The following is a 115,343-nucleotide window of genomic DNA, read 5'->3' as shown; positions in this document are numbered from 1 at the left end:
TTCAGCAGATACAAAAACAAGACAAACAGGGTGGCATATACGAGGGTGAACAAAACCAGTGAAAACAGCACCTGCTCTGCCCTCACCGATTTCGATAATGCGTCGGATGTTCTCAGCAGTCCATATACCACCCATGGCTGGCGGCCCATCTCGGCGGCAAACCATCCGGCCTGGTTGGCAACCTGTGGTAATAATACCGCCCACACAAAAACCAGCATCAGCCATCTGCTGTCAAACAGTTTGCCGCGCATCCATAACCAGGAGGCATAAACGCTGAGAACGATCAGCATCATCCCGATGGCCACCATGATATGATAAAACTGGAATACCGCATTCACCTGTGATGGCCTGTCTTCGGGGGCAAAGGCATTGAGTCCCGTTACCGGCTTATTGAAATCCTGGTAGAGTAAAAAGGAGAGTCCCCCCGGTATTTTGATCCCCGTTGTTTTCTGTGTTTTCTGATCAACCCATCCCAGCAGGTACATATCGCCTCTGGCGCTGCTATCGTAATGCCCTTCCAGGGCCGCCAGTTTTGCGGGCTGGTGTTCTGCAACTACTTCTGAGCTCGCATGACCTGCCATCAGTTGCAGCAACGAGAATACCGTAGCTACTGCCAATGCGATCTTAAAAGATGGCTTTGCTATTTCCAGGAATTTACCTTTCAAGATATACCATGCATTCACGCTCAATACCAGGAATGCCCCTGCGAGGAAAGCGCCGATCCACACATGCCATAGCCTTTCCATGCTGGAGGGATTAAACACCATTTCCCAGAAATCAGTGATCTCGGCACGAGCATCCAGTCCCGCCCCTGCAATATGATAACCTGCCGGCGTTTGTTGCCAGCTGTTAGCCACAACAATCCATACGGCGCTGAACATCGATCCAACAAATACCATGATGGTTGAGAAGAAATGCACTCTTGAACTCACGCGGTTCCAGCCAAAGAGCAGAATGCCTAAGAAGCCGCTCTCCAGGGCGAAGGCGAAGATCCCTTCGGCTGCGAGGGCGCTGCCGAAAATATCACCCACATATCTCGAGTAGGTGGCCCAGTTAGTACCGAATTCAAATTCCATGATGATGCCGGTGGCCACACCCAGACCGAAAATGAGGGCAAAGATCTTGATCCAGAAGCGGGTCATGTCTTCGTATATCTTTTGGCCGGTGCGGAGGTACATGCCTTCCATGATCACGAGGATGAGCCCGAGGCCAATACTAAGCGGCGGGTAGATATAATGGAATGAAATGGTGAAGGCAAATTGTATCCTCGACAGAATTTCTACATCCATAGTATCCGGTTTGGGAGATGGTCTTGATTGCTGTATACCAATTTAGTAATAAATCAGCTGGGACAACGGCCTGCTACATCAAAAATGACCGATATGGGCAGGGGTTTCCAAATCAAACTGGACAAACAGACAAATGATATACACAAACGCCATATTTGATGCACGAACCCCCGATTCAGTAACCCATTTTTTTATTTTTTTATCCCCCAATCCAGCCCGATGAGCCAATAGGGGAGGTTGGTGCGGCCCCGGTGCCTTCTCGGTGGGGCCTCGGTTAAAATTATGCCGGAGGATCCCCGGAGGATCCCAGGTTGATCCCCGGTTGATGATTTTTCATAAAAAGGGAAGATGTGGCTGCACCCCGCCTATTTCCGGATATAATAAGGTTTGGCTATCTCAATTCGAGCTCAAAGATTCCATCACAAAAGTTGAAATTGAAAAGAATCCATTGACAAAATAACCCGGTTAATTGGCTCATCAATTCAAATAATTGGCTCATCAGCCGGTGGCAATCGGCTCATTTCCGAATAATTGGCTCGTACGGTTTTTTCTTTTGAAATTACTCAGGATAAAGGCTCCGGCCTCGGCGCACTGCCCGCCGGACGTGAATTATCATCTGGTAATGGAATGAACTCCTCATTATCAGTAGGGGGCAGGAGGATCCTTCCCTGCTTCCAATCCTCCTTGGCCTGCTCAATCCTTTCCTTACGCGAGGAAACAAAATTCCACCAGATAAACCGCTCTCCCAATGGCTCACCGCCCATCATCATCAGCGTGCTGCTGGTTAGGGCCCTTATCAGGGGATCGGCGCCTTTTGTGAACACCAGCATTTGTCCTTCCCGGTAGCTTACGCCATTTATTTCCAGCACACCTTTCGCTATATAAATGCCCCTTTCTTCATGCTCAGGAGGTAATCCAAAACGGGCACCCTGCTCCAGCTCAACATGTAAATAGAATAGGGGAGAATGGGTGTTCACTTTACTCGCTAGTCCATAGGCATTGCCGGCTATTAATCGCATCCACACTCCCGTATCAGTGAACACCGGAAGTTGTTCCGGCTTATAGTTTGCAAACGATGGCGCTGATTCCTCATCTTTCTCCGGTAACGCCACCCAGGTCTGGATCATCTCCAATGCCCCTCCCGCCAAAGCAGCCGGATTTTCAAATCGTTCCGAATGTGCTATGCCACTACCGGCAGTCATCCAGTTCACTTCCCCGGGTCGTATCACCTGCTCTACTCCAAGGCTATCGCGATGCGTTACCTGTCCATTGAACAGGTAGCTCACCGTTGATAACCCGATATGCGGATGAGGTTTCACATCAAGTGACGACCATGTTTTAGGAACCTCTGCCACCGGACCCGCATGGTCAAGGAAAATAAATGGTCCCACCATACGACGCAGCCTGAAAGGAAGTATCCGCTTTACTTTCATGGCCTCGCTGATATTTGCAATGCGCGCTTCTATAACTATATCGAGCATGAGTTCTCTAAATTCCTTCTAAGATAAATATTAACCCTTAGCTTTTTCCGCTCCAAATCCTCCTTATTAGCGCATTCTGTTTTTTTTCACCTCTTACCTCTAAAATCTTACCTCTTACCTTTTATATCTTACTTCTTACCTCTACTTTTGTTCCATGTCCCTGAATCCCTCCATTCGTAGAATCCTGCTCATTGATGATGATATCGATGATTATATTTTTTTCAGGGATGCCCTCGAAATGGTTGATCCAAGCGTTGAACTCCTGCATTTGCCTTCTGCCAGCAGGGTCCAAACTGATGACACATGGAAAACACCAGACATTTTATTTCTCGATATCAATATCCCCGACAGTAATGGTTTTGACGTGCTGAAGAGTATCCGGGGAAAAGGCTTTTCCCTTCCCATAGTGATGTATTCCACCGCAAGCAACCCCGTGTATGTGGAAAGGGCCTACCAGGAAGGTGCCAGTCTTTATTTTCCCAAGCCCGATAGCATGCGGGCCCTCGAAGAATCACTGAGACGCCTGCTTGGCTTCAACTGGAGCGATCCCGAAATGGTTAAGGAAAATTATAAACAGCATAATAGCTACCGGGTTTTCAGCGTGAAAGATTAATATATGGAGCCAATTTCTTCATTTGACAGTTCGGCTGAGCGCTACCAGATTGCCCTGGAGGCAGCAGGTATTGGTATATGGGACCATGACCTCCTTGCAGATGCCATCTTCTTTTCCGCCAACAGCCAGCAGCTTTTCGGATTCCCTGAAGATTATCATTTTACCCGGGATGAACTATTTGCCAGGATCTTTGCGGGCGATCGCGACAGATTGGTAAAACAAATGAATGAAAGCCTCGATCCCAATTTGAAGGCAGCCTATGATATTGAATTCAGGATTACCGATCAGGAAGGGGCCGTTATTACCAGGTGGGTGAGGGCTAAAGGCAAAGCCTATTTTAATGATGAAGCAATTCCATACCGCCTTACCGGCACATTGCAGGATATTAGCGCTGAAGTAAAAGCCAGAGAAACACAGCAGAAACTTCTGGCCCTGGTGGACAATAGTATTGAGCTGATGTCTATCCTCGAAAATGACCAGAAGAATTCTTATATCAACCGGGCTGGAATGGAAATGCTGGGCTTCGATAATCTCCAGCAGGTATATGAAACACCCATTTCTGCCTTGCATACGCCGGAGGACATTGCATTTGTGGAGGCCAATGTATTGCCATCCGTATTTCAGAAGGGGAGATGGTCGGGCATGATGAATGTGCGGCACCTGAAGACAGGCGAAATATTTCCCGTCTATAATAATACCGTTCGCATTGAAGATAATGTTACCGGCGAGCCAATTGCCATAGGGGCAGTGATGAGAGACATGCGCCCCGAAATGGCCACCCGCAGGGCCATTGAAGAAAGCGAAAGAAATTTCCGCAACCTGGTAATGCAGGCACCGGTTGGCATCTGTATCATTAAAGGGGATGACCTGCTGGTGGAATTGGTGAATGATAGTTTCCTCGACGCATCCAACAAAACAAGAGAGGAATTATTGAATAAGCCTTTGACCGACGCATTTCCCGAAGCGCGTAACCAGGGCTTCGATATCCTTTTGAAGAAGGTGCTGCAGACAGGCATTCCCTATTTCGGAAAAGAATATGAGATCATCCAGCAGAAGAATGGAGAGAGCTCCAAGGCCTATGCCGATTTTACTTTCCAGCCGCTTCATGAACCCGATGGCAGCATCTCCCGCATTATGACGCTTTCTTTTGATGTAACGGATAAGGTGCTTGCAAGAAAGAAATTACAGGAGAATGAAGAAGAGTTGCAAAGAAGGGTTAGTGAAAGGACGGCAGAACTGGAGGAGAAGAATAAAGCATTGGAAGAATTCACTTATGTGTCGAGCCACGACCTGCAGGAACCCATCAGGAAGATCCGGATGTTCATGGACCTGGTGAAGACTGCGGAGTATTCTTCATTCAAGGATGTTTCACGCCATCGGTTTAATAAGATAGAGGAGTCGGTGGACAGGATGAGCACTTCATTAAAAGACCTGCTGAACTTCGCCAGCCTCAATAAGGAAGTGAAAAAAGAAACTGTTGATCTCAATAATATTCTTCGGAATGTATTGGATGATCTCGAGCTGATGATCAATGAAAAGAATGCCGTCCTGGATATTAGCGAGCTTCCAACCATTGAAGCTGTGCCCGTGCAAATGAACCAGCTGTTTTATAACCTGCTGATCAATTCACTTAAGTTTTCAAGAGAAGGAGTCATCCCGCATATCACCATAAAATATGAGAGAATGGAGGGAAACAGTAATGCATTCATCATTACCATCGCCGACAATGGAATTGGCTTTGAGCAGGAAAAGGAGGAGAAGATATTTGGTATGTTCCAGCGGCTGCATACCCGCGATAAATATGACGGAACGGGCATCGGACTTGCACTCTGCCGTAAGGTTGTTGAAAACCATGATGGTAAGATCTGGGCAAGATCAACTCCAGGAGAAGGGGCAGCATTTCACATCATGCTACCCCTAAATCTTACCTCTTAAATCTTACCTCTTACCTCTTACATGTTATCATTTCTCCGCTGTCCTGATCACCGATCTGTCGAGGTACATTATCACCCGGTCGATCTTATCATTGGCATCAAAATGCATATCGGTGTGGATCCACTGGCTCATGCTGTTGCCTGATTTATATTTTGCATTCACTCTGTACCAGCTCATCAGCCATACACCCGGGGCTTCAATGCTCTGCGGTTGGTTAACCCTCACCGGTAGAAAGATGGCATCATGAAAGGTGATTGAATCGATCACTTCTGTCCTTCTTTTTTTCCAATAAGCAGTGATGGCCGGCTTTCCTACAATACTGTCTCCATTGTTCCAGGCATACACCGCATTGTCGGCATAATCTTTCATCCAACCGTCAATATCTCCGCCCGATAGCGCAGCGATGGCATTTTTGCCCATATCAATGTACTTTGACTCCGCTACAATTTCTGCCGGCATCTTAGTAGCATTGGTGGTAGTGGTAGTGGTGGTGGACTCATCTGCGTTTTCGGCAGCAGGCTTCTCATTGTTGCAGGAAATAAGGAACATGGCTGTCATGCCCCAAAGGAATAACTGTTTCATTATATGGTTATTTGGGTTAAAGAAACAATGTTGGGGGCAACGAAACTAAAGGAGGGTAGTAGAGGGGCAGGATCTTCTCTGAATTTAGTTACTTAAATTAGCTCTGGCAAAAATATCTGCGGTTGCATTTCCCAATCAAACTATCTGCATGTTATCCAGGTCAATAATTTTCTTGTTGCTCTCCTTATCTGCTTGTCCTCTGTTTGCGCAGCAGAAATACATCATGACGGTTAGGGGTAAGGTTAAAGCCGACGCTGTTGGAAGAACGCTCGCCCATGAACATATCGTCACCAATTTCATAGGGGCTGCTACAGTGGTGGATGTTCCGGGGGATGATAGTGTTGCGATCGCAAAAATCCTTCCCCACCTGCTTCGCCTCAAAGGCCAGGGTATCAGCACACTTATTGAATGCACGCCCAATTATATCGGAAGAAATCCAGCCCTCCTGAAAAAACTTTCTGAACGCTCAAATCTTAATATTGTTACCAATACCGGACTCTATTCTGCCGTTGATAAAAAGTACCTGCCACCCTACGCTTTCAAAGAAAATGCTGAGCGTATTGCAACGCGTTGGGAAGCAGAATGGACCAATGGTATCGGGGGTACAGGTATCAGGCCGGGCTTTATAAAACTCGGTGCCGGCAGTTCTGCTCTTGATTCAATTGAAGCAAAAATGCTGTCCGCGGCTATTATGCTAAGCAGGAAATCTTTACTGCCCATAGCCATTCACTCTGGGAGTGGACAGGCAGCCATCTCTGCATTTGAGCAACTAAAGAGATCAAACTGGAAACCGGAAAAACTTATCTGGGTGCATGCACAAAATGGTACCGATGAAGAAAGGGCGATGCTGGCCAAAGAAGGTGTATGGATCAGTCTGGATGGGGTAAGTGAAAAATCATGGGAGCAATATGCAAGTATGATCCTGTTCCTTAAAAAAAGAAACCTGCTGAATCGATTATTGATTTCTCATGATGATGGATGGGCGGTTCCGGAGAATGGTTCCTATAATAAACTGGAACTTTTCGGCAATGGTAATAGTATCCCTTATAACACCCTGTTTACAAAACTACTCCCGGCGCTGCAAAAAGCGGGAGTAACAGCATCAGAAATTGATATGATCCTGCGAAAGAACACTACAGACTGTTTTTCCTTTTAAAGCGCAGAGAGCTTTACAGTTTTTTCCCTTTCGCTACGACATACCTGATCCATAAAAAATCATCGTAGATCTTCTTTACTGATTTTAAGGTGAAGATGGTTGCCTTTCGTTTTCCATAACCTTTCTCTGCTTCAAATACGGTAAGCGCGCCGATGGTGCCATCTGCAACGGGCGCCAGCACGAGGCTGAATTCGTCTATCAGTCCGGCTTTCAGGAATGATCCATTCACATGGCCGCCTCCATCAATGCGAACGGTCTTTATACCAAAAAGTTTATTGAGTTTTTCTAAAACAAGTTTCAGATCCAGTTCCGCCTTGCCGCCAAAAATATAGGAAACATTTTTCTCCTGCAGGTGAGCCAGGTAAGCGGATGAAACCTTTTCGGTGAGCACTTCAATTACATGTTCTGTTGAAACCATATTAGTATCCCAATAGCATTTGCCGGAAGGATCAATCACCACAGCAAATTTCTTAGCCGGTTGTTTGGCAACAAAATCAACTTTAGGGATGCGGCTACTCACGCTCTTCTTCGCGGGAATTTTCTTGCTTGAAAATTCCTGCATCGTAACGCGTCCCACCAGCCAGGCATCGGCCTTTATTTTTGCCGCTGGCTCTTCAAAATATTTATGATGGTCTTTGAATCCCCAGATATCCTGTTTGATCTTTCCATCTACTGACCCAAGCATGTGACAAATAACGTATGGTTTCATAATCGGCTCTTGTTTTGAATAACTCTTTTTTTCACGATCTCCTTAACTACAGCTGCTGGCAAAGGATTTTCTGGTGTGAAGTGAATAGTAGTTCCTGAGGTTTTATAAGGTTGCAATTCTTTTTCGAAGTCTTTGAGTAGCTGTTTGTTCACAACAAAAAAGGAGCAGTGATCTTTAAAGGCTGCGAAGTGAACCAGCGCTCCATTGTATTTATAACTGGGGATCTGGTAACTGATTATTTCCTCTGCCTGAGGTGCAGCAGATCGTATTGTTTTACGCAGTTTTTCCAGGGCGCTTCTGATTTCTGGTTCCTGCAATTCCAGGTACTCATCCACCGTTTTTGGCACAACACCCTTGAATCCTTTTCTCATAATTAAATTTACTTCTTCCTTCCCATTTCCAGCAACCCCAAAACAAAACGCCTCTGAAGCTCTTCATTGCTCCAAAGGCGTTTTCTCCCCAAATCTTACCTCTTACCTCAAATCTTACTTCTTACCTCTTACCTATCATAGACTCTAATATAATCCACCTCCATGCTCGCACTGGTAAATGCAGGATCAACCGGGCCGGGAAAATTACCGCCCATCGCAATATTCATAATGAAGAAGAAATTATGATTGAAAGGAATGGAAGAACTGTTGTTTACCGTATGGATCGGCTGGTCGTCTACAAGCATCTGGATGATACTTGAGTTCCACACCAGTGTATACTTATGGAATTCAGTGGTGGCATTGGCAATTGTTCTTGTATTGCCATCGGCGTTACCACCGGATCTTCCCGGGTAATGAAGGGTAGCATAGATCTTATTCAGGTCACGCCCGAGATGTTCCATAATATCTATCTCACCGCAGTTGGGCCAGCTCACCGTTTCAATATTGGCGCCCAGCATCCAGAGCGCTGGCCATGTTCCAACACCTTCCGGCATCTTTGCACTGATCTCTACGCGGCCATACTTCATACTGTATTTGCCCTTTGTCAGCAACCTCGCTGAGGTATAGGCAGCACCGCTATAGTTTTCTTTTTTGGCTGTGATCTTTAGCTTGCCATCCTGCACCGAAACATTTTCCGCACGGTTGGTATAATACTGCAACTCTGCATTTCCCCAGCCATTGTCGCCCCTCCCTATATCATAACCCCATTTAGCGGGATCGGGTGCACCATTGGTATTAAATTCGTCTGACCATAGCAGTTGGGGTTCAGCAGCGCCCGCCACTGTTACCGATACCTGCACTGATTTAGAAGTGCTCTGCCCGCTGGCATTACTTGCCTTAACCGTTACAACATAAGTATTGGTTCCTGCTTTTTTGTATATATAGGAAGCGATGCCGTTTGTTGACACCAGGCTTTCTCCATCACCAAGATCGTACTGATAGCTTGTGGCATTATTGGCCGTGGATTTGAAATCTACTTTACCGCTGCCATCCATGGATACAGTGCTCTGTATTACCAGGTTGGTAGGGGCAACATTTGTTGGCGCAGGATCACCATCTGATTTCTTGCAGGCTAAGAGCGCAAGAGCACATATGATCGAAATTGTTATGCTCATAAGATTTCGCATTATTTATGATTTTACTTTTAATTTCTGATACCATGCATTTCCGTCCACACCAATAGCGCGCAGGTGCATGGTGGTTTCTGTAATGGAAAGGATCTCATAGCTATTGCTGCCCGTGGCAAAATTAACGATACCATCGCCCGGAACAATGAATTGTATTCCCGTTGAATTGCCGCTGTTTGATCCCGATGTTGCATCAGCAAAAATCAGCGCCCTGGAGCCGGCGGTGTTAAGGTCATAACAGGCCTCCGGACCGCTGAATCCATAGGCACCCACAGAAGCACCCTGCACAAAACTCTGCCCCTTATTATCCAGTTCCATATAAACCCTGTTATTGGCATCTTTCGTGAAACGGATCTCATCGTCATAAAGGCAGCCAACACTTGCTTTTTCATTGGGCGCCGCCTGGTACCAGATGGGTTCAAAATTATCTGCCGGTCCCACCCCAATATGACCCGTTGCCTCATTGTCTGTTACCCATATCTTACTATCATTATTGGTTAATGCAGTGAGTATGGCAACCGGTATCTCGAACACAACATTCACTTTGATCTTTTTACTGATGGTGGATACCACTCCAGCCCTGCCGATGGCATTTACCGTGATGGTATATTCATTGGTACCCGGAATGCCATACTTGTATTCTGTTGTTCCGGATGGCACCATTTTCACTACCCCATCACCGAAATCTATCTGGTAGGTGAGTGCATTACTCGCAGTTGATACAATGTTTACCAGTCCCGTTCCATTACCATCGGGATTATTGGCATCGGTTCCGGCAATTGTTATATCGAGCGTTAAGGCATCGGGATTTTTAATTTCACCAAATGCATATTCTGTTTTCTGGCAGCTTAGCAGCATCACCTGCATCGCCATCAGCAGAATGAAAAGAGAGAAGATTTTATTTCGCATGACTGATTAGTTGAGATTAATTAAGCGTGATGTCATCAAAGAGATAGGTGTAGTTGGCAGAACCATCTCCAACAGCGCCAAGGTCAAAGATCAATACGATCTTATGGTATGAATTGGCTGTGTTGATAGCGCTGTAATCGAATGTGAGCTCTTCCCATTCACCCGACTTGGTAGTGGCGACCTCCTTTTCAAAATTGATTCCACCATCATTCTGGTTCTCTACTTTGAGCAATAATTTTGCACCTGCTCTCGGCGAAAACACTTTCACCTTAAATGTTTTCTTCACGGAGAAATCTATTGCACTGCTTAGTGCGATCCAGCTTCCACCCCATGGCTGTCCCGGATTCTTGATCATCCTTCCCACCGTATTACTGGTATTGATCCCGGATTTTTCCGGATTGCTGATAACCGTTACAGCTCCTCCGTCGAAATCATTGAATGTATAGGTGAGTGCTGCTGATTCAAAATCGAGTGGCAATCCCAGACTACCGGATGATCCGCCACCCGTTACAAAGGCAACATCATCCCAGTAGAATACCTTCCCGTTACCCGTGGTTCCAAAGTCGAAAAAGATAGACGCTTTATCATAAGTGGTAGCGAGATTTAATGCCGCTGTTCCGGTTGCATGATTTTTAAAATCAAACACCAGCGTTTCCCAGGCATTGGCAACGGTTGTTCTCGTAATGGTTTCAACCGACAAAGTTGGATCACGATGGTCTTCTATCTTCAACAACACCGGTATATCTGCTGCGGGCGAATATACCCGAACACTCATCTTTGTGTTGGTAGCGGTAAGGGGTATAGGAGTAGCAAAGCCGGATGCTGTACCAATGGTTGTTCCGGCCCATGTTTCTGCACCCGAAGGCTTGGTGGTTATCTTTACTTTATTGGCAGCATTGGTGGGATCGACACCATTAACGGTGCTGTTGTTTCCGAAATCGGTTACAGTATAGTTCACCGCTTCATCATCAAAGCTTACCGGTAAATTTATCTGCGCAGTTCCCGAGGGGAGACTATTGGTAAGACGGATATCATCAAACAGGAAAGTAAAATTCGCTGATCCATCACCCACAGTTCCCAATTCAAAGATCAGCACGAGTTTTTGGTAACTATTGGCTGTATTGATTGCACTGAAATCAAATGCAAGGTCTTCCCATCCATTGGCGATGGTGGTAGTTACTTCTTTTTCAAAATTGATACTGCCATCGCTGATGTTCTCCGTTTTCAGCAACACTTTTGCACCCACGCGCGGGGAATAAACTTTCATGCGGAATATCTTGTTGGCAGAAAAATCAATTGGCCTGCCCAAACTTATAACACTTCCTCCCCATGGCTGTCCGGCATTCTTCACCATCCTTGCCACCTTCGCGGAATTGTTGATTCCACCGACCTGCGGATTATCAATCACCGTTGCATCTCCTCCATCGAAATTGATGAATGGATAGTTTGACGCTGGTCCTTCAAAATCAAGTGGGAGTAATAAAGGATTTTCTATGGTGATCACTTTTTCTACTTCTGTTGTGGCAACCCCACCGCTTAATGCCACCACCCGGATGGTATAACTGCCAACTGTTGAATAAACATGGCTGATGGTTTCATTTTCCATGAATGATGCGGGTTCTTCATCTGCTGTTTCGCCGAAGTAAACCCTGAAAACTGTTTCGTAGTTTGCCTTGGCAGTCACATTTACCTTGAATGGATTTGCCTGATCAACAGATGCCGTCACTTCAAGATCTGTGGGCGCTTTGAATGAAACTGTCAGCGTTTGCGTGCTTTCTGTTGTAAGGCCGTTAATGCCAATCCCCATAATCCTTACATCATAACTTCCTTCTGGATAGGTATGTCGTGTATTTTTTCCCGGCAATATTTTAACCGGGGCCGTAGTACCATCTCCCAGGTAAACCTGGTAGTAGGCAACGCCTTCTCCATTGGGGGTGATGGTTACCAAACCGGTATTGTCCTGCGTTATATCAAATAGTGCCGACAGGTTGGCCGGGGCGGCAGCCTGGTCTGCAAAACCAGTATCATCAAAGCTTTGCTTACTGCAACTAACCATCAGGGTTAGCAGGAACAGCACAGCGTATATTTTTTTTATCGTATTCATTGCTGATAGATTTAGGGATTAATAACCGGGATTTTGTTCCAGTCCGGAGATATCAATCTCCTGCTGTGGAAGGGGGAATAATTCATTCTTTCCTACAACAAAACCTGTAATAGCTGATGCTGCCTTACCGGTGCGTACCAGGTCAAAGAACCTGTCGCCTTCCATGGCAAGCTCCAGTCGCCTTTCTTCCCAGATAGCCTCTGTTAGCGCCGGCCCTGATAAAGTAATGTTATGCAACTGGTCTCCGAATGCCCGCTCGCGTACCATATTCAGGTACTGCTGTGCTTTGGCAGTAACGGGCGAGGGTAAACGATTATATGCTTCCGCAGCCATCAGCAATACTTCTGCATAACGGATGGTCCTGAAATTGTTCAGGTAGTTCAGCTCTACCTGCCCGGATGTTTCTCCCTTACGCGGCAGGTATTTTTTGTTGTAAAGTCCCGTGTTTTTATATGGTGCTACCAGATAGCTAATATTGAATTGCGGATTGGCTGCTTTGTAAGCTTCAATATCGAGGATGGTGGCGTCTTTACGCTGGTCGCCTTCTTCAAAAGCATCAGCCAGATCCTGGGTGGGGAGATTGATACTCCAGCCCTGTCCATAAGGACTTGATCCTGTAAGGTTTCTTATACCAGCCGATTGTACCGCCAGGTTGCCTTGTCCCCTTCCCGGGTTCGACCAATCATAAAACGGACTCTTATTGGAATACTGGATCTCGAATACACTCTCAATTCCATTCTCTCCCGATTGCAGGAAAATATCATCCATATTTTCTACCAGGTCAAATGGCCAGTTCTCAACATTTTCTAGTACTTCCGTTGCATCTTCAAATCTCTCCTGGTATATCAACACCTTGGCAAGAAGCGCTTTGGCGGCATAGAGCGTGATCCTTCCTTTTTCGGGATTGGTTTCCGGTAAACTGGCAATAGCACTTTCAAGATCTTTTTCTATCTGTGTATACACTGCTGCCTTTGGACTTTTTGTCAGTTGCCTTGAATCAGATGCCCCCAGCCGCCTGTCAACAAAAAGAGGTACATCCCCAAACATCCTGGTGAGCTCAAAATAGTAATAGGCCCTCAGGAAATATACCTCACCATACAAGGCATCCTTACCACTGAAATCAAGCTTTGATTTATTCTCTTCAAGATAGTTGGCGCGATTGATTCCTTCATAGGCGGCTTTCCATGCCTCTGTGAGATAACTGTTAACCGGGTTCACCTGGTAGTCATCAATCTGCTGCAGTCCCAATACATCCGTTGCATTTTCTCCACCTGTAACGGCATTATCTGAAGCGATATCGCCGATCACGGTATTTGCCCATAACCATTGCAGTGGTGAATAAACACCGATCGTCATCTTCTGATAATCATCGGCCGTTTTGAAATAATCTTCTGCAGTGATCTGGAAATCTTCCTTGGGATCGTAGTCAACAAATTTGGTACAAGCCGGTGCAAGCAGAACCAGCATCGCCAGGCTTGTTATATAGATGATCTTTTTCATTGTTAAGTTTTGTTGCATTAAAGTTTAACGTCAATTCCGAACGACCATGTTCTTGCCTGTGGGTAGATTCCACGATCAATTCCTGTGTCAAATATGCCGCCTGATATTTCAGGATCATATCCCGAATATTCCGTGAAAGTGAATGCATTCTTCACCTGGGCATATATGCGCAACCTGCTTATTTTACTGTTCTTCAGTAAGCCTGCCGGGAATGTATATCCCACCTGTATATCCTTGATCTTTACAAAAGAGCCGTCTTCGATATAGCGGTCGGAAGCCCTCGTATTATTGTTGGCATCTACAAAGCTGTATCGCGGATACCTCGCATCATTGGTGCTGCCTTCGCCGGTCCACCTGCCTAATACCCCACGGTATTTATTGGTCATGGCAAGATTTCTTTCATAGGCGCGATAGATCTCATTTCCCACTGATGCATACACGAAGGAGCTGAAGTCAACGCCTTTGTACTCCATCGATAATCCCCATCCCATCGTGAATTCAGGAAAAGGATCGCCTATCTGGGTGCGGTCATTTGCATCTATCCTGCCATCTTTATTAAGATCAGCATACCTGATATCGCCAGGCTGTGCGCCGGGCTGCGCTGCATTGCTGCTAACTTCTTCCTGGTTTTGGAATAATCCATTGGTCTTGTAACCATAGAAATAGCCGGGCGTAAATCCTTTTTCAAACCTTGTTATACTCTGGAATGGTATTCCATAACCACCACCTGAAATGAGCCCGTTATTGGTTTCAGTTACCATGTTTTTCGCAGTAGTAAAATTCACATAGGTATTCAGTTTCAGTTTCTTTGCAACTGTTTCTGTATAACTCAGCGTAATATCAACCCCGCTTGTTTCTGTTGTTCCGATATTGGCTGTTGGCAATGCCGCTGTTCCCAGGTAAAGTGAGAGTGTTGGCGTAAACAACAGGCCGCTGATATTTTTCTGGTAGTAGTCGGCGCTGATAGAAAACTTATTATTCAGGATGCCCATGTCAAATCCAATATTCATCTGCTCCTGCTTTTCCCATGCCAGCGCGTCATTGCGGAAGCTGCTGATGGTGGCACCTATAGAAGTTGGGTTTTCTCCGAATGTATATCCGGCATTCTGTCCCAGTCCATAGCTGTAAATAGCAGTTGATATTCTCTGGTACTGCGGACTCACATTCTCATTTCCCGTTGCACCATAGCTTCCTCTTAGTTTAAGATTGTTGATGACTGACGATTTGAAAAATGCTTCATTAGATACCAGCCATCCTAATGAACCTGCATAGAAATTGGCGAATTTATTCTCCGGACCAAAAGCATAGGAGCCATCGCGTCTTGCGGTAAAGGAGGCCAGGTAGCGATTATCATAATCATAGTTAACCCTTCCGAAATAAGAGAGGTTTCTTCTTTCATACTGGAATGAACCAACATCAAGTCCCGCCGCCGGTGCAGTACCGGTTGCAGAAGAGATATCGGCATAGTCCCATGAGTTGAAAGGCACATCCTGCCTTGAACCGTTCAGTGCATTGCCGGTTGTTTTGGCAATGGAGAATCCGGCTACGATATCAAATTCATGAATGTCATTCAGGTTGAAAGTATAGTTTCCGAAATTCTCGAAAGTGTAGTTGAAATAAGTGTTCTTATATTCCGCTACACTATTATGCGCCCCCGCCCTTGGTGATCCATCAGCATTGAGGGTGGAGTTGATATGAGAAGCGCCATAATAGGAGAGGGGGTTAAAGCTTTTACCTACAACATTCGTATAGGTATAACCGTAACGTGATGTGAGCTTAAGATTTTTCAGCAGGCTATACTGCATCTCCAGCTTACCGTACAACTTATTGGTGGCAGATTCATTGTAGCTGTCGGCCAGTTGGGTGAGCGGGTTGATGATCTCTGAAAGGATATAATTGCTGGTGGAATATTTTCCATAGCTGCCGGGTACAGTATTATATATAGGTAAGGTGGGATCAAAATTGAGTGCGTTGGAGATGACCCCGTTGATGGCATTTTCCGGTATGCCCGATCCCCTGATATTCACAAAACTGGTATTGGCGGTGAATGTTAGTTTGGGGGAAAGACTATAGGAAATATTGGATGTTCCGGTAAGGCGGTCGAAGTAGGATTTTTCGCCACCACCTACTATACCATCCTGCCCCAGGTAGGAGGCCGAAAGGAAATAGGTGAGCTTATCACTACCACCCCTTGCTGTAAGGGCATGCGATTGAAGCGGCGCCTTGTGGAATATTTCATTCTGCCAGTTGGTTCCCACTCCCAAAGAAGATATATCAGGGAAGATGAGTTCGCCGCCGGCTACTTTACTGCCTTCATTGGCGATGGCTGCATACTCGGTTGCATTGAGCACGCCGATAATATTCTGTACTTCCTGGATGCCGTAGTTACCATTATAGCCGAATTCTGTCTTCTGGTTCTTGCGGCCCGATTTGGTCGCAATTACAATAACTCCATTACCTCCCTTAACCCCATATATTGAGGTGGTGGCAGCATCTTTAAGGATATTGATCGATTCAATATCGGCGGCATTGATGGAGTTAAGATCGTCGAGGGTCTGGATGGCTCCATCTACCACTACAATAGGATCGGTTCCTGTATAGGAAGGGATACCGCGGATCAGCACCGTTGGCTTGGCGCCGGGTGAACCGGGTGAGATCACCGTCACGCCCGAGGCTCTTCCCTGCAGGGCATCTTCTGCCCGAACAGGCTTAAGTTTCTCGATCTCGGTGCCCTTGATGGTGGAAATGGCCCCCGAAACCTTGGTTACCTTCTGCACGCCGTAACCCACAACAACCACTTCATCCATCTGGCGACCGGTTAGTTTCAGGACTATATTAAGGGTGGTGCCGGTAATGGCCACTTCCTGCTCCTCATAACTTAAAGAGGTGATCACCAGGGTGGTGGCTGTGGAAGGTACCGTGAGACTAAACTCACCGGCAGCATTTGTGGCGGTTCCAATATTGGTTCCTTTAACCAGGATGGAAGCATTGGCAACCGGGTCGCCTTTTTCATCACTCACCTTTCCCGAAACGGGATTTTGTGCCCAGGTGATTGCTGTAATGAACAGCAGGCAGGCAAAAAGGAAACTCCTTTGCAAGACATTTTTCATAAGCGCAAGCTTTAGTTTTTAGAATTCCTCCGGACCCAGATCCGGAGACATTAAAACTATAACTAAGAAAAGCCGGCTTAAAGAAATCGCCTACAACATGGCTACTACTTGTTTGATTAATTAGCTGATAATCAATAATTATCGACTACATCATTACTACATCATTTCTTATTATTAAGTTTATCGGATGAAATTAGGGCTCTACCTGCTGGCAATGATGCTGCTCTCCCTCCTTGGGACGGCACAAAATACCATCGGCCTGCCCCAGATCATCAATTATAGCAAGACCGATTACCACGGCGGTACCCAAACCTGGGATATCAGGCAGGATAGTAGTGGTGTCCTGTTCTTCGCCAATAATGAGGGATTGATCACTTACGACGGTACCTACTGGAAGAACTTTCCCCTTCCCAATAAAACCATTATGCGCTCCCTGGCGCTCGACCACCAGGGGAGGGTGTATACCGGCGGACAGGGAGAGATCGGTTTTTTCCAACCCGATAAGGCGGGCTTTCTCCGCTATGAATCCCTCCTTGAATTTATTCCGCCCGCCCAGAAGAACTTTGCGGATATCTGGGATATCGAGATCGTCAACGGCTCAGTTTTCTTCCGGGCCATGGACAGGATCTTTGAATGGAAGAACAACAGTATCCAGGCTTATCCGGCCACCACAGAGTGGGTGTTGCTGAAGAAGGCTGGCTCCCGCCTTTTTGCCCAGGATAAGCAAAACGGGCTCTTCCAGTTCAGGAACCGCGAGTGGCAACCCCTCGCCAATAATGACCTGCTCCGGAATAAAAATATCCTCGGCATAGTAGATATCAGCGAAGACAGCCTGCTGCTGGTTACCCTTAATAGTGGCTTTTACCTGGTGCATGGTGATGCCATCAGTCCTTATAACCGCATCGGCTCCGCCACCATCAAGAGTGATATTTATGCTGTGGCGCAGCTGAATGAAAAGGAGTTCGTGATGGGAACAACTTCCGCGGGTTGTATTATAATGGACTTCCAGGGAAAGATCATCCAGCAGTTGTCTCAAAAAGAGGGACTGCAGAATAATAATGTGCTCAGTGTATTTCTGGACCGTGATAAGAATCTCTGGACGGGACTGAATAATGGGATCAGTTTCATCGCCTACAATGCAGCTATCAAATATATAAGGCCCAATAAAGAAAATGAGCTATCGGGTTTTGGGGCTCGTATCTATAAGAACAATTTGTATGTGGCTTCTTCTGATGGTGCTTATGCTGCACCGCTTTTCTTTGACCAGAAAGATCTCAGTTTTAACCGAAGTGATTTCAGTTTTATTCCTAACAGTGCCGGCCAGTCGTGGCGATTGGATGAGGTGAACCAGCAACTCCTGCTCGCCCATAATGCAGGTACCTTTCTTATTAAGGATGCCCGGGCCATTCCCATTGCACCCGAACCTTCCTGGCTTTTTGTTCCCACTTCACAGGTGGTGCCGGCTTCCAATATTATTGTTGGCACTTACACCGGACTTAAATTGCTGGGCTTTGACGGAAACAATTTTATTGATATGGGAAACCTGAAAGGTACCTATGAATCATTGCGATTCCTGGCCATTGATAACAAGGGAATCATCTGGGCTTCACATCCCTACCGGGGTATTTACCTGCTTGAATTATCTGCTGATAAAACAGCCTATAGCGCGCGGCTGTTAACCGAAAAAGATGGGCTGCCTTCCACCCTCGGAAACCATGTTTTCAAAATAAAGAACCGGGTGGTTTTTGCCACAGAGAAAGGCGCATATGAATATGATGCGAAAACCGGGAAATTTCAACCTTCCCCTTTATTGAAACCTGTTCTCGGCTCAATGGAATTAAGATACCTCAATGAAGACCAGCAGGGTCGTATCTGGTTTTGTAGTGGAAAGAAACTCGGGGTGGTTGAATTCAATGAGAGTGATCCTGCTTCCAAATTCACCATTACCTATTTCCCCGAACTCTCCGGACAGGTACTGTCGGGATTTGAAAATGTTTATCCTTATGATCCTAACAACATATTCATCGCTTCTGAAAAAGGGATCGTTCACCTCAACCTCGAGAAATACCTGCAGTCCAGAAAAGATCTTGGGATAATCCTGGGTAGTATCAGGGCCTTCGGCAAATCTGACAGCGCCATTTTCGGGGGATATCTTCCTGATTCAGCCCAGCACCTGCTTTACGAAGGGAAGAACAACCCAATGCATCTTCCCAGTGGTTATAACTCCCTTCATTTTGAATACAGCAGTCCGGCTTTTGGCTTGCAGAATAATATTGAATACAGCTATAAACTGGAAGGCTTTGATGATGAGTGGAGTGCCTGGTTACCCAAAACAGAAAAGGATTATACCAACCTTGCCAATGGAAAATATTTTTTCAGGGTAAAGGCAAGAAGCAATCTTGGTGTTGAATCGGAAGCTATCACATATACTTTTATCATCGATCCGCCCTGGTATAAATCTGTATGGGCTTACCTTTTTTATCTAAGCTTATTGATATTGCTGGTGTACCTGATCAATAAATGGCAGGAGAAAAAGCTACTATTGCAGAAACGCAAGTACGAAGAAAAGCAAAGACAGATCAACATACTTCACCAGCTCGAAATTGAAAAGAATGAGAAGGAGATCATCAAGCTGCAGAATGAAAAACTGGCCAGTGAAATGATCTATAAGAACCGTGAACTTGCTGATACAACACTGCACCTGGTTGAACGTACGGATGCATTAACGAAGGTGAAAGGGGAGTTGCAGAAACTCTATAAGGATAGCGGAGACACTTATCCCATCAAGAAGACGCTTCAGTTGCTTAATGATATCGAAAAGAACAATGAGAACTGGGATAAGTTTGCCACTCACTTTGATGAGATCAATAACGACTTCCTAAAGAAACTCAAAACGAAATATCCGAAGCTCACCAATACGGATCTGAAAGTTTGTGCATACCTGCAGTTGAATCTTTCTTCAAAGGAAATAGCACAGCTGATGAATATTTCTGTGAGGGGTGTTGAGATCAGCAGATACCGGCTTAGGAAAAAATTGCAGATCCCTACTGAACAAACATTAATTGATTTTCTAAATAGTATTGACTAATTAGGTCCCTGCTCCCATTCTTCCCCTAAATCTTACCTCTTACCTCTTACTTCTTACCTGAATTAGCTTTCCCACTCAAGTTTGTAATCGCCGATATGTTTTTCGCTTTCCTTTATCTTTCTTTTCTGCACATAATAATTCCTGATGCCAATAGTCATGATCGTTACTGATACGATCCAGCAGACCACTTCTACCAGTACCCCGTACTTAATGGTGAGAAGGTTGTTGAGGGTGAGTCCGGCCACAGCAAAATAAAGTGATGTCCTTATAAAAGCGAGCAGGGTTGTATTGTTGGTCATGATCGTCCGCTCCAATGCCAGCCGCTCCCTCAGTATAAGGTCTTTGTTAATATTGTTTACTGTTTTTGTATCCATGTTGGGATTTAAAAGTTGGTTCAAACTTGCTGCAGGTGAGTTATCATTTTTTTTCTTCCGGCTTCATCGGGAAGCTTACCATAACCCGCACCCATATTATCAGCAACATGCTTTGGATTGGATGTTCCGGGTATCACACAGTTAACGGCCGGATGCGAAATGATGTACTTAAGAAAATATTGTCCCCAGCTATTGATATCATATTCGGCTGCCCATGAGGGCAATGACTTGCCTTTTACTAATCCAAACAATTCTCCCTTTTCAAATGGTTCATTGATGATAACAGCAACACCAGTATCTTTTGCTGCGGCCAATAATCTTTTTTCCGCATTGCGCTCGCGGATCGAATAGTTGAATTGTACGAAGTCAGGTTTCTCTTTTACAAGTATCTTTTCCAGATCTTCATGCGCCGAGTCGGTATAATGTGTTATACCGATATACCTGATCTTCCCTTCTTCTTTCCATTTTCGCAGCGTAATAAAATGTGTTTGCCAATCCACCAGGTTATGGATCTGCATCAGGTCCATCGTTTTCCTGCGCATCTTTTTCAGCGAAGCATTCATCTGGTCAATGCCCTCCTGCCGTCCCCTCGTCCACACTTTAGTGGCATAGAAGAAATCATTGGCATGCGCGGTTTCTGTCGTAAGGTCACCGATCACTTCTTCCGACCTTGCATACATAGGCGATGAATCTATCAGTTTCCCGCCAAGCCGAACCATTTCCTGCAACACCTGTTTCAACGGTGCTCTTACTGTTGCATCAGTGCCTACATCAAATTGCTGCCAGGTACCTAGACCCACCACCGGAAGTTTCTCGCCAGAAGAAGGAATGATTCTTTGCATCATGGATGATTGTACTGGATGGAATGCATTTAACGGAAGCAGCGCCGCGCCTATACCGGTAACTCCCAGTAGTTTCAGGATTTCGCGTCTCGAATATTGCTGCTTCATAGTTTAAATGTAGCTATTATACTATCAGTTAAAAACAATGGTCTTGTTGCCGGAAACAAAAACCCTGTCTTCCAGTACCATTTTCAATGCTTCTGCCAGCACCGCCTTCTCTACTTCATGACCCGCCTCGATCATATCGCGCAGGTTATCATCATGTTTTACCGGGATGATCTGTTGTGTAATGATGGGACCTTCATCCAGATCATTGTTCACTATATGCGCGGTTGCGCCAATTAATTTAACGCCTCTTTCAAATGCTTTTTTATAGGGATTGGCACCAACAAATGCAGGCAGGAAGCTGTGGTGTATATTGATGATGCGTTCATTATAGCGTTCTACAAAATCGGGACTAAGAATACGCATGAACTTTGCCAGTACAATATAATCGGGTTGATAACCATCCAATAATTCCATCACCTCTGCTTCAAATTGCTCTGTGCTTTTCTCTGCATGATTTATTGTATGAAAGGGTATATTGAATTTATCGGTGAAGGGTTGGAGGCTGTTATAATTTCCGATCACCGCCAGTATATTGGCATGCAGTTCATTGAAGTAATGACGCACCAGCAGGTCGCTCAAACAATGATGCTCCCGCGTTACCATGATAACTATATTCTTTAGTTTCCTCGGTATGATACTGATCTGCGCTTCTGCAGGAAGCACTTCCTTTAAAGCAGCTTCCAATACCGGCTCATTCAATGTTCCCGATACTTCAAGTCTTAAGAAAAACATTCCTGTTTCCTGCTCCACAAACTCTTTCATCACCAGGATATTATGATCATTGCGATGCATCACGCCCGATATGCCCGCAATCAATCCCTTTCTGTCACTGCATTTGATCCGTACAACATGATTTTTATCCATCTCTTTTGTTTGCGCTACCAAATATAATGTGGTGCCTGCGCAATTCACCACGCCTTTTTTACAGTCCGTTCCCGTTGCCCTTTCCTTGCGCTCCACCATGAAGTAAATTGCTCTCCGATTCTTTTAATGTTTAAACCTTGTCTAATGAAAAAGATCATCTTCCTGCTTGCCGCTATGGCAGTTGTTGTAGCGGCAGCAATTGTAGCCTGCCAGGATCTTGCCGGCAATGTTCCTGCAGCAAAAAAAGAACTGCCTGATTCGGCATTGATCGCCCGGGGTGATTACCTGGTTACTTCCATGCTGTGCGACGACTGTCATTCGCCTAAATCAATGGGTCCCGAAGGGCCGGTCATCATCCCAGAGCTCCGGCTTTCAGGTCACACTGCCGGCACGGTATTACCTGCCTTCGACAGCAATGAAGTGAAGAAGGGATGGGTGCTTTTTAGTCCCGATTTTACTGCCATCGCCGGTCCATGGGGAGCATCCTTCGCAGGTAATATTACCAGCGATGCAACCGGCATCGGTAACTGGAGTTATGAGCAATTTAAGAGGGCTATCACGCAGGGAAAATATAAAGGACTTGAAACAGGAAGGCAATTGCTTCCGCCCATGCCATGGCCTCAATTCAGCAGTCTCCATGACGATGATATCAGGGCTATCTATGCTTTTCTGAAATCAACGCCTCCTGTTAAGAACATTGTTCCCGCCCCGAAAAAACTATCTCAACTGAATTAATTATTTATATCAATAACCATAATCATTAAACCTTTATCATGAATCAGAAACAAGTGATCCTCGTAACCGGTGCCACAGGTGCCCAGGGAGGTAGTGTAGCGAAAGCCTTGCTGGAGCAGGGGAAATTTGGGGTTCGCGTGCTTACAAGAAACGCTGGCAGTGAAAAAGCATTGGAGCTTGCAGCAGCCGGTGCAGAAATTGTAAGGGGCGATCTTGACGATAAGACCAGCCTGCTGCAGGCAATGCAGGGCGTATATGGTGTATTTGGACTCACCAATTTCTGGGAGCATTTTGGAAAAGAACTGGAACAGGGTAAAAATTTAATTGATGCAGTGAGTGAAACAGGTGTACAGCATTTTGTTTACAGCTCCCTTGCCAATTACAACAAACTTTCCGGTGGAGAATTATCAGTTCCGCATTGCGATATGAAAGCCGCGCTTTCAGATTATACCCGTTCAAAAAACCTGCCGGCAACTTTTGTGCACATCGCCTTTTACTATGAAAATTTCTTCAGCTTCTTCCCCCCTCAACCAGGTGAAGATGGCAAATTTCATTTTGGCTTTCCGCAGGGTGATACGCCCCTTGCCATGGTTAGTGTAGATGACCTGGGTGGAGTAGTTGCTTCCATCTTCAACCATCCACTTCAATATATTGGCAGAACCGTAGGTGTTGTTGGAGCCGATGATAGTTGCTATAAATATGCGGCTATAATGAGTAAGGTATTGGAGAGAGAGATCGTGTATAATCATATTCCGCGTGAAACCTATGCTGCCTTTGGCTTTCCGGGTGCGGAGGAGCTGGCAAATATGTTTGATGTACAGCGGAGATTCATCCCCAGCCGTCGCCTCGATCTTATTGAAAGCTATGCCCTTAATGCTTCCATGCAGCCCTTTGAACAATGGCTGCAGAAAAATAAAACGCGCATGCTTGCCATGCTTGATGCAAAAGTTTTAGCTGAGGTTGATTAACTGTTAAAACCCTTAGATTCTATGATGCGGGAAGCCCTGAAATCGTTACTTTCATGCTGTTGACAAGCAGTTATTATAACGATTAAAATATAGGTTATGGATAAAGATGAAAACCAGTTTCCGGGCTACCCGCATTATCCTGAAAAAGAAGATATCTATAATAAGGAAGAGAAAATTGAACTCGACGAAAATGGTGAGCCTATAACCTCACCGGTAAAAGCGGAAGATTCACTTGCTGATGATCTCGATATTCCGGGTTCCGAACTTGATGACCGCGATGAAGCCATTGGTGAAGAGGATGAGGAGAATAATTATTATAGTCTTGGTGGCGACCGGCATGAAGACCTGGAAGAGAATGACCAGTAGTAATGATGGATCCGGAACACCGCTATTTCGTTTTGCACAAGCCCCATGATATGGTTTCACAGTTCGTGAGTCCCGATGCTGTGAACCTGTTAACGCAAATAAATTTCAGCTTTCCCGATGGCACCCACGCCATCGGGCGGCTTGATAAAGATTCGGAAGGGCTTCTCCTGCTCACTACCGATAAACGCGTTACCAATCTTTTATTTAATAGCGCTAAGCTTCATAAGAGGACCTACCTGGTTCAGGTAAGGCATTTCCTTGCGGAGGAAAGGCTGGAGAAGATCCGCAATGGTGTGGGTATTTCTTCTACCGGCGGCAGCACCTATATCACAAGACCCTGCGAGGTGAGCTATGCCGAAAGGCCTGATTGGCTTTTACCTGGCGCATGGGAAGTGAGGTCCGATCTACCCCATGCATGGGCAACCATTACCCTTACAGAAGGCAAATTCAGGCAGGTCAGGAAAATGTTTGATGCCGTAGGAAACAGGGTGATGAGACTGGTGCGTGTATCAATTGAAGATCTCGATATTACGGCTCTGCCACCGGGTGAGGTAAAGGAATTATCAGCTTCCGAATTTTTCAGCGGACTGCATATCGACCCCGATGGGGACGGTTAGAATATAACTTCCATCATGGTGATGAGCTCCTTGCCTGTTTCCGCAACCTCTTCAACAGGTGCAGGTGATGATAACAGGCAAACAGATAGTCCCTTCGCCATGCAATCGCCGCTCACAAAAAACAATTGTGGCAACAGCAACAGCATAATCAGAATGAGGAGAATTGATTGCTTTTTCATTTTGCTTCTATTACCATACAAACTTCCAAAAGATAAATCGCATCGCATAGTAAATTCCGGCGAACAGGGGATTTCCTTGTATGAGTTGTTCCGATCAGCCGATTAAAATGACCATCCATGTAGTATATTTCAGTACCATTTCAAGAAACACATCACCATGACAGCCCGATTTGATACTATTCGCCGGTATATTGGCTGGATAGCCAGGATACCCCGTGAAGAGTCTGAAGAAGAAACAAGAGATGAGATACTGGCCGAAGTAAAATTCAGGGGTGCTAATCTATGGTTGCTGGTGTTCACCATGTTTATTGCCTGCATCGGGCTGAATATGGATTCTGCTTATGCGGTGATAGGCGCCATGCTGATGTCGCCACTTATGGCACCTGTCATCGGTCTCGGCTTCAGTATGGCCACCAACAACTGGAGCCTCCTCAAAGAATGCGGTTGGAACTGGCTTATTGGTTTTGTGATCAGCCTGCTTTCCTCCACTTTATTTTTCCTGTTAACTCCTTTCAGCGAGCCTACAAAAGCACTTGCAGCATTCAGCAATGCCACCATATTTGATGTGATGCTGGCTTTTTTCGGGGGATTAGCAGGCTTTATTGGCATCACCCGTTTGAGGGGAATTAAGGTGCTTGCAGGTGTTGCAGTGGCTACTGCCTGCATGCCGCCGTTATCTACTGCCGGGTATGGACTGGCAAACCTCCAATGGCATTATTTCTGGGGTGGTTCTTATTTCTATATAATCAACTGTATCTATATCGGGCTTGCCGTAATGCTGCTGGCGAAATACATGAAATATGCCAAAGTGGTCGCTTTTAGCCAGAAACCGATGAAAGCAAGAATAGTGTATGTATTAGCTATTGCGAGCCTGATTCCCGCTTCCTATTTTGCCTGGCAGCTGGCCCAAACCCGCAAGGAGACCAGTCGGGTAGAGAAATTCATCAAGGAGCAGATCACCCCATTGGATGTTTCCATCCTTAAGACTGAAATGCAACTTGAAACCGCACCAAAGAGAGTTGAAATATATCTTACCGGCCACCTGCCCTCTGCTGAAGCCGAGGCGGCAATCTTGCGTAAAACACCCGATTATGGTATACAGGATGTTGAATTCATCATCCATAAAACACCTGAACTGGAGAACCTCCAGGATGACCCGGCACTGATCCGCCAGCTCACCATCAACCAGGAAAAAAAGCTGCTTAGGCAGGATAGTACCATCAGTTTACTGACCCGCCGGCTCGACAGTTTGACTGCCGCCCTAAAAAAATAATACCTTTGACCCTTCCAAAGAATAAAATTCATTATGGTAAAGGTTGGTCAGTACAATACGCTAAAAGTATTAAGGGCAGTTGATTTCGGGGTTTTCCTGGATGATGGTAATGAAGGCATCCTGTTGCCAAAAAGATTTGTTCCCCCAGGCATCAAACCAGGTGATGAGCTTACCGTTTTTGTTTACCATGATTCGGAAGACCGCATCATCGCCACCACCCAGAAGCCATTAGGGGTAGTGGGAGATATCGTTCCGCTAAAAGTGGTTTCGGTAACCAACCAGGGTGCATTCCTCGACTGGGGACTCATGAAAGATATTTTCGTTCCCCGCACCAAACAACTCATGCAAATGCGCGTGGGCGGCATCTATATCGTGAAGATCTATATCGATGAACAAACCGGCCGCGTTGCCGCCACCGAAAAAATAGAATCATTCCTCAGTAACGATACCCTTACCGTTAAAGAAAAAGACCTGGTTGATCTGATCGTTTATCGCCGCACCGATATTGGCTATGTGGTTATCATCAACGGGCTTCACACAGGGGTGCTGCATTTCAGTGATATCTATCGCGATATACATGTTGGCCTCCAGATGAAGGGATATATCAAAACCATCCGTGAAGAAAATAAGATTGATGTTGCCCTCGGAGAGCCCGGCTATGCAAGGGTTGGCGGCGAAGCTGGCAAGGTGCTCAGCCTGCTGGAAGCCAATGGCGGCTTCCTGCCTTACCATGATAAATCGGACCCCGACGATATCTATTCCTTCTTTTCCATGAGCAAAAAAACATTCAAGATGGCGGTAGGTACGCTCTTCCGCCAGCGACTTATCAATATCAAAGAACACGGTATCGAACTGGTGAAGCCATCCTGACCAGGCTTTCCTTTCGTCTCATGATTTTGGGGGTTTGCCGCATTTTATCCCCCCAGGCTCTCCATTAAAGGCAAATGGACTAATTTTCTTGCATGTTAAGGAAACCCTTTGGCCGGAAATGGATATTGATATCACTGCAGGTACTGGCATGGGTAGTGCTTTTCTCCCTGCCTTTCCTTCTCCGTCCGGCCATGGGTGACAGGCCCGCAGAAAAGAATAGTACTCCCGGCGGCACTACTTTTTATATTGTCAACAACCTCTTCTGGGTGGGATTGTTCTACCTCAATGCGCTGGTACTGATCCCGAAATTGCTTTACCGTCAGAGATTCGGACAGTTTGCAATAGCCCTCGCCGCGCTTTTCCTCCTGTACCTCGGCATCGGCTGGATGAATAACCAGATTTTCCTAAAAGGCCATCATTTCAATTTCAGGATCCATATCCTCTTTACCTTCTTTATCTATGTTTTCATGATAGCTACCAGTACTGCTATCAGGATGGGGATTGACAGGATCAGGGCAGAGCGACTGGATGATGAGAAGATAAATGAGAACCTTAAAACAGAACTCACCCTCCTGCGATCACAGGTGAGTCCGCATTTCATGTTCAATGTGCTGAACAATATGGTGGCATTGGCGAGAAAGAAATCTGACCTTTTAGAACCCTCGCTCATAAAGCTCTCCTCCCTCATGCGCTATATGCTCTATGATATTGACGGCGAAAAAGTTTCTCTCGATAAAGAGATCGATTACCTCGGGAGTTATATAGATCTCCAGCGTCAGCGTGTTAGTAAAAATGTAATCATCAATGCCGACTTCAGTGATGTTGACCGCAGTTATGAAATTGAACCCATGCTGCTGATACCCTTTGTGGAGAACGCTTTCAAGCATGGAACGGGAATGGTGGAAAATGCTGCTATCAATATTGTGCTGAAGGCCCGCAACCATGAACTCAGCTTTACTGTGAGCAATAAGTTTCGCGAAGATGCCGCCGAAGTTAAAGACAAGACTTCCGGTATCGGCCTTACCAATGTGAAACGCCGACTTAACCTGCTTTACGGAAAAGATCATACATTGAATGTGGAGAAGCAGAACGACCAATTCATCATTCACCTCTCCCTTAAACTTCACTGATGCTGAGATGCATGGCTATAGACGATGAACCACTGGCACTGGAACTGCTGGAGGATAATATCAGCAAGGTTCCCTTCCTTGAGCTGGTAGCCTCCTGCGAGCATCCGCTGGAAGCAATGAAAGTGCTGGAGAAAGAATCGGTTGACCTGATATTTCTTGATATACAGATGCCGGGATTAACCGGATTACAGTTTATCCAGAGCCTTGCGGTAAAGCCATTATTCATCCTGATCACTGCCTATGAAAAATATGCACTGGAGGGATATAATCTCGATGTTGTGGATTACCTCGTGAAGCCGGTACCCCTCGACCGATTCATCAAAGCCTGCCATAAGGCGAGAGAACTCTTCGAACTCAGGAATAATAAAAATCTTACGCCGGCTTCAACTGTTAGTACTTCAACGCCCGCACCCGGCTATTTCTTCGTGAATGTTGATTACAGTCTGCTTAAAATCACTTTCTCCGACATACTCTGGATAGAATCACTAAAAGATTATGCGAAGATCAATCTCAAGAGTTCTTCCAAGCCGGTAGTTACCCGTATGAGCATGAAGCAACTGGAAGAAACACTTCCAGCCAATAAATTCATAAGGGTGCATAAGTCATTCATTATCGCTAAAGACCAGGTGACTGCCATCCGTAAAAACAGTCTCTTCATCGGCACTATGGAAGTACCGGTAGGAGAGAACTACCGCGAAACCATCGCCCAGATCACGGGTAAATCAGCTTAAGCTTTCCCTGAAAGAAGGGTAGGTCGCATCATTTTGGGCGATCGTCTCATTTCTCCCCGCCGCGCCTCTTCGCCGTATAGTTTTGTGTCATAATTATCAAGTAATGAGACAGCTATTATTCCTTATCTGCATTTCCATCCTTTCGGTTAGCGCTTTTGCGCAACCACCTGCCGGCCGCGCTCCCGGTGCTGGCATGCCCGGCGGCATGACCGGAACAGTGTATGGAAAGATCACCGACAGCGATGGCAAGCCACTCGCAGATGTGTCGGTTGTGTTGCTGCAAAGCAAGAAAGATTCTGCATCGGGAAAACTAAAAGATATCCTTGTTGCCGGCCTTGCTACTAAAGCAAACGGTGACTTCAATTTTGCTGACCTGCCAATGGCGGGTGCACTTAAGTTGAAGATATCTGCCCTAGGCTTTGCAGAACAGGAACAATCCATAAGCTTCGGAATGGGGGGAATAATGAAAGACCTAGGTAATATTAAACTGGATCGCCAGGCGCAGGAACTTTCCGGCGTTACCGTTACCGCTGCCAAACCACTGATAAGAATGGATGGCGAGAAGAAGATCTTCAGCGTGGAGAAAGACCTGGTAAGTGCCGGCGGAACTGCCCTTGATATCATGAAGAATGTTCCATCAGTACAGGTAGATATCGATGGTAATGTTACCATGCGTAATGCACAGCCAACCATTTTCCTTGATGGCCGGCCTACAACACTAACCCTCGACCAGATACCTGCCAACTCTATTGAATCGGTTGAAGTGATCTCTAATCCATCTGCAAAATATGATGCCTCCGGAGGTAATGCAGGAATATTGAATATCGTTCTCAAGAAGAATAAAAAGACCGGCTATAACGGTAACCTGCAAACGGGAATCAATAAGTATGGTGCCATCACCGCAGGTGGTGATCTTAGTTTGCGCCAGCAGAAGTTCAACTTCAGCGCCAATGCGATGTACAACCAGAACAAAGGCAGAAGTACCGGATCTACTGATCGCTTCAATTTTGCTGAAACACCCGTTACCAATATATTCCAGGATAACAGTGGTCGTAATGACGGTGCCTTTATGTTTGGCAGGCTGGGATTTGATTATTTCGCTACCAACAGAACCACTATTTCTCTCGGTGCTGTAAAGGTGCGAGGCGAATTCAATCCCACAGAGATGATCAGTACAAGCACTGATTCATTGTTTTCTTCCGGTACCACCAATAGCTACTCCGAAAGAAGTACAGCCAGTGGCAGAATTTTTAATGGCACCGGACTTCAACTGGGCATGAAACAACTCTTCCCCCGTGATGGTGAAGAGTGGACTGCCGATATCAATTATTTCGGTGGTAAGAACAATGGTAATTCTCTTTTCCATACTGATAACTTTACTGCAAAAGGCGGCGCCGTTGCTGATTTCCAGGAGCAGAAAATGCTCAGTGAAGGCAATATGAATTTTATCACCCTGCAAACTGATTATGTTAGGCCATTGAAGGGAAAGGCGAAGATAGAAACCGGATTGCGTGCGCAGCTTCGTAAAACAGAAAACAATATCGATAACTATTTCCTTGATGTTGCTGCCAATGAATTTGTACTTGCATCGGATGCTACCAGTCATTATAAGAATACCGATAACGTGTATGCTGCCTATATTTCTATATCCAATACCATCAAGAATTTCGGTTACCAGATCGGGCTTCGTGGGGAGAGTTCTTCCTATGAGGGTGAACTGGTAAAGAGTGGTGCAACTTTCAGCAATAAGTATCCCATCAGTTTGTTTCCATCCCTTTCACTGAGCCAGAAACTTAGTGACGACCAGCAGTTGCAGTTGAGTTATAGTCGCAGGATCAACCGCCCCAATTTTTTCCAGTTGATTCCTTTCACCGATTATTCTGATCCCCTGAATATCACCAGGGGTAATAGCGCCCTTGTTCCTGAATTTACCCAGAGCCTGGAGATGTCATGGACAAAAACATTTACAGGAAATCACAGCTTGCTGGCATCCACTTATTATAAGTACACCAACAACCTGATCACCCGCTACCAGGATCTGCAGTATGATGAAGTGCTTGCGAAAGATGTACTGATCAACAGTTATATCAATGCAAATAATAGTCGCAGTTATGGTATGGAATTGACGGCAGTTAATCCGCTTTCAAAGTGGTGGGATATGACAACAAATCTGAATCTGTACAATAGTAAGATCAATACCGACGAGGTTCAGGGTGCAGACCAGGAAGCAATGTGGAGCCTGTTTGGAAAATGGAATAACACCTTCAAACTTCCAAAGTCAACGAGCATACAGTTAAGTGCTACCTACCAATCGAAAACCAACCTGCCTATCAACCAGAACAGCGGTTTCGGTCCGCCCATGATGCAGAGCCAGAGTGCTTCACAAGGTTATATCAGTGCCAACTACGGAATTGATATCGCCATAAAGAAATCATTCCTGAAGAACAATGCAGCTTCTGCAACACTGAGCTTCAATGATATTTTCGGAACAAGGAAAATGGAGCAGTATTCATATAATGAATTTTTTAGTCAGCAGTATTCAAGGTTGAGAGATCCACAGATGATCCGCCTCACTTTTGGCTATCGTTTTGGCAAGATCGATGCAACACTTTTCAAAAAGAAGAATATGAAAGGTGATGCCATGCAGGGAGTAGAGATGTAATTACGCGGTTAATGCGCGATGCCAGTATCTTTGATGAATGAGCAGGTCAACACAGGCAAGACTGTTGCGGCAAACCCGCAGAATTCATCGGTGGACAGGCATCGCGCTTTTCCTGTTTTTTATAGTGATTGGGATTACAAGTGTGTTGTTGGGGTGGAAGAAGAATTCGGGTGGTTATCTGCTTGCCGCCACCAGCACCGGTAGCCAGATGAATGCTGCCAACTGGTTATCGCTCGATAGCCTGCAGCGGCTGGCGGTTACATATCGCATCAATAAAGGGCATACTGCATCCAACATTGATCGCATTGATATAAGGCCCGATAAGGGCATTGCAAAAGTTCTCTTCAAAGACAGTTATGATGCGCTGCAGCTCGATATGGCAACGGGACAGGTGCTGCTGGAAGAAAAGCGAAGGGCCGACTTTATTGAACATCTCCATGATGGCAGCATTGTAGATGAATTGCTGGGATTAAAATCGGGTGCCTTCAAACTGATCTATACTACAATCACGGGACTTGCATTATTAACGTTTTCACTCACCGGTTTCTGGCTCTGGTATGGTCCGCGGCGGATGCGGCATAGTTCCTAATTATGTAACAATCATCCCGTATACTGTAATGACCGCGGGCTCTTTTTGAGGGAACTTTGGGTCATGAAAAAGATTAACCTACCTGTAACCGGCATGAGCTGCGCATCCTGTGCCATCAGTGTGGAAAGCATGGTGGCAGCACAGGATGGAGTTGGTGCCGCTACAGTTAATTTCGCGGCCAAGCAGCTGCAGGTTGAATACGATCCCGCCCTCATCAATACCACCCAGATGCAGCAGGTGGTGCAATCCATCGGCTACGATCTCATCATTGATACCGACAATGTTAGCGAAAAGCAGGAGGCAGCCCTTGCCAATCATTACCAGGATCTTAAAAGGCGTACCCTAAGGGCTGCTATCCTCACAATACCTGTATTCATTATCGGGATGTTCTTTATGGACATGCCCTATGCAAATTATATCATGTGGGTGCTTAGTACCCCCGTGCTTTTTTATTATGGTGCTTCCTTTTTCAGGAATGCCTGGAAGCAGGCAAAGTTTGGCAAAGCCAATATGGATACCCTTGTTGCACTCAGTACCGGGGTGGCGTATAGCTTCAGCGTTTTCAATACGCTTATTCCGGAATTCTGGCACCAGCGCGGATTGCATCCCCATGTTTATTTTGAGGCGGCAGCCGTAGTGATCGTTTTCATTATGCTGGGTAAACTGCTTGAAGAAAGGGCTAAAGGGAATACATCTTCCGCCATTAAAAAACTCATGGCCCTGCAGCCTAAAACTGTTTGGGTGGTGCAGGATGGAGTGGAAAAGGAGATCCCGATTTCTTCCGTGCAGGTGAACGACCTGGTGCTTGTAAGGAGTGGAGAGAAGATTGCGGTGGATGGTATTGTGGAGAGTGGATCTTCATATGTTGATGAATCAATGATAACCGGTGAACCTGTTCCGGTGCATAAAGAAAAAGGAGTTGCTGTATTTGCAGGAACCATCAACCAGAAAGGAAGTTTCCGTTTCCGTGCCGAGAAAGTTGGTGCCGGAACAATGCTGGCCGGTATCATCCGGATGGTGCAGGAAGCACAGGGCTCTAAGGCTCCGGTGCAGAAACTCGTAGATAAGATCGCCGGCATTTTTGTTCCGGTGGTTATTGGAATAGCCTTGCTCACGCTGGTTGCCTGGCTGGTGCTGGGGGGTGAAAATGCGCTTACTCACGGACTGATGGCAATGGTGACCGTGCTGGTTATCGCTTGTCCCTGTGCGTTAGGGTTAGCAACGCCAACCGCTATTATGGTGGGCATGGGCAAGGGTGCTGAAAATGGTATCCTCATCCGCGATGCCGATAGCCTGGAGAGGGCCCGTAAAGTAAATGCACTGGTGCTTGATAAAACCGGAACCATTACTGAGGGTCGCCCCGAGCTTATGGGAATTAGCTGGGAGAAGGGCGTGGAAGAGAAGCGGGTTTTGCCTATCTTATACCAGCTTGAGAAGCGATCAGAACATCCGCTGGCAGAGGCTGTAGTGAAAGCACTTGCCTCTGTTGCTGATGAGTCGGCAGATATCCAGAATTTTCATAGTATTACCGGGATGGGCGTGGAAGGAAAATCTGGCGGAAAAGAATACTGGGTGGGAAATAATAAATTGGCGCGGATTAAAAAGGCTGCTATCAGCCAGCTGCTCGACGAGCAGGCGGAGAAGGGTAGAACAGCCGCGTATACGGTGATCTATTTTGGTGAAGAGAATAAGGTGCATGCAATTCTCACGATCGCTGATAAGGTAAAAGCAACATCAGCGGAAGCTGTAAAGGCATTGCAGAACATGGGTATTGAAGTGCATATGTTCACCGGTGATAATGCGCATACGGCAGCAGCAGTGGCTCGCGAAGTGGGGATCCAGTCATTCCGCTCAGAAGCCCTGCCCGATGATAAACAGGCATTTGTTGCGAAATTGCAGATGGAAGGTAAAGTGGTAGCCATGGTAGGAGATGGGATCAATGATTCACAGGCACTGGCGCAGGCAGATCTTGGTATCGCAATGGGTAAGGGATCTGATATCGCGATGGATGTTGCTAAAATGACACTGATATCTTCCGACCTGCTGCAGATACCGAAAGCATTAAAGCTTTCAGGAAAAACGGTGATGGCTATACGCCAGAATCTGTTCTGGGCTTTTATCTATAACCTTATTGGTATACCGGTTGCTGCCGGACTGCTCTATCCTGTTAATGGCTTCCTCCTGAATCCTATGATTGCAGGGGCTGCCATGGCGCTTAGTTCAGTTAGTGTGGTGGCCAATAGTCTAAGACTGAAATGGAGTAAGCTTATATAATTTCTAAAACCTCGCAGATGAAACTTTATATCCGGAATATGGTTTGTAACCGCTGCAAGTATGTAGTGAAGACCGAGCTTGAGAAACTTGGGGAAGAAGTGCTGGATATTGATCTCGGCGAAGTGGAACTTAAAGGCGAACCAGATGCAAGCCAGTTGGAATTGATTTCGAAGGTGCTTGCCGGTTTCGGATTTGCGTTGATCAATGATAAGGCATCCCGCACTATTGAAGCTATCAAAACCACTATAATTGAAGCTGTAAAGGATCCGGAATTGCTGGAACAAAAGAATCTCTCCGATATATTGACCACAAAACTTAACCGTGATTATTCATCACTCAGTAAGTTGTTCTCAGAGGTGGAAGGCATAACCCTGGAACAGTTTTTTATTCTGCAAAAGATAGAGCGGGCAAAAGAAATGCTCGTTTATGACGAGATGAGCCTTACCGAGATATCTTATGAATTGGGATACAGCAGTGTGGCACATCTCAGCAGCCAGTTCAGGAAGGTAACCGGCTTAACGCCGAGCCATTTCCGGAAGCTGCGGGTGAAACCAAGGAAATCACTCGATGATCTTATTTAAAAATTAAACACGAAATATATGACACACCAGTATGAAGTAAGCGGCATCACCTGTGGCGGATGCATCAGCAATGTTACAAAAGCGTTGGAAGCTGTACCGGGAGTAACCGCGGTGAGGGTTCAAAAGGAAAGTCCACAGGCAACTGTTACCATGTCGGGACATATCCCCACAGAGCAGCTTGCCGAGGCGGTAAAGGCCTATGGCAATTATATACTTACTGAGGCAGTGCCCGGTAAGAGTAATTAATGCTTCTTCTTTCTTTGTCCGGGAGCAAAAGGCTTGGCCGATTTGGTTCCATAAACCTTCTTGGCATGGCCGGGAGGCATATGGTAAAAATGCTTGCGGTGGGGCGGTCCTTTACGAACTATAACGGTGCGGCTGCAGGAACTCAGGGCAACAGACCCGATAATAGCAAGGGCCAGGATAGAACGGAACAACATAGGTATACGAATTGATCTCCAATAATAACGCAAAAAGATTCAGAAAAGTATGTGAGGCTAAGGTGATTAGGTGTAGATCCGCTCAATAGCATCCTGGTATTTCTCCATGATCACCTTGCGCTTGAGGCTCATCTTGGGAGTGAGTTCGCCGGTATCGATGCTCCAGTCGAGCGGCAGCAGCTCAAATTTCTTGATCTGCTCTACCTGGTTGAAGTACTTATTGAAATTTTCTACCAGGTCCTTATAGAGCTCCACCACCTTAGGATGGCGGATCATTTCTTCATTGGTAGTATAGGCAATATTATTCTGCCGGCACCAGTCTTTCAGGTTAGGAAAGGAGGGTACAATAAGTGCACTTACAAATTTTTTATCGGCCCCAAGCACCATGAGTTGTTCCACGTACAAAGATTCTTTCAGCCGGTTCTCAATAGGTAGTGGCGCAACATATTTTCCACCACTGGTCTTGAACATTTCTTTCTTGCGATCGGTGATCTTGAGGAATTTATTATCCACGATCATCCCGATATCGCCTGTTGAAAACCATCCATCTTTAATCACTTCTGCAGTAAGATCGGGGCGTTTGTAATAGCCCATCATGATATGCGGCCCCTTACTCAGGATCTCGCCGTCTTCGGCGATCTTCACTTCAACATCATCGAGTAACAATCCCACCGTACCAAATTTTCTTCCCGCTTCGGTATAACGGTTCACAGAAATAACGGGGGAGGTTTCGGTAAGTCCATATCCTTCGAGGATCGGAATTTTTGCAGCAGTAAATATTCTTATGAGCTTCACCTGGCAGGCTGCTCCACCACTCACGATGGCCTTGATATTTCCACCAAGTGCCTCGCGCCATTTGCTGAACACAAGTTTATTGGCCAGGGATAGTTGTGCCTTGTACCATACTCCCTGGTTGGTATCGGGATTGTATTTGTCGGCCAGATCATGCGCCCAGTAAAACAGTTTTTTCTTGATGCCTTCCAGTTCCATGCCTTTCACCATGATCTTTTCATAGACCTTTTCCAGCAATCGCGGTACCGTGGTAAAGAGGGATGGCTGTACTTCTTTCAGGTTATCTCCTATGGTCTCGAGGCTCTCCGCATAATATATATGTGTTCCCGAGAACATATATATATAGGTGACCATCCTTTCGAAAATATGATTGAGCGGAAGGAAACTCAGCGAGCGCTGGCCTTTTACTCCAATCTCTGTGAAAACAGGATTGATGCTGCTCATCACATTGCTGAGAATATTATTGTGCGATAACATCACCCCTTTTGGCGTTCCCGTGGTGCCGGATGTATAGATAATGGTTGCGAGATCCTCTGATTTTATTTTATCTGCAATCCCTTTGATGAGGGCTTCTGCATCGGGTGAGGAAGCATGAATTACATCTTTCCAGTGCGCAGCATTGGCAACATGTTCAAAAGTGAAAATATGTTTGAGGGATGGCACCCTCGATTGTACACTGAGTAATTTAAGGTAGAGGTCTTCATCATTCACAAAGGCGAGTTTCACCTGCGCATCATTCAGTACAAATTCCAGTTCCTTCACATTAATGGTGGGATAGAAGGGTGTTAACACAGCACCGATCTGCTGCACAGCCAGGTCAACCATCATCCACTCGGGACGGTTCTTTGAAAGGATCGCAACTTTATCTCTTCCCTGCTCGGTCATATCACCGCAACTGATTCCCAGGTTAAGCAATCCCCCGCTTAATTTATTCACCATCTCCGAAACCTCTTTCACGGAGTATGTGCGCCACTGGCCATTTTCCTTTGCGGCCATCATTCCCTGGTCAGGGTTCTGCTCCAACTGGTATTCAATACAATCAAAAAGTCTTTTAGGCTGGTCCATATGCAATCGATCGTTGATGAGAAGTTTTACTGCTCAAATATATGCTTCCGCTAACAATTTAGGCATTCCACCTTAATGATGAGGGATGGCGACAGATAAAAAAAACCGGCAGGTTTACCCTGCCGGTTACATCCAACTCAAAACATCACTAGAAAAAAGCGAGTTATAATTTGTTGGCGTTGATGTTCAACTTGATATTCACCTCGGGACGGATCATTTTATCGCCCAGGCTCTGGTCGTTACCATAGAACATTCCCCACTGGGTACGGTCAATATTGAAGCTGGCAGTTGCAGATACCTTGTTGTCAGCAATTGCAACCTTTGCCGGGAAGCTTACATTTTTGGTGCTATCCTTCAGGGTAAGGTTACCGCTGATTTTGTGGGTAGCGCTGCTGTCGTTAGCAATTGGTTCAACACCTGTGATCTCAAATTTTGCAGTCGGATATTTTGCTGCATCAAAGAAATCTGCACTCTTCAGGTGACCTTCCAGTTTCTCTTTTCCTTCACCAGCTTTCAGGTCCTGGTTGTTCAGGGAATTGATATCAATGGTGAAATTTCCTGCCGCGATGTTGCCATCTGCAATGCTGAAATTACCATCAGTGATCTTGAAAGTTCCGTTGTGCTGACCAACCGGCTTACTTCCCAGCCACTCAACTGCACTTGCAGTGGTGTCGATGGTGAATGATGCGCCGGCGGCTGTTGCTGCCTCCTGCTTTTCGGCAGTTGTTGCTTCGGCTGCTTCGGGTGTTGTGTTACAGGCTGTTGCGATTGCTGCAATGGCAGCTGCGAATAAGAATGCTTTTTTCATTGTGTGTATAAAATTTTCAGTTTCGAATGCAAATATAGGGCTTCTAGCTGGTTTAATGTTTAGACATTAAACTAAAGAAATGCTAAATAGAAGTAATGGGCGAATGTTTCCAGCGGGATTTACTCAAAATATGGGATCGCAACCCTCCCATTTGGAGACACATGAATAGGAACAATTCTATTATACCCTGAGAATCAATTAGATGGAGTTATGGTATTTCGATATTATTCAACCAAACTAGTTGCACTGTTGTTGCAAAACAGTCTGAAACTCCCTGCCCGCGCGGCTTTTGAGAAATATGAGACAAGGTTTAGACAAGGATTAGACAACTATTAGACATATATAAAGGGAGGTGAATCACCTGTAATTCTGCCCTTCCGGAAGTTTGAAAACCCTTCCTTTCTGGAAATTGCTGAAGGCATCATAGGCTTTCTGGTTGGCGAGCGTCCAGGCCTGGAACTCCGAAAGGTTCTGCGCTGCCCCGAAGATCCACTGGTTATATGCATCAAACAATCCTTCCTGCAGCAGCTGGCGATGATATTCGAATAACCTGAAAGGATATTTCACCGGCTCCTTTTCAAACCAATCGAGGATAAAGCGGGTACGCATGATGGTGATGGACGGAGTTGTAATTCCCGAACCAACAACTGCAGCGTGTTTATTCAACAATCCAGTGAAAGCCATCTCAAATCCATTTGATTTATCCGGAGCTTTCATCCCATTCATATTGGTATAATATTTCTTATACGCATCCAGTAGCAGTTGCTTTATTTCAGGCGTTCTCCTGCTATAACTCTCGAGGTTCAGGAAGATCTCACCATATAATAATGCCCATGTTTTATCGGGACTGCGGTAATAATGTTTTGCAGCATTATAATAGTTGCCGGAATAATTCGGATCTACCGCAATGCCTTTTTCCCATTGCTCTGCCGCCTCTTCATATTTCTTTCTTCCATACAACAGCTCGCCATATTCATTGTAGAGCACACCACTTTTCGGATATGCTTCTATCCCTCTTTTATACAAACGTTCTGCTTCTTTTATTTCTTCAATTGCCCTGTAGGTGAGTCCCAGTAACTGGAAACTCCTCAAATCAGCCCCTGGCTTATCAGTAAGTTGCCGGCCATACTGCATGGCATTACCATAATCGGCAGAGAGATAATAATTAAACAGCAGGTCATTCTGGATCTCCGTGTTAGCGGGAGCTTGCTCCAATGCTTTCTTGTATACAAGGGTGGCATTGGCATAGTCGCCCGACTGCATAAATGTTCTCCCCTTCTGGTGCAGACTGGCAGCGTCTTCCTGCGCGTGCGCAACCATTGAAGCAAGGAAAAAACTAATGGCCAGTATAATCTTCTTCGGGATAAATTTCATTTACTCGTAGATTAAATGGGTAAGTAAACCATCGCGCAATTTAGGTTCAAACCAGGTGCTTTTTGGTGGCATAACATTGCCACTGTCGGCAATATCAAAAAGCTGCTGGATGCTCACAGGATGCAGGCTGAAGGCAACTTTCATCTCACCACTATCAACACGCTTTTCCAATTCCTGCAATCCCCTTATACCACCAACAAAATCGATTCTCTTATCGGTACGCTGGTCATGTATATCAAGTAATTTGCTCAATATCTTATCTGATAATATAGTTACATCAAGAACACCAATTGGATCTTCTGAATAACTGCCTTGCTTAGCGGTGAGTTTATGCCATTGTCCACCAAGATACATGCCGAATTCATGCAGGTGAGTAGGAGAGAAGGCAGAGGGCATTCTTTCCACTTCAAAATCTTCATAGAGAGCGCGAAGAAAATCCGCTTCCGACTGATTGTTCAGATCTTTCACCACCCGGTTATAATCCATGATATGCAATTGTGCAGCAGGAAATAATGTAGTGAGGAAATAATTTGCATTATCGTGATAACCTGCCTCCAGTGACTGGCGCACTTTTGCTGCAGAGGCAGCACGGTGGTGGCCATCTGCTATATAGGTGAATGGCACACTGCTATTGAAGAGATCGCTGATGTTGCTCACGGTATTTTCATCATCTACAATCCACACGCGGTGACTGATACCATCTGCTGCAGTGAAATCATATACGGGTGCAGATGTTTTCCATTTTTCAATCAGCTCATTGAGTGCATCCACATCGCGGTATGCAAGGAATACATTACCTGTTTGTGCCCCGCTGGTGCGGATATGGTTGATGCGGTCCTGTTCTTTTTCAGGCCTTGTATATTCATGTTTTTTGATGATATCCTTTTCATAATCATCAATGGAAGAAACAGCTACTAATCCGGTTTGCTGCCTTCCCTGCATAACCAGTTCATAGATATAATAACATGGCTTCTCTTCACGAAGCAGAATGCCTTCTTTCCTGAATGCTTCGAGGTTGGTCTTGGCCTTTTCATATACTTCAGGAATATGTATATCTGCTATGCCGGGAAGGTCGATCTCCGATTTGGTGACATGTAAAAAGCTATGGGGATTTGATGCTGCCTGCGCGGCTGCCTCGGCAGAATTCAAAACATCATAAGGTGGCGCCGCAACAGATGCTGCTGCATTGGGTTGTGGGCGTAATGCCCTGAATGGTTTTATTATTGCCATGATATCTTCAGTATATTTTTATCCGTTCTTGTTTGCAAAATCTTTCATGAGGTCGGTCAGTACAACAACACTTTCCAAAGGCAGTGCATTGTACATGCTCACGCGGAAACCTCCTACAGAGCGATGTCCTTTCACGCCATACATTCCATTTGTTTTACAGGTTGCGAGAAATGATTTTTCCAGTTCAGCATCGGGCATGGTGAATACGGCATTCATCAAACTCCGGTCTTCCACTGCCACCGGCAAATTGAATATGGGGATGGCTTCCACAGTATCATAAAGAAGCTTCGCCTTCTGCTCATTAATTTCCTGGATAGCTTTTACTCCACCCAGCGCTTTCAGCCATCGCAGCGTGAGCATACATACATATACAGCAAAAACCGGTGGTGTATTCAACATGGAGCCATTCTTAATATGCTCGCGGTAGTCCATCATGGTGGGGAGCTTTCTGCCAACCTTGTTGAGTATCTCATTATCAACGATCACCAGGTTTACTCCAGCCGCGCCAATATTTTTTTGTGCGCCTGCATAGATCAGAGAAAAGCGGTTGAAATCCATAGTAGTGCTAAGTATATCACTGCTCATGTCGGCCACCAGGGGAATACTTGTTTCCGGAATGGCATGCATCTGTGTACCCTCAACTGTATTGTTTGTTGTATAGTGGAAATAGGCAGCATCTGATGGAATGGCATAACCCTTAGGGATATACGCATAGTTCCTGTCTTTTGAACTGGCCACTACATCCACGCTTCCATATAGTTTAGCTTCCTTAATTGCCTTTGTACCCCATACCCCGCAATCGAGGTAAGCAGCTTTTGCATTATCATCGAGCAGGTTCATGGGAACCTGGAAAAACTGGGTGGAAGCTCCTCCATGGAGAAACAACACTTCCTTATTACTATCCAACCCCATGAGTTCTTTTACAAGGGCCTGCGCCTCATCCATCACCAACTGAAATGCATCGGTGCGATGGCCGATCTCCAGGATGGAGAGCCCCATATTATTGTAGTTAACTATTGCTTCACTTGCCTGCCTGAACACTTCTGCCGGCAGGATGGATGGTCCTGCATTGAAATTATGTACCACGTTGCTTGCGTTTGGTAAGAGCGCAATTTCCTTAAAAAATACCATATCCCGAAGCTATAAAACATCTCAGTAATTGGTCAGTCGCATGATTTGCCCTTGATAGTTTGGTGCCGCCATTGCTGTTCGAGGCTGTCGACGGCAGGATACATGCCAGGCGTTATTAACTTATTTAGTTTTTTCAGGTCTGGTTGTCCGGCGTTCACCCAAGCGGTATACCATATACTTGCAACAGCGTGAATGGCCTGCCGCATCCGCCTTTCCACCATCCCCCGCAGCACTGCATCATAGCGGCGACTATAGAAAGTTGAATACTGCCTTATCACTACCTGGTTACGCCATTCCCAGGCATATTTTTTATCAGCAGAAATTGCTGCAGATAATTCAGCTTCCATCATTAAGACAGAATCAACAGCAGCGGCACTTTCCAGGATCGATCGCCATATATATTCCGCGGGCTTATCTATATAAATGGCTTTCCCCGTAAACAGGTCCCACTCATTGTCGGCAAGCAATTCGGGCAGTCGGCTCTCCCAGAAAGCGTGTATACCATGCTGGTTGGTGAATTGTCCGTTGTGGTTGGAGCTGGTATGCAGTGGCACATGCGCATCACCGATATAATGACCCAGATCAGCAGCAATACGGAGGATCTTATCCGTTTCCGCATTCCGGAAGGCCTTGGTCAAAGAACTCGTGAGCTGCAGTATGCGCCAGGGAAGAATGCCATGTGCCTGAAGGCTATCCTCTGAATATTTTGCAACGGCCTCCTCCCACTTGCGGGGAAGGTCATTGAAGGGCCATGCACCATATTTATCAAGATCAATATAATGGCGGGGGGCTTCTGCTTTAAGGATATAACGGCGCTTGTCTGCATCAACGGCATGCTCCCTAATGTACTCCAGCCGGGGCTTGAAGAGTACCAGCATCTCGGGCGGCAGCAGGTAGATGGCATATTCATTAATGCGCTTATGCCCGAAGAAACCCCAGCAATAGAGATCCTTTACCGGTAGCAATAATGCCACCAGCATCAATATCCGAATCATAGATCATCTGCCCTTTTTAGCGGGCTGTCCTTCTGAATCATGTGCGGGTTCGGCCACACCGCCCGATACCACATATTTCATGGCATCAGCAGCTTTGATATGTTCTATGGGCCTCACCCTGCTGCGGGGAACAAGAAATGTTTGTCCCGCAAAGGAGTATGAAAGAGGTATATATACAGTGATATAATCCTGGAAGCCGAATTCACTTGCATCTTCATCGGTTACAAACCCTATCTGGAAAACATCTTCCTGGTAAATGGAAACGGCAACCGCTTTATTGAATTTGCGCTTGTTACCGGCAAAGGCTTCAAAGAAATCTTTTATCGAACTATAGATGAATTTCACGCCGGGCGCGCGTTCCAGCCAGTGATCAAAGAGGCTGAAAAGGCGGCTGGTGATGAAATTGGTACTGAGGTATCCCAGAACAATAAGGCCTATAATGATGGCAACGAAACCGAGTCCATAATTCCGCGTGATGATGTTGCCGGCACTGTCGCGCACTTCAAAAATAGGGATCAGGTTATCTATGGATGTCACGAACCAAAAGATCAGGTAACCGGTTATCACTACCGGTGCAGTTACGAGTACGCCCTGCAGGAAATACTGGAAAACTTTTCTCCATCTCCAGCCATCGGTTCTTACCGGTTGATTGTCCATACTATAGTTTCAACTGCAAACCTACTAAATGCCATGCTATGCTCACATGATAATTTCACGGAAAACTGGCAGGTGTTTTGTCGGTTTTTTTCAAATCCTTCACCGGGGGCTTTATTGTATTTATGTTATGAATGGCAGAAAATGATGATGGAAACTTTGGTAACGATAAAAGTTTCCATAGTTTTACAGCCCCATGACAGAAATCGATAACAGGGAGCGGATACTGGAAATGTCCAGGGATATGTTCATGCGCTATGGCATCAGGAGCGTTAGCATGGATGATATTGCCGGGGCGTTGGGTATGAGCAAGAAGACCATCTACCAGTATTTTGCCGACAAGGAGGAGTTGGTTTTGGCGGTGATCCGTTTCAAGACCTGTGAGTCGGAAGAGTTATGCAAGGTCGACAATGAAAATGCAGCAAACGCCATAGATGAAATGTTCAGGGCCATGGATATGGTGGAACATATGTTCAGGACCATGAACCCGGCAGTGCTGTTTGATCTTCGCAAGTATCATCCCGCCGCCTTTGGAATACTGGAACAGCATAAGAACGAATATCTCTACAATACTATCCGCAATAACCTCGAGTGGGGCATTCGTGAAGAACTCTATCGCCCTGAGATCAATGTTGATATCATCGCGAGGTATCGTGTTGAAAGTATGCTGCTACCCTTTGATCCGTCTTTCTTAAGCAGGCAGAAGGCGAATCTTGCAGATGTGGAACAACAGGTGCTGGAGCATTATCTCTTTGGCATCGTTACGTTAAAAGGTTATAGACTGGCTCTGAAGTATCAACAAAAAAGACGTAAACAAGCTCAAAAATGACAAAGCAAATGAAAAGAGTATGGATGAGATTCCCGTTTATTACCGGGTTGATCTTTTCCATGATCACCGTGTACAGCCAGGACGAAAAAAAAGTTCATTCATTCACCATTAAGGATGCTGTCAATTATGCAAAGCAGAACAGCAACCAGGTGAAGAAGGCGCTGGAAGATATCCGTATACAGGAGCAGGTAAACCGGGAGGTTACCTCCAACGCCCTGCCACAGATAACAGGATCGGCCGCGCTGAATTATTTCCCCCGTGTTCCGGTGCAGAGCTTCCCCAACTTTATTGCCGCAGCAACCTATGGCGTTCTGGAAGAGGAGGGCGTAAAGGATGGCGATGGCAATGCCATTGTATCACCCGGCGATTTTGGATTTGTGCAGGCACAGTTTGGTACCAAATGGAATGCCAGTGTTGGGATTGCATTGAACCAGGTTTTGTTTGACGGACAGGTATTTGTAGGTCTCCAGGCCCGTGATGCAGCCATGTCGCTTGCACGTAAAACCAGCGAGATAACGGAAGAAACAATCGCCATCAATGTCCACAAAATTTATTACCAGTTACTGATCGGTCATCAGCAGATTGAATTGTATCATGCCAATATCCAGCGATTCGAAAAGTTGTTGCATGATACAAGGGAGATCTACAAAAATGGTTTTGCGGAGAAGCTGGATGTTGATAAGGTGAGTGTTTCACTTACTAACCTGAAAACGGATAGTCTTAAGCTCAATACACAATTGGCAAATGGATACCTCGGACTCAAAATGCTGATCGGTATGCCACTACGTGATAGTATTATTCTTGCAGAAGAACTCACAGAAGAACTCGTCAAGAACCAGATACTTGATACGGCGTATGATTATAAAGATCGCCGCGAGTACCAGTTGCTGGAGATCGGAAAAGAATTAAATGAGTTCAATGTAAGGAGATACAAACTGAGTTATATCCCCACAGTTGCTTTATACAGCCAGCTCAACACGCAGGCTTTACGAAATGAATTCAATTTCTTTAAGTCGGGCGGAATGTGGTTTGCCAACAGCCTTGTGGGCCTTCAGATCAACGTTCCCATATTTGATGGGTTCAGACGAAGCGCACAAATTGCCCAGGCAAAATCTGAGGTCAAAAAAACACAATATGATATTGAACTCCTGAAGCTGAATATCGATTATGATGTGGCTTCTTCGCGTAACCGTTTCCGTGATGCGGTTCTTGCAGTGGATGCACAGAAAGATAATATGCAACTCGCTGAGCAGGTATTTGACCAAACGAAAAAGAAGTATGAGCAGGGGCTTGGGTCAAACACAGAAATCAATAATTCACAAACAGAACTTAGGCTGGCGCAGACAAATTATTTCGCAGCACTCTATGATGCAGCCATAGCAAAAGTTGATTACCTGAAGGCAGTTGGGAAAATCTATTAATTAAACCTGATCTATAAATAGCAAATATGCAAACGAGAATAAATCAATTACTGACTGCAGCGATAGTGCTCCTGGCTATGGCTTGCGGATCGGGTAATGCCAATAAGCAACTGGAAACAAAAAAAGCTGAACTGACTAAACTAAAAGAAGAGCAGAAAAAGATCGATGAGAAGATCATAGTTCTGGAAAAGGAAATACTCGCACTCGACCCGGCTTCCGCCGTGAAGGAGAAGCCCAAGCTTGTTTCTCTCACTACTTTATCAACCGCGCCTTTCACCCATTATATAGACCTGCAGGGTAAAATTGATGCGGAGAATGTTTCTTATGTAACACCCAGAGGAATGGGTGGACAGGTAAAGGCGATCTATGTTAAGACAGGCGATGTTGTTTCAAAAGGTAAACTTTTATTGAAACTTGATGATGCTGTTATAAGGCAGCAGATCGAAACAGCTAAAACACAGCTTGGCTTCGCGAAGAATTTATACCAGCGGCAGAAGAATCTCTGGGACCAGAATATTGGTACCGAGGTGCAGGTTATTACAGCAAGGAATAATGTTGATCAGGCGGAGAGGCAGATCGCCATACTGAATGAGCAATTGTCAATGTCTAATGTATATGCCAATGTGAGTGGTATTGCTGATGAAGTGAATATCAAAGTGGGGGAAACATTTACGGGTTCACCCATGAATGGCATTCGCATTGTAAACTCCAACAACCTGAAAGTACTTGCACAGGTTCCGGAAAATTATCTCGACAAGGTTAAAGTTGGTAGTCCGGTGGTCGTTACCTTACCCGATATCGGCAAATCGATAACCACTAAAGTAAGTGTTGCCGGAAAACTCATTGATCCCAACAGCCGCTCATTTTATATTGAGGCCAAAATGCCTGCTGACAAGAGTTTGAGACCAAACCAGATCGCTAAGGTGCGGATTGAAGATTATACTGTTAAAGATGCCCTGACCATACCCGTGAATGTTTTGCAGAATGATGAAAAGGGAAAATTTGTATTGGTGGCCGTGAATGAAAACGGACAGTTGCGTGCAAGAAAGCGGGTGGTTACCATCGGCGAACTATATGGTGAGCAGCTGGAAATTCATACTGGTCTCCAGGCGAATGATGTGCTGATCACGGAAGGTTTCCAGAGTTTGTATGACGGCCAGCTCATTAGTACAGAGGCCGGTGGGATCTAATGTTGAAAGATGAACAGTAAAAGGCATCAGAGCAGTAGCAAGCAATAATCAAATAAACCAGCAACTATCCTTCCATGTTCGATAATATAAAACATACGTTCAAGCAATTTGGACCAACAACCTGGAGTATCCGCAACAAGACCTCCATCTACCTGATGATGGTATTTGTGAGTCTTGCAGGCGTATTCCAGTTTGTAACGCTTCCAAAAGAACAGTTTCCCGATATCGTGATCCCTACCATTTATGTTCAAACCATTTATGTAGGTAATTCACCCAAAGACATAGAGAACCTGGTAAGTCGCCCTATTGAAAAACAGATCAAGGGAATTACCGGCGCCAAAATAAAAAAGACAACATCTACTTCGCAGCAGGACTTCAGCGCCATCATGGTGGAGTTTGACACTGATGTAAAAACAGATGTTGCCCTTCAGAAAGTGAGGGATGCGGTGGATAAGGCAAAAAAGGATCTGCCTACCGACCTCACGGAAGAACCTACAGTATTAGAAGTCAGTTTTTCTGAGCAGCCAATCATGTATGTGAACCTCAGTGGTGATTATGACCTGGTGCGGTTAAAAGAGTATGCAGATGAACTGCAGGACAGGCTTGAGGAACTACCACAGATCAACCGGGTTGATCTTGTAGGTGCACCTGAAAGAGAGTTCCAGATAAATGTTGATAATGCCCGTATGCAGGCTTCCAATATCACTTTCGATGATATTGCCAATGCTGTAGGCAGAGAGAACCTCGATATTTCTGGTGGCTTACTGGAAGTGGGAAATATGAAAAGAAACCTGCAACTCAAGGGCCAGTTCAAAACTGCTTTTGATATACAGCAGGTGATCGTTCGAAATACTGGTGGCGCACCAATCTACCTTAAGGATATCGCATATATAGTTGACACGGTAAAAGAGAAAGAAAGCTATGCCAGGTTGAATGGTAAGAATGTAATTACGCTAAATATCATCAAACGTGCAGGGGAGAACCTGATAGAAACATCAGATGATGTAAAAGCTATTGTTGAAGACCTGAAGCGAACACAATTTCCAAAGGATCTGAACATGGTTATCACGGGTGATCAGAGCAAGGCTACCCGGGTCTCATTCAATGACCTTGTGAACTCTATTGTTATAGGATTTGTACTGGTACTTATCATCCTGATGTTTTTCATGGGTGTTCTCAATGCGTTCTTTGTAGCGCTGAGTGTACCACTGAGTATGTTTGTGGCCTTTCTTTTCTTACCGGCAGCCGACCTTATTGTAGGAGGGCATGTTACACTCAACTTCATCGTACTCTTCGCCTTACTTTTTGGGCTTGGTATCATTGTGGATGATGCAATTGTGGTCATCGAAAATACCCACCGCATATTTGTGGAGGGACATGGAAAACTAAGTGCCGAAAAATCGGCGATGATGGCAGCTGGTGAAGTATTTGTTCCGGTGCTTGCAGGAACACTTACAACATTGGCACCTTTTATACCGCTGTTATTCTGGCCGGGTATCATTGGTAAGTTCATGATCTACCTGCCCACGATGCTGATATTTACATTGACTGCATCACTTGTTGTGGCGTTCATCATGAACCCTGTATTTGCAGTTGATTTCATGGTGCATGAGGACAAGAAGGAGCCAAAGTCTGCGTTCTTCCGGAAAAAGGGATTCTGGATGACGCTTGTTCTTGGACTTATACTCCTCATCTTAGGATTTACAATTGGCAAAGATGTACCCGGAGCTACCAATATGTATTTCTTCTGGGGTAACCTGCTGTTGTTCTTTTTAATTCTGGGTGTTTTCAACAGGTTTGTGCTGGAAGATATTATTAACGGTTTCCAGAACAAGGCATTGCCATGGATCATGAGCCGTTATGAAACGCTGCTTCGCTGGTCACTAACCGGATGGCGCCCTGTTAAACTACTGGTAGCAACATTTGCCTTGCTGGTGTTTTCTGTTTTCTTTTTCGTGATCAGGAATGTACCGGTGGTATTCTTCCCGAGTGGCGATCCCAATTTCGTGTATGTATACCTGAAACTTCCTGTGGGCACTTCAGTGGAATATACTGATTCGGTAACCCAAACACTGGAGCAACGCGTGTATAAGGTACTTGGGATGGAAAATGGAAAAGAGAATCCTATTGTTGAGTCGGTGATCTCCAACGTTGCTGTTGGAGCGAGTGATCCGATGAGTGGCGACAGGAGTACGCGTGCAGAGCTGGGTCGTATACAGGTGTCATTTGTTGAATTCGAAAAGCGTCATGGGGTATCAACCAAACCATTCCTTGATTCGATAAGGCAGGTGGTGAAAGGGATACCCGGTGCCGAGCTAAGTGTTGCACAGGAGCAGGGTGGTCCGCCAACTGATCCGCCCGTCAATATAGAGATCGCCAGTGAAAATTTTGATGAACTGATTAAGACTTCTGTTGGATTAAAGAACTATCTCGACTCCATCCAGGTGGCTGGAGTGGAAGAGCTTAAGATGGATGTTGACCTCACCAATCCCGAGATATCACTTACCATCAACCGCGAACGCGCACTGATAGAAGGTGTATCATCAGCACAGGTGGGTATGCAAATCCGGACTGCATTGTTTGGTCGGGAGATATCGAAAATAAAAGATGGTGAGGATGAATACAAGGTTCAGTTGAGAAACAATTCGCTGCAGCGGAATAATCTTACCGACCTTCTCAATATGAATATAGTATTCCGCGATTTTGCAAGCGGCGGAGCGATCAAGAAAATTCCTATCAGTTCGCTGGTAACCGTTGATTATACCAGTACGCTTGGTAGTGTGAAAAGAAAGAACCAGAAGCGTGTGATAACGCTGCGTTCAAATGTATTGTCGGGTTATACGCCAACAGAAGTGAACGAGCGGATAAAAGATCATATCGATAATTATAAGGTGACTGCAGAAAATGTAAGTATAAAACAGACCGGTGAAGGAGAGCAGCAGGCAGAAACAGGGGCGTTCCTGGGGAAGGCATTGGTGATTGCGCTTATGCTTATCCTGTTCATTCTTGTATTACAATTCAATTCGGTGAGTAAGCCGGTGATCATTCTTACTGAGATCGTATTCAGTGTGATCGGTGTGTTGCTGGGTTTTGGTATTACCAAAATGGAAGTAAGTGTGGTGATGACGGGAATCGGTATTGTGGGACTGGCAGGTATTGTTGTTAAAAACGGGATCCTCGTCATTGAGTTTGCAGATGAGCTTCGGTCAAGGGGAATGAAAACAAGAGAAGCTGTAATACAGGCAGGTAAAACCCGTATCATTCCGGTATTGCTAACTGCTCTTGCAGCTATCCTCGCATTGATTCCACTGGCTGTTGGTTTCAACATCAATTTCATCACACTGTTTGCAGAGCTTAATCCGCATATTTTCTTTGGAGGTGATAATGCTGTATTCTGGAAACCACTGAGCTGGACGATAATTTTTGGTCTTGCTTTTGCTTTCTTCATGACCCTGGTGATAGTGCCGGCGATGTATCTTATTTCTGAAAGATTACGCCGCCCGATGCGCCGCCAGTATGGTGGTAAGTGGATCAGCATGTTGGGTATCCCGCCAATGACAATATTATTTATTCCACTGGTGTTTTTTACCATGTTCCGTCATTTGGCGAATGTTGGCAGACGACGCAGAAGAGTACAGGGTGAGCAGGGTAGCAGTGCATATGAACGATTTATCGGAAGCTGGTTTTAATAAAAGCGTTTCTTTTTAATAATTTTGAACAATGAGAAGTAATCACGAAATCGATTATCACATCCATGGTGAAGAGATGCAGTTCGTAGAAGTTGAACTGGATCCCAATGAAACCGCCATTGCAGAGAGCGGGAGCTTTATGATGATGGACGATGGCATTCAGATGGCCACAATATTCGGAGATGGATCCCAGCAAGCCAGCGGGGGTCTTCTCGGAAAACTGATGAGCGCAGGAAAGCGTATACTCACGGGAGAAAGTCTTTTCATGACAGCATTCACCAATGCTTCTGTAGGTAAGAAAAAAGTAAGTTTTGCTTCTCCTTATCCGGGGAAAATAATTCCACTTGACCTGTTACAGTTAGGCGGCAGGATCATCTGCCAGAAGGATGCATTTCTTTGTGCTGCGAAAGGGGTTAGTGTAGGTATTGCCCTTCAAAGGAGACTGGGTACCGGAATCTTTGGGGGCGAAGGTTTCATCATGCAAAAACTCGAAGGAGATGGAATGGCGTTTGTGCATGCGGGTGGTCATGTTTTTGCACGTGAGTTAAAGCCGGGAGAAACCTTAAAGCTCGATACAGGTTGTGTTGTTGCCTATACGCAGACAATTGATTTTGATATTCAGTTTGTGGGTGGTATCCGGAATACCATCTTTGGTGGCGAAGGATTATTTTTCGCAACACTTAGAGGTCCGGGTACTGTGTGGATACAAACATTACCTATCAGCAGGCTTGCAAGCCGTATCATGCAATATGGAACTACCACCAGGAAAGAGGAGGGAGGAATACTTGGCGGACTCGGCAATGTACTTGATGGTGATGGCTGGAGGTAAATTTTATTGTTTCCTGTCAACTGATAACAAATAATCTCTCACGCTTTCAAAAGCGGTCCATGGAATAAAATGCCCGCCGGAGATCCAGGCTGTATCGAGCTTTGCTGATCCGGTGAGCATTTTCATTCCGAAATCTACATTGGATGGAGGAACCCATTTATCGGATTCCCCATGAATAAACAATACTGGAGCCCGCATTTCGGCAAGTCGTGGTTTCATTATTTTCAGATCTTCCTTAAGATAGATCAGTTCTTCATTGGATGGCCTGAAGGCTCCGGGTAGAAGTAACTTCAGCGGCGTGTGCGCAACTACATAACGCCAGCGCTCCGGCTTTTCCAGGGCAGGATCTATACTGCCTGAAATGATTACAAGTCCGTCGGAAATACCTGGACTGTCGAGTTCGAGTTGCAATACAGTGGCGCCTCCCAATGAATGCCCCACCAGCCAGAGAGGTTTACCATTTTTAAAAGATCTTATAACAGGCAACATCAGGGCGGATTGCTGTTGCTGGTTTATGGCTTTGCCGAAATTACTGTAACCGAACCCAGGTCTGTCAATACTTATCATCCTGAATCTTGACAAGAGCAGGCTGTCGGCATGATAAGGCTCAAAGGCTGTCCAGGAGCCCGGTGTACCATGTATGAATACCAATGTTGGTAGTGTATCTGCACCAGATTGTACATAATGTATGGTATAGTCTTCCGACTTTACATATCGTGTTTTCAGTTCAATGCCTTTCTCCCTGAAATCGGCGATGACCTTTTTGTCGGGGGTTCTGAAAGTGAAACAGCTTTGAGCTAACACCAGCCAAAGTGCAAGTACCAGTATCAATATGGGAACTGTTCTCTTCATAAAAACCTAAATTGTAAGATCAATTATAAGCAATGATCAATAGCGTTAAATTAATCTTTTCCTTGTTGATTGTGTTTGCATCGGGTTCAGTGCATGCACAAAAGAAAAAAGAAGCAGGTGGCCTCAGTGGTTTAAAACAGCAGGCGGTGAAGGATATTGATTCACGGTATTTACAGTATAAGGATATTGCTTTAGCTATCTGGGAACACGCTGAGTTGGGATATAAAGAGGTGAAGAGTTCCACATTATTGCAGAAGGTGTTATCCGAAAATGGATTTACTGTAGAAGCAGGTGTGGCTGGTATTCCTACAGCTTTTGTTGCTACTTACGGAAGCGGGCAGCCGGTGATTGGTATTCTGGCAGAGTTTGATGCATTACCGGGGTTATCACAGCAAGCTATACCCGAAAAATCGCCAGCCCCTGGAAGGAGCTCGGGACATGGTTGTGGTCATAATCTTTTTGGAACGGCTTCCGTTGCAGCGGGTATTGAGTTGAAGCAGCTGATTGATCAATATAAATGGAAGGGCACCATTAAAGTTTATGGTACTCCGGCCGAGGAAGGAGGGTCCGGAAAAGTGTATATGGTAAGGGAGGGATTGTTCAAAGGGGTTGATGCTGTGATCCACTGGCATCCGGGTGATGAAAATGCTGTTTGGCTAGAAGGTGCGCTGGCGAATAAATCGGCCAAGTTCAGGTTTTATGGAACAGCCTCGCATGCATCTTCTGCGCCTGATAAGGGCAGATCAGCGCTTGATGGCGTTGAGGCCATGAATAATATGGTGAACATGATGCGCGAACATATTCCTTCATCAGCAAGGATTCATTATGTGATTACCCAGGGTGGCAAAGCTCCTAATGTAGTACCGGAGTTTGCAGAGGTTTATTACTATTCGCGACACCCCAACCGCGAAATAGTTAAAGATATTTTTGACCGGATCGCCAAAGCAGCAGAGGGAGCTGCCTTAGGAACGGGAACCCGTACCGATCATGAAATTGTTGGGGGTACACATGATATCCTGCTGAATAAATCATTGGCCGAGGTGATGCATAAGAATATGGTGCTGGTTGGTGGAGTTTCTTATTCAGCAGAAGAACAGGAATTTGCGCGTAAGCTTCAGGCTGGATTCGGTTTTGCCGCGCCGCCGGTTTCGGATGCAGGAATAATAAAGCCCTATGACAGGCCTTTACCAGAATCCATTGGCTCTACTGATGTGGGAGATGTAAGCTGGAATGTGCCAACTGTGGGTATGGCCGCGGCAACCTGGGTGCCTGGCACCCCTGCTCATAGCTGGCAGGCAGTTGCTTGTGGCGGTACGGAGATCGGCACGAAGGGGATGATGGTAGCAGCCAAGGCGATGACCCTGACTGCTATTGATCTATTTAATGACCCTGCCATGCTTAAGAAGGCTATGATTGAATTTGAGTTGGCGCGTGGTGAAAACTTCCAGTATACACCACTGTTAGGAGACAGAAAGCCGGCATTGAATTACCGGGATTAAGTTTCCTTATGCGCCTCCTTCCTGGGGCCCATCTATTTTAGGTGGGCGTGGTTGCTGAGGTCTTCCACCTTGCTGGGGTGGACGATTACCCGGACGTTGTTCGCGTGGTGGCCTTGATTGAGGATTTTGATCCTGACCTGGACCACCCTGGGGACGGCCCTGCCTTTGTTGTGGCTGTTGACGGGGTTGACCCTGTCCACCTTGCCCCTGTGGCCGCTGTTGACCACCTGGCCTTGGACCACCCTGACCAGAACGATCTCCCCCTCCGGAACGATCACCTGGTGCGGAACGATCGCCACCCTGAGGCCTGTCGCCCGGCCCAGCTGGTCCACGCTGCTCGCGTGGTGGCTGACCACCGCCTTTAGGGCCTTGTGGTCGCTGTTTCTGCTGCTGCTGCTGACGCCTCTTCCTATCATTTTTTTCGAGACTGCGAAGGCTTATCTGACCAACAACATCAACAAATTCCGGTTCCACCTCCTTAGGTTTGGAACTGGTCACATCAACCGGCTCTAACTCATCGGGTATGATCCCCTGCGCATTCAGCGACTGGATCTTCCTGACACGGTCTATGGTCAATGGGTATTGTTTATTGCTTTCAGGCAATACATACCACATCAGGTTCTTAAAAATATCTTTTTTGATAAGTGTGGCGACCCCACGGGCTACCTTGATATTGTCTGCCCTCTCAGGAAAACCCTGTAAGGCGTCAAGGTAGGTATCAAGCTCATAATTAAGGCAGCATTTCAGTCTGCCGCACTGTCCGCTCAGTTTAGTCTGGTTAATACTCAGGTTCTGGTACCTGGCTGCTGTGGTATTCACACTTTTAAAATCAGTAAGCCATGTGCTGCAACAGAGTTCGCGGCCGCAGGAGCCTATTCCACCTACCTTGGCAGCCTCCTGACGGGCACCTATCTGCCGCATCTCCACTTTCACCTTGAATTCGCCGGCATATATCTTGATCAGCTCACGGAAATCAACCCGGTCGTCGGCTATATAGAAAAAAGTGGCTTTACGGCCATCGGCCTGAATCTCCACCTCACTAACCTTCATCTCAAGTTTTAATTGCCGCGCAATGGCACGTGCACGAATCAGGGCTTCTGCCTCGCGGGCCTTATTGATCCGAAGCAATTCAATATCTCGCTCATTTGACCTGCGCAACACTTTCTTCATCTCGGGGTCAAATTCATTTGCCCCCCGCTTTTTGAGCTGAACGCGTACAATTTCACCTGTCAGATTGATCTCGCCTACATCAACCCCGCTAACGCCTTCTACCGTTACCTGCTCTCCTTTCTCAAAATGCTGGAGGGCGTTATTACGATAAAAATCTTTACGGCTACCATTATTGAATGATACTTCAACTACTCTACACGCGGATTCAGGATCTGCGAATGGCAGGTTTTGCAACCAATCGTAAGCATTCATCCTGTTACATCCCCCGGTAGAACATCCCCCGTTGCTTTTGCAACCATTTGGTGTTCCTGTTCCACAACTACTGCATCCCATATATAGATAAAAAAATGAATGTGAATAAATTAGATTCTACAAATATAGGCGAAAACTACCACGGCCTCACTGTGGCTTTATCACGGAGAACATGGAAGAGTTTGAGACTGAGCGCATGGAAGAGAATTTTTGCATTGGCGTTGCGCTCAATATAATAGGAGGCCTTGTCGAGTTCTTCCACGATGGCCTCCTGCTGTGAGATATCGGCCATTTTATTGATCCTGAGTATAAAATCCTTCTCGGTAAAGGGAAGGCTTTGCGCCCATTCACTTTCCTCCCCCAATATCCTGATCCGCACGGCCATTTCTACCAGGTGGTTGAAATAGCGCAGAAACTGCTTCTGCTTTTCCCTTCCCATCTTGCTGGTTTCATCGATCCATTTCACTAATGCAATAGGCCCGTTTTTAAGAATAGCGTTCAGCCATTCCCGAACCAGCTGCAGCCAGTCTTCGCCGGCATGATTAAGCTGCTGTAATGCCTCCCGGTAATTGCCATCACTGATTGCTGCCAGTTGCCTTGCCTGCTCCTTATCAATTCCTGCCTTTGCAACAAGCTGACCGGCGATAGATCTGTTATCAAGGGCGGGGATCTTGACCAACTGGCACCTTGAAAGAATGGTGGGCAGAATCAGGGATTCGTTTTCGGCCACCAGGATGAACAGGGTGTTGGCAGGGGGCTCTTCAATAAGTTTCAGGAGTTTATTGCCTTCTTTGCCCAGCATTTCAGGCATCCACATGATCAATACCTTGTATTTGCTTTCAAAGGTCTTCAGGCTAAGTTTCCGGATAATATCATTACACTCTTCTGCTGTGATATTTCCCTGCCTGTTCTCTGCATTGATTGATTGCAGCCAGTCGTACAGGTTTCCATAGGGGAGCTGTTTGATAAAATCGCGCCATGCAGTAATATAGTCCGTACTGGTTGGCTTGTCTCCTGATTTTTTAGGAAGCACGGGGTAGGAATAATGTATGTCGGGGTGAACCAGCGCTGCTGCTTTAGTACAGGCAGAACATATACCGCATGCGTCAGCAAGCATTTCAACTGGTTGCTGCTCGCCAGGTGCATCATCAAACAGGGCAGGTGCGAAAAGATCGGCTGATATATCATTTGCGTTTAAGGAGCGTTGCACCTTTTCACAAACAATATATTGCGCAAAAGCAAGGGCCAGAGGTAGCCCACCAGTTCCTTCTTTAGCCAGAAATAAAAGAGCATGGCTCAGCCTGTTGTGCTGAACCATGTCTGTTAATTGAGCTTTTATTTCAGATTGACCAATTACATCGGCAAATAACATGCGGCGAAGATACTAATTCAGGTACTTGGTGATCTCCGGATCGGTAGGTTTCACTTTACTTGGAAATACTGCTATAAGTTTTCCGTTCTCATCAATGAGGAATTTGGTGAAATTCCATTTGATCGGATCTTCTACGCCTAGTTTGGCAGCTTCTTCGGTCAGGTATTTGAATAGTGGGTGGATATCACTTCCTTTAACAGACACCTTCTCAGCCATTGGGAATTTCACCCCAAAATTCTTTTTGCAAAATTCCCCGATCTCTGCATTTGAGCCGGGTTCCTGATCGCCAAAATTGTTTGCCGGAAAGCCTATCACCGCAATCTTATTACCATATTTTTCATACAGCTCCTGGAGGTCTGAATATTGTTTGGTATACCCACATTTTGATGCGGTGTTTACTATCAGCATTTTCTTTCCTTTGAACTTAGCGAGGTCAAGTGGTTTCCCATCAAGACCATTAACCTTGAAATCATATATACCAGTGCTGGCCAGCACGATCAATGAAACAAGCAATGTTTTTAACATATGTGGAGTTTATAAATTGAATAACAAATATCTGAACTTATTGTTTTTCGTAGGCACCTAAATCGGGTTGACCATTTTTCCTGTTCTTTCCATCAAGGTCAACTATTAATGAGCTATTGCTTCCTTTATCAATAGCAGGCGAACCATCTGCTAACCTGAAATCATATGCATATTCTATGCCGCTATTATTTAAAAACAGCGGATCGGTATTAATCATGTTAAGTACAGTAATATAAGAGGGGATCAACACCATTTTCCAGAGTCCGTCACTAAAGCTGACTGAATAAGATGCATCTCCCTCTTTAATTGCAACTACTTCATTTTCTACCGTACCCCCATCTCCCCAGAAGATTGTGTTGGTGAAGTTTGCAGTAAGCGGTGCCGTCAGTACCTGCTCATTTATTTTAATCATATTGCTGACAAGTAAGACAGGGTCTTTATGAACAGACCATATATTGCTATAGCTCGCCAGTGTGCAATGGTTGAATGAGTAGTTTCCACCATAAACAAGTTGTACATTCTTACCGCAGTTGCTGATCAGGCTGTTGTTCATTTCTGCTGAGCTGTTAACAGCAAGGAGTCCCGCATCCCATGCATTATTGATGATGCATTGATTCATGGTAAGCTTTTTTCCCCCGCCCGCCTGTTGCCCCTCAGTTATAATTGCCTGGTAGGCGTTATTGATTATCGCATATTCGAAAAGGTTATTACTGCTTTTAGGCCGGAGATAAATTCCCGGCCATGAAGCAGGGAAATTTTTATAAGGCTCATCCAACCGGTCGCCGCTGAAGACCACGCGGTCTTTTGCCGCGCTATCGCCTTTCACTCTTATGCTGCCATCTACAAACATTACGGCATCTGCATGCAGGTATATGCGGGTGCCTTCATTCACCTGAAGCGTTGTATTTTCTGATATTGTTAATGCACCCTGGATAACATAAGGTAATTCATTGTTCCAACTGGTATTTTCAGTTATGATTCCATTGCGGATATAACGAGCATTTTGTCCCCATGCATCTAATTGTACCCATTGAACATTACCATTCCAATTGATCTCTATACTGTCTTGTACAATAAATGGCAATTGCTGCTGGCCTGAAGGCAGTGTTGCATTTACAAAAACATGGATACTGTCATTGGCTCCAAGCTCCATATTCGTAATGGACGGTCCGGGTTCACCATTTGCATTTATATTGAAAACAGAACTATTGCCCCCCGCCAGGCGGATGGAAGAAATGTTTAGTTTCTGATCGTTCTGGTTTTTGATCGTGAATTTTTGTGTGAAGGAACCTGTTGCTGTGAAAAGGGTATCGAAATGGAGGGTATCGAGGCTGGTAGTTATCCTTGCACCAGAATCTGTAAGCAAACTTTCCTTAGAACAGGCGAAAAGTGCAATTAATGCTATATATATAAATGGTGTAAAGAAAGTTCTCATTACATCAAAAATAATCCAGCTATCCAGATCTGCAGCATTTTTATTCAATGTGGAAGGGTATAGGCAAAACAGTAAATACTAAGTTTAAGCTCCGGTACCCGGAGAAGTTGTTCCCCCATTGCTTCCAGGGTTGCGCCGGTTGTAACAACATCATCAACCAGGAGTACATGTTTACCGGCAAGTTTATCCGGCTCACTCACCTCAAATACATTTTGCATATTCTCCCACCTATCGCTTCTCTGCTGACTGGTTTGAGAAATGGTTTCATTGCGTCGTGATATAGCCGTGGTGAGCAAAGGGATCTTTATAACCGACTCCATTCCTTCACATAATAAGGAAGCCTGGTTGTATCCTCTTTGATATAAACGTTTTTTATGCAAAGGCATTGGCAACAGGAGATCAACGTCTGGCAACCATGATGCGCTAAGGAGCTGGTGGCCCATAAATTCACCAATCTGTAATGCAGCATCTTTCCGGTGGTTGTACTTCACCTGGTGCATGATTGATTGAACGCGGCTTTTTTTTGTGAAGAAACAGCAGGCTGCTGCATGCTGCAGTGTTATGCGCCCCCAGAAAATTTCTTCAACAGCATTGCCGTTCTGCTGATGGTATCCCGTAAGTGGTAACTGATACAGGCAGGATGAGCAGACCCCCGCATCCGGATGAAGTGTGTCAGAACCACAGGCGCTACAAGTATGTGGAAATATTAATTGGCCAAAAGCTTTGATGAGTAGTTGCAGTGATTTTATCATGTTGCTGAAAGATAGTAGTCCATAATTTCAGCATCAAGGGTGTTATCACTGTTTAAAATAATATGCGATAAACATCCTCCACGCGTGAAACTGCGATGATCTCCATGCGTGTATTGATTTTTGGAAGTCCCTTCTGGTTATAACGTGAGATGATCATTTTTTCAAATCCCAGTTTCTCAGCTTCGGCTATACGTTGTTCAATACGATTAACAGATCTGATCTCTCCGCTGAGGCCCACTTCACCGGCCATGCAGATGGTATGCGGAATAGGAATATCGGTATAGGAACTTAGTAAGGCCGCGAGTACAGCGAGGTCAATGGCGGGGTCCTCTACTTTTATGCCCCCGGTTATATTTAGAAATACATCTTTCATCCCAAACTGAAAGCCTCCTCTTTTTTCAAGGACGGCAAGCAGTAGCTGAGATCTTCTTAAGTCGAAACCACTAACAGTCCTTTGAGGTGTACCGTACACAGAAGGAGTTACCAATGCCTGCACCTCAATCAGGAAAGGCCGCATCCCTTCTATGGCGGCAGCGATTGCGATACCACTAAGCTGCTCTTCTTTTTGCGAAAGGAGGATATCGCTGGGATTCAGAACACCACTCATGCCATTGGCGTTCATTTCATAAATACCCAGTTCTGAAGTACTGCCGAAACGGTTCTTTAGAGTACGTAGTATGCGATAAGCATAATGGCGGTCGCCTTCAAACTGAAGAACTGTATCCACCATATGTTCCAGGATCTTTGGGCCCGCAATGGCGCCATCTTTTGTAATATGACCAATAAGGAAAACGGGTGTATTTGTTTCTTTGGCGAAACGCTGCATTTCTGCGGCACACTCACGTATTTGTGAAACACTACCAGGAGAGGATTCTATAAATGAGGTATGCAGGGTTTGAATAGAATCGATGATAACGAGTTGCGGTTTTAATTTTTTTATTTCCTGGAAGATTGCTTGTGTATTCGTTTCAGTAAGCAGGAAAAAATTATCACTCTCGAATGGTAGTCGCTCCGCTCTCATCCTTATCTGTTGTTCACTTTCTTCGCCACTGATATATAATAGTCGTGTATGTTGAAGTTGTAAACCTACCTGAAGGAATAAAGTTGACTTGCCAATACCAGGTTCGCCGGCTACAAGTACAATACTTCCTGCAACTATTCCACCACCCAACACTCTGTTCAATTCAGGATCAGGAGTTACGATCCTGGTTTCTTCCCCTGCTTCAATATCTTTTAATCTGGTTATACCTGATCGGGTGATCGAGCGTTCTTCTTTCCAGGGTGTGGCTGTTAGTTTGGTTTCTTTTTGTCTGATCTCTTCAACAAAAGAATTCCATTGCTGACATGCCGGACATTTTCCTACCCACTTAGTACTCTCATATCCGCATTGCTGACAAAAAAAAGATGACCTTGCTTTACTCATATGGCGAAGATAGTGTGAAGGAAAAAGGAGAATGAGAATTAAACAAGCATGGGTTACAAAAGGTAAAATTTGCAGAGAATAATTTTGGATATTATGGTTAAATAAAACTGATTTACTAAATCGGTTTCTGAGAAAAAATTAAGCGTAAAAAGATGAAAAAACCAGGATAAAATCAGCTGTTACCAGAAAGTAAAAAGGCCAGCATTTCTGCTGACCCTTTACTTACTAACCCATTAAATTCTTGCACTAAATTACGAATTAGGGTCACATTTCAAAATAATTTTTTGGTGCTGTGAATAACTTTAGAGGGGGGGTGAGTAGGGTCCAAATACCTCTAATTATCTGTTTAATTAATTGATTGTCAATATGAAAACAGTTATTTTTAAATTCTTTCCACTACTTTGAATACGCAATATTGTCAGGGAGAAAAGCTTTAAATTAACATGTATGCCAAAACGGCCGGGCACTTGTTAAAAAGCAGACTATTCCGGTTTATTTTAGGATTTGGTTATAGCTTTGATGGTATGATAATTCACATTAATTAGCATGTATATGACACCATCCATTATGATCGTTTCTTTGATTTTTGTGGGTATCAGTATGCTGGTATCTTTCGCCTTGAAAAGCAAGATCCGGAAGTATAGCCAGACACCCCTCCGGTCGGGATTTTCGGGTAAGGAGATAGCAGAAAGGATGCTGAGGGAGAACGGAATCACTGATGTTCAGGTAGTTCCGGCCCAGGGCTTCCTGAGCGATCACTATAATCCGACTACCAAAACTATCGCATTAAGCCAGGATATATATGAGGGAAGGAATATTGCAGCTGCCGCGGTGGCGGCCCATGAATGCGGGCATGCCGTTCAACATGCAACTGCCTATACCTGGCTTCAGCTGCGCAGTAAGCTGGTTCCTGCCGTTCAGGTAAGTTCAAGCCTGGTACAGTGGGTGCTGCTTGCCGGTATTTTTCTGATAAATACCTTTCCCAGCCTCTTACTTGGAGGTATCATACTATTTGGAGTAACTACCCTGTTTTCCCTGATTACCCTTCCGGTAGAGTTTGATGCGAGCAAACGCGCGCTGGCCTGGCTCGACCGCACAGACATAACAACAGCTGAAGAGCATCCACAGGCTAAAGATGCCCTTAAATGGGCGGCTATGACATATGTGGTAGCAGCAGTGGCATCCATTGTTACACTGGTACAGTATATATTGATTTACCAGGGAAGAAGCCGCGACTAATATAGAAGGAACTCAACCTAAATATTCCGGATCCGAAAGGGTCCGGATTTTTTTTGGGGAATTAAATCCCTTTTCTTTTTGAAACCAGACAGCTAAATCAGATTTTCTACTGTCTTTTTTCATATTCCTACTTATTTTTAACATTTAGATTTGAATAAGAACCCAGATTCTGTATTATTAACCGTTAATTATTAAAAAAATACCCTTTATTGACTATTTCTCAACCTTTAACCGCCAATATCTTTGGCACAAATTAACTGATGTATATGGCTGCAATCAAAAAACTAACTGGCTTGATGTGGAGCTTGCTGCTCCTCACTGCACTTACGGTGCAGGCCCAAACCCGGCAGATATCCGGAAAAGTATCTGATCAGAAGACTGGTTTACCGATTCCTGGTGCGTCGGTAACAGTGAAAGGAACCAATGTTGTAACGGCAACTGATGCAGACGGTAGTTTCAGTCTGCAGGTACCCCAGAATGCCACAACCCTGGTTATCACATCCATTGGATATGGTCTGCTTGAGATGGCTATATCAGATATTATGAATGTTCAATTAAATGTTTCCGAGGGAAACCTGTCGGAAGTAATTGTAACTGGATATGGCTCCCAGATCAAAAAGGATCTTACGGGAAATATCGCCCGTATAAAGGCCAAGGATCTGGAAAACGTACCACTTCCGAGTGTGGATGCAGCCCTTCAGGGTAGAGCAGCCGGGGTGTATGTTAACAGCCAGTCGGGTAAGTTGGGACAGGCGGTAACAGTTAGGGTAAGGGGTAACTCTTCAATCAGTGCCAGCAGCCAGCCCCTTTATGTTTTGGATGGTGTTCCCATCACTACTGATGATCAAAGTACATATGGCGGAGCGATGAACCCCCTTGTTGATCTTAACCCCAATGATATCGAATCAGTAGAAGTGTTGAAAGATGCAGCAGCTGGTGCGATCTTCGGATCAAGGGCAGCTAACGGTGTGGTTCTGATAACAACCAAAAGAGGTAAAACTGGTAAGACCAATATCTCTGTAAACTTCCAGACAGGTTTTTCAGAGGCAACCAACAGGGTTGAATTCCTGAATGCCAAGGAGTATGCGGATCTTTTCTTCCAGGCAGCAGCCTATTCTGATGAGCAGGATGGCTTAGATCCCAGTGATCCTGACAGCTATACCACCTATGCAAGGGGCTTCCTTGATTATTTCAGCTTTGGAGAATGGTCTGAAACATCCACGGCAAATTATGACTGGCAGGATAAAGCATTCCAGAGAGGAGGCTTCAACCAGGCAGATGTCCAGCTTAGTGGTGGTAATGATAAGACCAAGTTCTTTGCATCCATGCAATACCTTGATCAGATTGGTACCATTGTTGGAAACGATCTGCGCAGATTGTCAGGTAGGTTAACTGTTGATCATAAGGCCAATAACTGGCTGAATGTTGGATTCACGAGCAGCCTTGCCCGTACAACCACACACAGGTTACCTGGTGATAATGCCTTCTCCAATCCATTACAGGCTTCAGCCCTTCCTAATATCACTCCATTCATTGATCCGAATACAGGACTTATGGCTGGTACACCTCCTGGTGATGTAAACATCCCGCTGTATTTTAACCCGTTGATACAGGTTGAATATGCGGATTTCATCCAGGAAGGTTACAGGAATTTCAGCAATGCCTATGCATCTGCATCAATTCTGCCTGGATTAAGTTTCAAGACTGAATTCGGTCTTGACCTTCTTGCCCAGACTGAAGAATCTTACTACCAGACCCAAACTGTACGAAATGTAACTACTGCGGCTAATGGTCTGGGTGAGTACACCACAGCAAATGTTTTTAACTATAACACAAACAATTATTTCACTTATATAAAGGAATTCGGAAAGAGTAACCTTGATGCGACACTGGGTATGCAGTTCCAGAAATCTCTTGCTAAGTACTCGTTCACAGAGGGACAGGATTTCCCATCTGATTCTTACCAGAAGATCGCAAGTGCTGCCACAAAATCTGATGGTAGTACTACAGAAACAGAGTTTGCATTCCTATCTTATTTTGCCCGTGCAAACTATAAGTATGATGATAAGTACCTGCTTTCCTTAAGTATCAGGCGTGATGCATCTTCCCGTTTCGGACGTAATTCAAGGAATGGTTATTTCCCAGCTGTTTCTGCGGGATGGATCATTTCGAATGAGAAGTTCATGTCAGACATTGATCTGATCTCCTTCCTGAAGATCAGGGGTAGTTATGGTTCAGTGGGTAATGCCGAGATCGGCAACTTCCCACAACTGGGATTATTTACTGGTGATGCGGGATATGCTGGTTCAGCCGGTCAGCGTCCTTCACAGATAGCTAACCCCGACCTGAAATGGGAAACTACCGATCAGCTTGACATTGGTGTTGATTTCGGTTTGATCAATAACAGGATCAGCGGTGAAGTTGATTACTATGTTAAGAAAACATCTGGTCTCCTCCTCAATGTAAACGTACCTGCTACCAGCGGATTTAACTCCCAGGTGAAGAACGTTGGTAAACTGGAAAACAAAGGATGGGAATTTGTACTGAATACCCAGAACATGATCGGTGAATTCAAGTGGTCAACAAATATTAACCTTGCCTTTAACAAAGGAAAAGTTGTAGACATCAATGGCCAGGTAATTGAAGGTGGTGTGGGTAGCATGAACAGGGTTATGGAAGGCCAGCCCGTAGGTGTTTTCTATACTGTAGAATTTGCAGGTGTAGATCCAAATAACGGAGATGCTCTATTCTATCGCAACACAGATAATAATGGTCAGCTCGATAAGACTACCGTTAACTCAAGTGGTTATGGCCAGGCACAGCGGATAGTAACGGGTGATCCTAACCCAAATATGATCTTTGGTTTCACCAATAACTTCTCTTATAAAGGTCTTGATCTTACAGTATTCTTTAATGGTGTTACTGGTAACGAGGTAAACATTTATGGTATGGGTCGTTATTCTTCAGCGAGTTTCCGTTTTGAAGATAACCAGACTAAGGATCAGTTAGGAGCCTGGACCACTCCGGGTCAGGTGACTGATATTCCACAGGCGAGGTTGTTCTATAACAATGGTGCGCAGATTAGCAGCCGTTATATTGTTGATGGATCATTCATGAGGCTTAGGAATGTGACGCTGGGTTATAATCTTCCTTCTTCCATTACAAGGAAACTTAAGATCGAACGCCTGAGGGTATATGCAAGTGGACAAAACCTGCTGACCTTCACTAAGTATCCTTATTGGGATCCTGAAGTGAACTCAGATGATTTCGACTCAAATATTGCGAAAGGAAACGATTTCTATACGCCGCCACAGCCGAAGACAATACTCTTTGGAATTAACGTTGGGCTTTAATTATAATGGCCCATTATTAACTTAATAATTGAATTTTATGCGGAGACTTATTTATATTCTTTTAGCAGTTTCAGCATTTACTGCTTGTGAAAAAAAGCTGGATATTGATCCCAACCAGAGCATCTCCCAGGAGAATGCTCTCTTAACGGAAGGGGATGTAAAAGTTACCCTGATCGGTGCCTATGATGGTTTGCAGTCAACTACCCAATATGGTGGTGATATCAATACCATCAGCACATTGATCGGCAATACCGAAGACATTCGCTTTACGGGTACATTCGCGGGGTTGGCTGACATCCATAAACTGGAGATCACTGCACCAAACCTATACGCCACAACCACATGGGCTGGGGCTTACAATACTATCAACCGGGTGAACAATGTTTTGTCAGCCCTTGATAAGGTAACCTCCTCCCAGGAAGAGCGTGATCGTATTGAAGGAGAGGCCAGGTTTATCAGGGGTTCGTTATACTTCGAACTGGTTAAGCTTTATGCCAAAACATGGGGAGATGGGGATAATGGTACCAATCCGGGAGTTCCGTTGGTTTTGACTCCAACAACGGCCATCACCCCTGAAAGCTATCTTTCAAGGAGCAGTGTAGCAGCAGTGTATACCCAGATACTTGAAGATCTGACCACTGCTGAAAATTTGCTTCCAGAAACCAATGGAATTTTCGCTGCCAAAGGCGCAGCTGCTGCGATGCTTTCAAGGGTGGCCTTAATGCAGGGTGATTACCCAGCCGCAAGGGATGCCGCCAACAGGGTTATTGAAAGTGGCGTATATGATCTTGAAGAAAGTTTTGAAGACCTCTGGTTTACTTTTACCAATAATGGTGGTGCGAATCCTGGTGAATATATTTTCTCGATGACAGTTACACAGCAGGATGGTGTAAATAACATGAATACCTTCTTTGGTATCAATACATCAGCTGTTCCCGGCTCTGCAGGAAGGGGTGATATTAAGATCCTCCCAGCACACCTTGATAAATATGAAGAAGGTGACGAAAGGGGTGAATTCTTCCAGCAGGTTGGTAATAACCTTTATACGAAGAAGCACCTTGATCGATTAGGCAATGTGCTGGTTGTAAGACTTGGCGAAATGTACCTCACAAGAGCTGAGGCAAACTTCCGCGAAGGAACTGAAATAGGTGCAACACCTCTTGAGGATGTAAATGCAATTCGTGAGCGCGCGGGTCTTTCACCTTTAGGTGCCGTAACACTCGCTATAATCCTTAAAGAAAGATACCTTGAACTTGCTTTTGAAGGTCAGGGTCTCCATGATGCTAAAAGAACCAGGACTGCCTGGTCTGGTACACCATGGAACTCTCCACTACTGATATTGCCTATTCCTCAAAGGGAAATGGATGTGAACGAGAATCTGGTTCAGAATGAAGCATATCTGTAAAATTGAAAATGATCTATAAAAGAAAAGGCTGCCACTGGCAGCCTTTTCTTTTATAAGTTATCAGAGCTTGATTTCCTCTTCATGTGAGTCAAAGAAATGAAACTCGGTAAGGTGATAATTGGTATTGGCAACGAGTTTGATCTGTTGTTTGAAATGGCGCTTCCATTTCCAAAGCTTACTGAAGATCCATCCCTTCGTCAGGTAGGCATGCATTATGGGATGTACAACAACAGTAAGATTACTATGCTTATGTGTGATAAGGTAATTCAGGTTCTTTTCTATTTCATCTTCAAGTACAAGGGATGAAGAGATCTTGCCAGTGCCGCTGCAGCTCGGACATACTTCCTGGGTATTGATATTCAACTCCGGCTTCATCCTTTGCCGGGTGATCTGCATCAGACCGAATTTTGAGATCGGTAATACCGCATGTTTTGCCCTGTCGGGTTTCATGAATGCTTCCATGGCATCAAGAAGGCGCTTCTTATTTTCAGGAAGCTTCATATCAATGAAATCTGCCACGATAATGCCACCCAGATCACGAAGCCTGAGCTGCCTTGCAATTTCTTCCGCAGCCTCCAGGTTTGTTTCGAGGGCATTCTGTTCCTGGTTATTGCTTACACTCTTGTATCCACTATTGATATCAATAACATGCAGTGCTTCGGTATGCTCAATGATGAGATAGGCCCCACTGGGCATGTTCACTGTTTTCCCAAATGCTGCCTTAACCTGTTTGGTAACTCCAAACTGGTCAAAAATTGGCGAGCCATTATGGTAGAAGGAAACAATATCTGCCTTATCGGGTGCTATGCGTTGGATATATGTTTTGGTATCATTGAAGATATTCCGGTCGTTAACAACGATGCGGTTAAAATCTTCATTAAGCAGATCGCGAAGCATGCTTGTGGTCTTGGTCTGCTCACTTAATATTTTTGCAGGCGCAACAGCTCCTTTAAGGTTTTGCTGGATGGTCTTCCAGGTTTCAACAAGTGCAAGCAGATCTTCATGAAGTTCAGCGGTATTCTTACCCTCAGCGGCTGTACGAACAATTACACCAAAGTTCTTTGGCTTAATGGCTTCAATGATCTTCTGCAAACGTTTACGCTCATCCGAAGAGTGGATCTTGCGTGATACTGCTACAACATCATTAAAGGGAGTGATCACAACAAAGCGGCCCGGCAAGGATACTTCGCAACTTAGTCGGGGACCTTTTGCGGCAATAGGTTCCTTAAGGATCTGCACAAGTACATTGGGTTTACCCCCTAATACTTCATTGATCTTACCGGTTTTGATAATTTCGGCTTCCACATCAAATTTGCCAAAGTCGAATCCGCCGGGAGTAGTGTCATTGATGGATTGCTGGGTAAACTTCAGGAGTGATTTGGCGTAGGGGCTGAGGTCAGTGTAGTGTAAAAAAGCATCCTTTTCGAACCCCACATCTACAAATGCGGCATTCAAACCAGGTATGAGTTTTCTTACCTTGCCTAAATATAGATCCCCCACAGCAAAGCTTGCATCTGCCTTTTCGTTGTGCAGTTCTACCAGCTTTTTGTCTTCCAGGAGAGCGATTTCAACACCCTGGGGTGCTGAATTAATAATTAATTCCTTGTTCAAGCGAGTAATCTTTTAACATCAGTCCAATCTCACCAAAAGGAAAACAGCTGAGTGGTTCTATACTTTACCGGTATCCGATTTTAGCAATAATCTGGAGGAAAGCCGGAAAATAAACGATTCAGCCAAAGGAAATAAAGCCGGAATAAATTTACATATTCCGGCTTAAAGAAGTTATGAAAAGAGAAGATATTACTTCTTCTTCTTATGACGATTCTTTCTCAGTCTCTTTTTACGCTTGTGCGTCGCAATCTTATGACGCTTTCTTTTTTTACCACAAGGCATCTTTGTCGAAATTTATATTGTTAACGATTCAATTTATTTTAAGTCCCGGATCCTCTTATTCAACTCTTCTTTCAAAGCCGGGTTGGCAACATGATCAGAAGCATGTTCATACCAGCTGATCGCTTTCTGCTTATTTCCCATCCGCTCATAACCTTCTGCAAGCATCAACATCACTTCCAGGTCTGCCGGTTCTTTGGTGGCAACTTTTTCAAGCCTCTCAACTGCTTTATCATACTGGCCCGACAGGATACCACCTATTCCCAACATCTTTTCAGCATATACAAATCCTGTATCGCGGCGATTCACTTCAAGTATCTGCTGGATACCCTGCATCACAGCCTGGGGATCTTCGGCGGGAGCACCAAAAATAAAAGTACTTCCGAGTCCAACTTTCAGAGAATCACTATCCGGATTCAATACAATGGCCTTTTCAAAAAGCTCCTTCGACTGGCCTGCAAGCCAGGATTTAAGTTCCGGCTGCTCAACCCCTCTCAGGTTATCCAACAATAATTGGGCTGCAAAGGTGAGACTTTTTTCAGAATTTTCCAACTTAGCTGCTTCCGCCGTATAATAGGCAAAGGGAATAAAGGCCCTGGCAGTGTCGCTCCAGAAGGCCGCAAGCTGTTTGTAGGTGCGGATTTGCTGTCCTTTCACGTCGCCTCTTAAAACAGACTGCTTCAATCCATTTACATAAGCCTGTTGCTGCTCGCTGAGCTTAGCGGTAGCACCTTGGATAACTGTTTGAATATCAAAGTTTTGTATAGAGGTTGAAGACGGCTTTGCCACAGGTTTTCCGGGAGGGGTAGTGCTGCCAAAGAAATAAATCATCAGCAGGAGGAATACTCCGCCACTGATAACAATGATTTGCTGTTTTTTCACCTTTCTGAGTTAAGGCAGCAAAATTACATCTCTTCGTCGGGGTTTGGTTGCCCTTCTTTGACTGTTTTAAGTTTTTTAACCTCCTGCACAAATTCTTTGGCAGGCTTGAAGGCCGGAATGAAGTGTTCCGGAATCTCAACCGCAACATTCTTTTTAATGTTGCGACCGATCTTTGCGGCGCGTTTTTTGGTAATAAAACTTCCAAATCCTCGGATATAGATGTTTTCGCCCTGCGCCAGTGTGTCTTTCACCTCTTTGAACATTGCTTCGAGGGTTACCAGTACATCCACCTTTGGGATGCCAGTTTTTTCTGCAATCTGGTTGATGAGGTCTGCCTTTCTCATATTTCCTGTTTTGAGTCTTTTTACAGTGGAGGAATGCTGTTCTGAGAACCGGTATTCCCCAGCAACTAGGAATTTGTTTGTTAATATAAGCGAAACTTCTAAACCATGCAACTCTTATGCAATTTATTGATTTTGAATTAAATTGAATTATTTTTCCAACCTATCCTAAATATGGACCAACCGTTCACCTTTAAGCTGCTCCACTGGAATGCCAGCTCCAATAAAAGGGAGATGCCCTGGAAGGGGGAGAAGGACCCATATAAGATCTGGCTTAGTGAAATAATTCTTCAGCAAACCCGCGTTGAACAAGGGCTGAGTTACTTTCACCGTTTCATAGATAACTTTCCGACCATTACCGATATGGCCCTAGCAAAAGATGAGGAAATCTTCAAATTATGGGAGGGATTAGGCTATTACACCCGGGCACGCAACCTCATAGCCACAGCCCGGTATATTGCTTTTGAACGTAAAGGCATATTCCCTGATTCTTATGAGGAGATCCTGAAACTCAAGGGTGTGGGGCCGTATACAGCATCAGCTATTGCTTCCTTTGCCTTTGGATTACCCTTTGCTGTATTGGATGGAAATGTATTCAGGGTCATTTCACGGTATTTTGGAATAAGCACCCCAACCGATAATCCGGAAGGAAAAAAACTCTACGCAAAACTGGCAACAGCACTTTTACACTTTGAGGATCCGGGCACCTATAACCAGGCTATCATGGATTTTGGAGCCACCATCTGCAAACCTGCTCAACCACGCTGTGATATTTGTCCACAACAGCCCGATTGCCAGGCATTCCTGAATAATATGGTGGGTGAGTTGCCGGTAAAGGCTAAATCCATCAACCGCAAAACCCGCTATTTTTATTATTTCATCCTGCATTGGAAAGGGAAATATTATGTCCGGCAAAGGATGGATTCTGATATCTGGAAACATCTTCATGAATGGGTGCTGGCTGAAACACAAGAAGCCCTTGAAGAAGATAAATCAGTATTGAGCCATGAGCTTGAGAAAATGGTGGGTCCCATTCAGGGCAATATCACCGGCATCTCCCGGCAGATAACGCAACAGCTTACCCATCAGACCATTATCGGTCGATTTATTCGGGTTGACCTGAAGCAACCGCTGGAAACGGATTCAGGATACCAACTATTTTCAAAAGACGCTTTAGGTAAGATCGCTTTCCCCCGTTTCATTACCCGCCATATGGAGTCTGATCCTCTTTAATTTTTTCATAACCCTCCTTAAACCAGTTCTAAACAGTTGCAGCCTGAAAATGGCCTGATCTTTAATGTTAGAAATTGATTCGAATACCCTTAAAAAAAATTAATTTTAGATAGTTCTTATGGCCAACAGGCGAATCATAACCTCAAATGATATTTTATGAGAGGAGTAAACAGGGTGATGCTGATAGGAAACCTGGGGAAAGACCCGGATGTACAATTTCTGGAAGGAAATATTGCGGTAGCAAAATTTTCGCTTGCCACAACTGAAACATACAAGGACAGGGCCGGCAAGCTGATATCCCAAACAGAGTGGCATACAGTAGTATTATGGCGGGGATTGGCAGAGCTCGCTCAGAAATACCTTCACAAAGGCAGTCTGGTTTACATTGAGGGTCGTCTCAGGACCAGGAGCTGGGAAGACAAGGAAGGCAATAAGAAATTTGCAACTGAAGTTGTGGGAGATAATCTCATCATGCTGGATAAAAGGAATGATATACATGGGCATGGACCAGGCGGAGCTGTACATGGGGAGGGGCTGGAAGGAATGAGTCATGAAGATGCACCACCCGAACCAAATCCTGACCTTCCATTCTGAATGAAGAAATTAGTTCATATTTGCATAGGCAGGCCTCCGCGACCTGCCTTTCTCTTAAGAGAACTGGATTGATAACAAAAAACAACCGCTTTGGATCAGGTTTCGGTAGATGCTTTTATTACATTGTTGTGGAGCCCTTTTTTCCTGGCTGCCAATCTGCAGGGTACCACCTTCCTGGTGATAGTGATACTAAGTTTACTGATCATTTCTTATTTCCTTTCCGGTGCTGTTGTGGCGTTTTTCAGTTTATCGCACCGTGATATAAATATGCTTAAAACCAAGCAGGGCGGTTCATGGAAAAGGATCGTTAACCTTCTTGACGAGCCAAAGCTATTACTGGGATCGCTGCGAATAGGAAACGCGCTTGTTAATATCACCATTATTATTCTTTCCAATTTTCTTATTGACCAGCTACTTCCATTACAGAATAGTTTCTGGCTTATAGATTTTTCCATTAAAGTTTTACTGGTGACATTTTTTCTGGTACTCTTTGGGGAGGTTCTTCCAAAAGTTTATGCTGCACAAAACAATCTCCGGTTTGCGCGTGATGCATCATACATGGTGGAGATCGTCCACCTTCTTTTTAAAAGGGCAAGCAGTTGGTTGATAGGCATGACAGATGGTATTGAAAGATCCTTTGGAACCGATTACGCTGGCAACCAGTTTGAAGAACTTGAGGAAGATAGCAACGCATCAGAAGAAGAGAAGAATATTCTGCGTGGCATAGCAAAGTTTGGGAATATAACAGTTAAACAGGTTATGCGCACCAGGCTTGATGTAAGCGGAATTGACTATAACACAAGCTTCAGAGATCTGGTACGACAGTTGGAGGAGTTGCATTACTCAAGGGTTCCGGTATATCGCAACAGCCTGGATGAAGTAATGGGACTGATTCACACCAAAGACATTCTTCCATACCTTGATGAATCAGATACTTTTGAGTGGCATACACTTCTTCGCCAGCCGTATTTTGTTCATGAACAGAAAATGATTGAAGATCTGTTACAGGATTTTCGTGCTCGCCGCACACACTTTGCAGTGGTGGTGGACGAATTCGGAGGAACAAGCGGTATAGTAACACTCGAAGATATCATGGAAGAGATTATTGGAGATATCCGTGATGAATTTGATGATGAAGAAAGTGTGAACCGGAAATTAGATGAGAACAATTATATTTTTGAAGGCCGAACCATGATCAACGATGTTTGCAAAGTGATAGGAGTACCGTTAAATACATTTGATGAGGTAAGGGGCGAAAGTGATTCACTTGCTGGATTAATCCTGGAGATCTATGGGAAGTTCCCGGCTGTTAATGAAGTGGTGGAGGTGGGTGATTTCCAGTTCACCATACTAGAGCTGGATCGTAACCGGATTCAGAAAGTAAAACTTACCATCACAACTGTATAATTTTATTAATTCTTTACATGAGATCTACACGCGCCCACGTATATCTATTTTGCCTGATTTTCTTCGCAGCAGCATTTGCAGTTTCCTGTAATAGTCCATTTACTCCCAAGCCTCGCGGCTATTTTGCAATTACACTTCCTGAGCATAAGTACCAGGTTTTTGACCGCCCTGGATTTCCTTATACATTTGAATATCCTTTGTATGGTAAAATAACTCAAGACAGTACTTACTTCGAGGAGCAACCCGAAAATCCTTACTGGATAAATATTGATATACCAGAACTGGGTGGGCGAATCTATATAAGTTATAATCGCATTGGTGGACAAGCGCGCTACAAGGTGCAGAACAGTAAAGGAGAATATGTTGATTCGGTTGGTGTAAACAGTTTTGAGAAACTTATAAGCGGCTCTTATACACTTTCGTATAAGCATTCTTATAAAGCCAGTTCAATTGAAGACAGTGCATTTAGAACTGCAAATGGTATAGATGGAATTTTCTTTCGTATAGGAGGAAATACTGCAACTGCAAACCAGTTTCTACTAAGTGATTCTGTAAAACATTTTCTCCGTGGTGCCCTTTATTTTGATGCCACCCCAAATGAAGACTCATTACGCCCGGTCAATGCATTTCTGAAGCAGGACCTGCTTCATTTAGTGAATACATTGAAGTGGCGGGAATAGTATCGAATAAACAACACATAATATGAAAAGGATTGCCAGCCTTGTTGCGATGTTCTTAACATCCCTGTCATTATATGCAATAGACCCTGCTGATACCCGAATGCTAACGCAGCCGGCCGTTGGACCAGGAAAGATTGCATTTATTTATGCAGAAGATCTGTGGGTGGCAAACACTGATGGTGGTTCACCAAAAAGACTCACCATTGATCAGGGTATAGAATCATTGCCTGCCTTTTCACCTGATGGCAAAACAATCGCTTTCTCAGCACAGTACGAAGGTAATATTGATGTTTATACCATCTCGTCGGAGGGAGGAATTCCGACACGACTAACCTGGCATCCCGGAGCAGATATGGTGAGAGGATTTTCTCCCGATGGAAAAGAAGTTTTATTCCTGAGCCAGCGTGCAGTTTTTACAAACAGGCATGCACAATTATTTACGGTACCAGTTAACGGTGGACTGGTGAAACAACTTGAAATTCCAAATGCCAATTACGCTGCCTGGTCACCTGATGATAACTGGCTTGCATATACGCCATTGTTTGATGCCTTTGCACAATGGAAGAATTACCGCGGTGGCCGGATCGCAACTATATTACTGTATTCATTTAAAGACAGATCTGTAATTAAGATACCACAACCTGACGGTGGATGCAATGATGCAAGTCCCTCATGGGTTAACGGAAAACTCTATTTCAGAAGTGATCGTAATGGTGAGTTTAACCTCTACTCTTATGATCTGAATACAAAATCAGTTGAACAGCTTACAGATTTCAGGGATTTCCCGATTTTGAATATTGCTGCCAGTAAAGAACGTGTTTTGTTTGAGCAGGCAGGCTACCTGCACCAGTATGATCCGGCTGCTAAGACCACTGCTAAACTTACCATTGGTATTGCAGCGGATCTGTTGGAACTGCGACCAAGGTTTGCAAAAGGAGCTCAATTCATCAGGGGTGTAGATATTTCACCATCCGGTTCAAGGGTTGCTGTTGATTTCAGGGGAGAGATCTTTACACTGCCTGCGGAAAAAGGCGATCCGCGTAATCTCACGGAGAGTCCGGCCCATCATGAGAACAATCCCGCCTGGTCTCCTGAAGGTAAATCTATTGCCTATTTCTCCGATGCATCTGGTGAGTACGAATTACATATCCGTTCACAGGATGGAAAAGGAGAGACAAGGAAAATAAAACTTAACGGAGATGGATTCTATGCCAATGGAAACTGGTCGCCCGATGGCAAATATTTCTCTTATGTGGATAATGGCAGAAATCTTTATGTGCTTACAATAGCTACTGGAAATATCAGGAAAATTGATACGGATGAAGTTTATCATCCCGGACCCTTTCGCGATATGTTTGGCGACTGGTCATCTGATTCAAAATGGATAGCCTATACAAAGATAAACGCAACTAATTTCAGCACCATTCGCCTCTACTCAATTGAACAGGACAAGTCCTTTCCTGTTACAGATGGTTTGAGTGATGTTACCGAACCTGTATTTGATCCGGCAGGAAAGTATCTTTTCTTTTTTGCATCCACTAATGCAGGTCCGGTAGTGAATTGGTTTGATCAATCGAACCAGGATATGCGTGCTACTAAATCTATTTACCTCGCCACCTTACAAAAGGAAACGATTTCACCTTTTGCAAAAGAAAGCGATGAAGAGATGGGGGATGCAGCCAAGGCTGAAACTGCTCCGTCGGCAGAAAAAGATGCTAAAGACACTAAAAAATCAAAGGATAAAAAAGAGACTGAGCAAGCATCCAAACAAGCTCCACAGCTCAGGATCGACCTGGATGGAATTCAAAACCGGATCATTGATTTACCTGTTTCTTCCGGCAATTATGGTAATCTCGGTATGGGTAAGGATAATGAACTTCTTTATATAAAATACCAGGATGATTTCCAATCAGGATTTATGCATAAGTATGATATCAAAAAAAGAAAGGATACTGAAGTTGTGGAGATGATGGATTATGCATTATCAGCAGATGGAAAGAAAATGGTTTATGTAAAAGCCAATGCATGGACGATTGCTCCATCCGGTGAAAAGCCAGAAATGGGGAAGGGGGCATTAAATACTGCTGCTTTACAGGTTAAGATTGATCCAGTTAAGGAATGGAACCAGATATTTGAAGAGGCCTGGAGGGTTAACCGCGATTATTTTTATGACCCTGGCATGCATGGTGCTGATTGGAAAGCAATCAGGGAGAAGTACAGGCCTTTCATCGCCCATTTATCAACAAGGTCTGATCTGAACCGGGTGATCCAATGGATGTGTAGTGAGCTGGCAGTAGGTCATCACAATGTTGGCGGGGGCGACAGGATAACTGTGAAAGAACAGATACCTGGTGGACTACTTGGTGCTGATTTCACTATAGCAAATAACCGGTACAGGTTAAAGAAAATTTATGGAGGACTTAACTGGACTCCCAATCTTCGTTCACCATTAACAGAGCCTGGGGTGAATGCAAAAGAGGGAGATTATATTTTAGCAGTTAATGGTAAGGAAGTGGTTGCCACCGAAAGTATTTATAAATATTTTGAAGCTACCGCGGGCAAAATTGTTGAACTGACTATTGGTCCCAACCCCAGCATGAACGGATCACGAATTGTAAAGGTTGTTCCGGTTGCAAATGAACTTGATTTAAGAAATCGTGATTGGGTGGAGGGGAATATTCGCAAGGTAACAGAAGCAACCAAAGGGCAGGTGGCATATGTATATGTTCCCAACACAGCAGACGCTGGTCATGAATATTTTAAACGCTATTTTTTCCCACAGGCAAACAGGAAAGCCATCATTATTGATGAAAGATTCAATGGCGGGGGGCAGCTGGCGGATTATTATATTGATATACTCAGGCGACCGGAGCAGGCTTATTGGCATACCCGTTATGGGCAGGATATTAAAAGTCCAACTGCCTCCATCCAGGGTCCGAAAGTTATGATCATTGATGAAACAGCGGGTTCGGGCGGTGATATGCTGCCATGGATGTTTCGCAAATTCAATTTGGGAACCCTCGTAGGAAAGCGCACCTGGGGTGGGCTGGTAGGTATTCTGGGCTTTCCCGTCCTGATGGATGGCGGAATGGTTACAGCACCTAATCTTGCTATTTGGACTAAAGATGGGTTTATTGTTGAGAATGTTGGCGTAGCACCCGATATTGAAGTGGAGCAAACACCTGCAGAAGTAATGGCGGGTAAAGACCCCCAGTTGGAAAAGGCAATTGAGATTGCATTGAAGGACTTAGAAAAAAATCCCCCTGTGCAACCTAAACGACCAGCATTTCCGGTAAGGGTCAGGAAATAATTAAAATGGTTTAAAACTAGCTTATTCAACAAGTGCAGAGTAAACCTGCACTTTGAATTTATCATGGATATCACCATGGCTATTGGGCCATTGGTTAATGAAAAGCTGTGCAATGATTCCATTTTCCGGATCAATCCAATATGACGAGTTAAAAGCGCCTCCCCATTCAAGTGTGCCAGCAGGCAGCCCTAGCCTGGCCGCCTCTTTAGGTGTATATACACCGAAGGCTAAGCTGAATTTATTGTTACCAACCGTGAGGTCGCCAATCTGGTTCACTGACAACAACTTCACACTGTTATCACTTAAAAGACGTTTTCCATTATAGATGCCACCATTGAGAATCATCTGCATGAAAATCGCATAATCGTTTGCTGTAGAGGATAATCCGGCTCCACCTGCAAACATTTTCCCTTTTGAAAGGGGATAATCAGCATCCATATTTGCGCCGGCCAATGGGATAGGCTCCGTGATCCTGTATAATTTTCCCGTAGAATCTTCCCCATGTAAAGCTACCAGTCTCTTATGTTTGTCTGCAGGCAGATAGAACCAGGTATCATTCATCCCCAGCGGATCAAAAATATTAATACGGAAAAACTTATCAAGGGGCTCTTTGCTTATTACTTCAATCACGCGTCCTAAAACATCTATATTGAGTCCATAGGTGAAGCGCTCTCCCGGCTGGTGTTCAAGGGGGAGGCTGGCAATGCGGCGGACCTGGTCTTCCAATGTAATTCCTGATACGCCAAGTCCGGCATATATTCCTGCCTTTGCTGTCATAGCCTGGTATTCCTCTGATCCTATCTGCGCATAACCGATACCGGAAGTATGTGTGAGGAGGTCGCGGATCGTGACATCCCGCTTTGCCTTAATGGTAGTGAAACTGCTATCGGCTATATTGAATTTGTCCAGTACCATATTATTCGCAAATGCCGGGATATATTTTGAAAGCGGGTCATCCAGTAAAAGCTTGCCCTGTTCCATCAGCATCATTATACCAACACTTGTTATAGCCTTGGTTTGTGAAGCGATGCGGAAAATATGATCGGTCCTGAGTTTCTCCTTTGATTTAATATCACTGTAGCCTATTGCTTCATGATAAACAATATTCCCATCCTTTGCTACAATCATAACGGCCCCGGCGATCCACTGGCTATCCACATACTGTTTTACGATACCGTTCAAACGGTTGAAACCGGCCTTGCTGAATGAAGAATATGTTGGATCAGCCTTAATAAGGCGTGAAGGCTGGGCGTAAATGATTTGTGCCAGCACCAGGGGAAAAGCTAATGCGCTGAAGAATTTATTCATAAAACGGAGATTGACATGCTTTTGAAATATATATTTTAATTTTAAAAGATATACAAACCTTTAAACCTCTCCAAATGAAGCGATCTTTCTATTTCGTAATTCTGTTACTGATGTTATCGGTATCCGGACTTTACGCCCAGGGTTCTGCCACCAGGAAAGAACTGGAAAAAGATTTTGATAATGTCCTATCCCAGATCTATAAGCAAGGTGGTCCGGGATGTGCCGCACTGATAACCGAAAAAGGCAAACCGCTTTACAGAAAGGCATTTGGAATGGCCAATATTGAATTGGGTGTACCCATGAAACCCGAAATGGTTTTTCGTATCGGGAGTATTACCAAGCAGTTTACGGCAATAGCTATACTTCAGTTAATGGAGCAGGGTAAGCTGTCACTGCAGGATGAGATAACTAAGTTCATCCCCGACTATCCTGTCAATGGAAAGAAGATCACCATTGAGCATCTCCTGACCCATACTTCAGGAATCAAAAGTTATACATCCATGCCTTCATTTGAAACCATTATCAGGAAGGATATGAAGCCTGATGAACTGGTGGGCTTTTTCAAGAATGAACCCATGGATTTTGATCCGGGTGCAAAGTTTCTTTACAATAACTCGGGGTATTTTCTTCTAGGCGTTATCATAGAAAAAGTTTCCGGAATGAGCTACCCACAATACCTCGAAAAAAATATTTTTAAACCGCTGGGTATGGTGAATTCTTATTACGGCACAGATACGCGCATCATTCCCAATCGGGCCGCTGGCTATCAAAACGGGGAAGCAGGTATTGTGAATGCTGACCAGATGAGTATGACATTGCCATATGCCGCCGGATCCATTCAGTCAACCGTTGACGATCTTTTTCTCTGGCATAAGGCTGTACATGGATATAAGCTTGTGAAAAAGGAAACATTGCAGAAGGCCTTTTCGCCCTATAAACTGGCTGATGGAAATATTTCAAATTATGGCTATGGCTGGGCGTTTGGTCAGGTACAGGATGCCGCACTTATTGAACATGGTGGAGGTATTAATGGTTTTACAACCAGCTCAATGTACCTGCCGAAGGAGGATATTTTTGTTGTTTTGTTTACAAATACCACGCATGTGGGGCCTGATATGGCTGCAACAAAACTTGCTGCCATTGCGATGGGAAAACCTTTTAAGGAGTATAAGGAAGTGAAACTGGCTGCTGCAAGTTTGAAGGAGTATGAAGGTGTTTATGACAATGATAAAGGTGAATCAAGAGTAATTACGGCAGAAGGGGAAAAGCTTTATAGCCAGCGTGCTGGTGGAAATAAATTCCAGTTGAAGGCTGCCGGGAATGATGAATTTTTCTTTGACAATTCGTTAAGCACCCTCACATTTCAAAGAAAAGCTAACAAACCGGAGTCGATCCTTTTCAAATCAAAAGATGAAAAATCTGAATGGAAAAGAACCACTAAACCAATTCCGGTAAAAAAGGAAATTGCTATAAGCGCTACCGAACTGGAACAATATATTGGAGAATATGCATTATCTCCTTCTTTCAGCATTACAGTTACCAGTGAAGGGGATCGCTTATTTGCACAGGCAACCAATCAACCCAGGTTTGAAGTATTTGCTGAGTCGCCAGATACTTTCTTCCTGAAAGTAGTGGAGGCAAAGATCCAATTTTTGAAATCCGGGGATGGCAAAGTGAATGCACTTTTACTTCACCAGGGTGGACAGAAGATGGAAGGGAAGAAGATCAAATAAGATACCTTTGCAAAAAGGCAGATAAATGATCGTAATTGATAATACGCTTGTTAGTGATGAAGTGCTGGAGGAGAAATTTGTATGTGATCTTTCCAAATGCAAGGGTGGGTGCTGTGAGGACGGTGATACCGGTGCGCCACTGGAAACTGCTGAGTTGGATATCATCAACGAGGTTTATCATATTGTTGAACCCTACCTTACTAAAGAAGGTATAAACGAGATCAACCGGCGAGGAAGGTACCAGTATGATTCTGAATTTGGTTGGGTTACACCTGCTGTAAATGGCGGCATGTGTGCTTACGGTTACCGCGATGCCGCCGGCATACTTAAGTGCGCTTTTGAACAGGCTTACTATGACGGAAAGATCAGTTGGAAGAAGCCAATCAGCTGCCATCTTTTCCCTATACGTATCAAAGTGGGTAAGGAGTATGATCTGGTAAATTATGAGCCGCGTGAATCACTTTGTGACCCGGCATGCTACCTGGGCAAGAAACTCCGTGTGCCAGTTTATCAATTTCTTAAGGAGGCCATCATTCGTAAATATGGTGAGGAATATTATGAAGCGCTTGATGCCTATTATCAATTGTATCACCCCACCAATAAAGCCTGAACTTAATTCAGTATTTTCATTGACCAAACCAGCATCGTATACATGAGCGATATAAAAGAAGATTTTCTTGCGAAAAGCAAAGTACGGGCACAGGACCTTGAGCACAGGCGAAAAATCAATTTTAATATTGGTAAGTATAATGCTGTTGTACCAATTGGGAAACAACAGTTCTCTGATCTTCACCTTGCACGCGAAAGGGCAAAAAATATCAAGTGGCGTGCTATAGAAACCCTCGATCAGCAACTGGAAAATTTCGAGACAGCATTTACTGCCCGAGGCGGGAAAGTAATATGGGCAGAAGATGCTGCAGGGGCAAGGAAAGAAATTCTTCGGATCTGCCAGGAACGTAACTGCAAGACCCTGGTTAAAAGTAAGAGTATGGTAACGGAGGAAATCAAGCTGAACGAATTTCTCCATGAAAATAAGATTGAAAGTGTAGAGACCGATCTTGGTGAATATATTCAGCAGCTTGATGGCGAAGCGCCATATCATATAGTTACCCCGGCAATGCATAAGAGTAAAGAAGATGTGGCTAAGCTCTTTGCTGAAAAATTGGGAACAGATATAAACCTGACGCCGGAACAACTTACACTTGAAGCAAGGGCACGTTTAAGGAAGAAATATGTAGAAGCAGAAGTTGGACTAACAGGTGCCAACTTCATCATCAGCGATGTTGGCGCCATCGCACTAACCGAAAATGAAGGCAATGCCCGCCTGAGTTGCTCCTGGCCTAAAACGCATATAGTGGTGGTTGGCATTGAGAAAGTAATCCCCTCAATGCAGGACCTGGCCTTGTTCTGGCCATTGCTGGCCACTTATGGAACGGGACAACAACTTACTGTTTATAATACAATTGTTTCCGGACCAAAGCAGGCGGATGAAGTAGATGGTCCACAGGAAATGATCGTCATTTTATTAGACAATGGACGTACCAATATCCTGGCAAATCCCAAATCGCGGGAGAGCTTATATTGCATCCGTTGCGGTGCATGTTTAAATGCATGTCCGGTTTATAAAAATATCGGTGGACATAGTTACGGTACCACCTATAGCGGACCAATTGGTAGTGTGATAACGCCACATCTCAGAGGTCTGAACGAATGGAAGCATCTTAGTCATGCATCATCTTTATGTGGCAATTGTACTGAGGTATGTGCGGTGAAGATCAACCTGCATGAGCTGTTGCTTGAAAACCGCCATGAGGCAGTGGAAGAAGGGCATGCTACGTTTACAGAAAAGCTTGCCTGGAAAGGGTGGAAAATTGCCGTTATGAACAGGAAGTGGATGAATAAAGGGAATGCTTCAATGAAAGACTGGATGGTAAATAAAGTTTTTAAAGGTTGGACAGCGCACCGGGCCGACTTAAATTTTCCTCAAAAAAGTTTCAACCAACGCTGGCGCGAAAAAAACAAGTTGTCCTGAGTTCTATGTTAATATACGCTGAACAGCTAAGCTCCCGGTTGGAGTATATCGTTGACCTTGTCAATGCAGAACTCTTTTCAGAGCCGGCTGTAATAACTACAAGTCCGGATGTTTTCCGCCATTATGATGGTGTCAAAATAAATTACAGTCCGAAACCTGTAGCAGAAAAAGAGTTTCATATAATTCCTCACAACCTTCTGTTCGAGGAAGATATCCGTAATCAGTCTCCCGTTTGTTTTGAATGGCAATCACATAAAGTATTTTTCAAAACAGCAGTTTCTGGTGATGATCCCGAACCCGATATTCCCTTTGATATTTTTGCAGCATGTTTTTATTTGGTAAGCCGATACGAGGAATACCTTCCGCATGAAAAAGATTCCTATGGCAGGTATCCTCATACTTCCTCATTGGCATACAAGGAAGGCTTTCTCCAGGATCCCCTTGTAGATTACTGGTTATTGCGCTTGCAGGAACTATTGCAATCGCGTTTCAGTGGTGTATTATTCAGACGCAGGAATTTTCGTTTTGTGCCCACCTATGATATTGATATCATGTACGCGTATAAAGGCAAAGGACTCAAACGAAATATTGGTGGGATATTCCGCAATATGATGCATGGCCAGTGGCCATTAGTGAATCAGAGGATAGGCGTTTTGAGAGGTAAACAACGCGATCCCCATGATGCCTATGAATGGTTAGATGCCTTGCACCTTTATTGCCGGGTGAAACCAATTTATTTTTTCCTGGTAGCACAACAACAGGAGGGTTATGACAGGAATCTGCCTACCGAACTGCAAGCATTCCAGGACCTTATAAAATATTATGCTACTGCTTATGAAGTGGGATTGCATCCTTCATGGCGAAGTAGTGTATCACCTGGTGATAATATTCTAAAGGAAGAGAAAGAATGGATGGAAGTGATTACTGATATTCCAATAGTACAGAGCCGGCAGCATTATATAAAATTCGATTTGCCTCATACATATGAGCGATTGATTCGGGCAGGTATTAAGCGCGATTATTCAATGGGCTATGGTAGCATCAATGGATTCAGGGCTTCTATCAGCAGCCCTTTCAGATGGTTTAATCTTAACAGTAATACAGCTACAAATCTCGAGATCTGGCCTTTTTGTTTTATGGATGCTAACGCGTTTTATGAACAGAAACTTAGTCCCGGCCAGGCTTATACAGACCTCATGCGATACTATGCATCGGTTAAAAAAGTGAGGGGCACATTCATCACGATCTGGCACAATAACTTCCTTGGAACTGATCCGCTTTACAAAGGCTGGCGTGAACTCTACGAGATCTTTATGAAGGAAGACGCTTACTGGGATGCTGGCGCCTGAACGACTCATTTACCATATACACGCCAATAATCGCCACCAAACCGCCGATAGTAATAAAGGCATTTAATTTTTCATCAAACAACCATGCGCCAATCAATATGGCAACAATGGGATTTATATACGCATAGATAGATACCTGTTCTGTTGGCAGGTGTTGCAAAGCATAGAGATATGCCATAAAAGCAAGTACAGACCCCGCTATAGCAAGGTAGGCGATAGAGAGCCATGATTCGAGCGGTATCTGGCTTATCGGTATATGATCTCCGGTTAATCGCGTAATTCCTGTAAGAGCTATTCCGGAAATAAGCATCTGCAATCCAATGCTGAAGTAGGGATTAAATGATGCGGCCTGCTGTTTGGTATAAAGTGTTGCAAAGGCCCATGACAGCGTTGCTGTAACCGAAAGAAATATCCCAAATCTAAAGTCGGCATTGAAAAAATCCTGTAAGTGGTCATAGAAAATGATACAGATTCCAGCAAAGCCCATTATGAATCCAATAATGGCTTTGGTTGTTAGTTTCGATGTACCCGCGATCATGGCGATGATCACCAGCCATAGGGGAAACACGGCTCCTATAATGGCACCAAGTCCACTGGAAATATATTTTACTCCCCAGGTGGACAGGCCATTGCTCAATAAAAAATTCAGGATACTAAGTATGATCACCGGCCACCATTGTTTTCCTTTTGGGAAGGTCCTTCCTTTTGCTGCAAAGAATACCACATAAAGTAGTCCGCCGATTAATTGACGGATTCCTGCCAGCTGCAATGCAGGCATATGTTTTACTCCTGCCTTGGATGCCACCCAGGTTGTTCCCCAAAGAAAACTTACCAATGCCAGTGCAAGCAATGCCTTAGCATGGGTGCCTTTTTTATGAAAGGTGAGTGGGTTGGCTTGCTTTAATCGGGTTAGCATTAGTGCTTAAAATGTCGCATTCCGGTCATTACCATTGCCAGCCCATGGGTTTGGCAATATTCAATGGAATCCTTGTCGCGGATAGATCCCCCTGGCTGAATGAAGGCTTCAATTCCTGCCGTGTGGGCCATTTGAACACAATCATCAAAAGGGAAAAATGCATCGCTTGCCAGTACTGCACCTGAAAGATCAAAATTGAATTGCCTTGATTTATCGATAGATTGACGCAGTGAATCAATACGACTTGTTTGGCCGCATCCTTTACCGATCAATTGCTTGTTTTTAACCAATGCAATTGAATTGCTCTTAAGATGTTTACAAACCAGGTTGGCAAATACGAGATCGGCCTTTTCTGAAGCAGATGTTTCCCTTCCGCCAGCTTCTTCCCACTTTTCGAAATTGCCTTCATCATGCTGTTGCATCAATACCCCATTCAGTAACGATTTGAACTGGTGTGTTGATTCCAGTTCTTTGTGCTGCTGTAAAAGAATGCGGTTTTTCTTTGTACGTAGAATATCCAGTGCAGATGCTTCAAAAGCTGGTGCAATCAAAACTTCAAAGAAGATCTCATTGATGGCATTGGCTGTTGCACTGTCAATAGTTCCGTTGCAAACCAGAACTCCGCCAAATGCGCTTTCGGGGTCACCTGCCAGAGCTGCATCCCATGCTGCTTTAACTGAAGATCGGGCAGCAATACCGCATACATTGGTGTGTTTGATGATAGCGAAGGTAAATTCCGGTTGCTCATTACTGTTAGCCGGAAACTCTTTTATTATTTGTACCGCGGCATCTACATCAACCAGGTTATTGTAAGAAAGCTCCTTGCCATTCAGCTGATGGAACATATCATTTAATTTACCGTAGAAAACACCCTGCTGGTGAGGGTTTTCGCCGTAACGCATGGCTTTTGCCTCAGGAACCGAACTCAGGAAATAATTATCAAAACCAGGAGTGAAATACTGGGAGATGGCAACATCATAGTGTGCACATACTTCAAAAGCTTTTGCAGCAAGGTGGCGTCTTTGTTCAAGGGTGGTACTTCCGTTCTGGCTGCGGAGGATTTCTTCGAGGAATGAATAATCAGCTTTCGATGCTATCACAACCACATCACGATGGTTTTTTGCAGCACCCCTGATCATCGAGGGGCCTCCGATATCTATCTTCTCAATTATGGATTGCTCTTCTTTAGTGTTGGCAACTGTTTCTTCAAAAGGATAAAGATCAACAATTACCAGGTCGAGTTCCGGAATATCGAATTCCTTCATCTCTTTCAGATCCTGTTCATTATCGCGGCGACCAAGAATGCCTCCAAAAACTTTTGGATGAAGGGTCTTTACCCTGCCTCCCAATATGGATGGGTAGCTGGTAACACTTTCAACCGGCACACAGGGAAGTTCAAGTTTCTCGATGAACTGTTGTGTTCCACCTGTTGAATAAATGGTAACACCTTGCTCGTGGAGGAGGCGTACCAGGGGTTCGAGTCCGTCTTTATAAAAAACGGAAATCAATGCGGTTTGGATCTTCTTGGTCATACGATGGGTTGACTTGTTAACAGTTGCGGCAAGCAGGCAGAAATTTCCGGTTGCCCCGGATTGAAGGCGCAAAGCTACGGTTTCAAAGGGAAAAAATGGGGCCGCTTAAAGATCTATTATCAAAGCCCCGGATTGCCAGGTATTATGGTACCTGATTCCTGCTAACTCAAGCTGTTTACTCCATTCAGCCGCCCGCCATTCAGAAATGCTTCCATCCATAATTACCAGGCAGTCAGGTGGAATTCTATTCATGAAACTGCTTATACTCCTGGTATGTTTTCCCAACATCAAATAATCTGCCCCAACATTCAATAATGGCATTACATCATTTAAGTTAACTGGTATACCTAATATAAACTTTCCTGATCTGATGATTTTCGCCCCCTTGTAAATTGTCTTCTCCAGATGATAAAACCTTTGAGCATCCATCAGAGCCGGTCGGATTGAACTGTCTGGAGGATGGAACCTGGTGCTCTCTAAACCCGTGATCAATTCGGTCATGGAATGTCCTGGGAAATGATAGATAAGAATAAATTGCTGCTCCTTTCCCTCGTAAATAGATTTAAAATGCCAGGCCCCAAAAAGAATAGTTCCGAGCAATGCCAATAAAAAGTAAGGTTTATATCTATGTAATAGAAAGAGAGAGAAACAGGTAATGATTAAATATGCTGTCCATGTTTGCACCGGATGCCATTGAAGGTTGTTAAGCACAGCTCCTGGCAGCGAATTTATATGCAGAATAGCCGCATCCATTAACCTGATCAGCAGTCCGGTTATTTCACCAGCTATGCTAACGGGAATATTTATAGAGCTAAGAATCCATTGAATTATTGCAGTTACCAAAGCTATGCCAGATAAGGGTACTGCTATCAGATTTGCCACAAGAAAATACATTGGTGCCTGGTGGAATTGTCCAATACTGATTGGTAATGTAAGGATCTGGGCAGAAATTGTTACTGCTGTCAGTTGCCAGATTCCCTGCAGGATTTTGTTACGGAAATCAGCCAGGGGTTGAATAAGCGGCTGGTAAAGCACAATACTCAGCAGGGCAGCAAAAGAAAGTTGGAAACCTGCATCCCATAGCCAATATGGATTATAGCATAATAAGGCGAAAGCACCCAATGATAATGACTGAATAGCATCCATAGGTTTGTTTATCAACCTGGCAAAAAGTACAACACTGAACATGAATGCTGCCCTGGTGATAGACGCAGCACCTCCCGCAATACCACTGAACCACCAGGTTATCGCCAGGATTATTACAGCTTTTAGCCAACGTGCAAGGGGATATTTTTTTTCGGGCAACAGAAGGATATTTTGCAGCAGCAGAAAGATCAATCCAAGATGCATTCCAGATACGGCAATTACATGCACCACACCCGTATTGGTATAAGCCTGGAGGAGATCTTTATCCATTTCATTACGATATCCAATAAGCAAAGCCATAGCAAGGCCACGAGATTCTTCCGGCACTGTTTGTCGAATAGACCTTAACGCTGAGATTTGTCCCATGGCCAATAAGCGCGAAATACTAAACCCTTTTTGCCTAGAAACTAGTTTTGTATCCCCTTCCCATAAATAAACCTGATGATAGATTTTCTTTCTCTGGCAATACCTGGCATAATTGAAGCTGCCCGGATTTCCCGAATGTTTGATTGCTTTGATGCGTTTAGCAGATATCAGCCATCGGTCGCCTGGGAAAAAATCAGCTGCCTGTTGGGAGGGCAGGTATATAAGAATGGTTCCCGAGGCGGGTAATATCATCCCATTATTTGTTATTCGATAATCAACCAAGAAAGTAACTCTCCCCGATTTTTTTCCGTGGGATGCTAATGTGGCTGGACTACCCAAAACAGCAACTGTTTCAGGAAGGACATGGCCAATCCAATTCGGTTTGTTTGATATGCGGTTTTGCTGGAACAAAATTACACCCAGGCATAGAAACATGATATTTATCAGCAGTCCGATTAACCAGTTTAGTTTATGTCGGATGGTAATGGATGTGAAACGAGTGCCGAAAAGCAAAGAAGCAGTTAAAAGCAAACCGATCCATGTAAGGGATGATGTTTTTGTTATTCCACACTCCTCAGACAGCCAGTATGAAGCAAAAAGAATTCCTGCCACCAGGGGTGACAGGAATCTCAGAAAAGGAGCTTTTTTCCAGTATGGTGCTTGTTGACGCATTCAAAAAATGTTGCAACAAGCTACTAAGCCATATTTCTCCAGTCAAGCGTTAAAAAACGGGTTATCTGTAGTTTTTGGTGATCATGCCGATAATACCGACTCTTCATAAATAGTGAAAAACTCCTCTGCAGGTCGTCGCACTTTTGGCGCATTGGCCAGCATATCCTTATCGGCATCGCGGTAACCAAGGGCCAGAATCGTTACGGCAGAAAGACCCTTTTCTTCAAGTCCCAGAATCTCGTTAACCACCTTTGGATTAAAACCTTCCATCGGAGTACTGTCTACCTGCTCTAATGCAGCAGCAGCCGTTGCAAACCCCAACCCGATATAAGCCTGCCGGGCATTCCATTGGAACATTTCTTCTTCTGTCTTGCCCTTTATGCTACCCAGAATCATACTGCGGAAATCAGACAATGACTCAACCGTAACATTTCTGGTTGCGGCAATATTGTTCATATAATCATCCACCTGCTGCTCTGTTAATGTTTTCCAGGCTGCAAAAACAAGAATGGCGGCACTTTCCGTAACCTGCGGCTGGTTATAAATGCCAGGGGCCAGTTTCGCCCGCAGTTCTTCATCTTCAATAACCAAAACGTCATAGGGCTGAAGGCCTAGCGATGAGGGGGCAAGACGTATTGCCTCCAGGATATTCTTTTTCTTTTGATTATCAATGGATTGCCCATTGTATCTCTTGGCAGCATAACGCCAATTAAAATCTTGTAAATAGTTCATATCTGTATTATCATTGTGTTTGAATAGATATCAAAGTTCAAACATCGTTCCAGATTCATTTGAAAAATGTATCCATGACAAATGGACATCATTATTAAATAAGGAAAAGAAAATCCCCGGCTTTGGCCGGGGATTAATCATAGATCATATGCCATAAAGGCAATTGTTCTGAATTATTTGCTCAGATACATAGACCGGTCCTTGTATAGTTGTCTGAAATATGGATCACGGAGGTCTTTTATAAAGCGGATCGCTTCACCTGTACTCTTCATTTCCGGTCCCAGTTCCTTATTAACACCGGGGAACTTATTGAAACTGAATACCGGTTCCTTAATAGCAAACCCTTTAAGCTTCTTCTCAAATTTGAAATCTGTTAGCTTATTTACCCCGAGCATGATCTTGGTGGCGATGTTCAGGTATGGGATCTGGTATGCTTTCGCAATGAAAGGGGTGGTTCTTGATGCCCTTGGGTTTGCCTCAATTACAAACACTTTACCATCTTTTATGGCAAACTGGATATTGATGAGTCCTTTTATGTTAAGTGCCCTTGCGATCTTCTCTGAATAATACTCCATGGTTGTGATAACCAATGGGGTGAGGTTAAAGGCCGGTAATACTGCGTTTGAATCGCCTGAGTGAATACCAGCAGGTTCAATATGTTCCATCACTCCCATTACATGGAAATTTTCCCCATCAAAAATGGCATCCACTTCAGCTTCCTGGCAGCGATCAAGAAAATGATCGATAAGTATCTTATTTCCTGGAATATGTTTCAGTAGGCTTACAACTGCCTTTTCCACTTCTTCGTCATTGATAACGATTCGCATTCTTTGTCCACCCAAAACATATGAAGGACGAACCAGCACAGGATAACCAACTCGGTTAGCAACTTCCACAGCCTCGTCAACATCAAAAGCGGTACCATATTCAGGATAGGGAATTTCCAGTTCTTTCAGCATATCGCTGAATCGGCCCCTGTCTTCGGCAATATCCATATTGTCGAACGATGTACCAATGATCCTGATTCCTTTTGCGTGAAGACGCTCCGCCAGTTTAAGCGCTGTTTGTCCTCCAAGTTGTACAATCACCCCTTCCGGCTGTTCCAGTTCAACGATCTCCCAAAGGTGCTCCCAGAATACAGGTTCAAAATATAATTTATCGGCTATATCGAAATCTGTAGAAACTGTTTCAGGATTACAATTGACCATTATTGCCTCATAACCTGCTTCCTTGATTGCAAGCAATCCGTGTACACAACAATAGTCAAATTCAATGCCCTGACCGATGCGGTTAGGTCCCGAACCCAGAACAATTACTTTTTTCCTGTCGCTTCGCTTACTTTCATTTTGTCCACCTTCTTCAAAAGTACTGTAGAAATAAGGTGTTATTGCCTCGAATTCAGCGCTGCAGGTATCAACCATCTTATATACCCTCCGGATACCGGCTGCCTTTCTCTTTTCATAAAGCTCATCTTCATGGCCATCATTCATAATGCGGCAGATCTGCTCATCGCTGAATCCATGTTGTTTGGCCTGGCGCAGCAAATCTGTTGGGATATTGACGAGTTTGTATTTGGCGATTTCCTTTTCTATGTTCACGATCTTCTGGATCTCATAAAGGAACCACCGGTCGATACCATTAGTGACTTTAGAGATGGTATTAATACTGACACCCAGCATTAACGCATCTTTAATACGGAAAATCCTGTCCCATTTGGGTACCTTGATATATTCAATAAGTTCCTCAGCATGCATCTGGCTTTTACCATAATAGCCTAGTCCAACTGCATTGTTCTCCAGGCTCTGGCAGGCTTTCTGCACAGCTTCCGTGAAGCTCCGTCCGATACCCATAACTTCACCCACACTTTTCATCTGTAGTCCCAGGGTATCATCAGCTCCTTTGAATTTGTCGAAATTCCAGCGGGGTATTTTAACGATCACATAATCAAGCGCGGGCTCGAAATAGGCTGATGTGCTTTTAGTGATCTGGTTCTCCAGTTCATCCAGGTTATAGCCGATGGCCAGCTTAGCAGCAATTTTTGCGATAGGATACCCGGTAGCTTTTGAAGCAAGTGCTGAGGATCTGCTAACACGGGGATTGATCTCTATGGCTATGATCTCTTCAGTTGAGGGATTAAGCGCAAACTGTACGTTACATCCCCCAGCAAAATTACCCAGATCACGCATCATTTTGATGGCAGTATTTCGCATCAGTTGGAATGCAGTGTCGGAAAGCGTCATGGCAGGTGCTACCGTGATGGAATCGCCTGTATGAACTCCCATAGGGTCGAAATTCTCTACAGTACAAATGATGACCACGTTATCATTGGCATCACGCAATAGTTCAAGTTCAAATTCTTTCCATCCCAGCACTGCCGTTTCTACCAATACTTCGTGAATGGGGGATGCCTGCAGACCCCGGTTAAGGGCCTCGTCAAGCTCATCTTTATCATGCACAAATCCACCTCCTGTTCCGCCGAGCGTGAAGGAAGGCCTGATCACGAGAGGGAAACCGATCTGTTGGGCAAATTCTTTTCCTTCAAGATAGCTGTTGGCTGTTTTGGCTGTAGCCACAGGAACACCGAGTTCAATCATCCATTGCCGGAATTTTTCCCTGTCCTCTGCCTTATCAATCGCCTTAATGTCAACTCCAATTAACCTCACTCCATATTTTTCCCATACGCCCAGGTCCTCAGCTTCCTTAGCAAGGTTGAGGGCTGTTTGTCCACCCATGGTGGGTAAAACAGCATCAATCTGGTTTTCCTCGAGGATCTCTTCAATACTTTCAACAGTAAGAGGCAATAGATAAACCTTGTCAGCCATCATTGGATCTGTCATGATGGTGGCCGGATTGCTGTTGATCAGGATTACCTTGATACCTTCTTCCCGCAAACTGCGGGCGGCCTGGGTACCAGAATAATCAAATTCACAAGCTTGACCGATAATAATTGGCCCTGAACCAATGATCAGGACGGATTTGATAGATGTATCTTTAGGCATATTTGCGGAGAAATAAATTGCGCAAAAGTACGGCCCGGGAAGGAATTTGCCGGAAATAATTTGGAAGCACTAAAAAAAAGGCCCTCACTACTGTGAAGGCCTCTGATATATTCAGTGCTAACCATTAACTTTTGTGGTAAGCGGCCATCTCAATATCATCAAGCAATACCTTCCCTTTGCGCTGTTCGGCTTTGCGGACTGCACGCGTCATTTTTTCATCCTGTTTTGAAAGTACTTTAAAGAGGTATCTCTGCTTTGCTTCCTGACCTTTGAAAGCGCCAATTACTGAGCCTATCATCAAGGCTGCCACGATCACGGCTTTTTGTTGAAATCTGTTCATACCATTCTGTTTTACTGATTCCGCATATTGTTAAATGCTACATCCCTGCCTTATATACTTAGACAATGCTATAACAACAAACGCTGTTTCATGTTTGCAAAATGCATACCCGAAAAGCAAGTTTATTTTTATTTAACAAGTTGTTTAAACAACCAATCTTTAGAAAGCATTCCGGAAACCCGGATCATTATTTAAAGTATCCATTAAACGCGATCGGGCAAACTCTCCGAATGGTCTTAGATTTGCAGCTTTGCTAACAAAAAAATAATTTTGATGCAGAGGCTTCTGGTTTGTTTCATATTGTTATCCGTCACCGCTACTGCCCAGTTTCCCACCCTCCCCGATTATCCTAAAGGATATTTTCGTAATCCACTGAATGTTGATATCAGTCTTAGTGGAAATTTTGGTGAACTCCGTCCAAACCATTATCACATGGGCCTCGACCTTAAAACCCTTCGTCGTGAAAACCTTCAGGTGTTTGCTGCTGCCGATGGTTATGTAAGCAGGATAAAGATTGAACCGGGTGGGTTTGGAAGGGCCATATATATCAATCATCCCAATGGCATCACTTCAGTTTACTGTCACCTGAATGATTTTAATCAGGCACTTGAAAAATGGGTTAAGAATAAACAATATGAACTTGAATCATGGAACCTGAATGAAGAAGTTCCGGCCGGAAGCTTCCCAGTTAAAAAAGGGGAATTTCTTGCCTACAGCGGGAATACTGGTGGGTCGCAGGCGCCACATCTTCATTTTGAATTGCGGAGAACAAGTGACGAGGTTAATCTGAACCCAATGCTTTTCGATTTTCCTATAGCTGATAATACAAGGCCCACAATTTTGCGCTTAGGCATATATGATAGAACGAAAAGCGTTTATGAACAATCGCCCAGGATAGTTCCCCTCGCTGCTAAGGCAACCGGATCATACTCCGCCGCTCCCATAACCGTTAATTCCCCCCGGGTGAGCCTTGCAATTACTTCATATGATACTCACACCGGCTCATCTAATCTTAATGGTATTTATGAGGCGGTATTGTTTGATAATAACGATGCCGTTGTTGGATTCCGCATGGATGCCATCAGCTATGATGCCACCCGCTACCTTAATGCGCATATTGATTATCGCACAAAATCCAATGGGGGTGCTTACCTGCAACATCTTAGTGAATTGCCGGGATATCTTCACTCTATCTATACGAAGTTTAAGGGGGATGGGGTACTCGATCTATCTGACCAGCAGCCGCATGAAATTAAGATCGTTGTAAAAGATGCCTATGGAAACAGTTCCACCGCCATTACAACCATTAGGTATAATGGATCCACTGTTGCCTATGCGCCACCCTCCGGAAAAAGATTCTACCCCTTGATGGTTGATGTATTTGAATCAGACGATTGCGAGTTCATTATTGGGGAACGGACGCTTTATGATTCAGTAACAATTGCCCATAAGCGCAGTCTAAGTTCTTTGCCTGCAGTAATATCTGCAGTACATACCATCGGTGCAATTAATATCCCTCTGCAGGATGCAATGGCTGTAAGGATCAAACCTATTACTGACCCCGGAGCCGATGAACGTGAAAGGGTGGTGATGCAGCGCTTTGCCGGAACTAAAAAAGATGTAATGAAGGTGAGCTGGCAGAATGGCTGGGCGATGGCCGGGTTTCGTGACTTTGGCAGCTTCCAGTTAGTGGTTGATAGTGAACCGCCCCAGGTAATCCCTGTGGGCTTCAGTCATGGCGCCAACCTGGCCAGGTCTTCCCGCATATCCTTCACCGTTAAGGATAACCTGGATAAGTGGAAAGTGCTTCGCACTGAATTAGATGGGAAATGGATCCGTTTCACCAATGATAAAGGGCGATATTTTCACTATCGTTTTGATGAAAATTGTGGACCGGGAGATCATATACTTAAAGTAATCGCAATGGATGAAGCCGGTAACCAGGTAGAAAAAACTTTCCGATTTTCCAGATGAGAATTTAGATGTTACACAAACCAAGCCCACTCAAACCCATGACCCCTCTTAAACAAGGCGACAAAGCCCCTTCCTTCTCTGCAAAGGACCAGGATGGAAACCCCATCAAACTTGCCGATTATAAAGGAAAGAAACTCGTTATTTTCTTTTACCCGGCAGATATGACTCCAACCTGTACCGTACAGGCTTGTAATATGCGCGATAATTATTCCCTCCTAAAACACCATGGATTGGAGGTGATAGGGATTAGTCCGGATACAATTGAAAGCCATAAGAAATTTGAAAGTCGCCACCAATTGCCCTTTCCCCTTCTTGCAGACCCCGATAGGAAGATCATCGATAAATATGGCATATGGGGTGAAAAGCAGTTGTATGGCCGTAAATATATGGGCCTTCATAGAACAAGTTTTGTGATTGATGAGAAGGGAAAGATAATGAAGGTGTTTTTAAAGCCAAAGAGTAAGCAACATGCGGAAGAAATCATTGCCGCACTGGTAATTTGAGAACAAAGCGAATGAGTCCATTTTTGTGAAATAAGCCAATTAAATCATGGAATGAGCCAATTATTCCAGATAAATGAGCCATTTAACCTGTTTAAAACGTATCCCGCATCTCTTAAATTAAACTACTTCCGATTCATGAAACCTAAGCCGCTATTTAGTTTTGCCTGATTTTTTTATTTTTTTATCTGCCGGACATCTACCGATCATCCTCCGGGGATCCTCCGACATATAAGGCATTTAGAAGGCACCTGGAAGGCACCGGGACTATATCATCAACCACTGTTAGCTGACTCACGAAATATATTGGCTAAATTCATCATGCGAAGCATTCTATATTCGGAATGATCAGGATATAAAATTTAATTTAAGTGCGGGTAATTTATATCATATTATTCACCTGCTGCCACATATGGGGAATGGCCGAAACCCCTTCCCTTTTCTTTCGCCATATCACAACACAGAATGGACTGTCACATAATAATGTCAACTGTATATTACAGGATCGTCATGGCTTTACCTGGATCGGAACCAATGATGGCCTTAGCCGTTTTGATGGTACAACTTTCCGGGTATTCCGCCATCAGCCAGCCAGTGCTCAAACCATAAGTGGCAATATCATTATGGACATCTGTGAAGATGGAAATGGTTATTTATGGATTGCTACTGCCGATGGTGGTTTGTCAAGGTACGATCGCCACGCCGCCCCTGAAGCACAGTTTATTCAATACAGGCATAAGCCCGGTGATAGCTCTTCCATACCGGTTAATTCACTGAATGCGTTGTTACCCGACAAAAAAGGTTATATATGGCTGGCTACAAGCGGGGCAGGATTATTAAGATTCGAAATTTCTACCGGCCGTTTCCTGAAAGTTGATCCTTCATCCAGGAGAACATGTACTGATATTTGTTTTGATAACAATGGCATTATCTGGGGAGGCAGGCAGGGGGGGAGCTATTTTAAAGTAGATCCTGTTAGCCTCCAGGAGCAATCTGATCCGCTGTATCTTAATCCCTATATAAAGCTTCCCCATGTAACTATTACGCGTTTATATCTCGACCAGCGTAACGATATCTGGATGGGCTCATGGGACAATGCGATATATCGGTATAATAATAAAACCAAAGCAGAAGAAGTGCTGGCCAACGGCCGTGATGGACTTTCATTGGGTGAAGATGAAGCCACCTCTTTTGGAGAGGACGGTTCAGGGAATATGTGGATTGGTACAAAGATGTCAGGTTTAATACTGCTTGATCCTTCCACTGGTATTTACAGCCGTCATTACAGCAGTTTAAGCAGGAAAGGTGCCCTGGGTTCAAATACCATTAATTGTATCTATACCGACCCGCAGCAGAATATATGGATCGGAACAGATGCCGGAATCAACTTTTATGCCGGCGGTTTCAAGAGCTTCCGACAGGAATTTCTTCCTTCCCTCCCTGGATTTTATAATGAGATATCTGTAAATGATATTATGGTGATGGCCGATCAATCTGCCTGGCTGGCAACAAATGCAGGTATATTTATGCGCCACCCATCGGGGTTTGAATACCTTCCTGTTAGGAAAGATGATACATTATTAAATATTTCCGGATTTTTTAAAGATTCAAAGGAACAGTTTTACCTCGGAACCGATTATTCCCTATTCAGGTTTGATCCTGATAATTTCAGCTATAATCTGCTTCCAAATACCAGTAATGATATGGTAATGAAGCGTATCATCGCTTCCAGAATTGTATCCGTAGAAGAAGATTCTATTAATGGAAAACCTGCGTTGCTGGTATCCCCTTATGGACATTATATAGCTTATTATGATCTCACCTCAAACCGTTGGATAAGCAGGGGCGATTCAATTAACCAGATCATCAGTCGCTTTAACCTGGCTGATAATCTTATTCATAAAATCTATAAAGACCCTAAAAAACGTTTATGGCTGGCAACTGCCAAAAACGGCCTGGCACAATGGGATAGGTTTAGCAAACAATATCGTTATCACATCAATGATCCATCCAACCCATACTCCATTTCCAATAATCACGTGTATGATATGGCTGCCGGGGCTGGGGGAGGGCTTTGGGTTTCTACCTTTGGAGGGGGACTCAATCATTTTGATCCTGCATTGAATCGGTTTACTTATATAAGCAACACACCGAATCTGCTGGAAGGGATATGCACAGACCATAATCAAAGGGTTTGGATGATAGGTAATGGACAGTTACACCAATACGATCCCACAGAGAAACAAACACGGACCTACGCTTTTGAGGAGATTGAATCGGCCGGTGGAGTAAAAGGAGATATTTACCGCGATCAACAGGGTTATCTCTATGCCGGAGGAAAAGGATTCTATGTGCGCTTCCATCCCGATTCCATAGAATCAACCGTATCGCACCCGGAAGTAAAACTCACTGATTTCACCATTTTTGATAATTCATTCCTGCATTTAAAAACGGATGAAAACCAGATAAGGCTTGATCATACCAGTAATTTCTTTAACATCCATTTTGCGGCACCCTGGTACAAGGAGAAAGTGCATTATCAGTATATGCTTGAAGGTGTTGATCCAAGGTGGGTTGATGCGGGAGATCAGCAGGTTGCTCCTTACACACAACTGGGTGGTGGACGATACCGCTTTAAGGTTAGGTCAACCACGGTGCCGGGTATCTGGAATGAGCAGGCAACAATACTTGATGTAATAATTATACCGCCTTTCTGGCAACGTTGGTGGTTCTTTCTATTACTCGCAGCGGCCGCTGCAGGCTTGATTTATTTCATCTACCGTTATCGTATAAACGAATTATTGAAGCGGCAGGAAATAAGAAACAGGATCGCCCGCGATCTTCATGATAACATGGGATCTACTTTAAGCAGTATCTCTATTTACAGTCAGGTAGCAAAAATTTATAAGGAGCAGCAAAAGACAAAAGAGCTGGATGACACTCTCGAAAAGATAAGTGGTGCTTCGGGAGAGATGATCAGTGAAATGAATGATATAGTATGGGCGATCAATCCCCGTAATGACAGCATGGAAAAGATGCTGCAGCGGATGGAATCTTATGCCCGGCCTCTGTTGAAAGCCGGGGGTATGAATTTTGAGTTGAACTATCCCGACGAATTGAAGCACCTTAACCTGAATATGGAACAACGGAAAAATTTATACCTGGTTTTTAAGGAGGTAATCAATAATTCAGTGAAATATAGCGGCGGCAGCAACCTTCTGGTGGATATTTCAAAATCACACCAGTTTTTATCGATGCATATTAAGGACGATGGGAAAGGCTTTGATGTGCAAACCCAGCCTGTTGCCAATTTGCTAACGTTGTCGGGTAATGGCCTGCGCAATATGCAGCGTCGTGCTGCCGAAATGGGCGGAAGCCTTGAAATTACCAGTGCCGCGGGTGAAGGTACCCGTATCCTTTTCCGCTTTCCTCTCACCTGATTAGGGGATAGGTGAGCACCGGTTTTAAGTATACATTTGAAAAAGCTATAGCATATGGGATTACGCATCGCCATTTTTGATGATAATAAAAATATCAGGGAAAGCATAAAGATGTTACTTGATACTGTACCTGATTTTGAAGTGGTGGGATCCTATTGCCATGTTCTTGATTGTATTAGTGATGTTCGCGAATCAAGGCCAGATGTAGTTTTGATGGATATCGAAATGCCTGGAATGACGGGTATTGTTGCCGTGCATAAGCTTAAATCTGAATTTCCCAATATCCAGGTTTTAATGCAGACAGTGTTTGAGGATGATGACAGGGTTTTCGATTCCATTTGTGCTGGTGCATCAGGATATATATTGAAGAACCAGCTTAATACAAAGCTCGTTGATTTCATTCGCGAGCTCCAGTTTGGCGGCTCACCCATGTCGCCCTCCATAGCACGTAAAGTGCTGAACAAACTGCAGGAGATGCCACAATTTATAAGACCCGGTGAAGCTCCCGATTACCATCTCACTCCCCGTGAGAAAGATGTTTTGTCGTGCCTGGTAAACGGACTCAGTTATAAGATGATCGCTGCCGAACTAAATATCAGCTATGAAACTGTGCGGTCGCATGTCAAGAAGATCTATGAGAAACTACATGTAGCTTCCCTAACCGAGGTGGTTGCAAAAGCCATTAATCAACGGATCGTTTAAAATTATCAGGTGCTCACCAGATTAGGGTAGAAGAATCACTGTTTAGGTAATTGTAAGGCGCAAAGTTGAAATGCATATTTGTGTTTCAAATTTAAACCTTGATGTTATGAAAAAGATTTTGAGAACAGTGATGCTGGGATTAGCGGGAGCGGTTTTTTTAACTGCCTGTACCAGGGATGAAATTCCTGCTAAGGCGAAGGACCCTTTACCAAACACTTTGATCCTTGACTGGAACCTCGTAGCGTTAGAGGCGGCTGGTGGAATTAACTACCAACTCCCGCTGCAGGGCTCCAGGATAAACGCAATGGTACATATTGCCATGCACGATGCACTGAATGCAATCGATCCTGTTTATGAGCAATATACTTTTAAAGGCGATAACCGGAAAGCAAGTCTGGAAGCGGCTGCAGCTGCAGCGGCTCATGGCGTTTTGAGCGCATCTTTTCCTGAAAAAAGGAAGATGCTGGATTCAATGCTTTCTGTTTCGTTGAAATCTGTTGGGAACAGTGAAAAAAAAGATGCTGGCCTTGAGATCGGCAAGGCCGCTGCAGCAGCTATTCTTGCCCTTCGTGCTGATGATGCAGCCAATGCTGATCCCGTTGGTCCGGTTGCTGAAACAGAAATGCCGGGCATGTACAGGCCTGTTCCCCCTTTTAATTTTCTTTTCGCCCCACAGTGGAAAACGATGAAATTGTTTGCACTGGAAAAGCACGACCAGTTTCTTCCCCCACCACCACCTGCGCTTAATAGTGCGGAGTATGCAAATGCCTTTAATGAAGTAAAGAGAATTGGAAGGGCGCACAGTGAAAGCAGAACAGCGGCACAGTCGGCATATGCAAAATTCTGGTATGAATTTTCTGAAATCGGCTGGAACAGGGTTGCCCGTATTGGAGTGAAGAACAAAGATCTAGGTCTTATGGCCACTGCAAGGGTATTTGCGTTGCTTAATATGGCATTGGCAGATTCCTATTCTTCCGGCTGGCACTCAAAATATCACTACAATTTCTGGCGGCCATATTCTGCTATCAGGTTGGCCGATACAGATGGTAATGAACTTACAGATTCCGATATAAACTGGGAACCTGCTGAACCTACGCCACCTGCGCAGGACTATCCATCAACGCATTCGGTGCTCGGCAATGCCGGTGCTACTGTACTTTCTGAATTACTTGGGAACAACATGCCATTTGTAATGAATTCTTCCACCGCAGTGGATAAAACAAGTTACCGGCAATTCAATAATTTCCTGGATGCGGCTAACGAAAATGCCGACTCACGGGTAATGGCTGGTATCCATTTCCGATTTGCCAGTGAGGCCGGACAAAAAATGGGAAACAAGATCGGGGAATGGGTGGTGAATAACTATTGCAGACCGGCAAAATAAAGTGCAGTCACCTATTTAGGGTATTGCCCCTTTCATTTAATTGTATCAATTTTAGTAAAACCAAAATATTGCAGTATGAAATCACTGATCCTGACAGGCAATTTATTGCTGATGGTATTGTATTACCTACTGTCAACACCGGTTAAGAAGGTTGTGGAAGTTAAGAGGAGCGCTGCTGTTTTTTGTTCTCCTACACTGGACCTTGCAAAACTAAATGCAGGTAAAGGCCCGCTTATTCCTGGCTTTACGTGTATCAGCTATGACATAACATCCCGTTCAGATTCTGCGAAGATGTTTTTCAATCAGGGACTTTCCTTATTATATGCATTCAATCATGGCGAATCAGGAAGGTCATTTAAAACAGCAATAGAATTGGATAGTACTGCGGCCATGCCTTATTGGGGACTGGCCATGGTACTTGGACCAAATTATAATGCGGCGCTTAACCCCGTGGCTTTAACAGATATAAATACAGCAATCAATACAGCTAAAAAACTGGCCACGAGTGCTACTGAGAAGGAAAGGGAGTTGGTGGATGCTATGGATTCAAGGTTTCCGGAACAACCTGTAAGTGACATGACTCCTTATAATGCTGCCTATGCATCGGCCATGGAAAAATTATATGAGAAATATCCGGACGATAAAGAGATCGCAGTATTGTTTATTGATGCGTTGATGAATGAACATCCATGGAATCTCTGGTTGAAGGATGGAACTGCACAGCCATGGACGCCAAAGATCATCAACACCATAGAAAAAGTGCTTGAACGCTGGCCTGATCATCCTGGTGCAATACATTATTATATCCATGCGATGGAGGCTTCGAAAACTGCAGGTAAGGCCAGCGCCTATGCCGATAAGTTGCCGGCTATGATGCCTTCTGCGGGCCACCTTGTTCATATGCCCAGCCATATTTACATACGCACAGGTGAGTACCACAAAGGTGTATTAGTAAATGAGCAAGCCAGTGAGGCCGATAGTAATTATATCAGCCAGTGCAAGGCTTCAGGGTTCTACCCGATGTTATTATATCCGCATAATATACATTTTCTGGCTGCCTGTGCTTTTCTGGAAGGCAATAGTAAAAAGGCGATAGAAAATGCCTGGCGGGTTTCGGCTACTGCCGACCGTAAGTATCTCGATGAGAATGTAACTGTTCAGCATTTTTATAGTATTCCATTTTTTGTACTAATTCATCTTGGCCGTTGGGATGAGATATTGAAGTTGGAAAAGCCAGGTGAAAAACTGATCTATCCAAAAGCCATCTGGCATTATGCAAGGGGGATGGCATATGCTGGTAAAAAAGAGATGGCATTGGCAAAGGCGGAACTTGAAGAAGTACAAAAATTACTCAAAGGGGAGGTGCTAAAATCACAGCTGATCTGGGATCTCAATACTGCTGCTGATATTGTATCAATTGCAGCCAATGTATTGGAAGGCGAGATATATGCACAGCAAAAAAATTATGGGAAGGCGATTCCATTATTCAGGAAGGCAGTGGCAATTGAGGATAAGTTGAATTATAATGAACCGCCGGATTGGTTTTTTTCTGTGCGGCTCACATTAGGATATTGGCTGTTGGAGGCAGGCAACCATAAGGAGGCGGAGTCCGTTTATAATGATGACTTGATGACTTTTCCCGAAAACGGATGGGCGCTGAAGGGTTTGTATAATGCTCAGATGGGGCAGGGCCTGAACGAAGCAGCTGCGCAAACAAATAAGAGATTTGAGAAAGCATGGAAATGGGCTGATATCGAGATAAAGTCATCAAGGCATTTCAATTGAAATGTTGACTCTCCATATCACCTAAAACATCCATCATGAAAATGAAAATGACGGCAGGCATGCTGGTCATGCTTTCGCTTACAATTATTATTTCCTGCAGTAAGAGTTCTGATGATCCGGGCCCGGGCGGCAATCCGGGTGGTAATGATGAATGTCCAACTGAAACACCCAAATTTTCAACCAGTATCAGTGGAATCATTGCTTCCACTTGTACGGCATCAGGTTGCCATGGTGCGGGAAGCCTGAATGGTCCGGGGCCGCTACTTACTTATGAGCAGATCTTTGCAGCGAGGACGGCTATCCGCCAGGCGGTAGTAAGCAAAACAATGCCAAAGGAGGGAAGTCTTTCCAATGCGCAGATACTGGCAATTTCCTGTTGGGTGCAGGCTGGAGCACCGAACAATTAGGCGCCAGATTTAAGGAAAGATAGGCTTAGTCTGGGATTGCATAATTCCGGCCCGATTGTATATTTATGCGGTGAATTACAGAATAAGGGAAAGATCATTTTGGGCCAGGTTGGCAGCAAGGAAGATGGGGTCAGAAAAGATGGCCATGGTATTGGGAACAACTATTCACCTGCATAATACCAGTGTGGAGGAACTTCTTCGAAACCGGCGCTGGCTGAGGCATGAGCTGGCACATATACGTCAGTTCAGGGAGCTGGGGTTCATCCGGTTTCTCTGGGAATACCTGATTGAGTCAATGCGCAAAGGCTATTACCATAACCGCTTTGAAATAGAAGCCCGTGCCGCCGAAATAGATGATAGCTATGATAGCTGGGTGTATGTAGGGGGAAATTCTGCCCGAACATCTTAAACCCAGTCGATTTCTCCTACTGCAAAACTTCTTTCGAGTGTATCTTTTGTAAACAGCTCGCCATACCGGGTTACTCCCATGATGGTAGTTTCGAAGATTGCACTGTCTTTACGAATTCGGGCAATCATCCCGCGCATAAAAAGAATATTGTTATAATCTTCCAAAATTTGGTCTGAACGTGCGGCCATCAATTGTTGCCAACGTTTTTCAAGAGCTTGAAAAAGATCGGCCAAACAATGCATCAGGTCAAAGTTTTTGCCGGTGATTTGTTTCAGCGAAACCGGTTTTTTTGCCATCGGGTCAAATTCCACCTGGTTGATATTGATTCCTATACCTACAATGGCAAACTGCCAGTTTGAGCCCGACCACAGGTTTTCGATCAGGATACCCCCTGCCTTTCTGTCACGCCAGTAAAGATCATTAGGCCATTTAAGGGAAACTTCATCACCGGCCAGGCTGCTGAACCAATCGGAACAGGCGAGTGCCATGGCCATGCTGAGCATGAAAGGGGCGTTGGGGTTCAGTATAGCGCAATCGAGCACGATGCTGACCATGATGTTTTCGCCCGGGCGTGTGACCCATTGCCGGCCGCGTTGCCCTTTCCCGGCGGTCTGTTCCTGCGCAAAAAACGCCTCCCCATGACTTGCCAGTCGGGCATGAACCCTGCCCATGGCATAGTTGTTGGAGCTATCTACTGACTCCAGCACAGTGAGCGGTTGGCCGATATGTTGAACGGGCATGGCGTTGCGTAAAAGTTTAGTTACTTTTGATCGTGGCGAATGTAGTATTTTCAGTTTTTTGATCACTAAAAGAATAGATTATTGGAACCATTGTCATCTTTAGCTTCTCGTCAACGCAGCAGTGTGACCCGCTTATCCAAGAACGCTAAGATTCTCAAAACCATTATTAAAGCCATACAGGACAAGAAAGGCGAGCATATTGTTTCGCTCGATCTCAGAAAGATCCATGAGGCTGTATCGGATTTTTTCATCATATGCCAGGCCAGTTCCACCACTCAGGTTAAAGCCATTGCAGATGAAATTGAACACCAGGTAAAGGAAGAAACGGGTGAGAATCCGTATCGCCATGAAGGCCAGCAGGCGGCACAATGGATCCTTATTGATTATGTGAATGTGGTGGTTCACATCATGCAACCGGAAACGCGTAAGTTCTATCGCCTGGAAGAAATGTGGAGCGATGCCCCCATGACCGAGCACAATTTGTAATAATAACAGGTCCTATTGAACAATGGGACCCTTTTTGCATTAGTAATTCTTATAGTTTAATAATATATGTCACAGGAAGATTTGAAACCAAATGAAAGGGGGGGATTTAACAGGATGCGACCGAGACCGGATGGAAGCAATGACCCGCGTAAAGGACCCAAGTTCAATATTTATTGGATATGGGGTGCACTTGCGGTGATATTACTTGGATTTAACCTTTTCAGCACTTTTACACCAGAAGCCAAAAGAATCAATTTCGACATCTTCAAAATGGAGATGCTCTCAAAAGGCGATGTGGAGAAGATCGTGTTGATCAGTAATAAAAACCTTGTTCGCGTTTTTATTAAGAAGGACAGTCTGAAGAAAGATTATTATACCTCAAAGCTTCCCAAGAATTACAATGCTGCAACTGATAAGGGGCCGCAGTTTGAGTTCACAATTGCGAAGCCTGAGATTTTTACTGATGATCTGCGCGACTTCTATACCAAGAATCCTGAAGTAAAAGAGGTTCCGCGTATTGATGATACCGAGGGCGATTGGCTTGCACCGATCTTCCAGTTCATCCTTCCCATTTTCGTTATCGTACTCATCTGGGTATTGTTGATGCGTAAGATGGGTGGTGGCGGCGGAGGTGGTGCCGGACCCGGTGGCATCTTCAATATCGGAAAGTCAAAAGCACAATTGTTTGATAAGGGAACCAAGGTCAATATTACTTTCAATGATGTGGCGGGATTGGATGAAGCGAAGGTTGAAGTGATGGAGATTGTTGACTTCCTGAAGAATCCAAAAAAATATACCAACCTCGGCGGTAAGATCCCTAAGGGAGCCTTACTGATTGGCCCTCCGGGAACAGGTAAGACCCTGCTCGCCAAGGCGGTTGCCGGTGAAGCGCAGGTGCCTTTCTTTAGCCTGAGCGGATCTGATTTCGTGGAAATGTTTGTGGGTGTTGGAGCAAGTCGTGTACGTGACCTCTTCAAGCAGGCACGTGAGAAAGCACCATGTATCATTTTCATTGATGAGATCGATGCCATTGGCCGTGCGCGTGGAAAGAATGCAATCATGAGCAATGACGAACGTGAAAGCACGCTGAACCAGTTGCTGGTTGAGATGGATGGATTCAGTGGAGAGAGTGGCATCATTGTACTGGCCGCAACCAACAGGCCTGATGTATTGGATAGTGCGTTACTTCGTCCCGGACGATTTGATCGCCAGATATCTATTGACAAGCCCGATGTAAAAGGTCGTGAAGCTATCTTCAAAGTGCACCTGAAACCAATCAAAGTTTCTGAGCATGTTGATATCCATAAGCTGGCAGAACAAACACCTGGATTTGCGGGTGCTGATATTGCCAACGTGTGTAATGAAGCAGCGCTTATTGCAGCAAGGAAAGGAAAGGAAGCTGTTGATATGAGTGATTTCCAGGATGCGGTAGACCGTGTGATCGGGGGACTGGAGAAGAAGAATAAGATCATTTCTCCTGATGAGAAAAAGATCATTGCATATCATGAAGCAGGTCACGCCATCTGTGGCTGGTATCTCGAGCATGCATATCCGTTACTTAAAGTTACCATCGTTCCGCGGGGTACTGCCGCCCTTGGTTATGCGCAGTATACGCCGAAAGAGCAATATCTCTACAATACCGACCAGTTGCTCGACCAGATCTGTATGACACTGGGTGGACGGGCTGCTGAAGATATATTCTTTGGTAAGATATCAACCGGTGCCCAGAATGATCTTCAGCAGATAACAAGAATGGCCTATTCAATGGTAACGGTATATGGAATGAATGATAAGGTTGGAAATGTAAGCTTCTATGATCCGCAGCAGGAGAATAGCTTTACCAAGCCATACTCAGAAGAAACATCCAGGATCATTGATGAAGAGGTGAGAAATCTGATTGATGCTGCTTATCTGCGTACCAAGCAATTACTTACTGAGAAAAAGGCACAGGTTGAAATTCTCGCGGAGAAATTACTTGACAAGGAAGTGCTTTTCCAAAGTGACGTTGAGCATCTGATCGGAAAGCGTCCTTATGAAGAGAAGAAAACACTTGATGTAGAGGAAACACCATCCATCGTATAAGAAGCATATGAACATATCCGCTTCAAAAGAGAATATTTTAAAGAAGATAAGGAAGGCGTTGAGTGAATCAACGCCTCTTCCTTTTCCTTCAAGCGAAGGAAACACTTCGGTTTACCAGCCGCAGCGGGAAGAACTTGAGATGTTGTTTGCCGAAAACTTTACCAGGTTACAGGGCAAATTCGTGTTTTGCATTGACCAGGGGGAGCTGGTATTCCAGTTAAAGTACCTGTTTGAACAGGCAAATCTCAAAAAAATCTACTGCCGGGAAACTGGTTTGCAGAAACTCTTTGCAGCGGAGAATAGTAACTTTTCTTTTACTGATGATTTACCGGGGTGCGATGTAAGTATTACCGGTTGTGAATACCTGGTGGCACGAACTGGTACTTTAGTAATGAGTTCGGCACAGGAAAGTGGAAGAACGACCAGCGTATATGCCCCTATACATATTTGCATAGCTACTACCGACCAGTTAGTATATGATATCCGCGACGGTCTCAAAGGGATCAAAGAAAAGTATGGACGCAACATTCCATCCCTGATAACATTTGCTTCTGGTCCAAGCCGCACTGCCGACATAGAAAAAACGCTTGTTGTAGGTGTTCACGGTCCCAAAGAAGTTTACCTTTTTTTGGTCGATAAGTTATAGAACTGCTTCACAGCTTTGCCTATCTTTAGAACATGAACCTCCATCCATTATACCAGGTATTCGTGTACGGCTCACTACGCGAGGGATTCCGGCATCCGGCATATGAATATATCAAGCGCTATTTCGAGTTGGTATCACCGGCAACAGTGATGGGATTGCTTTATGATATGGGTGAATATCCTGCAGCCGTGGCCACGGATTCTGATGCGCGGATCGTTGGAGAGTTATACCGCATCCGCGAAGTGGATGAGTTTGAATGGGCGATGGCACAGCTTGATGATTATGAAGGAGTAGCTCCGGAAGACGGAGAACCACAATTGTACCGCCGTGAGAAAACTACTGTAATACTTCCTAATGGAAGTACTACGGAAGCCTGGATTTACTGGTATTCTGGTGACGTGAGTGGCCGTCCACGGGTAACTTCAGGCGATGTACTTGAATATCTTCGCGCCAAAGGGGGCCTTTGATATCTGTCTGACATGTGTCAGACAGCTTTCCCGCACGTATATTTGCACCCATGCAGTTAGCCGAGGGCAAGAAAATATATTTCCTTTCTGATTTCCATCTTGGGGCTCCTGACCATGCAAGCAGCCTGGTAAGGGAAAAACGCATCGTTCGTTTTCTCGAGAGTATTTCCCATGATGCGGCTATGATTCTGATAGTGGGTGATCTATTTGATTTCTGGTATGAATACAAATCGGTTGTTCCAAAGGGTTATGTAAGACTCCTTGGAAAACTGGCATGGCTAACCGATAATGGGATCCCGGTTCATTTTTTTGTAGGCAATCATGATATGTGGATGAACGGATATTTCGAAAAGGAACTGGGGATCCCGGTTTACTTTGAGGAGAAAGATTACGAAATAAATGGAAAGAAATTTCTGGTAGGGCATGGCGATGGACTCGGCCCGGGTGACCATGGGTACAAGTTCATCAAAAAGGTTTTTAGAAACCCGGTATGCCAGTGGTTTTTCGGGATACTACATCCAACAATGGGAATCGGACTGGCTAATTTTTTAAGCAGGCGGAGCAGAGCAGCAACGGGACAAACAGATGAAAAATTCCTGGGCGAAGACAATGAATGGCTGATCATTTACTGTAAGGAGATACTTCAGAAAAAAAAGTATGATTATTTTGTTTTTGGACACAGGCATTTACCGCTTGATGTGAAGCTTGAGGGCGGCAGCAGGTATATAAACCTTGGAGATTGGTTACGTTACAATACCTATGCAATATTTGATGGCAATGAGCTTACGCTTAAAACCTATGAGCCATGAAATGTTTTTTCCTTTTCATAGCCGGCTTAATTTCAACAACGCTATTTGCGCAGCAGGATACTGCAGGTAAAAGTCGGCAAAACGGACTTGCCCTGGTACGGACGATTGGAGAAAACCTGGCAGATTTCACGGTAGATAATCTTGGCAATTTTTATCTCTTAGATAAAAGCGGGCAGTTAAAGAAGAGGGATGCTGATGGTGATTCCATTGGAGTGTACAATGATGTTCGCCGTTATGGAAAAGTGCATGCCATTGATGCTTCAAACCCGTTGAAGGTGCTTTTGCATTTTCGTGATTTTGGAACAGTGGTTGTGCTTGACAGGTTTTTAAACAACAGAAATACTATTGATCTCAGAAAGCAGGATATATTCCAGGCAAGGGTTATCGGCCAGTCTTTCGATAATGGCCTTTGGGTATATGATGAACTGAATGGGAAACTGAAAAGGCTGGATGATAATGGAAAGCTGGTTGCGGAAACAGTTGACTTCAGGGTGTTATCAGATACACCACCCACTCCGTTATACATTGCTGATGCAAACCGGCTGGTATATCTTTATGATCCGGAGAAAGGATTGATAGTGCTCGACTATTTTGGTACGGTTCGTAACCAGGTTGCATTGCTTGGGTGGACCGACTTCCAGGTGATGGGTGATGATGTGGTGGGTCGCAAAGGGACAATGCTTTTGCGTTATACACCAGGAACCCTGATCACTAAAGAACTGTCGCTTCCTGAGCTACTCCATGATGTTGATAAAATGCAGGTGGTGATGGATCATTTATATTGCCTGAAAGATGGCGTACTCTTTGTTTATTCCTTACAGAATCTGTAGCTGACATGAATGAAATTCTTGATTATGTGATCCTCGATAATACTGTAAGAGCCTATTTAATATGCTTTGGTACTATCCTGTTTGTAATACTGCTAAAACGTTACCTGAGCAGGGTTTTATCTAAATTGCTTTTTAAGCTAATCAAGCAGCATTCATGGAAAATTGACCAGAAAGCATTCGTTGAACTTCTTTTCCAACCGATGCAGGTGTTCCTTGTAATTACCATTACCATGATAGCGCTTGATAAACTCCGGTATCCATCACAGCTAGAATTCGAGATCTATCATGTAAGCTTCCGAAAGATCGTTGATAGTGTTGCGAAAGGAATTTTTGTGGTGACGTTCATTTGGTTGATGCGTCGGATCATTGATTTTATAGCGATGCTAATGGAACAGAAGGCAAACCTTACAGAAGATATGGCCGACAACCAGATGGTGGTCTTTTTTAAGGATTTCTTCAAAGCATTATTGATCATCCTGGGCATACTACTCGTAATAAAATTTTCTTTCGGGAAAGATATCACCACTTACCTGGCGGGACTCAGTATCGTAGCGGGTGCTCTCGCTCTCGCGGCCAGGGAGAGCCTGGAGAATCTGATCGCGTCCTTCATTATATTTTTTGATAAGCCTTTCCATGTGGGTGACCTGGTTAAGGTTCAGAACATTACAGGAACCGTTGAAAAGATCGGGCTCCGGAGTACCAGGCTCAGAACAGATCAGAAGACCTTTGTAACTGTTCCCAATAAACAGATGGTGGACAGTATAATGGATAACCTGAGTCTTCGAACCCAAAGAAGGGCTGACCTGAATCTTGAATTGAGCCTCCAAACCAGCTCCCTGAAACTAGACCATGCAATTGCGGGAATCAAGAATATATTAACCCATCCCGCCATTGAATCTTATACCTGTTTTCTGAGTGATATCACATCCAGTGCATTCATTGTTCATATTGAATATTACGCACCCATCATTCCGGTAATGGAATTCAACCAGCTCAGGCAGTTTATAAACCTTGAAGTATTAAGGCTTATGGAGTCGCTGCAGGTTGATCTTGCGGGGGAGAATAAGGAAGTATATCTTTCCAATAGGTGATGCAAGTTAATCTGACATTGGTTGCGCGATGCAGAATTAAAAACAGCTTGAAGTTTTATTGGTAACCGCTCTAGAGACTTGCTTTTAGTTCAAGTAAAAAAGTCCGGAATTGCTGAAGCGATTGAATAACAGCAAACTGTTTTTCGGTCTTTTTCTTTTGTTGCTTAAGGTGGTCGCGGGCACCTTCTAATGTGAACTTTCTAACCCTTATCAGGTGATAGATGAGATGAAGGGTCTTAACATCATCGGGACGAAAATACCTGTCGCCTTTCTTGTTCTTTTTGGGTTGCAGCATTCCATCAAACTCGTTGGTCCAGGTGCGGATCAGCGAAGGATTCATCCGGAACATATTGGCAACATCACCTATGCTGTAGTATTGTTTGGAGAAAAGCTCTTCATCAGTTGGGATCTCAATCAGATCGGCTTCTGCGCTGATATCCTTCAGCGATTTACGTCCTCTTTTACCGGGAGTGGCAGATTTCCAGGCCTTTTCTTTTTCCTTTCGGCCAGGCTTTTTTCTAATGGTAAGAATGGTAGACTCATCTGTAACTGCAACCTTTTTCACAACAGTTTCAACGTGCTGGCCATTTATGGGTTGATCCACCGACGGCGCTTTTGTTTCGACCTTTTCCGGTATCTCCGGCTCATCGAATCCAAAGTTCATGCTGATCTGTGGTTGTGGCTTCATGTATAGGTTAAAGATACGTGGAGTTCGCATCAATAATAGGGCCGGAAACAAAAAACAGGAAGGGAAAATTAGTCGAGGCTCTGGTTACTTGCCGCGGCCATTTTCAGGAGCCTGTCATACTGTTCGGGGGTGAGGTCATTATAGAAGAAATAAACGGGATCAAGCCGCTTACCGTTTTTATGAACTTCATAATGCAGGTGGGGACCTGTAGATTTACCTGTGCTGCCAACATAACCTATTATCTCTCCCCGCTTGATCCGCTGACCTGAGCGCCCTTTGATCTTATACATGTGTCCATATAGGGATTCATAACCATAGCCATGGTTAATGATCACATGGTTGCCATACCCATTACCTGTATTCCCGGCAAGTTTAATAGTTCCATTGGCAGTAGCATAAATAGGGGTTCCCTGCGGTGCGGCGAAATCGAGGCCAGCATGCATCTTCACCGTTTTATAAACCGGATCGATGCGGTATCCAAATCCCGATGCTATCCGGTTGAGATCTTTGTTACTAACTGGTTGGATGGCAGGGGTAGCGGCCAGCAGCACTTCTTTATTTCGGATAAAGCCCTGGATATCTTCATAAGAGCGGTTCTGGTAGGCGATGCGCTTGATAAGATTATTGATATTATCAACAACACCGGTATAGAGCGCATCGGCATCCATGGCCTGCACCATACGGATCTCCTTTGCCTTTTCCATTTCTTTTACGCGAGCTGAATCCGGTATAGGGCTGGCTTCAAAAATTGAACGGTAGACCTCGTTGTCGCGCTTCTCCAGTTCGGCCATCTGCTGTTGCATCTTATTGACCTCACGGTAGAGAAGATCATAATTCTCCCTCGATTTCTCATACTGCTGGCGAAGGATCTTTTCTTTAGGCGAATCGAGATATTGGAAGGCGATGGAAACAATGATCAGTGCTGTAACAAGAGAGGCGGCTATGAAACCTAATGCACGTAGGAGTTTGACCCTGAGCGGGGTTTCCAGTTTTTCGTACCGGAGGGTATTGGGGTTGTAGTAATATTTGATCTTTTTCATATATGCCTGCAAAGCCCATTTCCTTAGCTTTGCACCACTTTACCGGCTATTTACAAATATAGCGGGCAGGGCACAATTTCACTCAAGAATCATTCCGAATTTATGCTGACAAGTGCTGAAATAAGAAAACAGTTTTTAGATTTTTTTGCCTCGAAGGGGCATACAATTGTACCATCTGCACCAATTGTAGTAAAGAACGATCCTACACTTTTGTTTACTAATGCGGGTATGAACCAGTTCAAGGATTATTTCCTGGGCGATAAGAAACCGCCTTACCTGAGGGCGGCGGATACACAAAAATGTCTTCGTGTAAGTGGTAAGCACAATGACCTGGAAGAAGTGGGTGTTGATACTTATCACCATACCATGTTTGAAATGCTGGGTAACTGGAGCTTCGGTGATTATTTCAAGAAAGAGGCGATCGCATGGAGTTGGGAATTGTTGACCGAAGTTTACAAGCTACCTAAAGATCGGTTATACGTGTCCGTTTTTGAGGGCGATCCAAAAGAGAATCTTCCACCTTCTACCATCGCACTGGCTGAATGGAAAAAGCTTGTGGAAGATGACCATATCATATTTGGCAATAAGAAGGATAATTTCTGGGAGATGGGCGATACTGGCCCCTGTGGCCCCTGCAGCGAGATTCATGTTGACTGCAGAAGCGATGAAGAACGTGCAGCTATACCAGGCCGTGAGCTGGTGAATAAAGATCATCCTCAGGTGATCGAGATATGGAATAATGTATTCATGCAATACAACCGGAAGAAGGATGGGAGTCTTGAGCCATTGCCGGCCACACATGTAGATACAGGCATGGGTTTTGAGCGACTTGTAAGGGTATTACAGGGCAAGCAGTCTAATTATGATACCGATGTTTTCACCGGCACCATAGAGGCAACAGAAGCAATTACAGGAAAAAAATACGGACAGTCTGATTCCAAGCCCGATATTGCCTTTCGTGTTATAGCTGATCATATAAGGGCAATAGGATTCACTATTGCTGATGGACAACTACCCTCCAATACAGGAGCGGGATATGTGATAAGAAGAATTCTCAGAAGAGCTGTTCGCTATTACTATTCTTATCTTGATTACAAGCAGCCGCTTTTGCATCAACTGATGCCGGTGCTTGCAAAACAGTTTGCTACTGTATTCCCTGAATTGCAAAGCCAGGTAGATTTCGTTACGAAAGTGGTGAAGGAAGAAGAAGATGCATTTTTACGCACACTTGATAAGGGACTTAAAAAGATCGATGATATTATAAGAACTACAGCAAGCGCTGGAACTGAAAAGGTAGGAGGATCTGCAGCATTTGAATTGTATGATACCTTTGGTTTCCCCATTGACCTTACACGTTTAATTGCACGTGAGAATAACCTGGAAGTAGATGAGGCGGGCTTTGAAAAAGAAATGACAAAGCAGAAAGACAGGAGCAGGGCCGCAACAGCTATTGATACCGAGGACTGGGTAGTGTTAAATGAAACTGCACACATGCAGTTTGTGGGTCATGATACTTTGGAAATTGAGTCAAAAGTCCTGAAATACCGCAAAGTAAAGGCAAAAGGGAAAGAAGCATTCCAACTGGTTTTATCGGTTACACCGTTTTATGCTGAAAGTGGCGGACAGGTGGGAGATACCGGTGTACTGATGTTTGAGGGTGAGCCCATTCGTGTGGTTGATACCAAAAAGGAAAATGACCTGATCATCCATTTTGTAGAAAAGTTGCCGGTGAATATAACCGGGATTGTGACTGCAAAAGTTGATCGCGATAAAAGAAATAAAACCGAAGCACATCACTCTGCAACACACCTGCTGCATGCAGCCCTGAGAAAAGTTTTGGGGGTTCATGTAGCACAGAAAGGTTCATTGGTGAATGACGAGCATCTCCGGTTTGATTTTTCTCATTTTGCAAAAGTCAGCGATGATGAATTAGGAAGCATTGAAAGCATGGTGAATGAAAAGATACGTGAAAACATTCCCGTGAAAATTGAAGAGATGCCTAAAGATGAGGCTATAGCAATAGGTGCGATGGCATTGTTTGGGGAGAAGTACAGTGATTTGGTAAGAGTGGTTATGATGGACAAAGATTATTCAATTGAGCTATGTGGTGGAACACATGTGGATGCAACAGGAGAGATTGGTTTTTTCAAGATCAAGCATGAATCTGCTGTTGCTGCGGGTGTGCGTAGACTGGAAGCGGTTGCGGGTATTGCTGCCGAAACATGGGTGGGCGGGCAATTAGAGCAACTCCAGGCGGTGAAGGAATCATTGAAAAATCCGAAAGAATTACAGAAATCTATCGAGAATACCCTTGCCGAAAATGCAGCGCTGAAGAAACAATTGGAAAGTCTTGAAAACAGGACATTGGTGGGGATAAGGAATGAATTATTGAAAAAGGATGAGATCATAAACGGGGTGAGTTTCATAGGTGATACTGTAGAAGTAAGCAATCCGGATGCGCTCAAGAAGCTTTGTTTTGACTTAAGGAATAACCTGAATGATTATGTAGCTGTACTAGGAGCCAATATCGGGGGTAAGCCATTTGTGGCAATTGGGATTTCAGATTCGGTAGTTGCTTCCAGATCACTAGATGCCGGTAAACTTATCAAGGAGCACGTGGCGCCGCTGATAAAGGGTGGCGGGGGAGGACAAAAAAACCTCGCTACTGCCGGGGGACAGGAGGTAGGCGGACTGACGGAAGTGATAACGCGTATCAAGGGGCTGCTGAATAACTGATGCATATTTTAACGTTTCCGAAATATTTCGTAGTTCAGAAAATCGCATTATATTTGAACTACGAAAAACGCCGTAAATGAAAAATATGTTAAAAAAACTAGTACTTCCGGCAGTTTGCCTGGGGATGCTTACAGTAGTTGATACAGTTGCCTTTGGGCAGCAAAAAGAAAAGCGATCTGAGAAACTGGGTGAGTATGACCAGATCATTATCAAGCGCAAGGGAGGTGAGGTAATGGAATTTTCCACCAAGGGTGAGAAAGGTGAGAAAGGGGTGAAGGGAGCTAAGGGAAAAAAGGGAGAGAAGGACATCAGGTTGGTGATCGAGATCAATGATGACAATCTCACTGTGAATGGAAAGCCCCTTGCAGAATTTGATGACAACAGGATCGCTATCATGAAAAAGAACATAATTGTTCGCGATGGCAATACCATGAGGATTACAGTACCAAGGCCTCCGCGTTCTCCATTCCAGGGTCAGCCAAGGCAAAACTGGAATTGGAATGATGATGGAGAAGCCCGTGTTTTTGAATTTAATATGAATGAGGCGCTACTTGGTGTAGCCACAGAGAAGTCAGAAAATGGTGCGAAGGTGATTGAGGTCACTAAGGAAACCGCTGCAGATAAGGCCGGATTAAAAGCTGGTGATATTATAATTAAGGTGAATGACAGTAAGATTGAAGATCCGGAAGACCTTACCAAAGCGATCGGTAAATATAAGCCTGAGGATAAAGTGACCATAACGTA

At 44.6% G+C, this 115,343-nt stretch carries 94 protein-coding genes (2 of these 94 cut by a window edge); 52 read left to right on the top strand and 42 right to left on the bottom strand.

The genetic code is table 11. The features are described 5' to 3' along the window. Together V6M43_RS12270 and V6M43_RS12265 are read right to left on the bottom strand one after the other, a co-directional pair. Positions 1–1,289, bottom strand: partial view of a cytochrome ubiquinol oxidase subunit I gene (locus V6M43_RS12270; protein WP_332735642.1) — the 5' portion only. Its footprint begins 106 nt before the window's first position; only the first 1,289 of its 1,395 coding nucleotides appear in the window; the start codon lies at positions 1,287–1,289; the stop codon falls past the left edge of the window. Positions 1,290–1,852: 563 nt separating this feature from the next. After that, the gene (locus V6M43_RS12265) at positions 1,853–2,770 is read right to left on the bottom strand and encodes a pirin family protein (protein ID WP_332735640.1); all 918 of its coding nucleotides are present in this window, start codon (positions 2,768–2,770) and stop codon (positions 1,853–1,855) included. 154 nt (positions 2,771–2,924) lie between these two features. Here V6M43_RS12265 and V6M43_RS12260 point away from each other — a divergent pair, with 154 nt between their 5' ends. After that, entirely contained in the window at positions 2,925–3,383 is a 459-nt protein-coding gene (locus V6M43_RS12260) for a response regulator (RefSeq protein WP_332735638.1), read from the top strand. Between the two features lie 3 nt (positions 3,384–3,386). After that, positions 3,387–5,318 carry a sensor histidine kinase gene (locus tag V6M43_RS12255; protein WP_332735636.1) on the top strand — a complete coding sequence of 644 codons (1,932 nt, stop codon included), beginning with the start codon at positions 3,387–3,389 and terminating at the stop codon, positions 5,316–5,318. A gap of 27 nt (positions 5,319–5,345) precedes the next feature. Here the strand turns inward: V6M43_RS12255 and V6M43_RS12250 are convergent, their stop codons facing one another. Next, positions 5,346–5,900 carry a nuclear transport factor 2 family protein gene (locus V6M43_RS12250; protein WP_332735634.1) on the bottom strand — a complete coding sequence of 185 codons (555 nt, stop codon included), beginning with the start codon at positions 5,898–5,900 and terminating at the stop codon, positions 5,346–5,348. A 148-nt stretch (positions 5,901–6,048) separates the two neighbouring features. Here V6M43_RS12250 and V6M43_RS12245 point away from each other — a divergent pair, with 148 nt between their 5' ends. After that, positions 6,049–7,056 (top strand): hypothetical protein, encoded by a 1,008-nt coding sequence (locus V6M43_RS12245; RefSeq protein ID WP_332735632.1) that lies wholly within the window; start codon positions 6,049–6,051, stop codon positions 7,054–7,056. 13 nt (positions 7,057–7,069) lie between these two features. On the opposite strand, the gene V6M43_RS12240 is transcribed toward V6M43_RS12245, so the two are convergent. The 7 genes from V6M43_RS12240 to V6M43_RS12210 form a co-directional block, all read right to left on the bottom strand. After that, positions 7,070–7,765, bottom strand: coding sequence for a RibD family protein (locus V6M43_RS12240; protein WP_332735630.1), 696 nt, complete (start codon positions 7,763–7,765; stop codon positions 7,070–7,072). Next, complete coding sequence (locus V6M43_RS12235; RefSeq protein WP_332735629.1) at positions 7,762–8,136, bottom strand: iron chaperone; 375 nt, start codon at positions 8,134–8,136, stop codon at positions 7,762–7,764. Before V6M43_RS12235 ends, V6M43_RS12240 begins: the two co-directional genes overlap by 4 nt. Positions 8,137–8,264: 128 nt before the next feature. Continuing rightward, positions 8,265–9,323, bottom strand: coding sequence for a family 16 glycosylhydrolase (locus V6M43_RS12230; protein WP_332735627.1), 1,059 nt, complete (start codon positions 9,321–9,323; stop codon positions 8,265–8,267). Between the two features lie 3 nt (positions 9,324–9,326). Beyond that, on the bottom strand, positions 9,327–10,232 hold the full coding sequence (locus tag V6M43_RS12225; protein ID WP_332735625.1) for a PKD domain-containing protein: 906 nt from the start codon (positions 10,230–10,232) through the stop codon (positions 9,327–9,329). A gap of 16 nt (positions 10,233–10,248) precedes the next feature. Continuing rightward, the gene (locus tag V6M43_RS12220) at positions 10,249–12,336 is read right to left on the bottom strand and encodes a hypothetical protein (RefSeq protein ID WP_332735623.1); all 2,088 of its coding nucleotides are present in this window, start codon (positions 12,334–12,336) and stop codon (positions 10,249–10,251) included. Between the two features lie 18 nt (positions 12,337–12,354). Further along, a complete protein-coding gene (locus V6M43_RS12215; protein WP_332735621.1) occupies positions 12,355–13,836 on the bottom strand; it encodes a RagB/SusD family nutrient uptake outer membrane protein in 1,482 nt (493 codons plus the stop codon). A 17-nt stretch (positions 13,837–13,853) separates the two neighbouring features. Continuing rightward, complete coding sequence (locus tag V6M43_RS12210) at positions 13,854–16,946, bottom strand: SusC/RagA family TonB-linked outer membrane protein (protein ID WP_332735620.1); 3,093 nt, start codon at positions 16,944–16,946, stop codon at positions 13,854–13,856. A 187-nt stretch (positions 16,947–17,133) separates the two neighbouring features. Between V6M43_RS12210 and V6M43_RS12205 the strand changes: the two genes are divergently transcribed. Continuing rightward, positions 17,134–20,034, top strand: coding sequence for a triple tyrosine motif-containing protein (locus V6M43_RS12205; RefSeq protein WP_332735619.1), 2,901 nt, complete (start codon positions 17,134–17,136; stop codon positions 20,032–20,034). A 62-nt stretch (positions 20,035–20,096) separates the two neighbouring features. Here V6M43_RS12205 and V6M43_RS12200 read toward each other — a convergent pair whose 3' ends face one another. Genes V6M43_RS12200 through purU form a run of 3 tightly spaced genes read right to left on the bottom strand, consistent with a single transcriptional unit; the run spans position 20,097 to position 22,321 of the window. Further along, complete coding sequence (locus tag V6M43_RS12200) at positions 20,097–20,408, bottom strand: DUF202 domain-containing protein (protein WP_332735618.1); 312 nt, start codon at positions 20,406–20,408, stop codon at positions 20,097–20,099. Between the two features lie 20 nt (positions 20,409–20,428). After that, positions 20,429–21,358: an aldo/keto reductase gene (locus tag V6M43_RS12195; RefSeq protein ID WP_332735617.1), complete on the bottom strand. Its 930-nt coding sequence runs from the start codon at positions 21,356–21,358 to the stop codon at positions 20,429–20,431. A gap of 24 nt (positions 21,359–21,382) precedes the next feature. Beyond that, complete coding sequence (gene purU / locus V6M43_RS12190) at positions 21,383–22,321, bottom strand: formyltetrahydrofolate deformylase (RefSeq protein WP_332735616.1); 939 nt, start codon at positions 22,319–22,321, stop codon at positions 21,383–21,385. A gap of 45 nt (positions 22,322–22,366) precedes the next feature. On the opposite strand from purU, the gene V6M43_RS12185 reads away from it, so the two are divergent. The 4 genes from V6M43_RS12185 to V6M43_RS12170 all read left to right on the top strand — a co-directional run bounded on the left by V6M43_RS12185 (position 22,367) and on the right by V6M43_RS12170 (position 24,908). Continuing rightward, on the top strand, positions 22,367–22,957 hold the full coding sequence (locus V6M43_RS12185) for a c-type cytochrome (protein WP_332735615.1): 591 nt from the start codon (positions 22,367–22,369) through the stop codon (positions 22,955–22,957). A 38-nt stretch (positions 22,958–22,995) separates the two neighbouring features. Continuing rightward, positions 22,996–23,925 (top strand): NmrA/HSCARG family protein, encoded by a 930-nt coding sequence (locus tag V6M43_RS12180; RefSeq protein ID WP_332735614.1) that lies wholly within the window; start codon positions 22,996–22,998, stop codon positions 23,923–23,925. 96 nt (positions 23,926–24,021) lie between these two features. Continuing rightward, positions 24,022–24,291, top strand: a complete 270-nt coding sequence (locus V6M43_RS12175) for a hypothetical protein (RefSeq protein WP_332735613.1) — start codon at positions 24,022–24,024, stop codon at positions 24,289–24,291. Between the two features lie 2 nt (positions 24,292–24,293). Next, positions 24,294–24,908 (top strand): pseudouridine synthase, encoded by a 615-nt coding sequence (locus tag V6M43_RS12170; protein WP_332735612.1) that lies wholly within the window; start codon positions 24,294–24,296, stop codon positions 24,906–24,908. Here V6M43_RS12170 and V6M43_RS12165 read toward each other — a convergent pair. Next, positions 24,905–25,087 carry a hypothetical protein gene (locus V6M43_RS12165; protein WP_332735611.1) on the bottom strand — a complete coding sequence of 61 codons (183 nt, stop codon included), beginning with the start codon at positions 25,085–25,087 and terminating at the stop codon, positions 24,905–24,907. The genes V6M43_RS12170 and V6M43_RS12165 overlap by 4 nt on opposite strands. A 157-nt stretch (positions 25,088–25,244) precedes the next feature. Between V6M43_RS12165 and V6M43_RS12160 the strand changes: the two genes are divergently transcribed. From V6M43_RS12160 to V6M43_RS12120, 9 genes are all read left to right on the top strand, one after another. Then, positions 25,245–26,360, top strand: coding sequence for a DUF389 domain-containing protein (locus V6M43_RS12160; RefSeq protein WP_332735610.1), 1,116 nt, complete (start codon positions 25,245–25,247; stop codon positions 26,358–26,360). A 33-nt stretch (positions 26,361–26,393) separates the two neighbouring features. Continuing rightward, positions 26,394–27,230: a CvfB family protein gene (locus V6M43_RS12155; protein ID WP_332735609.1), complete on the top strand. Its 837-nt coding sequence runs from the start codon at positions 26,394–26,396 to the stop codon at positions 27,228–27,230. A 92-nt stretch (positions 27,231–27,322) separates the two neighbouring features. Then, on the top strand, positions 27,323–28,360 hold the full coding sequence (locus V6M43_RS12150) for a sensor histidine kinase (protein ID WP_332735608.1): 1,038 nt from the start codon (positions 27,323–27,325) through the stop codon (positions 28,358–28,360). Beyond that, positions 28,360–29,091, top strand: a complete 732-nt coding sequence (locus tag V6M43_RS12145) for a LytR/AlgR family response regulator transcription factor (protein WP_332735607.1) — start codon at positions 28,360–28,362, stop codon at positions 29,089–29,091. The genes V6M43_RS12150 and V6M43_RS12145 overlap by 1 nt, the downstream gene beginning before the upstream one ends. Positions 29,092–29,194: 103 nt before the next feature. Beyond that, entirely contained in the window at positions 29,195–31,753 is a 2,559-nt protein-coding gene (locus V6M43_RS12140) for a TonB-dependent receptor (RefSeq protein WP_332735605.1), read from the top strand. 37 nt (positions 31,754–31,790) lie between these two features. Next, a complete protein-coding gene (locus V6M43_RS12135; RefSeq protein ID WP_332735604.1) occupies positions 31,791–32,342 on the top strand; it encodes a PepSY-associated TM helix domain-containing protein in 552 nt (183 codons plus the stop codon). Between the two features lie 63 nt (positions 32,343–32,405). Then, positions 32,406–34,616 carry a heavy metal translocating P-type ATPase gene (locus V6M43_RS12130; RefSeq protein WP_332735603.1) on the top strand — a complete coding sequence of 737 codons (2,211 nt, stop codon included), beginning with the start codon at positions 32,406–32,408 and terminating at the stop codon, positions 34,614–34,616. 17 nt (positions 34,617–34,633) lie between these two features. Continuing rightward, positions 34,634–35,197: a helix-turn-helix domain-containing protein gene (locus V6M43_RS12125; RefSeq protein ID WP_332735601.1), complete on the top strand. Its 564-nt coding sequence runs from the start codon at positions 34,634–34,636 to the stop codon at positions 35,195–35,197. A gap of 18 nt (positions 35,198–35,215) precedes the next feature. Next, on the top strand, positions 35,216–35,443 hold the full coding sequence (locus V6M43_RS12120) for a heavy-metal-associated domain-containing protein (RefSeq protein ID WP_332735599.1): 228 nt from the start codon (positions 35,216–35,218) through the stop codon (positions 35,441–35,443). Here V6M43_RS12120 and V6M43_RS12115 read toward each other — a convergent pair. The 8 genes from V6M43_RS12115 to V6M43_RS12080 form a co-directional block, all read right to left on the bottom strand. Next, complete coding sequence (locus tag V6M43_RS12115; RefSeq protein WP_332735597.1) at positions 35,440–35,637, bottom strand: hypothetical protein; 198 nt, start codon at positions 35,635–35,637, stop codon at positions 35,440–35,442. The genes V6M43_RS12120 and V6M43_RS12115 overlap by 4 nt on opposite strands. Before the next feature lie 66 nt (positions 35,638–35,703). Beyond that, the gene (locus V6M43_RS12110) at positions 35,704–37,494 is read right to left on the bottom strand and encodes an AMP-dependent synthetase/ligase (protein ID WP_332735595.1); all 1,791 of its coding nucleotides are present in this window, start codon (positions 37,492–37,494) and stop codon (positions 35,704–35,706) included. A 163-nt stretch (positions 37,495–37,657) separates the two neighbouring features. Beyond that, on the bottom strand, positions 37,658–38,302 hold the full coding sequence (locus V6M43_RS12105) for a YceI family protein (RefSeq protein WP_332735593.1): 645 nt from the start codon (positions 38,300–38,302) through the stop codon (positions 37,658–37,660). A 357-nt stretch (positions 38,303–38,659) separates the two neighbouring features. Next, positions 38,660–39,676 carry a tetratricopeptide repeat protein gene (locus V6M43_RS12100; protein WP_332735592.1) on the bottom strand — a complete coding sequence of 339 codons (1,017 nt, stop codon included), beginning with the start codon at positions 39,674–39,676 and terminating at the stop codon, positions 38,660–38,662. Continuing rightward, entirely contained in the window at positions 39,677–40,906 is a 1,230-nt protein-coding gene (locus V6M43_RS12095; RefSeq protein ID WP_332735590.1) for a DUF1015 domain-containing protein, read from the bottom strand. Between the two features lie 18 nt (positions 40,907–40,924). Continuing rightward, entirely contained in the window at positions 40,925–41,992 is a 1,068-nt protein-coding gene (gene serC, locus V6M43_RS12090) for a 3-phosphoserine/phosphohydroxythreonine transaminase (RefSeq protein WP_332735588.1), read from the bottom strand. A gap of 77 nt (positions 41,993–42,069) precedes the next feature. Further along, a complete protein-coding gene (locus V6M43_RS12085; protein ID WP_332735586.1) occupies positions 42,070–43,032 on the bottom strand; it encodes a zinc dependent phospholipase C family protein in 963 nt (320 codons plus the stop codon). 3 nt (positions 43,033–43,035) lie between these two features. Then, entirely contained in the window at positions 43,036–43,689 is a 654-nt protein-coding gene (locus V6M43_RS12080; protein WP_332735584.1) for a DUF502 domain-containing protein, read from the bottom strand. A gap of 193 nt (positions 43,690–43,882) precedes the next feature. Between V6M43_RS12080 and V6M43_RS12075 the strand changes: the two genes are divergently transcribed. From V6M43_RS12075 to V6M43_RS12055, 5 genes are all read left to right on the top strand, one after another. Continuing rightward, positions 43,883–44,515: a TetR/AcrR family transcriptional regulator gene (locus tag V6M43_RS12075; RefSeq protein ID WP_332735582.1), complete on the top strand. Its 633-nt coding sequence runs from the start codon at positions 43,883–43,885 to the stop codon at positions 44,513–44,515. Next, a complete protein-coding gene (locus V6M43_RS12070; protein WP_332735580.1) occupies positions 44,512–45,936 on the top strand; it encodes a TolC family protein in 1,425 nt (474 codons plus the stop codon). Before V6M43_RS12075 ends, V6M43_RS12070 begins: the two co-directional genes overlap by 4 nt. 26 nt (positions 45,937–45,962) lie before the next feature. Next, positions 45,963–47,126: an efflux RND transporter periplasmic adaptor subunit gene (locus V6M43_RS12065; protein WP_332735578.1), complete on the top strand. Its 1,164-nt coding sequence runs from the start codon at positions 45,963–45,965 to the stop codon at positions 47,124–47,126. 74 nt (positions 47,127–47,200) lie between these two features. Next, entirely contained in the window at positions 47,201–50,815 is a 3,615-nt protein-coding gene (locus V6M43_RS12060) for an efflux RND transporter permease subunit (protein ID WP_332735576.1), read from the top strand. Positions 50,816–50,846: 31 nt separating this feature from the next. Beyond that, complete coding sequence (locus V6M43_RS12055; RefSeq protein WP_332735574.1) at positions 50,847–51,644, top strand: TIGR00266 family protein; 798 nt, start codon at positions 50,847–50,849, stop codon at positions 51,642–51,644. Positions 51,645–51,647: 3 nt separating this feature from the next. Here the strand turns inward: V6M43_RS12055 and V6M43_RS12050 are convergent, their stop codons facing one another. Then, a complete protein-coding gene (locus V6M43_RS12050; RefSeq protein WP_332735572.1) occupies positions 51,648–52,496 on the bottom strand; it encodes an alpha/beta fold hydrolase in 849 nt (282 codons plus the stop codon). Between the two features lie 32 nt (positions 52,497–52,528). Here V6M43_RS12050 and V6M43_RS12045 point away from each other — a divergent pair, with 32 nt between their 5' ends. Further along, entirely contained in the window at positions 52,529–53,995 is a 1,467-nt protein-coding gene (locus tag V6M43_RS12045) for an amidohydrolase (RefSeq protein ID WP_332735570.1), read from the top strand. Between the two features lie 6 nt (positions 53,996–54,001). On the opposite strand, the gene ricT is transcribed toward V6M43_RS12045, so the two are convergent. From ricT to radA, 6 genes are read right to left on the bottom strand one after another with little or no spacing between them, the layout of a single operon-like run. Then, positions 54,002–55,498 carry a regulatory iron-sulfur-containing complex subunit RicT gene (ricT, locus tag V6M43_RS12040; protein WP_332735568.1) on the bottom strand — a complete coding sequence of 499 codons (1,497 nt, stop codon included), beginning with the start codon at positions 55,496–55,498 and terminating at the stop codon, positions 54,002–54,004. Positions 55,499–55,553: 55 nt separating this feature from the next. Continuing rightward, positions 55,554–56,789 (bottom strand): DNA polymerase III subunit, encoded by a 1,236-nt coding sequence (locus V6M43_RS12035; RefSeq protein ID WP_332735566.1) that lies wholly within the window; start codon positions 56,787–56,789, stop codon positions 55,554–55,556. Positions 56,790–56,801: 12 nt separating this feature from the next. Further along, positions 56,802–57,314: a glutathione peroxidase gene (locus V6M43_RS12030; RefSeq protein WP_332735564.1), complete on the bottom strand. Its 513-nt coding sequence runs from the start codon at positions 57,312–57,314 to the stop codon at positions 56,802–56,804. Positions 57,315–57,351: 37 nt separating this feature from the next. Next, a complete protein-coding gene (locus V6M43_RS12025; RefSeq protein ID WP_332735562.1) occupies positions 57,352–58,749 on the bottom strand; it encodes a choice-of-anchor Q domain-containing protein in 1,398 nt (465 codons plus the stop codon). A 44-nt stretch (positions 58,750–58,793) separates the two neighbouring features. Next, positions 58,794–59,501: a ComF family protein gene (locus tag V6M43_RS12020; protein ID WP_332735560.1), complete on the bottom strand. Its 708-nt coding sequence runs from the start codon at positions 59,499–59,501 to the stop codon at positions 58,794–58,796. 52 nt (positions 59,502–59,553) lie between these two features. Further along, positions 59,554–60,924, bottom strand: coding sequence for a DNA repair protein RadA (gene radA, locus V6M43_RS12015; RefSeq protein WP_332735558.1), 1,371 nt, complete (start codon positions 60,922–60,924; stop codon positions 59,554–59,556). A 552-nt stretch (positions 60,925–61,476) separates the two neighbouring features. On the opposite strand from radA, the gene V6M43_RS12010 reads away from it, so the two are divergent. The 3 genes from V6M43_RS12010 to V6M43_RS12000 all read left to right on the top strand — a co-directional run bounded on the left by V6M43_RS12010 (position 61,477) and on the right by V6M43_RS12000 (position 66,921). Further along, positions 61,477–62,163 carry a zinc metallopeptidase gene (locus V6M43_RS12010; protein ID WP_332735556.1) on the top strand — a complete coding sequence of 229 codons (687 nt, stop codon included), beginning with the start codon at positions 61,477–61,479 and terminating at the stop codon, positions 62,161–62,163. Between the two features lie 266 nt (positions 62,164–62,429). Next, complete coding sequence (locus V6M43_RS12005) at positions 62,430–65,516, top strand: SusC/RagA family TonB-linked outer membrane protein (protein WP_332735554.1); 3,087 nt, start codon at positions 62,430–62,432, stop codon at positions 65,514–65,516. Between the two features lie 37 nt (positions 65,517–65,553). Continuing rightward, positions 65,554–66,921 (top strand): RagB/SusD family nutrient uptake outer membrane protein, encoded by a 1,368-nt coding sequence (locus V6M43_RS12000; protein WP_332735552.1) that lies wholly within the window; start codon positions 65,554–65,556, stop codon positions 66,919–66,921. A gap of 60 nt (positions 66,922–66,981) precedes the next feature. On the opposite strand, the gene V6M43_RS11995 is transcribed toward V6M43_RS12000, so the two are convergent. The 3 genes from V6M43_RS11995 to V6M43_RS11985 all read right to left on the bottom strand — a co-directional run bounded on the left by V6M43_RS11995 (position 66,982) and on the right by V6M43_RS11985 (position 70,148). Then, a complete protein-coding gene (locus V6M43_RS11995) occupies positions 66,982–68,532 on the bottom strand; it encodes an Rne/Rng family ribonuclease (protein WP_332735550.1) in 1,551 nt (516 codons plus the stop codon). 315 nt (positions 68,533–68,847) lie between these two features. After that, positions 68,848–69,693, bottom strand: a complete 846-nt coding sequence (locus V6M43_RS11990) for a tetratricopeptide repeat protein (protein WP_332735548.1) — start codon at positions 69,691–69,693, stop codon at positions 68,848–68,850. A gap of 23 nt (positions 69,694–69,716) precedes the next feature. Then, positions 69,717–70,148 carry an HU family DNA-binding protein gene (locus V6M43_RS11985; protein WP_332735546.1) on the bottom strand — a complete coding sequence of 144 codons (432 nt, stop codon included), beginning with the start codon at positions 70,146–70,148 and terminating at the stop codon, positions 69,717–69,719. A gap of 60 nt (positions 70,149–70,208) precedes the next feature. On the opposite strand from V6M43_RS11985, the gene mutY reads away from it, so the two are divergent. The 5 genes from mutY (at position 70,209) to V6M43_RS11960 (ending at position 77,258) form a co-directional block, all read left to right on the top strand. Continuing rightward, positions 70,209–71,267, top strand: a complete 1,059-nt coding sequence (gene mutY / locus V6M43_RS11980) for an A/G-specific adenine glycosylase (RefSeq protein ID WP_332735544.1) — start codon at positions 70,209–70,211, stop codon at positions 71,265–71,267. Positions 71,268–71,423: 156 nt separating this feature from the next. Next, on the top strand, positions 71,424–71,861 hold the full coding sequence (locus V6M43_RS11975) for a single-stranded DNA-binding protein (protein WP_039133585.1): 438 nt from the start codon (positions 71,424–71,426) through the stop codon (positions 71,859–71,861). Between the two features lie 90 nt (positions 71,862–71,951). Beyond that, entirely contained in the window at positions 71,952–73,268 is a 1,317-nt protein-coding gene (gene gldE / locus V6M43_RS11970) for a gliding motility-associated protein GldE (protein ID WP_332735541.1), read from the top strand. 17 nt (positions 73,269–73,285) lie between these two features. Beyond that, on the top strand, positions 73,286–73,948 hold the full coding sequence (gldD, locus tag V6M43_RS11965) for a gliding motility lipoprotein GldD (protein WP_332735539.1): 663 nt from the start codon (positions 73,286–73,288) through the stop codon (positions 73,946–73,948). Between the two features lie 22 nt (positions 73,949–73,970). After that, positions 73,971–77,258 (top strand): S41 family peptidase, encoded by a 3,288-nt coding sequence (locus V6M43_RS11960; protein WP_332735537.1) that lies wholly within the window; start codon positions 73,971–73,973, stop codon positions 77,256–77,258. A 21-nt stretch (positions 77,259–77,279) separates the two neighbouring features. Here the strand turns inward: V6M43_RS11960 and V6M43_RS11955 are convergent, their stop codons facing one another. After that, a complete protein-coding gene (locus tag V6M43_RS11955) occupies positions 77,280–78,566 on the bottom strand; it encodes a serine hydrolase domain-containing protein (protein WP_332735535.1) in 1,287 nt (428 codons plus the stop codon). A gap of 74 nt (positions 78,567–78,640) precedes the next feature. On the opposite strand from V6M43_RS11955, the gene V6M43_RS11950 reads away from it, so the two are divergent. The 4 genes from V6M43_RS11950 to V6M43_RS11935 are packed head-to-tail and all read left to right on the top strand — an operon-like array spanning position 78,641 to position 83,680. After that, complete coding sequence (locus V6M43_RS11950) at positions 78,641–80,299, top strand: serine hydrolase (RefSeq protein ID WP_332735533.1); 1,659 nt, start codon at positions 78,641–78,643, stop codon at positions 80,297–80,299. Positions 80,300–80,324: 25 nt separating this feature from the next. After that, a complete protein-coding gene (locus V6M43_RS11945) occupies positions 80,325–80,909 on the top strand; it encodes a DUF3109 family protein (protein WP_332735531.1) in 585 nt (194 codons plus the stop codon). A 42-nt stretch (positions 80,910–80,951) separates the two neighbouring features. Continuing rightward, a complete protein-coding gene (locus V6M43_RS11940; protein ID WP_332735529.1) occupies positions 80,952–82,331 on the top strand; it encodes a LutB/LldF family L-lactate oxidation iron-sulfur protein in 1,380 nt (459 codons plus the stop codon). 5 nt (positions 82,332–82,336) lie between these two features. After that, positions 82,337–83,680 carry a polysaccharide deacetylase family protein gene (locus V6M43_RS11935; RefSeq protein ID WP_332735527.1) on the top strand — a complete coding sequence of 448 codons (1,344 nt, stop codon included), beginning with the start codon at positions 82,337–82,339 and terminating at the stop codon, positions 83,678–83,680. Here the strand turns inward: V6M43_RS11935 and V6M43_RS11930 are convergent. The 6 genes from V6M43_RS11930 to V6M43_RS11905 form a co-directional block, all read right to left on the bottom strand. After that, on the bottom strand, positions 83,643–84,596 hold the full coding sequence (locus V6M43_RS11930) for a DMT family transporter (RefSeq protein WP_332735525.1): 954 nt from the start codon (positions 84,594–84,596) through the stop codon (positions 83,643–83,645). The genes V6M43_RS11935 and V6M43_RS11930 overlap by 38 nt on opposite strands. Further along, a complete protein-coding gene (gene purH / locus V6M43_RS11925) occupies positions 84,596–86,200 on the bottom strand; it encodes a bifunctional phosphoribosylaminoimidazolecarboxamide formyltransferase/IMP cyclohydrolase (RefSeq protein WP_332735523.1) in 1,605 nt (534 codons plus the stop codon). The genes V6M43_RS11930 and purH overlap by 1 nt, the downstream gene beginning before the upstream one ends. Positions 86,201–86,233: 33 nt before the next feature. Then, positions 86,234–88,312: a ComEC/Rec2 family competence protein gene (locus tag V6M43_RS11920; RefSeq protein WP_332735521.1), complete on the bottom strand. Its 2,079-nt coding sequence runs from the start codon at positions 88,310–88,312 to the stop codon at positions 86,234–86,236. Positions 88,313–88,393: 81 nt separating this feature from the next. Beyond that, positions 88,394–89,044 (bottom strand): NAD(P)H-dependent oxidoreductase, encoded by a 651-nt coding sequence (locus V6M43_RS11915; protein ID WP_332735519.1) that lies wholly within the window; start codon positions 89,042–89,044, stop codon positions 88,394–88,396. A gap of 173 nt (positions 89,045–89,217) precedes the next feature. Continuing rightward, positions 89,218–92,043, bottom strand: coding sequence for a carbamoyl-phosphate synthase large subunit (carB, locus tag V6M43_RS11910; RefSeq protein ID WP_332735517.1), 2,826 nt, complete (start codon positions 92,041–92,043; stop codon positions 89,218–89,220). A gap of 124 nt (positions 92,044–92,167) precedes the next feature. After that, positions 92,168–92,383: a hypothetical protein gene (locus tag V6M43_RS11905; RefSeq protein ID WP_332735515.1), complete on the bottom strand. Its 216-nt coding sequence runs from the start codon at positions 92,381–92,383 to the stop codon at positions 92,168–92,170. Positions 92,384–92,656: 273 nt separating this feature from the next. On the opposite strand from V6M43_RS11905, the gene V6M43_RS11900 reads away from it, so the two are divergent. The 8 genes from V6M43_RS11900 (at position 92,657) to V6M43_RS11865 (ending at position 102,984) form a co-directional block, all read left to right on the top strand. Further along, the gene (locus V6M43_RS11900) at positions 92,657–94,357 is read left to right on the top strand and encodes a M23 family metallopeptidase (protein ID WP_332735513.1); all 1,701 of its coding nucleotides are present in this window, start codon (positions 92,657–92,659) and stop codon (positions 94,355–94,357) included. Between the two features lie 38 nt (positions 94,358–94,395). Further along, positions 94,396–94,860, top strand: a complete 465-nt coding sequence (bcp, locus tag V6M43_RS11895) for a thioredoxin-dependent thiol peroxidase (RefSeq protein WP_332735512.1) — start codon at positions 94,396–94,398, stop codon at positions 94,858–94,860. 416 nt (positions 94,861–95,276) lie between these two features. Beyond that, positions 95,277–98,297, top strand: coding sequence for a ligand-binding sensor domain-containing protein (locus tag V6M43_RS11890; RefSeq protein WP_332735510.1), 3,021 nt, complete (start codon positions 95,277–95,279; stop codon positions 98,295–98,297). A gap of 54 nt (positions 98,298–98,351) precedes the next feature. Further along, positions 98,352–98,999: a response regulator transcription factor gene (locus V6M43_RS11885; protein WP_332735508.1), complete on the top strand. Its 648-nt coding sequence runs from the start codon at positions 98,352–98,354 to the stop codon at positions 98,997–98,999. 106 nt (positions 99,000–99,105) lie between these two features. After that, entirely contained in the window at positions 99,106–100,383 is a 1,278-nt protein-coding gene (locus V6M43_RS11880) for a vanadium-dependent haloperoxidase (RefSeq protein WP_332735506.1), read from the top strand. 75 nt (positions 100,384–100,458) lie between these two features. Continuing rightward, positions 100,459–102,168: a tetratricopeptide repeat protein gene (locus V6M43_RS11875; RefSeq protein WP_332735504.1), complete on the top strand. Its 1,710-nt coding sequence runs from the start codon at positions 100,459–100,461 to the stop codon at positions 102,166–102,168. Positions 102,169–102,203: 35 nt separating this feature from the next. Further along, positions 102,204–102,575: a hypothetical protein gene (locus V6M43_RS11870; RefSeq protein WP_332735502.1), complete on the top strand. Its 372-nt coding sequence runs from the start codon at positions 102,204–102,206 to the stop codon at positions 102,573–102,575. 70 nt (positions 102,576–102,645) lie between these two features. Next, positions 102,646–102,984 carry a DUF4157 domain-containing protein gene (locus tag V6M43_RS11865; protein ID WP_332735501.1) on the top strand — a complete coding sequence of 113 codons (339 nt, stop codon included), beginning with the start codon at positions 102,646–102,648 and terminating at the stop codon, positions 102,982–102,984. On the opposite strand, the gene V6M43_RS11860 is transcribed toward V6M43_RS11865, so the two are convergent. After that, positions 102,981–103,724 (bottom strand): biotin--[acetyl-CoA-carboxylase] ligase, encoded by a 744-nt coding sequence (locus tag V6M43_RS11860; RefSeq protein ID WP_332735500.1) that lies wholly within the window; start codon positions 103,722–103,724, stop codon positions 102,981–102,983. The two genes, V6M43_RS11865 and V6M43_RS11860, sit on opposite strands and share 4 nt — an antisense overlap. Before the next feature lie 123 nt (positions 103,725–103,847). Here V6M43_RS11860 and rsfS point away from each other — a divergent pair, with 123 nt between their 5' ends. The 7 genes from rsfS (at position 103,848) to V6M43_RS11825 (ending at position 110,135) form a co-directional block, all read left to right on the top strand. Next, the gene (gene rsfS / locus V6M43_RS11855) at positions 103,848–104,210 is read left to right on the top strand and encodes a ribosome silencing factor (RefSeq protein ID WP_332735499.1); all 363 of its coding nucleotides are present in this window, start codon (positions 103,848–103,850) and stop codon (positions 104,208–104,210) included. Between the two features lie 66 nt (positions 104,211–104,276). Next, positions 104,277–106,292, top strand: a complete 2,016-nt coding sequence (gene ftsH, locus V6M43_RS11850; RefSeq protein ID WP_332735497.1) for an ATP-dependent zinc metalloprotease FtsH — start codon at positions 104,277–104,279, stop codon at positions 106,290–106,292. 7 nt (positions 106,293–106,299) lie between these two features. Next, positions 106,300–106,938, top strand: coding sequence for a LutC/YkgG family protein (locus V6M43_RS11845; RefSeq protein ID WP_332735495.1), 639 nt, complete (start codon positions 106,300–106,302; stop codon positions 106,936–106,938). A gap of 32 nt (positions 106,939–106,970) precedes the next feature. Then, positions 106,971–107,405, top strand: coding sequence for a gamma-glutamylcyclotransferase family protein (locus V6M43_RS11840; protein ID WP_332735493.1), 435 nt, complete (start codon positions 106,971–106,973; stop codon positions 107,403–107,405). 50 nt (positions 107,406–107,455) lie between these two features. Beyond that, positions 107,456–108,214 (top strand): UDP-2,3-diacylglucosamine diphosphatase, encoded by a 759-nt coding sequence (locus V6M43_RS11835; RefSeq protein ID WP_332735491.1) that lies wholly within the window; start codon positions 107,456–107,458, stop codon positions 108,212–108,214. Beyond that, complete coding sequence (locus V6M43_RS11830; RefSeq protein WP_332735489.1) at positions 108,211–109,044, top strand: hypothetical protein; 834 nt, start codon at positions 108,211–108,213, stop codon at positions 109,042–109,044. Before V6M43_RS11835 ends, V6M43_RS11830 begins: the two co-directional genes overlap by 4 nt. 5 nt (positions 109,045–109,049) lie before the next feature. Continuing rightward, positions 109,050–110,135 carry a mechanosensitive ion channel family protein gene (locus V6M43_RS11825; RefSeq protein WP_332735487.1) on the top strand — a complete coding sequence of 362 codons (1,086 nt, stop codon included), beginning with the start codon at positions 109,050–109,052 and terminating at the stop codon, positions 110,133–110,135. A gap of 70 nt (positions 110,136–110,205) precedes the next feature. On the opposite strand, the gene V6M43_RS11820 is transcribed toward V6M43_RS11825, so the two are convergent. Continuing rightward, a complete protein-coding gene (locus V6M43_RS11820) occupies positions 110,206–110,823 on the bottom strand; it encodes a MerR family transcriptional regulator (RefSeq protein ID WP_332735485.1) in 618 nt (205 codons plus the stop codon). 68 nt (positions 110,824–110,891) lie between these two features. Further along, entirely contained in the window at positions 110,892–111,863 is a 972-nt protein-coding gene (locus tag V6M43_RS11815; protein ID WP_332735483.1) for a M23 family metallopeptidase, read from the bottom strand. 102 nt (positions 111,864–111,965) lie between these two features. On the opposite strand from V6M43_RS11815, the gene alaS reads away from it, so the two are divergent. Next, positions 111,966–114,599, top strand: coding sequence for an alanine--tRNA ligase (gene alaS / locus V6M43_RS11810; RefSeq protein ID WP_332735481.1), 2,634 nt, complete (start codon positions 111,966–111,968; stop codon positions 114,597–114,599). A gap of 85 nt (positions 114,600–114,684) precedes the next feature. Continuing rightward, positions 114,685–115,343, top strand: the 5' portion of a protein-coding gene (locus V6M43_RS11805) for a PDZ domain-containing protein (RefSeq protein WP_332735479.1). Its footprint extends 517 nt past the window's final position; the window shows 659 of its 1,176 coding nt (coding positions 1–659); it begins with the start codon at positions 114,685–114,687; the stop codon falls past the right edge of the window.

This window comes from Flavihumibacter sp., from assembly GCF_036676075.1.
In the GTDB taxonomy this organism is placed as follows: domain Bacteria; phylum Bacteroidota; class Bacteroidia; order Chitinophagales; family Chitinophagaceae; genus Flavihumibacter.
Note: the sequence above shows the minus strand (reverse complement) of the source record. Positions and strands in the feature narration are given on the sequence as shown.

Bases quoted from the DNA above. Each gene is read 5' to 3' on its own strand.
- V6M43_RS12130 (WP_332735603.1), top strand. From the start codon at position 32,406: ATGAAAAAGATTAACCTACCTGTAACCGGCATGAGCTGCGCATCCTGT.
- V6M43_RS12265 (WP_332735640.1), bottom strand. From the start codon at position 2,770: ATGCTCGATATAGTTATAGAAGCGCGCATTGCAAATATCAGCGAGGCC.
- V6M43_RS12065 (WP_332735578.1), top strand. From the start codon at position 45,963: ATGCAAACGAGAATAAATCAATTACTGACTGCAGCGATAGTGCTCCTG.
- V6M43_RS12030 (WP_332735564.1), bottom strand. From the start codon at position 57,314: ATGTTAAAAACATTGCTTGTTTCATTGATCGTGCTGGCCAGCACTGGT.
- V6M43_RS11935 (WP_332735527.1), top strand. From the start codon at position 82,337: ATGTTAATATACGCTGAACAGCTAAGCTCCCGGTTGGAGTATATCGTT.
- V6M43_RS11825 (WP_332735487.1), top strand. From the start codon at position 109,050: ATGAATGAAATTCTTGATTATGTGATCCTCGATAATACTGTAAGAGCC.
- V6M43_RS12225 (WP_332735625.1), bottom strand. From the start codon at position 10,232: ATGCGAAATAAAATCTTCTCTCTTTTCATTCTGCTGATGGCGATGCAG.
- V6M43_RS11870 (WP_332735502.1), top strand. From the start codon at position 102,204: ATGAAAATGAAAATGACGGCAGGCATGCTGGTCATGCTTTCGCTTACA.
- V6M43_RS11815 (WP_332735483.1), bottom strand. From the start codon at position 111,863: ATGAAAAAGATCAAATATTACTACAACCCCAATACCCTCCGGTACGAA.
- V6M43_RS12005 (WP_332735554.1), top strand. From the start codon at position 62,430: ATGGCTGCAATCAAAAAACTAACTGGCTTGATGTGGAGCTTGCTGCTC.
- V6M43_RS12165 (WP_332735611.1), bottom strand. From the start codon at position 25,087: ATGAAAAAGCAATCAATTCTCCTCATTCTGATTATGCTGTTGCTGTTG.
- V6M43_RS12255 (WP_332735636.1), top strand. From the start codon at position 3,387: ATGGAGCCAATTTCTTCATTTGACAGTTCGGCTGAGCGCTACCAGATT.
- V6M43_RS12085 (WP_332735586.1), bottom strand. From the start codon at position 43,032: ATGATTCGGATATTGATGCTGGTGGCATTATTGCTACCGGTAAAGGAT.
- V6M43_RS11875 (WP_332735504.1), top strand. From the start codon at position 100,459: ATGAAATCACTGATCCTGACAGGCAATTTATTGCTGATGGTATTGTAT.
- V6M43_RS12160 (WP_332735610.1), top strand. From the start codon at position 25,245: ATGACAGCCCGATTTGATACTATTCGCCGGTATATTGGCTGGATAGCC.
- V6M43_RS11900 (WP_332735513.1), top strand. From the start codon at position 92,657: ATGCAGAGGCTTCTGGTTTGTTTCATATTGTTATCCGTCACCGCTACT.
- V6M43_RS12230 (WP_332735627.1), bottom strand. From the start codon at position 9,323: ATGCGAAATCTTATGAGCATAACAATTTCGATCATATGTGCTCTTGCG.
- V6M43_RS11845 (WP_332735495.1), top strand. From the start codon at position 106,300: ATGAACATATCCGCTTCAAAAGAGAATATTTTAAAGAAGATAAGGAAG.
- V6M43_RS12140 (WP_332735605.1), top strand. From the start codon at position 29,195: ATGAGACAGCTATTATTCCTTATCTGCATTTCCATCCTTTCGGTTAGC.
- V6M43_RS12185 (WP_332735615.1), top strand. From the start codon at position 22,367: ATGAAAAAGATCATCTTCCTGCTTGCCGCTATGGCAGTTGTTGTAGCG.
- V6M43_RS12235 (WP_332735629.1), bottom strand. From the start codon at position 8,136: ATGAGAAAAGGATTCAAGGGTGTTGTGCCAAAAACGGTGGATGAGTAC.
- V6M43_RS11835 (WP_332735491.1), top strand. From the start codon at position 107,456: ATGCAGTTAGCCGAGGGCAAGAAAATATATTTCCTTTCTGATTTCCAT.
- V6M43_RS11945 (WP_332735531.1), top strand. From the start codon at position 80,325: ATGATCGTAATTGATAATACGCTTGTTAGTGATGAAGTGCTGGAGGAG.
- purU (WP_332735616.1), bottom strand. From the start codon at position 22,321: ATGGTGGAGCGCAAGGAAAGGGCAACGGGAACGGACTGTAAAAAAGGC.
- V6M43_RS11840 (WP_332735493.1), top strand. From the start codon at position 106,971: ATGAACCTCCATCCATTATACCAGGTATTCGTGTACGGCTCACTACGC.
- V6M43_RS12055 (WP_332735574.1), top strand. From the start codon at position 50,847: ATGAGAAGTAATCACGAAATCGATTATCACATCCATGGTGAAGAGATG.
- V6M43_RS11940 (WP_332735529.1), top strand. From the start codon at position 80,952: ATGAGCGATATAAAAGAAGATTTTCTTGCGAAAAGCAAAGTACGGGCA.
- V6M43_RS12215 (WP_332735621.1), bottom strand. From the start codon at position 13,836: ATGAAAAAGATCATCTATATAACAAGCCTGGCGATGCTGGTTCTGCTT.
- V6M43_RS12210 (WP_332735620.1), bottom strand. From the start codon at position 16,946: ATGAAAAATGTCTTGCAAAGGAGTTTCCTTTTTGCCTGCCTGCTGTTC.
- V6M43_RS12100 (WP_332735592.1), bottom strand. From the start codon at position 39,676: ATGAAATTTATCCCGAAGAAGATTATACTGGCCATTAGTTTTTTCCTT.
- V6M43_RS11860 (WP_332735500.1), bottom strand. From the start codon at position 103,724: ATGCCCGTTCAACATATCGGCCAACCGCTCACTGTGCTGGAGTCAGTA.
- V6M43_RS12020 (WP_332735560.1), bottom strand. From the start codon at position 59,501: ATGATAAAATCACTGCAACTACTCATCAAAGCTTTTGGCCAATTAATA.
- V6M43_RS12135 (WP_332735604.1), top strand. From the start codon at position 31,791: ATGAGCAGGTCAACACAGGCAAGACTGTTGCGGCAAACCCGCAGAATT.
- V6M43_RS12115 (WP_332735597.1), bottom strand. From the start codon at position 35,637: ATGTTGTTCCGTTCTATCCTGGCCCTTGCTATTATCGGGTCTGTTGCC.
- V6M43_RS12110 (WP_332735595.1), bottom strand. From the start codon at position 37,494: ATGGACCAGCCTAAAAGACTTTTTGATTGTATTGAATACCAGTTGGAG.
- V6M43_RS12010 (WP_332735556.1), top strand. From the start codon at position 61,477: ATGACACCATCCATTATGATCGTTTCTTTGATTTTTGTGGGTATCAGT.
- ftsH (WP_332735497.1), top strand. From the start codon at position 104,277: ATGTCACAGGAAGATTTGAAACCAAATGAAAGGGGGGGATTTAACAGG.
- V6M43_RS12150 (WP_332735608.1), top strand. From the start codon at position 27,323: ATGTTAAGGAAACCCTTTGGCCGGAAATGGATATTGATATCACTGCAG.
- bcp (WP_332735512.1), top strand. From the start codon at position 94,396: ATGACCCCTCTTAAACAAGGCGACAAAGCCCCTTCCTTCTCTGCAAAG.
- V6M43_RS12095 (WP_332735590.1), bottom strand. From the start codon at position 40,906: ATGGCAATAATAAAACCATTCAGGGCATTACGCCCACAACCCAATGCA.
- mutY (WP_332735544.1), top strand. From the start codon at position 70,209: ATGGACCAACCGTTCACCTTTAAGCTGCTCCACTGGAATGCCAGCTCC.
- radA (WP_332735558.1), bottom strand. From the start codon at position 60,924: ATGAGTAAAGCAAGGTCATCTTTTTTTTGTCAGCAATGCGGATATGAG.
- V6M43_RS12120 (WP_332735599.1), top strand. From the start codon at position 35,216: ATGACACACCAGTATGAAGTAAGCGGCATCACCTGTGGCGGATGCATC.
- V6M43_RS11915 (WP_332735519.1), bottom strand. From the start codon at position 89,044: ATGAACTATTTACAAGATTTTAATTGGCGTTATGCTGCCAAGAGATAC.
- V6M43_RS11930 (WP_332735525.1), bottom strand. From the start codon at position 84,596: ATGCTAACCCGATTAAAGCAAGCCAACCCACTCACCTTTCATAAAAAA.
- V6M43_RS11975 (WP_039133585.1), top strand. From the start codon at position 71,424: ATGAGAGGAGTAAACAGGGTGATGCTGATAGGAAACCTGGGGAAAGAC.
- V6M43_RS11955 (WP_332735535.1), bottom strand. From the start codon at position 78,566: ATGAATAAATTCTTCAGCGCATTAGCTTTTCCCCTGGTGCTGGCACAA.
- V6M43_RS11890 (WP_332735510.1), top strand. From the start codon at position 95,277: ATGGCCGAAACCCCTTCCCTTTTCTTTCGCCATATCACAACACAGAAT.
- V6M43_RS12050 (WP_332735572.1), bottom strand. From the start codon at position 52,496: ATGAAGAGAACAGTTCCCATATTGATACTGGTACTTGCACTTTGGCTG.
- V6M43_RS12105 (WP_332735593.1), bottom strand. From the start codon at position 38,302: ATGAAAAAAGCATTCTTATTCGCAGCTGCCATTGCAGCAATCGCAACA.
- V6M43_RS12145 (WP_332735607.1), top strand. From the start codon at position 28,360: ATGCTGAGATGCATGGCTATAGACGATGAACCACTGGCACTGGAACTG.
- V6M43_RS12025 (WP_332735562.1), bottom strand. From the start codon at position 58,749: ATGAGAACTTTCTTTACACCATTTATATATATAGCATTAATTGCACTT.
- V6M43_RS12000 (WP_332735552.1), top strand. From the start codon at position 65,554: ATGCGGAGACTTATTTATATTCTTTTAGCAGTTTCAGCATTTACTGCT.
- V6M43_RS11905 (WP_332735515.1), bottom strand. From the start codon at position 92,383: ATGAACAGATTTCAACAAAAAGCCGTGATCGTGGCAGCCTTGATGATA.
- V6M43_RS12170 (WP_332735612.1), top strand. From the start codon at position 24,294: ATGATGGATCCGGAACACCGCTATTTCGTTTTGCACAAGCCCCATGAT.
- V6M43_RS11920 (WP_332735521.1), bottom strand. From the start codon at position 88,312: ATGCGTCAACAAGCACCATACTGGAAAAAAGCTCCTTTTCTGAGATTC.
- V6M43_RS11885 (WP_332735508.1), top strand. From the start codon at position 98,352: ATGGGATTACGCATCGCCATTTTTGATGATAATAAAAATATCAGGGAA.
- V6M43_RS12240 (WP_332735630.1), bottom strand. From the start codon at position 7,765: ATGAAACCATACGTTATTTGTCACATGCTTGGGTCAGTAGATGGAAAG.
- V6M43_RS12060 (WP_332735576.1), top strand. From the start codon at position 47,201: ATGTTCGATAATATAAAACATACGTTCAAGCAATTTGGACCAACAACC.
- ricT (WP_332735568.1), bottom strand. From the start codon at position 55,498: ATGGGATGCAGTAGTTGTGGAACAGGAACACCAAATGGTTGCAAAAGC.
- alaS (WP_332735481.1), top strand. From the start codon at position 111,966: ATGCTGACAAGTGCTGAAATAAGAAAACAGTTTTTAGATTTTTTTGCC.
- gldD (WP_332735539.1), top strand. From the start codon at position 73,286: ATGAGATCTACACGCGCCCACGTATATCTATTTTGCCTGATTTTCTTC.
- V6M43_RS12180 (WP_332735614.1), top strand. From the start codon at position 22,996: ATGAATCAGAAACAAGTGATCCTCGTAACCGGTGCCACAGGTGCCCAG.
- V6M43_RS12220 (WP_332735623.1), bottom strand. From the start codon at position 12,336: ATGAATACGATAAAAAAAATATACGCTGTGCTGTTCCTGCTAACCCTG.
- carB (WP_332735517.1), bottom strand. From the start codon at position 92,043: ATGCCTAAAGATACATCTATCAAATCCGTCCTGATCATTGGTTCAGGG.
- V6M43_RS11960 (WP_332735537.1), top strand. From the start codon at position 73,971: ATGAAAAGGATTGCCAGCCTTGTTGCGATGTTCTTAACATCCCTGTCA.
- V6M43_RS12035 (WP_332735566.1), bottom strand. From the start codon at position 56,789: ATGTTATTTGCCGATGTAATTGGTCAATCTGAAATAAAAGCTCAATTA.
- V6M43_RS12195 (WP_332735617.1), bottom strand. From the start codon at position 21,358: ATGAAGCAGCAATATTCGAGACGCGAAATCCTGAAACTACTGGGAGTT.
- V6M43_RS12125 (WP_332735601.1), top strand. From the start codon at position 34,634: ATGAAACTTTATATCCGGAATATGGTTTGTAACCGCTGCAAGTATGTA.
- V6M43_RS12250 (WP_332735634.1), bottom strand. From the start codon at position 5,900: ATGAAACAGTTATTCCTTTGGGGCATGACAGCCATGTTCCTTATTTCC.
- V6M43_RS11950 (WP_332735533.1), top strand. From the start codon at position 78,641: ATGAAGCGATCTTTCTATTTCGTAATTCTGTTACTGATGTTATCGGTA.
- V6M43_RS12200 (WP_332735618.1), bottom strand. From the start codon at position 20,408: ATGGATACAAAAACAGTAAACAATATTAACAAAGACCTTATACTGAGG.
- V6M43_RS12205 (WP_332735619.1), top strand. From the start codon at position 17,134: ATGAAATTAGGGCTCTACCTGCTGGCAATGATGCTGCTCTCCCTCCTT.
- V6M43_RS12070 (WP_332735580.1), top strand. From the start codon at position 44,512: ATGACAAAGCAAATGAAAAGAGTATGGATGAGATTCCCGTTTATTACC.
- V6M43_RS11880 (WP_332735506.1), top strand. From the start codon at position 99,106: ATGAAAAAGATTTTGAGAACAGTGATGCTGGGATTAGCGGGAGCGGTT.
- V6M43_RS12075 (WP_332735582.1), top strand. From the start codon at position 43,883: ATGACAGAAATCGATAACAGGGAGCGGATACTGGAAATGTCCAGGGAT.
- V6M43_RS12175 (WP_332735613.1), top strand. From the start codon at position 24,022: ATGGATAAAGATGAAAACCAGTTTCCGGGCTACCCGCATTATCCTGAA.
- V6M43_RS12080 (WP_332735584.1), bottom strand. From the start codon at position 43,689: ATGGACAATCAACCGGTAAGAACCGATGGCTGGAGATGGAGAAAAGTT.
- V6M43_RS12260 (WP_332735638.1), top strand. From the start codon at position 2,925: ATGTCCCTGAATCCCTCCATTCGTAGAATCCTGCTCATTGATGATGAT.
- V6M43_RS12045 (WP_332735570.1), top strand. From the start codon at position 52,529: ATGATCAATAGCGTTAAATTAATCTTTTCCTTGTTGATTGTGTTTGCA.
- V6M43_RS11820 (WP_332735485.1), bottom strand. From the start codon at position 110,823: ATGAAGCCACAACCACAGATCAGCATGAACTTTGGATTCGATGAGCCG.
- V6M43_RS11830 (WP_332735489.1), top strand. From the start codon at position 108,211: ATGAAATGTTTTTTCCTTTTCATAGCCGGCTTAATTTCAACAACGCTA.
- V6M43_RS12155 (WP_332735609.1), top strand. From the start codon at position 26,394: ATGGTAAAGGTTGGTCAGTACAATACGCTAAAAGTATTAAGGGCAGTT.
- V6M43_RS12245 (WP_332735632.1), top strand. From the start codon at position 6,049: ATGTTATCCAGGTCAATAATTTTCTTGTTGCTCTCCTTATCTGCTTGT.